General features: G+C 45.4%; 116 protein-coding genes, 3 tRNA genes, 1 riboswitch and 1 other annotated feature (2 of these 121 cut by a window edge). Of the genes, 44 read left to right on the forward strand and 75 right to left on the reverse strand.

Features of this window, described 5'->3' with window-relative positions; genetic code table 11:
- The 3 genes from pflB to abc-f form a co-directional block, all read left to right on the forward strand.
- Positions 1–123: the end of a formate C-acetyltransferase gene (gene pflB / locus AYO36_RS14360; protein ID WP_064300806.1), read on the forward strand. It extends 2,127 nt beyond the left edge of the window; the window shows 123 of its 2,250 coding nt (coding positions 2,128–2,250); the start codon falls outside the window, past its left edge; it ends in the stop codon at positions 121–123.
- A 34-nt stretch (positions 124–157) separates the two neighbouring features.
- Entirely contained in the window at positions 158–877 is a 720-nt protein-coding gene (pflA, locus tag AYO36_RS14365; RefSeq protein WP_023467263.1) for a pyruvate formate-lyase-activating protein, read from the forward strand.
- Between the two features lie 274 nt (positions 878–1,151).
- Positions 1,152–2,852: a ribosomal protection-like ABC-F family protein gene (gene abc-f / locus AYO36_RS14370; protein WP_064300807.1), complete on the forward strand. Its 1,701-nt coding sequence runs from the start codon at positions 1,152–1,154 to the stop codon at positions 2,850–2,852.
- Positions 2,853–2,924: 72 nt separating this feature from the next.
- Here the strand turns inward: abc-f and rsgA are convergent, their stop codons facing one another.
- A complete protein-coding gene (rsgA, locus tag AYO36_RS14375) occupies positions 2,925–3,974 on the reverse strand; it encodes a ribosome small subunit-dependent GTPase A (protein ID WP_064300808.1) in 1,050 nt (349 codons plus the stop codon).
- A 273-nt stretch (positions 3,975–4,247) separates the two neighbouring features.
- Between rsgA and AYO36_RS14380 the strand changes: the two genes are divergently transcribed.
- The 5 genes from AYO36_RS14380 to AYO36_RS14400 are packed head-to-tail and all read left to right on the forward strand — an operon-like array spanning position 4,248 to position 7,720.
- On the forward strand, positions 4,248–4,625 hold the full coding sequence (locus AYO36_RS14380) for a lmo0954 family membrane protein (protein ID WP_023467260.1): 378 nt from the start codon (positions 4,248–4,250) through the stop codon (positions 4,623–4,625).
- Positions 4,626–4,675: 50 nt separating this feature from the next.
- Positions 4,676–5,293 (forward strand): PspA/IM30 family protein, encoded by a 618-nt coding sequence (locus AYO36_RS14385; protein WP_029340865.1) that lies wholly within the window; start codon positions 4,676–4,678, stop codon positions 5,291–5,293.
- A 59-nt stretch (positions 5,294–5,352) separates the two neighbouring features.
- Positions 5,353–6,072, forward strand: coding sequence for a cell wall-active antibiotics response protein LiaF (gene liaF / locus AYO36_RS14390; protein ID WP_029340864.1), 720 nt, complete (start codon positions 5,353–5,355; stop codon positions 6,070–6,072).
- Positions 6,069–7,094 (forward strand): sensor histidine kinase, encoded by a 1,026-nt coding sequence (locus AYO36_RS14395; RefSeq protein ID WP_034785901.1) that lies wholly within the window; start codon positions 6,069–6,071, stop codon positions 7,092–7,094. The genes liaF and AYO36_RS14395 overlap by 4 nt, the downstream gene beginning before the upstream one ends.
- Complete coding sequence (locus AYO36_RS14400) at positions 7,091–7,720, forward strand: response regulator (protein ID WP_023467256.1); 630 nt, start codon at positions 7,091–7,093, stop codon at positions 7,718–7,720. The genes AYO36_RS14395 and AYO36_RS14400 overlap by 4 nt, the downstream gene beginning before the upstream one ends.
- Before the next feature lie 297 nt (positions 7,721–8,017).
- Here the strand turns inward: AYO36_RS14400 and AYO36_RS14405 are convergent, their stop codons facing one another.
- The 11 genes from AYO36_RS14405 to AYO36_RS14450 all read right to left on the reverse strand — a co-directional run bounded on the left by AYO36_RS14405 (position 8,018) and on the right by AYO36_RS14450 (position 18,926).
- Entirely contained in the window at positions 8,018–9,709 is a 1,692-nt protein-coding gene (locus AYO36_RS14405; protein WP_064300809.1) for a b(o/a)3-type cytochrome-c oxidase subunit 1, read from the reverse strand.
- 1 nt (position 9,710) lies between these two features.
- On the reverse strand, positions 9,711–10,181 hold the full coding sequence (locus AYO36_RS14410; RefSeq protein WP_050678241.1) for a cytochrome c oxidase subunit II: 471 nt from the start codon (positions 10,179–10,181) through the stop codon (positions 9,711–9,713).
- A gap of 12 nt (positions 10,182–10,193) precedes the next feature.
- Positions 10,194–10,307 (reverse strand): hypothetical protein, encoded by a 114-nt coding sequence (locus AYO36_RS16840; RefSeq protein ID WP_023467253.1) that lies wholly within the window; start codon positions 10,305–10,307, stop codon positions 10,194–10,196.
- A gap of 218 nt (positions 10,308–10,525) precedes the next feature.
- Positions 10,526–11,239 (reverse strand): Crp/Fnr family transcriptional regulator, encoded by a 714-nt coding sequence (locus tag AYO36_RS14415; protein ID WP_231884726.1) that lies wholly within the window; start codon positions 11,237–11,239, stop codon positions 10,526–10,528.
- 160 nt (positions 11,240–11,399) lie between these two features.
- Positions 11,400–12,554: a CDP-glycerol glycerophosphotransferase family protein gene (locus tag AYO36_RS14420; protein WP_064300810.1), complete on the reverse strand. Its 1,155-nt coding sequence runs from the start codon at positions 12,552–12,554 to the stop codon at positions 11,400–11,402.
- 53 nt (positions 12,555–12,607) lie between these two features.
- Complete coding sequence (gene tagD / locus AYO36_RS14425) at positions 12,608–12,997, reverse strand: glycerol-3-phosphate cytidylyltransferase (protein ID WP_050678243.1); 390 nt, start codon at positions 12,995–12,997, stop codon at positions 12,608–12,610.
- A gap of 16 nt (positions 12,998–13,013) precedes the next feature.
- Entirely contained in the window at positions 13,014–14,183 is a 1,170-nt protein-coding gene (locus AYO36_RS14430) for a CDP-glycerol glycerophosphotransferase family protein (RefSeq protein WP_064300884.1), read from the reverse strand.
- 62 nt (positions 14,184–14,245) lie between these two features.
- Positions 14,246–15,628: an aldehyde dehydrogenase gene (locus tag AYO36_RS14435; RefSeq protein WP_064300811.1), complete on the reverse strand. Its 1,383-nt coding sequence runs from the start codon at positions 15,626–15,628 to the stop codon at positions 14,246–14,248.
- Positions 15,629–15,729: 101 nt separating this feature from the next.
- Positions 15,730–16,437: a purine-nucleoside phosphorylase gene (gene deoD / locus AYO36_RS14440; RefSeq protein ID WP_023467244.1), complete on the reverse strand. Its 708-nt coding sequence runs from the start codon at positions 16,435–16,437 to the stop codon at positions 15,730–15,732.
- 24 nt (positions 16,438–16,461) lie between these two features.
- A complete protein-coding gene (locus AYO36_RS14445) occupies positions 16,462–17,166 on the reverse strand; it encodes a response regulator transcription factor (RefSeq protein ID WP_050678245.1) in 705 nt (234 codons plus the stop codon).
- On the reverse strand, positions 17,163–18,926 hold the full coding sequence (locus AYO36_RS14450; protein WP_064300812.1) for a sensor histidine kinase: 1,764 nt from the start codon (positions 18,924–18,926) through the stop codon (positions 17,163–17,165). The genes AYO36_RS14445 and AYO36_RS14450 overlap by 4 nt, the downstream gene beginning before the upstream one ends.
- Before the next feature lie 197 nt (positions 18,927–19,123).
- On the opposite strand from AYO36_RS14450, the gene AYO36_RS14455 reads away from it, so the two are divergent.
- Positions 19,124–20,416: an NCS2 family permease gene (locus AYO36_RS14455; RefSeq protein WP_064300813.1), complete on the forward strand. Its 1,293-nt coding sequence runs from the start codon at positions 19,124–19,126 to the stop codon at positions 20,414–20,416.
- Positions 20,417–20,473: 57 nt separating this feature from the next.
- On the opposite strand, the gene AYO36_RS14460 is transcribed toward AYO36_RS14455, so the two are convergent.
- Positions 20,474–21,754 carry an ABC transporter substrate-binding protein gene (locus AYO36_RS14460; protein ID WP_064300814.1) on the reverse strand — a complete coding sequence of 427 codons (1,281 nt, stop codon included), beginning with the start codon at positions 21,752–21,754 and terminating at the stop codon, positions 20,474–20,476.
- A 188-nt stretch (positions 21,755–21,942) separates the two neighbouring features.
- On the opposite strand from AYO36_RS14460, the gene AYO36_RS14465 reads away from it, so the two are divergent.
- Positions 21,943–23,403 carry a potassium/proton antiporter gene (locus AYO36_RS14465; RefSeq protein ID WP_058703667.1) on the forward strand — a complete coding sequence of 487 codons (1,461 nt, stop codon included), beginning with the start codon at positions 21,943–21,945 and terminating at the stop codon, positions 23,401–23,403.
- Between the two features lie 59 nt (positions 23,404–23,462).
- Here AYO36_RS14465 and AYO36_RS14470 read toward each other — a convergent pair whose 3' ends face one another.
- The 5 genes from AYO36_RS14470 to AYO36_RS14490 form a co-directional block, all read right to left on the reverse strand.
- Positions 23,463–24,098, reverse strand: coding sequence for a DedA family protein (locus AYO36_RS14470; RefSeq protein ID WP_064300815.1), 636 nt, complete (start codon positions 24,096–24,098; stop codon positions 23,463–23,465).
- 16 nt (positions 24,099–24,114) lie between these two features.
- The gene (locus AYO36_RS14475; protein WP_058703665.1) at positions 24,115–24,336 is read right to left on the reverse strand and encodes a hypothetical protein; all 222 of its coding nucleotides are present in this window, start codon (positions 24,334–24,336) and stop codon (positions 24,115–24,117) included.
- Positions 24,337–24,504: 168 nt separating this feature from the next.
- Positions 24,505–25,479: an aspartate--ammonia ligase gene (gene asnA, locus AYO36_RS14480; RefSeq protein WP_064300816.1), complete on the reverse strand. Its 975-nt coding sequence runs from the start codon at positions 25,477–25,479 to the stop codon at positions 24,505–24,507.
- Positions 25,480–25,545: 66 nt separating this feature from the next.
- Positions 25,546–25,793: a binding site (T-box leader), on the reverse strand.
- Positions 25,794–25,937: 144 nt separating this feature from the next.
- The gene (locus AYO36_RS14485; RefSeq protein ID WP_058703664.1) at positions 25,938–26,825 is read right to left on the reverse strand and encodes a carbohydrate ABC transporter permease; all 888 of its coding nucleotides are present in this window, start codon (positions 26,823–26,825) and stop codon (positions 25,938–25,940) included.
- Complete coding sequence (locus AYO36_RS14490; RefSeq protein WP_023467232.1) at positions 26,822–27,709, reverse strand: carbohydrate ABC transporter permease; 888 nt, start codon at positions 27,707–27,709, stop codon at positions 26,822–26,824. Before AYO36_RS14490 ends, AYO36_RS14485 begins: the two co-directional genes overlap by 4 nt.
- A gap of 166 nt (positions 27,710–27,875) precedes the next feature.
- Between AYO36_RS14490 and AYO36_RS14495 the strand changes: the two genes are divergently transcribed.
- A complete protein-coding gene (locus AYO36_RS14495) occupies positions 27,876–29,555 on the forward strand; it encodes a formate--tetrahydrofolate ligase (protein WP_064300817.1) in 1,680 nt (559 codons plus the stop codon).
- A gap of 16 nt (positions 29,556–29,571) precedes the next feature.
- Complete coding sequence (locus tag AYO36_RS14500; protein WP_082202576.1) at positions 29,572–30,528, forward strand: alpha/beta fold hydrolase; 957 nt, start codon at positions 29,572–29,574, stop codon at positions 30,526–30,528.
- 73 nt (positions 30,529–30,601) lie between these two features.
- On the opposite strand, the gene AYO36_RS14505 is transcribed toward AYO36_RS14500, so the two are convergent.
- The gene (locus tag AYO36_RS14505) at positions 30,602–31,021 is read right to left on the reverse strand and encodes a hypothetical protein (protein WP_023467229.1); all 420 of its coding nucleotides are present in this window, start codon (positions 31,019–31,021) and stop codon (positions 30,602–30,604) included.
- Complete coding sequence (locus AYO36_RS14510) at positions 31,018–31,563, reverse strand: imm11 family protein (protein WP_231884727.1); 546 nt, start codon at positions 31,561–31,563, stop codon at positions 31,018–31,020. Before AYO36_RS14510 ends, AYO36_RS14505 begins: the two co-directional genes overlap by 4 nt.
- A 169-nt stretch (positions 31,564–31,732) precedes the next feature.
- Between AYO36_RS14510 and AYO36_RS14515 the strand changes: the two genes are divergently transcribed.
- Together AYO36_RS14515 and AYO36_RS14520 are read left to right on the forward strand one after the other, a co-directional pair.
- Positions 31,733–31,806, forward strand: a tRNA-Gly gene (locus AYO36_RS14515).
- A 152-nt stretch (positions 31,807–31,958) separates the two neighbouring features.
- Positions 31,959–32,768 (forward strand): MBL fold metallo-hydrolase, encoded by an 810-nt coding sequence (locus AYO36_RS14520; protein ID WP_058265756.1) that lies wholly within the window; start codon positions 31,959–31,961, stop codon positions 32,766–32,768.
- 53 nt (positions 32,769–32,821) lie between these two features.
- Here AYO36_RS14520 and argF read toward each other — a convergent pair whose 3' ends face one another.
- Genes argF through argC form a run of 7 tightly spaced genes read right to left on the reverse strand, consistent with a single transcriptional unit; the run spans position 32,822 to position 41,982 of the window.
- A complete protein-coding gene (gene argF / locus AYO36_RS14525) occupies positions 32,822–33,751 on the reverse strand; it encodes an ornithine carbamoyltransferase (RefSeq protein WP_064300818.1) in 930 nt (309 codons plus the stop codon).
- Positions 33,748–36,780: a carbamoyl-phosphate synthase (glutamine-hydrolyzing) large subunit gene (gene carB, locus AYO36_RS14530; protein ID WP_064300819.1), complete on the reverse strand. Its 3,033-nt coding sequence runs from the start codon at positions 36,778–36,780 to the stop codon at positions 33,748–33,750. The genes argF and carB overlap by 4 nt, the downstream gene beginning before the upstream one ends.
- A complete protein-coding gene (locus tag AYO36_RS14535) occupies positions 36,770–37,828 on the reverse strand; it encodes a carbamoyl phosphate synthase small subunit (protein ID WP_064300820.1) in 1,059 nt (352 codons plus the stop codon). Before AYO36_RS14535 ends, carB begins: the two co-directional genes overlap by 11 nt.
- Positions 37,825–38,970 carry an acetylornithine transaminase gene (locus tag AYO36_RS14540; RefSeq protein WP_064300821.1) on the reverse strand — a complete coding sequence of 382 codons (1,146 nt, stop codon included), beginning with the start codon at positions 38,968–38,970 and terminating at the stop codon, positions 37,825–37,827. The genes AYO36_RS14535 and AYO36_RS14540 overlap by 4 nt, the downstream gene beginning before the upstream one ends.
- Entirely contained in the window at positions 38,936–39,709 is a 774-nt protein-coding gene (gene argB / locus AYO36_RS14545; RefSeq protein WP_064300822.1) for an acetylglutamate kinase, read from the reverse strand. Before argB ends, AYO36_RS14540 begins: the two co-directional genes overlap by 35 nt.
- Positions 39,706–40,923, reverse strand: coding sequence for a bifunctional glutamate N-acetyltransferase/amino-acid acetyltransferase ArgJ (gene argJ, locus AYO36_RS14550; protein WP_064300823.1), 1,218 nt, complete (start codon positions 40,921–40,923; stop codon positions 39,706–39,708). The genes argB and argJ overlap by 4 nt, the downstream gene beginning before the upstream one ends.
- Positions 40,924–40,950: 27 nt before the next feature.
- On the reverse strand, positions 40,951–41,982 hold the full coding sequence (gene argC, locus AYO36_RS14555) for an N-acetyl-gamma-glutamyl-phosphate reductase (RefSeq protein WP_064300824.1): 1,032 nt from the start codon (positions 41,980–41,982) through the stop codon (positions 40,951–40,953).
- Positions 41,983–42,489: 507 nt separating this feature from the next.
- Between argC and nhaC the strand changes: the two genes are divergently transcribed.
- Together nhaC and AYO36_RS14565 are read left to right on the forward strand one after the other, a co-directional pair.
- A complete protein-coding gene (gene nhaC, locus AYO36_RS14560) occupies positions 42,490–43,866 on the forward strand; it encodes a Na+/H+ antiporter NhaC (protein WP_064300825.1) in 1,377 nt (458 codons plus the stop codon).
- Between the two features lie 258 nt (positions 43,867–44,124).
- Complete coding sequence (locus AYO36_RS14565; protein WP_023467214.1) at positions 44,125–44,334, forward strand: DUF3006 domain-containing protein; 210 nt, start codon at positions 44,125–44,127, stop codon at positions 44,332–44,334.
- Positions 44,335–44,425: 91 nt separating this feature from the next.
- Here the strand turns inward: AYO36_RS14565 and AYO36_RS14570 are convergent, their stop codons facing one another.
- From AYO36_RS14570 to nfsA, 5 genes are all read right to left on the reverse strand, one after another.
- The gene (locus AYO36_RS14570) at positions 44,426–44,878 is read right to left on the reverse strand and encodes a hypothetical protein (protein WP_064300826.1); all 453 of its coding nucleotides are present in this window, start codon (positions 44,876–44,878) and stop codon (positions 44,426–44,428) included.
- Positions 44,879–44,880: 2 nt separating this feature from the next.
- On the reverse strand, positions 44,881–45,426 hold the full coding sequence (locus tag AYO36_RS14575; protein ID WP_064300827.1) for a TlpA family protein disulfide reductase: 546 nt from the start codon (positions 45,424–45,426) through the stop codon (positions 44,881–44,883).
- Positions 45,427–45,574: 148 nt separating this feature from the next.
- On the reverse strand, positions 45,575–46,285 hold the full coding sequence (locus tag AYO36_RS14580; protein ID WP_058703648.1) for an NAD(P)H-binding protein: 711 nt from the start codon (positions 46,283–46,285) through the stop codon (positions 45,575–45,577).
- A gap of 156 nt (positions 46,286–46,441) precedes the next feature.
- Positions 46,442–47,662 (reverse strand): LCP family protein, encoded by a 1,221-nt coding sequence (locus AYO36_RS14585; RefSeq protein WP_064300828.1) that lies wholly within the window; start codon positions 47,660–47,662, stop codon positions 46,442–46,444.
- A gap of 15 nt (positions 47,663–47,677) precedes the next feature.
- Positions 47,678–48,424 carry an oxygen-insensitive NADPH nitroreductase gene (gene nfsA / locus AYO36_RS14590; protein ID WP_064300829.1) on the reverse strand — a complete coding sequence of 249 codons (747 nt, stop codon included), beginning with the start codon at positions 48,422–48,424 and terminating at the stop codon, positions 47,678–47,680.
- A 144-nt stretch (positions 48,425–48,568) separates the two neighbouring features.
- Between nfsA and AYO36_RS14595 the strand changes: the two genes are divergently transcribed.
- A complete protein-coding gene (locus tag AYO36_RS14595) occupies positions 48,569–49,480 on the forward strand; it encodes a hypothetical protein (RefSeq protein WP_029340830.1) in 912 nt (303 codons plus the stop codon).
- Between the two features lie 88 nt (positions 49,481–49,568).
- Here AYO36_RS14595 and AYO36_RS14600 read toward each other — a convergent pair whose 3' ends face one another.
- Positions 49,569–49,832, reverse strand: coding sequence for a hypothetical protein (locus AYO36_RS14600; protein ID WP_064300830.1), 264 nt, complete (start codon positions 49,830–49,832; stop codon positions 49,569–49,571).
- Between the two features lie 149 nt (positions 49,833–49,981).
- Between AYO36_RS14600 and AYO36_RS14605 the strand changes: the two genes are divergently transcribed.
- On the forward strand, positions 49,982–50,812 hold the full coding sequence (locus tag AYO36_RS14605) for a GNAT family N-acetyltransferase (protein WP_231884729.1): 831 nt from the start codon (positions 49,982–49,984) through the stop codon (positions 50,810–50,812).
- Here the strand turns inward: AYO36_RS14605 and AYO36_RS14610 are convergent.
- The 4 genes from AYO36_RS14610 to AYO36_RS14625 all read right to left on the reverse strand — a co-directional run bounded on the left by AYO36_RS14610 (position 50,801) and on the right by AYO36_RS14625 (position 53,254).
- Positions 50,801–51,736 carry a hypothetical protein gene (locus AYO36_RS14610; RefSeq protein ID WP_064300832.1) on the reverse strand — a complete coding sequence of 312 codons (936 nt, stop codon included), beginning with the start codon at positions 51,734–51,736 and terminating at the stop codon, positions 50,801–50,803. The two genes, AYO36_RS14605 and AYO36_RS14610, sit on opposite strands and share 12 nt — an antisense overlap.
- Positions 51,737–51,848: 112 nt before the next feature.
- The gene (locus AYO36_RS14615; protein ID WP_064300833.1) at positions 51,849–52,208 is read right to left on the reverse strand and encodes a hypothetical protein; all 360 of its coding nucleotides are present in this window, start codon (positions 52,206–52,208) and stop codon (positions 51,849–51,851) included.
- Between the two features lie 29 nt (positions 52,209–52,237).
- Complete coding sequence (locus AYO36_RS14620; protein ID WP_064300834.1) at positions 52,238–52,723, reverse strand: GNAT family N-acetyltransferase; 486 nt, start codon at positions 52,721–52,723, stop codon at positions 52,238–52,240.
- A 15-nt stretch (positions 52,724–52,738) separates the two neighbouring features.
- Positions 52,739–53,254, reverse strand: coding sequence for a GNAT family N-acetyltransferase (locus tag AYO36_RS14625; RefSeq protein ID WP_064300835.1), 516 nt, complete (start codon positions 53,252–53,254; stop codon positions 52,739–52,741).
- Between the two features lie 248 nt (positions 53,255–53,502).
- On the opposite strand from AYO36_RS14625, the gene murB reads away from it, so the two are divergent.
- Positions 53,503–54,414 carry a UDP-N-acetylmuramate dehydrogenase gene (gene murB / locus AYO36_RS14630; RefSeq protein ID WP_064300836.1) on the forward strand — a complete coding sequence of 304 codons (912 nt, stop codon included), beginning with the start codon at positions 53,503–53,505 and terminating at the stop codon, positions 54,412–54,414.
- Between the two features lie 55 nt (positions 54,415–54,469).
- On the opposite strand, the gene AYO36_RS14635 is transcribed toward murB, so the two are convergent.
- Entirely contained in the window at positions 54,470–55,693 is a 1,224-nt protein-coding gene (locus AYO36_RS14635) for an aminopeptidase (RefSeq protein ID WP_035398837.1), read from the reverse strand.
- 98 nt (positions 55,694–55,791) lie between these two features.
- Between AYO36_RS14635 and AYO36_RS14640 the strand changes: the two genes are divergently transcribed.
- Positions 55,792–56,211 (forward strand): YkvA family protein, encoded by a 420-nt coding sequence (locus AYO36_RS14640; protein ID WP_023467198.1) that lies wholly within the window; start codon positions 55,792–55,794, stop codon positions 56,209–56,211.
- 32 nt (positions 56,212–56,243) lie between these two features.
- On the opposite strand, the gene AYO36_RS14645 is transcribed toward AYO36_RS14640, so the two are convergent.
- Both AYO36_RS14645 and AYO36_RS14650 read right to left on the reverse strand, forming a co-directional pair.
- Entirely contained in the window at positions 56,244–57,080 is an 837-nt protein-coding gene (locus AYO36_RS14645) for a formate/nitrite transporter family protein (RefSeq protein ID WP_023467197.1), read from the reverse strand.
- 183 nt (positions 57,081–57,263) lie between these two features.
- A complete protein-coding gene (locus tag AYO36_RS14650) occupies positions 57,264–57,866 on the reverse strand; it encodes a hypothetical protein (protein WP_064300837.1) in 603 nt (200 codons plus the stop codon).
- A 136-nt stretch (positions 57,867–58,002) separates the two neighbouring features.
- On the opposite strand from AYO36_RS14650, the gene AYO36_RS14655 reads away from it, so the two are divergent.
- On the forward strand, positions 58,003–58,869 hold the full coding sequence (locus AYO36_RS14655) for a YitT family protein (protein WP_029340819.1): 867 nt from the start codon (positions 58,003–58,005) through the stop codon (positions 58,867–58,869).
- Between the two features lie 193 nt (positions 58,870–59,062).
- A complete protein-coding gene (locus AYO36_RS14660) occupies positions 59,063–59,701 on the forward strand; it encodes a CHASE3 domain-containing protein (protein ID WP_050678272.1) in 639 nt (212 codons plus the stop codon).
- A gap of 45 nt (positions 59,702–59,746) precedes the next feature.
- Here AYO36_RS14660 and AYO36_RS14665 read toward each other — a convergent pair whose 3' ends face one another.
- The 7 genes from AYO36_RS14665 to AYO36_RS14695 all read right to left on the reverse strand — a co-directional run bounded on the left by AYO36_RS14665 (position 59,747) and on the right by AYO36_RS14695 (position 66,021).
- Positions 59,747–60,115, reverse strand: coding sequence for an ArsR/SmtB family transcription factor (locus AYO36_RS14665; protein WP_050678101.1), 369 nt, complete (start codon positions 60,113–60,115; stop codon positions 59,747–59,749).
- A gap of 55 nt (positions 60,116–60,170) precedes the next feature.
- Positions 60,171–60,455, reverse strand: coding sequence for a hypothetical protein (locus tag AYO36_RS14670; protein WP_231884728.1), 285 nt, complete (start codon positions 60,453–60,455; stop codon positions 60,171–60,173).
- 170 nt (positions 60,456–60,625) lie between these two features.
- Positions 60,626–61,264: a thiamine phosphate synthase gene (gene thiE / locus AYO36_RS14675; RefSeq protein WP_064300838.1), complete on the reverse strand. Its 639-nt coding sequence runs from the start codon at positions 61,262–61,264 to the stop codon at positions 60,626–60,628.
- Positions 61,254–62,021, reverse strand: coding sequence for a hydroxyethylthiazole kinase (gene thiM / locus AYO36_RS14680; RefSeq protein WP_064300839.1), 768 nt, complete (start codon positions 62,019–62,021; stop codon positions 61,254–61,256). Before thiM ends, thiE begins: the two co-directional genes overlap by 11 nt.
- Complete coding sequence (gene thiD / locus AYO36_RS14685) at positions 62,002–62,805, reverse strand: bifunctional hydroxymethylpyrimidine kinase/phosphomethylpyrimidine kinase (protein ID WP_064300840.1); 804 nt, start codon at positions 62,803–62,805, stop codon at positions 62,002–62,004. Before thiD ends, thiM begins: the two co-directional genes overlap by 20 nt.
- Positions 62,806–62,920: 115 nt before the next feature.
- A riboswitch (TPP riboswitch) is annotated at positions 62,921–63,031 on the reverse strand.
- A 63-nt stretch (positions 63,032–63,094) separates the two neighbouring features.
- A complete protein-coding gene (locus AYO36_RS14690; protein WP_064300841.1) occupies positions 63,095–64,372 on the reverse strand; it encodes a murein hydrolase activator EnvC family protein in 1,278 nt (425 codons plus the stop codon).
- Between the two features lie 203 nt (positions 64,373–64,575).
- Complete coding sequence (locus AYO36_RS14695; protein WP_064300842.1) at positions 64,576–66,021, reverse strand: murein hydrolase activator EnvC family protein; 1,446 nt, start codon at positions 66,019–66,021, stop codon at positions 64,576–64,578.
- A 263-nt stretch (positions 66,022–66,284) separates the two neighbouring features.
- Between AYO36_RS14695 and mce the strand changes: the two genes are divergently transcribed.
- Entirely contained in the window at positions 66,285–66,695 is a 411-nt protein-coding gene (gene mce / locus AYO36_RS14700; RefSeq protein WP_050678094.1) for a methylmalonyl-CoA epimerase, read from the forward strand.
- A gap of 47 nt (positions 66,696–66,742) precedes the next feature.
- Here mce and AYO36_RS14705 read toward each other — a convergent pair whose 3' ends face one another.
- The 6 genes from AYO36_RS14705 to AYO36_RS14725 all read right to left on the reverse strand — a co-directional run bounded on the left by AYO36_RS14705 (position 66,743) and on the right by AYO36_RS14725 (position 71,377).
- The gene (locus AYO36_RS14705; protein WP_029340809.1) at positions 66,743–67,255 is read right to left on the reverse strand and encodes a type 1 glutamine amidotransferase domain-containing protein; all 513 of its coding nucleotides are present in this window, start codon (positions 67,253–67,255) and stop codon (positions 66,743–66,745) included.
- Positions 67,256–67,281: 26 nt separating this feature from the next.
- Entirely contained in the window at positions 67,282–67,455 is a 174-nt protein-coding gene (locus AYO36_RS16965; RefSeq protein WP_023467179.1) for a hypothetical protein, read from the reverse strand.
- Positions 67,456–67,487: 32 nt separating this feature from the next.
- Positions 67,488–67,922, reverse strand: a complete 435-nt coding sequence (locus tag AYO36_RS14710) for an organic hydroperoxide resistance protein (protein ID WP_023467178.1) — start codon at positions 67,920–67,922, stop codon at positions 67,488–67,490.
- A gap of 175 nt (positions 67,923–68,097) precedes the next feature.
- Positions 68,098–69,435 carry a hemolysin family protein gene (locus tag AYO36_RS14715; protein WP_047395079.1) on the reverse strand — a complete coding sequence of 446 codons (1,338 nt, stop codon included), beginning with the start codon at positions 69,433–69,435 and terminating at the stop codon, positions 68,098–68,100.
- A 192-nt stretch (positions 69,436–69,627) separates the two neighbouring features.
- On the reverse strand, positions 69,628–70,110 hold the full coding sequence (locus tag AYO36_RS14720; protein ID WP_023467174.1) for a DUF456 domain-containing protein: 483 nt from the start codon (positions 70,108–70,110) through the stop codon (positions 69,628–69,630).
- Between the two features lie 37 nt (positions 70,111–70,147).
- On the reverse strand, positions 70,148–71,377 hold the full coding sequence (locus tag AYO36_RS14725) for a DUF2254 domain-containing protein (protein ID WP_064300843.1): 1,230 nt from the start codon (positions 71,375–71,377) through the stop codon (positions 70,148–70,150).
- Positions 71,378–71,559: 182 nt separating this feature from the next.
- Here AYO36_RS14725 and AYO36_RS14730 point away from each other — a divergent pair, with 182 nt between their 5' ends.
- Both AYO36_RS14730 and AYO36_RS14735 read left to right on the forward strand, forming a co-directional pair.
- Positions 71,560–73,044, forward strand: a complete 1,485-nt coding sequence (locus tag AYO36_RS14730) for an aldehyde dehydrogenase family protein (RefSeq protein ID WP_082874259.1) — start codon at positions 71,560–71,562, stop codon at positions 73,042–73,044.
- A 55-nt stretch (positions 73,045–73,099) separates the two neighbouring features.
- Positions 73,100–73,489 (forward strand): tautomerase family protein, encoded by a 390-nt coding sequence (locus AYO36_RS14735; RefSeq protein ID WP_064300844.1) that lies wholly within the window; start codon positions 73,100–73,102, stop codon positions 73,487–73,489.
- 107 nt (positions 73,490–73,596) lie between these two features.
- Here AYO36_RS14735 and yidD read toward each other — a convergent pair whose 3' ends face one another.
- Positions 73,597–73,881 carry a membrane protein insertion efficiency factor YidD gene (yidD, locus tag AYO36_RS14740; RefSeq protein ID WP_023467166.1) on the reverse strand — a complete coding sequence of 95 codons (285 nt, stop codon included), beginning with the start codon at positions 73,879–73,881 and terminating at the stop codon, positions 73,597–73,599.
- A 104-nt stretch (positions 73,882–73,985) separates the two neighbouring features.
- Between yidD and AYO36_RS14745 the strand changes: the two genes are divergently transcribed.
- The 3 genes from AYO36_RS14745 (at position 73,986) to AYO36_RS14755 (ending at position 77,963) form a co-directional block, all read left to right on the forward strand.
- Positions 73,986–74,951 carry a quinone oxidoreductase family protein gene (locus AYO36_RS14745; RefSeq protein WP_064300845.1) on the forward strand — a complete coding sequence of 322 codons (966 nt, stop codon included), beginning with the start codon at positions 73,986–73,988 and terminating at the stop codon, positions 74,949–74,951.
- A 152-nt stretch (positions 74,952–75,103) separates the two neighbouring features.
- Positions 75,104–77,422, forward strand: a complete 2,319-nt coding sequence (locus tag AYO36_RS14750; RefSeq protein WP_064300846.1) for a YhgE/Pip domain-containing protein — start codon at positions 75,104–75,106, stop codon at positions 77,420–77,422.
- Complete coding sequence (locus AYO36_RS14755) at positions 77,409–77,963, forward strand: TetR/AcrR family transcriptional regulator (RefSeq protein WP_029340803.1); 555 nt, start codon at positions 77,409–77,411, stop codon at positions 77,961–77,963. Before AYO36_RS14750 ends, AYO36_RS14755 begins: the two co-directional genes overlap by 14 nt.
- A gap of 16 nt (positions 77,964–77,979) precedes the next feature.
- On the opposite strand, the gene AYO36_RS14760 is transcribed toward AYO36_RS14755, so the two are convergent.
- Positions 77,980–78,615: a sterol desaturase family protein gene (locus AYO36_RS14760; RefSeq protein ID WP_064300847.1), complete on the reverse strand. Its 636-nt coding sequence runs from the start codon at positions 78,613–78,615 to the stop codon at positions 77,980–77,982.
- Positions 78,616–78,741: 126 nt separating this feature from the next.
- Here AYO36_RS14760 and AYO36_RS14765 point away from each other — a divergent pair, with 126 nt between their 5' ends.
- The gene (locus AYO36_RS14765; RefSeq protein WP_050678090.1) at positions 78,742–79,020 is read left to right on the forward strand and encodes a hypothetical protein; all 279 of its coding nucleotides are present in this window, start codon (positions 78,742–78,744) and stop codon (positions 79,018–79,020) included.
- 35 nt (positions 79,021–79,055) lie between these two features.
- Here the strand turns inward: AYO36_RS14765 and AYO36_RS14770 are convergent, their stop codons facing one another.
- Entirely contained in the window at positions 79,056–79,790 is a 735-nt protein-coding gene (locus AYO36_RS14770; RefSeq protein ID WP_064300848.1) for a metallophosphoesterase family protein, read from the reverse strand.
- A gap of 360 nt (positions 79,791–80,150) precedes the next feature.
- Here AYO36_RS14770 and AYO36_RS14775 point away from each other — a divergent pair, with 360 nt between their 5' ends.
- Positions 80,151–81,173 carry a PTS sugar transporter subunit IIC gene (locus AYO36_RS14775; protein ID WP_029340800.1) on the forward strand — a complete coding sequence of 341 codons (1,023 nt, stop codon included), beginning with the start codon at positions 80,151–80,153 and terminating at the stop codon, positions 81,171–81,173.
- 98 nt (positions 81,174–81,271) lie between these two features.
- Here AYO36_RS14775 and AYO36_RS14780 read toward each other — a convergent pair.
- Positions 81,272–81,344: transfer RNA gene (locus AYO36_RS14780), tRNA-Val, on the reverse strand.
- A 187-nt stretch (positions 81,345–81,531) separates the two neighbouring features.
- Here AYO36_RS14780 and AYO36_RS14785 point away from each other — a divergent pair.
- Positions 81,532–84,672: an efflux RND transporter permease subunit gene (locus AYO36_RS14785; protein WP_064300849.1), complete on the forward strand. Its 3,141-nt coding sequence runs from the start codon at positions 81,532–81,534 to the stop codon at positions 84,670–84,672.
- A 61-nt stretch (positions 84,673–84,733) separates the two neighbouring features.
- On the opposite strand, the gene AYO36_RS14790 is transcribed toward AYO36_RS14785, so the two are convergent.
- Together AYO36_RS14790 and AYO36_RS14795 are read right to left on the reverse strand one after the other, a co-directional pair.
- Positions 84,734–85,210, reverse strand: a complete 477-nt coding sequence (locus tag AYO36_RS14790) for a hypothetical protein (RefSeq protein WP_064300850.1) — start codon at positions 85,208–85,210, stop codon at positions 84,734–84,736.
- Positions 85,211–85,275: 65 nt separating this feature from the next.
- Positions 85,276–86,103 (reverse strand): M15 family metallopeptidase, encoded by an 828-nt coding sequence (locus tag AYO36_RS14795; protein WP_050678086.1) that lies wholly within the window; start codon positions 86,101–86,103, stop codon positions 85,276–85,278.
- A 216-nt stretch (positions 86,104–86,319) separates the two neighbouring features.
- Between AYO36_RS14795 and AYO36_RS14800 the strand changes: the two genes are divergently transcribed.
- Complete coding sequence (locus tag AYO36_RS14800; RefSeq protein WP_050678085.1) at positions 86,320–86,865, forward strand: methyltransferase family protein; 546 nt, start codon at positions 86,320–86,322, stop codon at positions 86,863–86,865.
- Between the two features lie 17 nt (positions 86,866–86,882).
- Positions 86,883–88,370, forward strand: a complete 1,488-nt coding sequence (locus AYO36_RS14805) for a phytoene desaturase family protein (RefSeq protein ID WP_156501869.1) — start codon at positions 86,883–86,885, stop codon at positions 88,368–88,370.
- A gap of 59 nt (positions 88,371–88,429) precedes the next feature.
- Here AYO36_RS14805 and AYO36_RS14810 read toward each other — a convergent pair whose 3' ends face one another.
- The 3 genes from AYO36_RS14810 to AYO36_RS14820 are packed head-to-tail and all read right to left on the reverse strand — an operon-like array spanning position 88,430 to position 91,014.
- Positions 88,430–88,996, reverse strand: a complete 567-nt coding sequence (locus AYO36_RS14810) for a histidine phosphatase family protein (RefSeq protein ID WP_064300851.1) — start codon at positions 88,994–88,996, stop codon at positions 88,430–88,432.
- Between the two features lie 16 nt (positions 88,997–89,012).
- The gene (locus AYO36_RS14815; protein WP_050678082.1) at positions 89,013–89,663 is read right to left on the reverse strand and encodes a response regulator transcription factor; all 651 of its coding nucleotides are present in this window, start codon (positions 89,661–89,663) and stop codon (positions 89,013–89,015) included.
- A 1-nt stretch (position 89,664) separates the two neighbouring features.
- Positions 89,665–91,014, reverse strand: coding sequence for a sensor histidine kinase (locus tag AYO36_RS14820; RefSeq protein WP_064300852.1), 1,350 nt, complete (start codon positions 91,012–91,014; stop codon positions 89,665–89,667).
- Between the two features lie 147 nt (positions 91,015–91,161).
- Between AYO36_RS14820 and AYO36_RS14825 the strand changes: the two genes are divergently transcribed.
- Positions 91,162–91,713 carry a YdhK family protein gene (locus tag AYO36_RS14825; protein ID WP_064300853.1) on the forward strand — a complete coding sequence of 184 codons (552 nt, stop codon included), beginning with the start codon at positions 91,162–91,164 and terminating at the stop codon, positions 91,711–91,713.
- 46 nt (positions 91,714–91,759) lie between these two features.
- Here AYO36_RS14825 and AYO36_RS14830 read toward each other — a convergent pair.
- Positions 91,760–91,832: transfer RNA gene (locus AYO36_RS14830), tRNA-Val, on the reverse strand.
- 139 nt (positions 91,833–91,971) lie between these two features.
- Positions 91,972–92,598 (reverse strand): nitroreductase family protein, encoded by a 627-nt coding sequence (locus tag AYO36_RS14835; protein WP_064300854.1) that lies wholly within the window; start codon positions 92,596–92,598, stop codon positions 91,972–91,974.
- Positions 92,599–92,783: 185 nt separating this feature from the next.
- Here AYO36_RS14835 and yhfH point away from each other — a divergent pair, with 185 nt between their 5' ends.
- The 4 genes from yhfH to AYO36_RS14850 all read left to right on the forward strand — a co-directional run bounded on the left by yhfH (position 92,784) and on the right by AYO36_RS14850 (position 95,627).
- Positions 92,784–92,930: a protein YhfH gene (yhfH, locus tag AYO36_RS16595; RefSeq protein WP_064505459.1), complete on the forward strand. Its 147-nt coding sequence runs from the start codon at positions 92,784–92,786 to the stop codon at positions 92,928–92,930.
- A 191-nt stretch (positions 92,931–93,121) separates the two neighbouring features.
- A complete protein-coding gene (locus tag AYO36_RS14840) occupies positions 93,122–93,967 on the forward strand; it encodes a polysaccharide deacetylase family protein (RefSeq protein WP_050678079.1) in 846 nt (281 codons plus the stop codon).
- A 15-nt stretch (positions 93,968–93,982) separates the two neighbouring features.
- Positions 93,983–94,624, forward strand: coding sequence for a YkyA family protein (locus tag AYO36_RS14845; RefSeq protein ID WP_023467142.1), 642 nt, complete (start codon positions 93,983–93,985; stop codon positions 94,622–94,624).
- A 100-nt stretch (positions 94,625–94,724) separates the two neighbouring features.
- Positions 94,725–95,627, forward strand: a complete 903-nt coding sequence (locus tag AYO36_RS14850; protein WP_064300855.1) for an EamA family transporter — start codon at positions 94,725–94,727, stop codon at positions 95,625–95,627.
- A gap of 23 nt (positions 95,628–95,650) precedes the next feature.
- Here AYO36_RS14850 and nagE read toward each other — a convergent pair whose 3' ends face one another.
- The 3 genes from nagE to AYO36_RS14865 all read right to left on the reverse strand — a co-directional run bounded on the left by nagE (position 95,651) and on the right by AYO36_RS14865 (position 98,930).
- A complete protein-coding gene (gene nagE / locus AYO36_RS14855; protein WP_064300856.1) occupies positions 95,651–97,159 on the reverse strand; it encodes an N-acetylglucosamine-specific PTS transporter subunit IIBC in 1,509 nt (502 codons plus the stop codon).
- Positions 97,160–97,372: 213 nt separating this feature from the next.
- Entirely contained in the window at positions 97,373–97,570 is a 198-nt protein-coding gene (locus AYO36_RS14860) for a CsbD family protein (RefSeq protein ID WP_023467139.1), read from the reverse strand.
- 157 nt (positions 97,571–97,727) lie between these two features.
- Positions 97,728–98,930: an ornithine--oxo-acid transaminase gene (locus tag AYO36_RS14865; RefSeq protein WP_064300857.1), complete on the reverse strand. Its 1,203-nt coding sequence runs from the start codon at positions 98,928–98,930 to the stop codon at positions 97,728–97,730.
- A gap of 186 nt (positions 98,931–99,116) precedes the next feature.
- Between AYO36_RS14865 and AYO36_RS14870 the strand changes: the two genes are divergently transcribed.
- On the forward strand, positions 99,117–101,144 hold the full coding sequence (locus AYO36_RS14870) for an EAL domain-containing protein (RefSeq protein WP_064300858.1): 2,028 nt from the start codon (positions 99,117–99,119) through the stop codon (positions 101,142–101,144).
- Positions 101,145–101,201: 57 nt separating this feature from the next.
- Here AYO36_RS14870 and AYO36_RS14875 read toward each other — a convergent pair whose 3' ends face one another.
- Entirely contained in the window at positions 101,202–102,599 is a 1,398-nt protein-coding gene (locus tag AYO36_RS14875) for a basic amino acid/polyamine antiporter (RefSeq protein ID WP_197484541.1), read from the reverse strand.
- 110 nt (positions 102,600–102,709) lie between these two features.
- Here AYO36_RS14875 and AYO36_RS14880 point away from each other — a divergent pair, with 110 nt between their 5' ends.
- Together AYO36_RS14880 and AYO36_RS14885 are read left to right on the forward strand one after the other, a co-directional pair.
- Positions 102,710–103,393, forward strand: a complete 684-nt coding sequence (locus tag AYO36_RS14880) for an MgtC/SapB family protein (protein ID WP_050678073.1) — start codon at positions 102,710–102,712, stop codon at positions 103,391–103,393.
- A gap of 109 nt (positions 103,394–103,502) precedes the next feature.
- Positions 103,503–105,137: a peptide ABC transporter substrate-binding protein gene (locus AYO36_RS14885; protein ID WP_050678072.1), complete on the forward strand. Its 1,635-nt coding sequence runs from the start codon at positions 103,503–103,505 to the stop codon at positions 105,135–105,137.
- Between the two features lie 116 nt (positions 105,138–105,253).
- On the opposite strand, the gene AYO36_RS14890 is transcribed toward AYO36_RS14885, so the two are convergent.
- Both AYO36_RS14890 and ade read right to left on the reverse strand, forming a co-directional pair.
- The gene (locus AYO36_RS14890) at positions 105,254–105,511 is read right to left on the reverse strand and encodes a hypothetical protein (protein WP_023467133.1); all 258 of its coding nucleotides are present in this window, start codon (positions 105,509–105,511) and stop codon (positions 105,254–105,256) included.
- 262 nt (positions 105,512–105,773) lie between these two features.
- Positions 105,774–107,507 carry an adenine deaminase gene (gene ade, locus AYO36_RS14895; RefSeq protein ID WP_064300860.1) on the reverse strand — a complete coding sequence of 578 codons (1,734 nt, stop codon included), beginning with the start codon at positions 107,505–107,507 and terminating at the stop codon, positions 105,774–105,776.
- A 124-nt stretch (positions 107,508–107,631) separates the two neighbouring features.
- Here ade and AYO36_RS14900 point away from each other — a divergent pair, with 124 nt between their 5' ends.
- Together AYO36_RS14900 and AYO36_RS14905 are read left to right on the forward strand one after the other, a co-directional pair.
- The gene (locus AYO36_RS14900) at positions 107,632–108,171 is read left to right on the forward strand and encodes a gamma carbonic anhydrase family protein (RefSeq protein ID WP_050678069.1); all 540 of its coding nucleotides are present in this window, start codon (positions 107,632–107,634) and stop codon (positions 108,169–108,171) included.
- 111 nt (positions 108,172–108,282) lie between these two features.
- Positions 108,283–108,468, forward strand: coding sequence for a hypothetical protein (locus AYO36_RS14905; RefSeq protein ID WP_050678068.1), 186 nt, complete (start codon positions 108,283–108,285; stop codon positions 108,466–108,468).
- A gap of 145 nt (positions 108,469–108,613) precedes the next feature.
- On the opposite strand, the gene AYO36_RS14910 is transcribed toward AYO36_RS14905, so the two are convergent.
- Both AYO36_RS14910 and AYO36_RS14915 read right to left on the reverse strand, forming a co-directional pair.
- Positions 108,614–110,197 (reverse strand): ABC transporter permease/substrate-binding protein, encoded by a 1,584-nt coding sequence (locus tag AYO36_RS14910; protein WP_029340779.1) that lies wholly within the window; start codon positions 110,195–110,197, stop codon positions 108,614–108,616.
- Entirely contained in the window at positions 110,194–111,321 is a 1,128-nt protein-coding gene (locus AYO36_RS14915) for an ABC transporter ATP-binding protein (RefSeq protein ID WP_064300861.1), read from the reverse strand. Before AYO36_RS14915 ends, AYO36_RS14910 begins: the two co-directional genes overlap by 4 nt.
- A 192-nt stretch (positions 111,322–111,513) precedes the next feature.
- Between AYO36_RS14915 and AYO36_RS14920 the strand changes: the two genes are divergently transcribed.
- A complete protein-coding gene (locus tag AYO36_RS14920) occupies positions 111,514–112,509 on the forward strand; it encodes a LysM peptidoglycan-binding domain-containing protein (RefSeq protein WP_064300862.1) in 996 nt (331 codons plus the stop codon).
- Between the two features lie 126 nt (positions 112,510–112,635).
- Here AYO36_RS14920 and lysA read toward each other — a convergent pair whose 3' ends face one another.
- The 3 genes in view from lysA to AYO36_RS14935 are tightly spaced (at most 13 nt apart) and all read right to left on the reverse strand, a layout consistent with a single transcriptional unit that may run on beyond the window.
- A complete protein-coding gene (lysA, locus tag AYO36_RS14925) occupies positions 112,636–113,952 on the reverse strand; it encodes a diaminopimelate decarboxylase (RefSeq protein ID WP_064300863.1) in 1,317 nt (438 codons plus the stop codon).
- A 13-nt stretch (positions 113,953–113,965) separates the two neighbouring features.
- Positions 113,966–115,024: an alanine racemase gene (alr, locus tag AYO36_RS14930; protein WP_050678066.1), complete on the reverse strand. Its 1,059-nt coding sequence runs from the start codon at positions 115,022–115,024 to the stop codon at positions 113,966–113,968.
- Positions 115,021–115,343, reverse strand: partial view of a branched-chain amino acid transaminase gene (locus AYO36_RS14935; protein ID WP_023467124.1) — the 3' end only. Its footprint extends 610 nt past the window's final position; the window shows 323 of its 933 coding nt (coding positions 611–933); its start codon lies off the right edge, out of view; its stop codon occupies positions 115,021–115,023. The genes alr and AYO36_RS14935 overlap by 4 nt, the downstream gene beginning before the upstream one ends.

The following is a 115,343-nucleotide window of genomic DNA, read 5'->3' on the forward strand; positions in this document are numbered from 1 at the left end:
GAGCATCCAGAACAATATCCACAGTTAACGATTCGGGTATCCGGTTATGCCGTTAACTTCATTAAACTGACGCGTGAACAACAGATCGATGTCATCAATCGAACGTTCCACGGTTCTCTCTAAAATGATGTGTAGTATGTGAAAGGAAGTGAGCAGTATGACCTATGGTATGATCCATTCCGTTGAATCATGTGGAACAGTCGATGGTCCTGGCATTCGATTCATCGTCTTTACGCAAGGATGTCCACTACGGTGTCAATACTGTCATAACGTGGATACATGGGAGTTCGGTTGCGGACGGCGTGTCTCGGCAGACGAAGTCGTAAAAGAAGCGATCAGCTATCGCTCCTTTTTCGAGGCCACGGGTGGCGGAATCACCTTCTCTGGAGGTGAACCGCTCGCTCAGCCAGAATTCTTGGAGGCTGCTTTAACAGAAGCAAAACGCCATGGACTGCATACGGTCATCGATACCGCGGGATCCGTCGTCCCGAAAAACATCGATGCGATTCTCGATGCGACGGATCTAGTACTACTCGATATCAAACATATCGACGATGCCGCTTGTCGCGTCTTGACTGGACGGAGTAACGCCAATACACTCGCCTTCGCAAAACGCCTAGCCGAGCGAAACATTCCCGTCTGGATTCGCCACGTCCTCGTTCCAGGTATTACGATGTCAGAACATTTCCTCCGTCAGACCGGCGAGTTCATCCGGACGCTCGGAAACGTCGAGCGCGTCGAAGTACTTCCGTATCATCAACTCGGTGTCTATAAGTGGGAAAACCTCGGTCTTGCATATCCGTTAACTGATGTGCTTCCCCCTTCATCAGAAGAAACGGATACTGCGCAAACATTACTTGAATCGTACTTGTGTTAACGTTTCCATTTTGTTACAATGACGGCATAGACTATGAACAGGAGGTACAACACCGAAATGAAGCAATCACTCGTACACGTCGCTTGATGAATGAAATCATCTCTTTCGCAATGCAGTTGCGGATGTCTGACGCTACGAGTCTGCTCTTTTTCGGTGTGACCAACCTCTGGCCAGCACCTTCTTTGAGTTACACTCCGGCACACCATCCGCTCGCTTCGGATGGTGTGTTTTTCATTTCATCTTATCGGAAATGAACACTAAAGGAGCTGCTTTTATGCCTACTGAAACACTTACGATCCAACACCTATCGATGGACTACGACGAACGACGCCTTTTCTCGGACGTTTCTTTTCATATTCATACCGGTGAACATGTCGCCTTAATCGGTCCGAACGGCATCGGAAAAACGACACTGTTACACTTGATCGCTGATCAACTTCAACCGACTGACGGTTCGATCAAGCGTCATTACAAAAAACTCGGTCTACTATCACAACACTTCGTGGCGGGCGATCACACCGTTCTTGATGTCGTCGAACGAGCGGATGCGGTTCGTTATCAACTTCGCACTAATGCCATGAATGGTGACTTGACGATTTATCAACAAGCAATCGATCAGGACGCCTTCTCGCTGGAAGCAGATGCAGCACGCGTCTTAAAAGAAGTCAAATTAGAGGAAGCACTCTGGACACACAAAGCATCCAGTTTAAGCGGTGGTGAACAGACGCGCCTCCAACTTGCCTGTCTGCTTCTATCACGACCTGATTTCATCATTCTCGATGAACCGACGAATCATCTGGATCAAGAGACACTCGAGTGGCTCACGGAATGGGTCAACATGTCACGGACCTCGATTCTCTATGTCTCACACGAACGATTCTTCATCGACGCAACGGCTGATGCCGTCATTGAATTATCCGAATCAGGGGCAACGCGATACAGCGGAAACTATCAGTCCTATAAAGAACAAAAGGAACATCAAGCTCTGTCGCAACAACGAGCGTACGAAAAACAAGAACGCACCCGTAAAGAGCTGACACGCATGATTCAGGGTTATCGGCAATGGCATCAAAAAGCCTCGAATCAAGCGAGTGAACGGGATCCGTATGCGAAAAAGAAGGCTGCTAAACATGCGACGAAGGTCAAGGCAAAAGAGCAGCAACTCGAGCGTCTACTCGAGGATCGTGTACAAAAACCACAGGTTGCACCGACTGTTCACGTCGCATTCGAACATGAAGCGATTCGTGCGAAACGACTGATTTCGTTTGAACGTGTCTCTTTCATGCATGAGACGAAACCGATCCTAAAGGATGTTTCGTTTACGGTAGAACGTGGTGACCGAATTGCTGTCATCGGACCGAATGGAAGCGGGAAAACGACCTTACTGCGTCTCATCGAGGGCGAATATGCTCCTCATCAAGGGAACGTAATCCGTCACCCTCGATTGAAGACCGGCTATTTTTCACAAGCCCTTTCCCACTTACCGACATCCGGTACGTTGTTAGAGGCATTACTTGAGTACGGCACGATGAGTGAAACGGACGCCCGGACGTTGCTCGCCTGTTTTTTATTCCGTCGCGATGATGTTTACCGGTCGATTTCCGACGCCAGTATGGGTGAGAAATGTCGGATCGCTTTCTTACGTCTGTATTTTTCTGGTGCTCACTTGCTTATTCTCGATGAACCAACGAACTATTTGGACCTTGCGACTCGTGAACAAATCGAAGCCGCCCTCGATGTTTTCCCTGGTGAGCTCCTCTTCGTCTCTCACGATCGTTATTTTACCGATCGGCTGTCGAATCGGACGTTTGATTTAACGACTGGATTCAACGATCATCCGGTCGGAACGGCCACGGTACGAAACGCGCGCCGAAGTGACCCTGAAGCGATTCAATCCGACTTACATCGTCTTGATGCGTTGACGGGTAACGTGCCGTTCCATACAGAAACAAATGAATTCCTTTCAAAAGAATAACGAGAAAAAAGCATCTGCATAGAAAAAGAGACTCCTTTTTCCGTTGCAGATGCTTTTCATATTTCAGTCGTATTATCGCTTTTGATACTTCACTTTCGTATGCGCTTGGGCCTGCTTGTGGATTTTTTTCCACTTTTCTTTCTCCGCCGCCTGCAACGCCACATTTTGCTTGCGTTCCGCATAGGCGATTTCTCGTTTTAGCTTGACGAAGCTGTTCCAGCGCTCAGCAGTTAGTGTACCATCTTCTAAAGCTGTCCGAACGGCACAGCCCGGTTCCTTATCATGTTCACAGTCTCGGAAACGACAGTTTTCAGCAAGCTCCTCAATATCGGAAAACGTCGACGATAAACCGTCACTGCCATCCCATAAGGCCAATTCTCGCATCCCCGGTGTATCAACAAGCAATAGACCGTTCGATAGTCGTTTCAGTTCGCGATGTGTCGTCGTGTGACGTCCACGTTCATCGTCTTCTCGTACGCCACCCGTCTCCATTAACTGTTCTCCAGCTAAAGCATTGACGAGCGTCGACTTCCCGACGCCGGACGACCCAACTAACACGATTGTCTGCTTGATTTGTAACTGTTCACGCAACTCCTCTAATCCGTCACCCGTCAAGGAATCAACGGCAAGGATTGGTGTTCCGAACGCGATCGCTTCGACAGCCTGTATTTCCGTTTCAATCGACGGCATCAGACTTTTTTTCGTCAGGACGATGATTGGTGTCACCCCTGCATCCCAAGCAACCGTTAAATAACGTTCCAGTCGACGGACGTTGAAGTCATGTCCAAAAGCCATGACGAGCAAGGCGACGTCAACATTCGCGCAGATGATTTGTTCCTCGGTCTCCGTTCCTGCCGCTTTTCGGGAAAATTGAGAAGATCGTGGCAAGACACGTTCGATCCGTCCTTTGCCTGGCTCTCGCTCTGTTTGGATGATCCAGTCTCCAACCGCTGGCAATTCAGCTTTCTTTCCCGATTGAAAACGCAATTTACCAGACAGTTCGCTCAGCGATTCTCCTGTTTCCGTCATGACACGATAATGCGTTTGATAGACGGCTATGATCCGTCCTAATCGTTCTGTTCCTGTCGTTTCGTAGACAGGTGGTGTACCCCATTCGTTCAAATGGTTTCCTCCTCTGATTTAAGGGAGGGAAACCCCTCCCTGGTTTCCGACACATGTTACTTTTTTAGCGTTGATTGTTGCACTCATCAACATCACTCCTCTCGATTCGATTCCCTTATAGAGTATCATATGAATCATTGGTTCTGATAGCGCTTCCCTTAAAGTCAGACCTTCTCTCCGCCTTAAGCCCGAGAGCAAATACGGTCCAAAGAGTGTCGTAGGAATAGAAGGACTCCCGTATCATAAAGGTATCAACACAAGGGAGGCTTCCTCATGAAGCAATCGAAAGGAAAACAATTGGTGATGATTCTCGCCGGACTGGCGTTACTTGCCGTCGTCATCGGAACATTACCGCATATGATCGGACTTGGCTTAGGGGCGTTACTCGCGTTCTATTCGATCAGTAAGTTCATGCAATCGAACAAATGGCCAGCGAAACTCGGCTTCGGATTCCTAGCAGCCATCGGAATCGGACTTGCCCTTTCGAACATCTGGGCAGTCATTGGAATCGCAGCAGCCATCGCATTGTACGTCGGTTACATGCGTATGAAACTACAACGTGTCAATGTTCAAGATCTCTTTAACCGTCGCCGTACATCAACGACACATTTCGAAGCAGACTGGAAAGACCTAGACGAAAAACGTTTCTAATCAAAATGTGTGACCCGATATCATTCGCCATTTCCAAGGAGGAATTTTTCATGAAAAACGTATTTGATCAACTCAACGATTTTGCGACACAAATGATGACAGAAGTCAAAAAAGCAGCCGAACAGGGTGAAGTACCTGCTAAAAAGCTCGTTCGTCATATTCGATCTACAGAAGCTGATTTAAAAGAGATTGATCGACTACTCGAGCGTCAACGGACATTGCTGCAAGAATTAACGCATAAACAAGAAGAAGCGAAGGATTTAGCAGATAAACGCTTCAAGCAAGTCGAGATCGCGAACGAAGCCGGTGAACAACAACTGGCTGAGCGTGCAGCCATCGAATCGAAGCATTACGGGGAGCAATACCGCTTCTTCGAAGAACTCGTCGCTGAGACGAAACGCGAGCTGAACGAATTGGAACGTGAAGCCCTCGAGTTGAAGTTGAAGCTCGAAGATCTACAAAACAAACGGTACGAATGGATGATGCGTGAAAACGTCTCGAACTTAAAAAACAAGATGAACCAGGTGCTAGATCGCGAACCAAATGCTACTATAAAAGAAGAAGCACATCCGTTCACGGCGGAAGAGCCTGAAGCAAAACAGCCAGCCGTTGATGAAGATGATATCGATGCGCGTATCGCTGAACTCGAGCGTCGCATTCACCAATAAGCAGTCAATGATGAAGGAGGCGTATGCCTCCCTTTGTCATGTTAGAAAGGAGATTGATCGTGCGACGATTAAGTACGAAACAACTGGTCGGTTACGTATCGATCCTGTTCGCCCTCGGTCTGTTCTATGACCTATTGTCCGGTGCAGGAAATGTATTGTTTGGTGTCTTATTTCCGTTCCTGCTGTATTATGTCGGGATTCATTTCCGACGACGCAATCATGAAAAATTAGCAATCCTCTTCTACATCGTCGGTACGATCATTCTTGCTGGCGTCGTCCTTAGTTCGGCTGCCATCGGTTTTGTCATTGCTGGTATCTTGCTCTATCTTGGGATCATTCTCGTGACACGACATTCTGTCCGCGAATTTTTATTTTCACGGATTGCTCCGCATCAATATGAAGAGGAAGGGATCAAGATTCAACCCGCTTACTCCTTCTCGACTCAAGCCGATGCACCGTACGTCTTACAGGATTTGAGTGAACAGTTCATCGTCAAGGATTTAGAAATCGATTTGACGCACGCTTACGTCCCGGAAGGTGAGACCTTGATCGTCGTCAGTGGTGTCGTCGGGGACGTCCGAATTCTTTTACCGTCCGGCTACGACTATACACTCGACACGTCAATCGGCTTCGGAAGCGTCAAGACGGACATCCGCCGGATTCCGACCTTCTTTAATCGACGCATTCAATTCCGGGCACCGGAATACGGTGAAGCAACGCGGAAGGTTCGCATTCATGTCATGCTCGGTATTGGCAACGTGGAGGTGTCTTCGATATGAAGCGTGATCAATTCCCGCTTGGTGTCATTGCCCTCCAAGTCATGACGGGCTTTTTGACGGCTGTCATGACAACGTTGTTATTCTTAAGTACACGACAAGTCGATTGGCATGTCCTATTCGTCCGTCAACAAGATTTCCCTGTCCTTCTACTCGTCATCGGACTCTCGTTATTACTACCGCTTGCCATCGGTAGCATGCATTACTTTTTCTTGCGACGTGACTTCAAACGTGTCACGACTGCCATCATTGAACTCGAGCAAGGAAAAGATGTGACGATCGTTCCGGGTCCCTACTTTCATACGTTGACACGCTTGTCGCGGATTGGAAAACGTATCGACGAACAAGTCGAGACCGTCCAAAAAATCAGTACACGTCCGCAACATGTTGAACAAGTAAGAGTTCAAGCCGTCACGGAAGAACGAAAACGACTCGCACGTGATTTACACGATTCCGTTTCGCAACAGCTCTATGCCATCTCCATGATGACGACAGCAGCTAAACAGACGATTCTGTCTCAACCTGAAGCTGCTGCCAAACAGATTGAGATGGTCGAGACGATGGCGCAAACGGCGCAGTCTGAAATGCGCTCCCTCTTACTTCAGCTTCGCCCTGTCGAACTCGAAGGAATGACGTTACAACAAGGACTTTCTCAACTGCTCGAAGAATTATCTAGAAAGCAGTCCACACAATTGAGTTGGAAGTTAGAAGAGATGTCACTTCCACGACAAATTGAAAACGAGTTATTCCGGATCGTTCAAGAAGGATTGACGAATGCATTACGTCACGCGAAAGCGTCTCATATGGATATCGAACTCCGACAATTCAACGAAACGATCATTCTGAGCATGAATGATGATGGTGTTGGATTCGTCGTTGATGAAAAAAAACTTGCCTCTTATGGCATTAATTCGATGCGGGAACGGACGGCTGAGATGGGCGGAACGATTCGTCTCGTCAGCGTTCCGGGACAAGGAACCCAAATCGAAGTCAAACTTAGAAAAGATCGGATGGTGCAAGTATGATACGCGTATTATTAGTAGATGACCACGAGATGGTCCGGGCCGGTGTGTCTGCTTTCCTTTCCACACAACCAGACATCGAGGTCGTCGCCGAAGCGTCGGATGGTCAAGCAGGAGCCTTGCTTGCGCTTGAACACCGACCGGATGTCATCTTGATGGATTTAGTAATGGAGCCAGTTGATGGCGTCGAAGGAACGCGACTGATCCGCAAAGACTGGCCGGAAGCAAAAATTCTCGTCGTGACGAGTTTTCTTGATGACGAGAAAGTCTATCCTGTCATTGAAGCGGGTGCGATGAGTTATGTTTTAAAGACCGCTAGCGCCTTTGACATCGCAGAAGCGATCCGCAAGACGGCAAACGGTCAATCCGTCATGGCAGCACAAGTGACCGGTAAAATGATGGAACGTCTTCGTCGTCCTACGACACACTTGCATGATGATTTGACGGAACGTGAGCAGGAAGTTCTTCAATTGATGGCTCGTGGTATGGCGAACCAAGAAATCGCAGACGAATTATTCATTTCTTTAAAAACCGTTAAGACACACGTCTCGAACATCTTATCGAAACTCGATGTCGTGGATCGTACGCAAGCGGTTGTCTATGCCTTCAAGCATAATCTCGTCAAATAAGATTTAGCCCTTCATTACTTATTCCTTAAGCTCACGCAAATAAGGGGCTGACTCAAAAGTCAGTCTCTACAAAGATAAGGGAGGCAGATTGATGATCTGCCTCCCTTATCTCGTAATAAAAAGAATGACGCGTCACACGCAACTCCTACAGGAAAAACGCATTTATGCGTTGTCAGAGACGAACAAGACCCGCTTTCCTGCTTAAATGAAGCAGGAAAACTGGCTTGTATCTCGCCTGAGGAAAGGGCGTGTACAGACGCGTCATTCTTTTTTTGAGTCAGCCCCTTCTTCTTTGTCTTACCAGAGTCTCCATCCGGGAGCTCCTGGAGGGGCATTTTCAATCATATGCCAAATCGGCACTGTATACGCAAACGCAATCAAAGCGAACGTTACGAAAATCCATAACTTCCAATTTTCAAAGAAGAGTGGCGTTGCCATCGCCTCTTCTTCCGTTTCAGCAATCGGAAATTCTTCCGTTCCTTTTGGCGTGCGGAAGGCAAGTTGGAACATCGCATAGAGGAATAGCAGAATCGAGATGAATAAAATCGTTCCGCCGATCGCCATTGCGACATGATATGGAATCCAGTCAGCGACGATGGAATCCTTGAAGTAGGCGGCTGGACCCGTCCGTCGTGGATTACCGAGTAGTCCTGAGATGTGCATCGCCGTCGACATGAAGAGCATTCCGATCGTCCAGGCAGCCGTTTGAATAAGCCCGAGACGATTCATTGCCGCTGTTAACGTCCGACCACGTAAGAGCGGGACAAGCCAGTAGGCTGTTCCGAAGAACGTCAGTGCGACAGCAGCACCGACCGTGATATGAAAGTGTCCCGTGACCCACAATGTGTTGTGAACGATGATGTTCAGCTGATGCGATGCATTAATGACACCACCTGCACCTGCTGGAATGAAGAACAACATCCCGATGAACGGTGCAAGGAACCGGACATCCCGATATGGCATTTTCTTCACCCAACCAAATATGCCAGTTGCCCCCTTCCGGCGACCCGCCAACTCAAAAGTCGCAAACATCGAGAAAGCAGTCATCAATGATGGAATGATGACGAGGAATGTCAAGACGACTTGGACATACTTCCAAAATGCAGAAATCCCCGGCTCTAACAATTGATGGTGAAAACCAACAGGGAATGAAAAGAGTAGGAATAACAAGAACGACATACGTGCTAACGCATCAGAAAAAATCTTCCCCCCAACAATTTTCGGAATGACCGTATACCAAACGATATAAGCAGGTAATAACCAAAAATAGACGAGTGGGTGACCAAAGTACCAAAATAGCGTCCGAGATAGTTCGATCCCGACCTTATCCGTCCAACCAAGAGATAAAGGAAGGAGTTGAAAGAGAATCGTTGCCGCTACGCCGAGTGTCGCAACCACCCATAACAAGGCAGTCATAATGCTCATGTAGGCTTGAAGCGGTGGATGAACACCAGGGTGTTCCCGCTTATAATCAGCATACATTCGGAACATGGCACCAGACGCGATCCACGTTCCGACGACGAAGATGACGAGTCCGATATAAAATACAGGATGTGCCTTGAGTGGTGCATAGAACGTATAGAGGACGGAAGCTTCACCTGCAAGCACCATCCACGTGACGAGGACGACACCAAGAATCATGAACCAGAACCCGACCCATCCGAGACGTCGCGGAAACTCTTCGAAGCGTCCGAACGATTGACCTAAAAATGAGAACAATAATCCGAAAATGAATAACGTCGTAAAGACGATTGCAAGCATCAATCCGTGAGCAGTCAGAAGCTCATAGTATCCGATTCCAGCGATTTCTGGAATAGCACCTGTCCGTACCATCGTTTGTAGTAATCCACATAGACCACCGATCAATAAGGCGACAAGTGAAAAACTAACATGTGCAAAGGCCAGTTTCGCTTCCTTGACTCCGATGACGGTAGCGGGTAGACCACGCTCCATCTCGAACTGTCTTAGTTTATTTGATATAGCATTCATCTTATTCCACCACCTTGATTTTCGTTGCCATCATATGATGGGCATTACCACAATATTCATTACAGACGACGAGATATTCGCCTGCTTCCTTGAACGTATACTCAATCGAATTAATATGTCCGGGAACGACCATCATGTTGACGTTCGTCTTAACGATTTCAAATCCATGAACGACGTCCTTCGATGTCACGAGAAAATCGACTGTCGCCCCTTTAGGTATGACCATATCTTTTGGTGTAAACTGAAAAGCTTGTGAAACGATGACCGCTTCGTATCGGTCATCATCAATCTTTTTTAGTCCTGGCTTATCAAACGGTTTCGTTTGATCGACTTTCGTCGGATCAATCAATGTCGCATCGGATGGTGGTTGATTGCCCGATGCAAAAGCGGATACACCGATGATGGTCAAGAAGACCGCTAGCATCGCTACTCCGAAGATCAGCCAAATTTTTTCTAAACGATGAATGTGCATCGTGATTCCCCCTTAACGTGATATGAACAATAGAAAGATTGAACTCCACATCCCGATGATGACACCTGCTACAATCAGGACGGCAACGAATGTTCCTTTTAGGTTCGATTCTGTCTTTTGACTCATCGTGATTACTCCTTTCCTACTCTGAACTTGTCTTTATTGTAAGAATTCAGCAAGTCTGGAAACTGTGATAAATATCACTTTAAATATGAAGATTCCGCACTTTTCATTTCGAAAACACACAGAAAGTTCACATCTAAACGAGCGTAGAAAAAACTTTTATACATAAAAATAACGCGAGACAGGAAAGTCCTGTTTCGCGTCGGGATGATTCGTACATCTTAAATTCGACAAACACCTGCCGGACACCCTTCACAATGACACAAATCCCGGAGATATTGCGGATCGTGAATGATGATTTCTTTTGCAGTCATCGAAATGACCCCTTCTTTTTTCCACTGAGAAAACATACGATTAACGGTCTCACGTGGTGCACCAATCAATTGACCAAACTCACCGTCGGATGGTCGCTTCGCAAGACGATACGTTTCTCCCACTTGTTCCCCTTCCATCGCAATCAAGCGAAGTAACGTCGAAGCTAATGCCCCTGGTTTTCCAAACAGTAGTAAGTCACGTAATTTCGTTTCCGTTTGCTTCCGCATTAATGCTTGCCATCGCATGATCTCAAGCGCAAAGGCACCATCTTTTTTCATAAGCTCTTCTAATTGGTTTTTCGATAAGAATCCGATGATGCTATCTTCCATCGTTTCAATACTGTAGGAACTCGGAAAAGCTTCTCCTACATCAAATTCGCCAAACAAATCTCCTTTGAAATATAAAAACATGAGTAATGGACTGCCTTTTTTCGTCAACTTCGATAGTTTGACGCCTCCTTGTTTCACATAAAACAACTTATCGTTCATTTCCCCTTCCCAACAGACAATGGAATCCTTTTTGAACGTCGTTTCTGTCATGAAGCTCTCAAGCAACGTTCGCGTTTCGGGTGATAAGACGAACGTATTGGCTTCAGTCGTTCCACAAGTTAGCATATCCATTTCTCCTCTCCTCTTCTTCTGCTTTTAGTATAGAACATCACAGTCGAAAAGAATGGATTTTCAAAAGATTGTCAAACTTTGTTCAACATTTCACATTACTATTTTTAAAATGACCTGACGACTACTTTTAAGAATACAAAAGAAATCGTCAGGAGTGATGTCATGGATTTATACCATAGTAATGATGAACAATTCGATTGACTGCTTGACCCGGTGTCTGATCATACCAGCTCTGTTGGAACTTCTGCATGTGTTGACGACATTCTTCAAGTATCACATCAGACGTGATCCACTCCATCAACTGCTCCATCCGTTCTGTCTGTCGGACAGGTAGCGGTTTCGGATACTGATCCACGAGCCCTGGTAGTTGTCGGTATGTGTCGATGTCCGGTGTATACAAGAACGCCGGAATGTTGAGGAGACAGCTTTCAAATGGAATCGAAGAATAATCAGTTACGAGCACATCTGTGATCAGCAAGTAATCATTGATCTGATACGTATCGTCCAAAAGATGGATATGGTTAGAACGATAGGTAGAAAGAGACCGAATCGTTGGATGTAATTTAACGAGAATCGTCCATCCCGCTTGAGCAAGTTGTTCGAACTGTTGAATCGTATGATCTTCTGTTCCTTTGTATTCCCGGTATGTCGGTGCATACAATAATATTCGACGATCAGTCTTTACATATTGTTTTCTTAATTCCAATGTTTTCTGCTTTCGTTGCTTCTCATCAAACCAATAGTCCGTTCGCGGCATGCCGAATGGTTTAAAGTGAGACCGTTTTAAGTCGTGTGGTGCCATGAACTGTGTCGCACAGCGCATCCCTGGTACGATGAAATCACCATATTCCTGATAAACACGTCGAAAACGATTTCGTACTCGTTCTGATACGAACAGACTTTTGGAGGAGGTCAGTCCAAACTGCTTTAATGTTCCTGCCGCATGCCATAGCTGGATACGTCGTGTTCCTCGTCGCGTTGTTGCGACACTGAATTCGGCGACATAATTATCGACGAAGACCGTCCGGGAGGTCGCAAGCAAATACGCCAATCGGACGAATCGTAAACGACGAAAGCGAAGAGTCCGATCTGACTTCCACAGATCCGGCTGCTTCATGAAATGATGATCATATACCAGATACCGTTTCTCACTTGGCAATTCCTGCGCTAAGCGATCATTAACAGGTTTCGCGTTATCACCATACGTCATCCAAAACAAAGTGACTGGTCGAAGCGGTAGCAATCGAAAGACACCATAACAAATACGAAACAACAATAAATAGACCCATACGATACCTTCTCTAACCACTTTCATCCTGCCCTTCTACGAAGAAAGACCGCACGTCGATCGTGTGGTCTCCTCTTCAATCACTTCGAAGCTAATTCCGTTTTAATCTGGCTTGTAGAGATGCCTTCAGTCCGACTGAGGTAAACGACTTCACAGTGCTCCTTCAAGAAGTCGAACTCGCCTTTCCAGTCGTCACCCATGACGAAGAGATCAACATCATGTTTTTTCACATCTTCTACTTTTTGATCCCAGCTGTTTTCTGGAATAACTTCATCCACATAACGGATGGCTTCAAGGATCATCTTCCGATTCTCAAAGTTATGGTAAGACTGTTTATGTTTTAAACGATTGAATTCGTCTGTCGAAATCGCGACGATGAGGTAATCGCCCATCTCTTTGGCACGTTTTAAGATGTTGATATGACCCCAGTGCAATAAATCAAATGTTCCGTACGTAATAACCTTCTTCATGATTTTGCTCTCCCTTTTATCCGTAAATTCTCTTTATGATCGTCTTCATCGCCCGTTCTGAAGCCTGCCCATCATCCCATTGACAATACGTCTCTTGGAACGCTCGGAATGCTGACGCATACCGTGTGTGCCAATCATCCAACTGATTGAGTTCTTCAAATAGTGCTGTCTCAGTGGATAATAATGGTCCCGGTGCCTCCTGTTCAAAATCGAAGTAAAATCCGCGCAACTGATCGCGATAATGTTCTAAGTCATACGTATAGAATAAAATCGGACGCGATAAATGCGCAAAATCGAACATGACAGAAGAATAATCCGTGATCAAAGCGTCTGACGCCATATAGAGCTCCGCGATATCCGGGTAGTTCGATGCATTTCGAACGGATGGATAAGCAGTGACGTCGAGACGACTTCCGACTAAATAGTGCATTCGAATAAGCAGGACATATTCATCCCCGAATCGCTTTTCAAATTCCTCTAACGAAAAGGGCAGCTCAAATGAATATTTCCCTTGACCTTCGAACGCATTATCTCGCCAAGTAGGTGCATACAGCAAGACTTTTTTCGAAGAATCAATCTCATAGTGGCGATAAACCGTTTCTTTGATTTTAGCATGCCGTGCCTCTTGATAAAATATATCATTTCGAGGGTATCCAATTTCTAGCATCTCACCTTCAAAAGCAAATGCTCGCCGAAAGATTGAACTAGAGTAGGCATTCGGGGAAATTAAGCCGGACCATTTTGCAGTCTCTTGCTTAAATCCTTGTTTGTACCGCTCCGTCGTCGTATTCGCCATTTGGACATCATCCATATCAAGCGCGAGCTTTTTGAGCGGTGTGCCGTGCCATGTTTGGAGATAATACGTTTTTTTCGGTTTGATCAACCAACCCGGTAACCGACTATTTGATACCCAGACCCGTGACGTCGCGAGCAAATAAATCCAGCGAAACGTCAACCGATCTACCGTCTTGACGTCTCGTGGAAACGTAACACCTCGTTGTTTACTAAAAATCAACTCACATTCCGGGTGCATCGTACGCATCAATTCGTAGATGGCACGCGGACTGTCACTATATTGCTTTCCGAGAAAACTCTCGAAAAGGACTCGATTTGATTTTTGTGGCAACCACGTAAAGACTTTCATGATGGTTCGCAGACTGCGTTCAATCAAGCCTGTTCGTTTCATCCACTGTTTTACTTGATCTTTCAAGTGAAGAGCTCCTTCTTAAGTCAATTAATCACAGCTCATCATAACAAAAAGCGCATCCATTTGGAATTGCTATTTGTTCGCATGTAGCGGAAAGGTAAATCGAACGCCGTCGTGTTTTTGACGATTCCTTTACGATGGCTGAACGTCTCGAAACTATACTTGCCATGATATCCACCCATGCCACTCGCCCCGACTCCACCAAATGGTAGATGATGCTGTGCGACGTGCATCAATGTGTCATTGACACATCCGCCACCGAATGAAATCCGTTCAAGGATACGATGTTCGACGGCTTTGTTCTCTGTGAACAGATAAAGTGCAAGCGGTTTGTCACGATCATTGACGAACGCGATGACCTCTTCGATTTCACGGTAGGTCAATACCGGCAGGATCGGTCCGAAGATTTCGTCTTGCATCACTGGAGCATCCACCGCTACATTCGTCATGACGGTCGGCGCCATCTTACGCGTTTCCGGATCGACTTGTCCACCGAATTCGATCGTCCCTTGCGACAAGTAACTGCTGAGGCGATTCAGATGATCGTCCGATACGATTTTGACGTAGGATGAGACGCCGATGCCATTCCCGTACTGTTTGAAGGCTTCTTCTTCAATCAACTGCAAGAAACGTTCTTTGACGTCTTCATGGATCAATACGTAATCCGGGGCAATACATGTTTGTCCAGCATTCAGCCATTTTCCCCATGCGATCCGCTTCGCTGCTAGACGAAGATCCGCATCCTTGTGAACGATCGTCGGTGATTTCCCACCCAGTTCAAGTGTGACCGGTGTTAAATGCTTCGCCGCAGCCTGATGCACGATTTTTCCGACGCGTGTGGAACCCGTAAAGAAGATATAATCAAAACGTTCGTTTAATAAGGTGCTACTGACTTCAGCATCTCCTTCTATGACGATTCCGAATCGTTCATGGAATGCCGTTTCAAAGACTTCTCGTAATACACGAGAGACATTCGGTGTCAGCTCGGATGGTTTAAGGACGACCGTATTCCCCGCCGCAATCGCACCAATGACCGGAGCAAGTGCGAGCTGGAAAGGATAGTTCCATGGTGCGATGACAAGAACGTTGCCATAGGGTTCGTACTGGATTTCACTTTTTGAGCCGATATGCAGAAGCGGTGTTGCGACACGCTTCGGGCGTGCCAGTCGACGGAGTTGTCGCTCCATCCGTTGAATCTCTCCGTAGACGAAACCGATTTCCGTCGTAAAAGCATCATGCTGTCCTTTATTGAGATCTTGTTTTAATGCCTCATAGATCGCGGCTTCATGCGTTTCAATCGCTTGGCGTAAGAACGTCAGCATGCTTAAGCGAAAAGCTAGACTACGTGTTGCACCTGTTTGGAAAAAGTGACGCTGTGTCTCAAGGCGCTCTGAAAGCACTGTCTCTGTCATCGTTGTCTCCATCCGAAAATCTCCCCTTTAACTGATCTATAACACTGCCTTTATCTTACCATATCTCTTTTTCGACTATGAAAAAAGACGGAGAGGCTTCTCCGTCTTACTTCTTATAATTGAATCGCTGTTTCAAGCGCAACTTTCATCATATCGTTGAATGTCGTCTGACGCTCTTCCGATGTCGTTTCTTCACCTGTCAACAGATGATCTGAAATCGTCAGGATCGTCAGTGCGTTTACTTTATGTTTTGCTGCAAGTGTGTAAAGACCTGCCGCTTCCATCTCGATTGCGAGACATCCGAAATCCGCCCATTTTTTGAAGTGATGGAAATCATCTTGATAGAACTGATCCGTCGTGAAGATTTGACCGACTTTTGCATCGATACCTTGTTCTTTAGCTGCTGTATATGCTTTATGCAACAGATCAAAAGAAGCTGTCGGTGCGTAGTCTAGTCCATTAAAACGGACACGGTTCTGTGCCATGTCATGCGAAGCACTCATCGCGATGACGACGTCACGAACTTTAACGTCTGGAGTGATCCCACCGGCAGTTCCGACACGGATCAGGTTCTTCGCACCGTATGACTGAACGAGTTCGTTCGCATAGATCGACATCGATGGTACACCCATACCTGTTCCTTGAACCGAAACTTTTTTACCTTTGTAAGTACCTGTGAAGCCATACATGCCTCGAACTTCGTTATAAAGAACGACATCTTCTAAAAACGTCTCGGCGATGTATTTAGCACGTAACGGATCTCCTGGAAGTAAGACCGTTTCGGCGATTTGTCCTTCAGCTGCGTTAATGTGTACACTCATGTACGATTCCTCCTCGATAGTCGTTTAAATCGACAACAATTCACGAAACTCATTCGGCGTCATACCGAATTGTTTTTTGAACACTTTCCGAAAATACTTATCGTCCTGATACCCGACTTCAAGTGCGATTTCGTAGATGCGCGCTTCCGTCTCACTCAATAATTCCTTCGCCCGATTCAAGCGAATCGTTTGGATGTAATCAGATAAGTTAACGGAAAAACGCTGTTTGAAGCGTCGTGATATATACTCTCGGCTCAAGTAAAACCGTTCGCTCATGAATTGCAGTGTCAATTCTTCCGCATAATGCGTTTCGATGTATTTGGCGATTTGATCAATCGCTTCCCCTGATTCCACTACCGGATGGATACATTCCATCGCGCGGGACAAGGCATCATTGAGTACATCTGGATCAACCGGCTTCAATAAATAATCAAAGGATTGATGCAAAATAGCACGTCGCATATACGTATAATCATCATACCCTGTCAGCACGATCGTGACGACCTTTGGATGATGATTTTTTGTCCATTCTAGTAATGTTAGTCCGTCGAGTCCTGGCATTTCGACATCTGTCAGCATTAAATCGATCGTTCCAGTATCCAGTAATCGTTTCGCTTCTTCCCCATGTTCCGCCTCGTAAATATGTGAGACCTGCCAACTGTCCCATTCTCCGAGCAATTTGACCGCTTCCCGTACATGTTGTTCATCGTCTACGATCAACACGTTCATGCCAAGTCCCCCTTCTCATATGGAATCCGAATCACGATTTTGAATCCTCCCTCTACAGCTGAAGAAGAGAGCGTCATATTTGCTTGTTCTCCGTAAAAAATCAAGAGCCGTTCATAAATATTATGGAGACCAATCCCACTCGTCTCGAGATCTTCTGGGTTACGATGCATGCGCATTTTTCGATCAATCTCTTCAAGTCGTCCTGTTTCAAGAATGGCGCCGCTATTCTCGATTTGAATGATGAGACGTCCACCATCCGTCCGGACTTTGTAGGCGAGATAGTTTTCCGTCGCTGCTAATTGCTGTCGAAAGCCGTGTTTAAAGTAATTTTCAGCGAACGGTTGCAAGATCATCTTCGGCACTTCAATGTCATTGAGATGCCACGGGACGTCAACGATATAACGGAACCGTTCCGGAAAACGTTGCTGTTGCAAACGAATATACGCCTGAAGATGGTCAACTTCTTGTTTTAACGTTACGATCGTCTGCTCATTATTCATCGAATAACGCATCATTTGCGATAATCCGGTGATCGAGCGGTACGCAATCTTACGGTCCCCTTGTAACGTCGTCGTTCCGATGGATTGTAAGGCATTGAATAAGAAGTGCGGATTGAGCTGGGATTGTAATGCCCGTAGCTCATTCGTCCGATTTTCAAGTGCCAGTCGATAGTCCCGTTTGATTAAACGGTCAATCCGTTGAATCATGCGTTGGAACTGTCGATTGAGTAATCCAATCTCATCATTCGTCGTCGCAACGAATGGTGCTGATAAATCCCCTTGTTCGACTCGCCAGACGTTTGCTGTCAACTGTTTGATTGGTTTCGTGATCTGCATGGCAACGAGACTTGCGGAAATGATCATGACGAACAGTGAGACTAAACCAATCAAAACAAGAATCAATGCCGTTTCATTCGCCCCTTGGATGACTGACGCATACGGAATCCGTTTGACTAGTATGAGTGGAACTCCATTCGTCATCGTCTTCGAGTAGACGATGAACGATTTTCCGACACGTAAACTCCCACTCTGCCCAGTGAATTGATCGACCGGTAGTTCCATCTCTGCCCCAGTCTGTGCCAAAATATGTTGTTCTGTCATCAACCATAACGACTCTTCCGGATCATTCTCGAACAGTTTCAACTGTTGTTCAAATACACGGACTGGAATATCCACTGAAAGGAAGCCGAGCGGCTCATCTGTTTCGACACGATCAATGCGATAACGAAAACTAACGACTTGTTTCTCATCAAGAATCATCGTGTGGACATTATATGGTTCAATCGTGTGCGCTCCGTCAATCAACCAGCCACTTTTTTGTTTCATCAATCGAAAATAATCCGTTTCTTGCATCCAATCAAACGTTCCCCGACTCGTCGTTTTCATATTGTAGACCGAATACTCCGAATAACCATTTAAGATGACGAAATGTAACTGTTCGATATCCTGACGTGATAAAAACAGACCTAACATCGCCCGCGAAACGACTCCATCGGATTCGTCTAGTTCCTGATCTGCTCCGACGCGCATGATGTTCATCAACGAACGATTCGCATACAGACTTGTCGAGAGACGGCGGATATCCTCTATGTAATGGGTCACCTGTGTATTTCCCCGTGTCAACACGTTCAGGCTAGAACGTTCTGCCTGTTCAATGTTTTGGTGCCGCACATACAAGTAGGAAATCGATGTCGCGAGGGCTGTCGGAATCAAGATCGCCAGGACGACGAGACGAATCAAACGCGTCCGGATACTTTTCATAAAAGGCGCCCCCATCCTTTTTCTTGTAATCAATCGTATCATAACCTTGAATCCGCTTACATCATTTCCTGATATTCTCTTTCTTGATTCCTATAAAAAATTCTTTTTTGTTTCGACTTGATTCCGAATGAATTTTACTATAATATCATCAATGTTCGTTTTTTAATCAATTTGTTATGAAGGTGGTCCTTTTATCCATGTTTAAACTTGCCGCACATCAAACAACCGTAAAACGTGAAATCCAAGCTGGATTCGTGACGTTCATTACGATGGCATATATTCTGCTCGTCAATCCGACGATTTTAGCAGATGCCGGTATCCCCCAAGCCCAAGCTTTTTCTGCGACGATCATCGCGACATTGATCGGTACACTCCTGATGGGGCTGTATGCGAATCTACCAATCGCAGTCGCACCCGGAATGGGACTCAATGCGTATTTTACTTATACACTTGTCGTTGGTGAGAAGATTCCATATCAGACAGCACTCTCAGTTGTCTTCGTCGCTGGTGTCATTTTCTTATTGTTATCCCTCTCACCGATTCGTACGAAGCTGATTGAAATCATTCCGATGACATTAAAGCTTGCTATCACAGGTGGAATCGGTCTTTTCATTGCTTCACTCGGTCTCAAGATGTCAGGAATTCTCGTCGCTAGTGAAGATACACTCGTCACGATTGGCGCATTGACATCACCAGAAGCATTGATCACACTCATCGGACTATTAGTTGCAGCTATTTTGACGATCAAACGTGTACCAGGTGCTATTTTGTATGCCATGATCCTCGCTGGATTGATTGCATTCTTGACAGGTGAATTGAAGTTTTCCAATTCCTTCGTTGCGTTACCGACGTTACCAGAAGGATTGATCATCACGAATCCGTTCAACGCCATTCAAGACGTGTTCCAATACGGTCTGTTCAGCGGTGTCCTCTCCTTCGTTCTCGTGACGATGTTTGACACGACAGGTACGATGGTCGCTGTTGGAGAACAGGCTGGTTTGATTGAAGAAGATGGATCATTGAAAAACAGCGAACGTGCCCTATTATCTGATTCGACTGCGATGGTCGCTGGTTCATTGTTCGGAACGAGCCCAACAACCGCTTACGTAGAATCTGCAGCGGGTGTCGCTGCTGGTGGACGGACTGGACTCACGTCCGTGACGGTCGGAATTCTATTCGCATTATCGGCCGTCTTTGGACCGTTCGTTCAATCGATTTCGAGCGTTCCGGCAATCACTGCGCCAGCATTGATTTTAGTCGGTGCCTTCATGATTCAAAACATCAAACAGATTCCATGGGATGACTTCAGCGAAGCTTTCACGGCTTTCCTCGTCATCTTGATCATGCCATTATCCGGTAGCATCGCAACCGGTATCGCATTCGGTTTCATCGTCTATCCGATCATGAAAGCTATCCAAAAAGAGCGTGTCCATCCACTCATCTATGTGTTCGCGCTTCTCTTCTTCATCCAATTATTCTTCTTATCATAAAAAAACATGCCTATTCCGTCAGTTAATCGGAACAGGCATGTTTTTTTGAATCACTTCTTATTTTTTCATTTTATCCCATGTCTTCGTGAAGTCCTGCAGCATCTCATCAGCTGTTTTTTGCTTACCAACATATGCTTGCATAATCGCTCCGAACTCGTTTACAGCACCATCCGGATACTTGAACCAGTTCCATGAGATGGTTTTTCCGTCTTTCGAGTACGCTTGAATATCATCTGCAAGCGGTCCTAAATCCTTCGCTTCGATTGATTTGAAGGCAGGGATGAATTTAAATTTATTGACCATGTAGTCTTTTCCTGTGTCAGACGTCGCCATCCACTCGAGGAATTTTTTCGCTTCTGCTTTGTTCTTCGAGTTCTTATTGACGACCCAGTTGTTTGGTACGCCAACAGGAAGACGATCCATTTTTTCTTTATCATCATTGATTGGCATCGGGATGAAGCCCATGTTGATGTCCGGATTGACGTCCGTGATCAATTGTTGTGCCCAGTTCCCTTGTTGAAGCATCGCTGTCTTACCTTCAGCAAACTGAGAGACTTGTGTGTTGTAATCCGTCGTTAACGGATTTTTATTACCGTACTCAATCGTTAAATCAAATAGATTCATGAAATCCTTGAACTGTTTATTGTCCTCGAACTTCGCTTTTCCAGAGTTAAGATCCGCGATGAACTGATCTGGATCATCCTGCTGTGCAACCGGAATGTTCAAAAGGTGATTACCGAGAATCCACCACTCCCCGTACCCAATCGAGAATGGCGTCACTCCGTCTGCCTTCAGCTTCTTAGAAGCTTCCGTCAATTCAGTTAATGTTTTCGGAAGTTCCGTGATACCTGCTTTTTTGAAGATATCTTTATTGTAGATAAAGCCATAGCCCTCAAGGTTCATTGGCATACCATACAATTTACCATCGATCGTCATTGGCTCTTTTGATAGGTCCGTTAGATCACCGACCCACTTTTCATCTGACAAATCTTCTAACTTATCCTGCCATGTCTTTGCTTCCGTAAAGCCACCGTTATTAAAGACATCTGGTTCATTACCTGAAGCGAACTGTGATTTCAGAGCCGCGCCATAGTCCGATCCACCACCGACTGTTTGCACGACGACTTTCGTCCCGGTTTCCTTTTCATACGCTTTTGCCATCTTTTCCATGTCTTTTGCGATTTCAGCCTTGAATTGGAATACGTTGAGCGTCTTACCGTCTTTTGAACCACTATCTTTCGAGTCATCGCTATTCAATGTACCGCCACCACATGCTGCCAAAGCGACGACCATCGCCGTCGTGACGACAGGTAATGCTGCCCATCTTCTTTTACGCATTCGGATTCCCTCCCTGATTTCGTTTCATTTCGTGCTACATCTTCACAATAAATGAAAACGCTTGCAATGAAGAGAGAGAAAGTTGTCCGGTGTGGTGGAAAATATTGAACAATCGTTATCCGAGTCTTTTCGTCGGAATTGTTGTATCATGAAACTAGAGATTCTTTTATGAATAGGAGTTTGATGCCATGTCCTTGCAACTCACGATTTTATTGATTGGTATATTGCTGTTTGCCGCCGTCTGGACGACGAAGTTATCAAGTCGTCTGAATATTCCTGCTCTACTGATTTTTATCGCTCTTGGTATGATTGCCGGAAGCGACATTACGGGGTTCATTCGTTTTGACGATGCAGAACTGGCTCAGCTTCTTGGAACTGTCGCCCTCATCATCATCTTATTCGAAGGTGGTCTGCAAACGGTTTGGAAGGAAGTGCGTCATGAATTAGCCCCTTCCCTCTCGCTTGCGACGTTCGGGGTCTTCATCGCTACATCCATCGTTGCCGTTGCTTCCCATTATATTCTGGGCTTCAGTTGGGCGAATGCTTTTTTACTCGGGGCAATCGTTGGTTCGACGGATGCCGCTGCTATCTTTTCTGTCTTGAGTGGTCAGCCGATTCGACGGAAAGTCGGATCAACACTCGAAGTCGAGTCCGGTACGAATGACCCGATGGCCGTCTTTTTGACTGTCTTGTTCCTTGAGTTCGTAACAAACCCTGAAGAAGCATCACTCTTATCGGGACTTGGATCACTCGTTTGGGAAATGGCGATGGGACTTCTGATTGGTTTGTTCATCGGATGGGCAGCTTCGACCTTGATCAATCGGATCGATTTGTCCTCTTCTAGCTTTTATCCGATCATGCTCATGTCGTTTGCTTTCCTGTCTTTCGGTTTAGCTGATACGTTCCATGCCAGTGGATTTTTAGCCGTTTATGTCACAGCGATCTACATCAGTAATCATGAACTCGTCTACCGACAGACACTCGTTCGTTTTACGATGAGTATGGCGCATCTTGCCCAAATCGGAATGTTCATCGTGCTCGGTCTGCTCGTCTTTCCGAAACAATTGCTCGATGTCCAGGTCATCCTGTCTTCCATTGCGTTGGCGCTGATCTTAATTTTCATCGCTCGTCCTTTGTCAGTCTGGGTGAGTCTTCTTCCGTTTCGTTATTCGTGGCAAGAGAAGGTCTTCATTTCTTTTGCTGGTCTAAAAGGAGCGGTACCGATCATTCTCGCGACATATCCTCTCGTTGCGGATATCGAGAATGCATCGATGATCTTCAATATCGTGTTTTTCACAGTCTTATTATCAACGCTAATTCAAGGAAGTATGTTGACGTTCCTTTCTGAGCGGTTACGACTGAACGAAACACAGACTACTGCTATCCATACCGTCATTGAATTCATGTCAATCGGTAAACCGAATGCGGAAATCATTGAATTGACGTTACCGATGTCCCATCCATTCATTGGAACGACGATCTCAGAGATTGATTTGCCTCAGGAATTTTTGATCACGGCCATCATCCGTGATGATCAAATCATTACACCACGTGGGGACACTGCCCTAGAAGGCAATGATCAGTTACTACTCCTTACCCCAAAACATCGGATCAAGACACTGAAGCGATTCCTGTTTCCTCCCGCTTGATCTGTTCATGAAACAACGCAGTGGATCCTGAAGATCCACTGCGTTGTTTTTTTATATATTCATGAATCTTGTTGTTTCGTTTGAGCGTCTTGCTTCTGTTCTTTACGCTTCGCTTTAGCACGACGATAGAGAACGTATCCACCAAGAATCACGACGATTCCACCTAAGATCCACCATAACTCCTGTTCTAATCCTTTTAGCATGGATTCAGCACGTTCTACTCCGAATCGTTCACCGACCCAGATGTAAAAGAAGGAAACCGGAAAAAGTCCAATACTTGAAGCGAGTAAATAGCGTTTGAACGAAAGACCAAACAAACCACACGGAATCGAGACGACCGAGCGCACGACGGGGAAAAAGCGGCCGAACAAAGCAGACCATGTTCCGTATTTCCCGACGATGCGCTCCCCTTGCTCAATTTCTTTTTCTTTAATCAGTAACCATTTGCCGTACCGGATAAGTATCGGACGACCTGCATAACGACCTAGAAGATAAAAGACCGTCGCGCCCATCAGACTTCCTAAAAAACCGACCAGAACAGCAGCTGTCCAGCTGACCGTTCCGTTCGACACATATAGACCGAGCAACGGTAAGCCCACTTCTGCCGGAATCAATTCTGTTCCAAGACCAACGATCATAATTCCTAAAAACAGCCAGAGATTGGATTCTCCGGCTGAAAACAACCATTCCAACATACGGGTAACCCTCCGTTCATCCTCTCGCTGGACGGAGGAGATAATAAATGATGACGACTAACGTCGTCCAGACGCCTGTGAAGATTCCGATAATCCCGACAATGAAGAAACCGAGTGCAACGATTGAGCCTGTCTGTTTATAATCCCGCCACATTGTCCGTAATCCTTTAATGTTGAACCAAAGGAATACGAGGAATAATACAGGGATGAGTAATCCTACGATCAATAAAGAAGACATGTCTTCACCTCTTTCTTATTTATTGTTATCCCCATTCTATCAGGAATCGACACGTCTTTCCTCCGCCTGAGGTCTTACGAACCTAAAAAAAAGAACACGCTTCTGAATCGAAGCATGCCCTTTGCTTTATAAAACATCCTGTTTTGACGCTTTCTTACTATATATATGTCAGAGCAATTGGATGCCTTCCGCTTGGAGACTTTTACGCGTCTCTTCTGACCAGACAGAAGCTTGGACTTCACCGATGTGACGTTTTTTCAATAAGAACATCGCCATACGGGATTGACCGATTCCTCCACCCATCGTTAACGGTAGACGCTCTTCGAGCACACCTTGATGGAACGGGAATGCCAATTTATCCTCTTCTTGAGCAATCGCTGTCTGTTTTAAAAGTGCTTCACGATCAACGCGAATTCCCATTGAAGACAATTCGAATGCTCCGATTTCTGGGTGGTGTACTAAAATGTCACCGTTGAGTGTCCAGTCATCGTAGTCAGCCGCTCGACCATCGTGCTTCTCACCTGAAGCCAGTGCGCCACCGATTTGCATGAGGAAAACAGCACCATATGCTTTCGTGACTTCTGTTTCACGTTCTTTCGTCGAAAGTGTCGGATACGCATCTTCTAGTTCTTGTGTCGTCATGAAATGAATCGTTTCCGGTAAGATCGCTGAAATACCATACTCCGCTTCTACTTCTTGTTCGACTTGGCGAATCGTTGCATAGATCGCTTGTACCGTTTCTTGTAAATAAGCACTCGTCCGTTGTTCTTTCGTAATGATCCGTTCCCAATCCCACTGATCGACGTGAATGGAGTGTGTCGCATCCAGCATCTCATCGCGACGAATCGCATGCATCAACGTGTATAATCCTTCTCCTGCTTCAAATCCGTACGTATGAAGCGCTTGACGCTTCCATTTCGCAAGGGATTGTACGATTTCAAGATCTGCTGTGTGGTCCAAGGCATCGAAGCGAATGATGCGCTCTACGCCGTTTAGATGATCGTTGACACCGAGTGTGCTTTCTACGAACAATGGTGCTTCGACACGTGTCAATCCGAGTGTCGTCGAAAAGCGTTCTTCAAAGCGTTTCTTTACGAGTGTGATCGCTTCCTGTGTGTGTTTCATCGATACGAGTGTTGTCATGGTGGTGTTCCTCCTCAATTGTGTTTTGAAAAAGAAGCCATAAAAAAGAGCCCTTCTTTCCCAAGAATATGGGACGAAAGACTCGGTTCCGCGGTACCACCCATGTTAGCAACGATGTTGCTCACTCAAAAGACGAATCACTTCATCTTCGGCCATATGATAACGGACAGGCAACTCCGGCTACGCCTACTGACATTCGGGTTCGGGTAGCGACTCCGGGAGGTTCTTCGCATCTTGCTTCCGACTGGGCTCTCACCATCCCCAGCTCGCTATACGGTCGTACAAGGTGTTACTCTTCCCTTCAACGTCGTTGTTACAATTGAATTGAGAACATCGTACAACAGGTCGCAAGTGTTTGAAAAGACTTTTTTTCAAAAAAAATAAAAGTTGTCAGATTAATCTGACGTGTGAATCATGAAAAAAGCGTTCTCGCAGAAGCGAGAACGCGCTTACAAAAATTATTTGATGGATCCACTTGTAATTCCTTGAATGATCTGTTTTTGCAAGGCAAAGAAGAACAACAATAACGGAATGATCCCGAGGACGAGTCCGGCAAGTGCTAAGTCCCACTGCTTCGTATACTGACCGAAGAAATAGAACGTCGCAAGTGGAATCGTCCGTAAATCGACGTCTCGTAACATCAGCGATGGCAGTAGGAAATCGTTCCAAATCCAAAGCGTGTTCAAGATGATGATCGTCACCGTGATGGGCTTGAGTAATGGGAACACGATGCGCCAGAACACACCCCATTGTGAACAACCATCAATGATGGCCGCCTCCTCGATTTCTTCAGGAATCGACTTCATGAATCCATGGTATAAGAAGATTGATAATCCAGATCCAAAACCAAGGTACATCAGAATCAATCCCCAATAACTGTTCTGCAATCCGAGATCACCAGACAGTTTTGATAAGGGAATCATGATTGACTGGAATGGAATGATCATCGCGGCAACAAATAAGAAAAAGATGATCGTCGACAAGCGTGTTTTCGTCCGGACGAGTTTCCAAGCTGCCATCGAACAAAAGATGATGATGACCGCGTTAGCGCCGACTGTAATGATGACGGAGTTTAAAAAGACTTTTCCGAAGTTCATGGCTTCCCATGCTTCTGAATAGTTGGACGTCATCCATTCCTTTGGTAGGCCAGATGTATTCGTAAAGATATCTCCCTGCGTCTTGAATGAATTCGAGACGACGTAATAAAACGGAATCATATACAGAAGCCCCATCAATAAGGCTGCTAGTTCGACTGTTCCAAGACGGAATGAATAACGACCTCTCGTCTTTTTAGAGCGCTTCGGTTTCTCCTCTTGCGGAGTGGGTAACGGTTGTGCCGTACTCATGCTTCCACCTCCCGTTTTTTCGTCAGATAGACTTGAGTGACTGTAATCGCCGCAACGACAACGAAGAAGATGATTGCCTTCGCTGACCCGAGTCCAAGATTATTGTTCGTAAACGATTCCTTGTAAATGTTTAAAGCAAGCATTTCGGTCGATTTGAATGGTCCACCATTCGTTAGCGATAAGTTCGTATCGAATAACTTGAAGGACCATGAAATCGTCAAGAACAAACAGATCGTGACCGACGGCATGATTAGTGGCAACGTAATGTTCCGTAACGTCGAGAGACGATTGGCACCATCGATTTTTGCTGCTTCAATCAGCTCTTGTGGCACGTTTTGTAGAGCTGCGATATAGATGACCATGATGTAACCGCCACCTTGCCAAATCGAAACGATAACGATACCCCAGAATCCTGTCCGGGCATCTCCTAACCATGGAAGTTCAAATATACTCCACCCTGTCAATTCACCAATCGATGCGAAGCCTTTGACATAGATGAACTGCCAAACGAACCCGAGGATCAACCCACCGATCAAGTTCGGCATGAAGAAAATCGTTCGTAAGAAATTACGCGTGCGAATATTTTGTGTCAATAAGAACGCCAAGATGAAACCGACGACATTCGTTAAGATGACGGCGACGACCGTATATTTCGTCGTCAACCAAAATGACTGCTGGAACTGCTCGTCACTCGTAAAGAGACGGACATAGTTATCAAAGCCGATCCAATTTAATTCTCCGGTTACACCGTTCCAATCCGTGAACGAATACATGACGCCATTGAAAAACGGTACAAGCACGATCACTGCGAATACAAGAAAGACCGGTCCGACGAAGAGCCAAAAATCAAGACCGCGTTTCCACTTCTTTTGTCCAGATGTCATTGTTTCATCCCTCCTCCACTCTACAGTACGTCTTTCTCCAACACTTGAACACGTCACCATTTGACCCATTGGGTGGAAAATATTGAACGTTTTCCTTTGGCGCGTTCGCATCAGATAGGCTACTATTAGAAAAAAGAGAGATCCAATCAAAGAGGGAGTCGATACCATGGAAAAGACCATTCGTTCGGACTTAGAAATCGCACAACAAACCGTCTTACGCCCGATTCGAGAAATTGCAGACCGGATCGGTTTGCAAGAAGAGGATTTTGATACGTACGGAAAGTATAAAGCGAAGTTGACAGACGGACTGTTGAACCGATTGGCAACGAAATCTGACGGTAAACTGATTCTTGTCACTGCCATCAATCCGACAGCCGCCGGTGAAGGAAAATCAACTGTCACTGTCGGACTCGGACAGGCGTTGCATCGGGCAAAACATAAGACGATGATTTGTTTACGGGAACCCTCACTCGGTCCAACGATGGGCTTAAAAGGTGGCGCGTGTGGTGGTGGCTATAGCCAAGTCCTACCGATGGAAGAGATCAATCTGCATTTCACAGGCGATATGCATGCGATCACATCTGCTCATAATACAATCAGTGCTTTGCTCGACAATCACCTGCATCAAGGTAACATCCTTGGCATCGATCCGCGTCGTATCGTCTGGAAACGCGTTCTTGATTTGAATGACCGTGCCTTGCGCCAAGTCACGATTGGTCTCGGTGGTCCTGCTCATGGCGTACCGCGTCAAGATGGGTTCGATATCACGGTCGCTTCCGAGATCATGGCGGTCCTCTGTCTAGCAGACTCTATCACGGATCTCGAACGACGCTTGAGCCGCATCGTCGTCGCGTATACGTACGATCAACAGCCGGTTACGGTCAAAGATATTCAGGCGTCAGGAGCTGCGACGTTGCTTCTAAAAGATGCGTTTCGTCCGAACCTCGTTCAAACCGTCGAAGGAACACCGGCACTGATTCACGGTGGACCGTTCGCGAACATCGCACATGGTTGTAACTCTTTGATTGCAACGCAAACTGCACTGAAGCTAAGCGATTACGTTGTCACAGAAGCAGGATTCGGAGCCGATTTAGGTGCCGAAAAGTTCTTCAACATCAAATCACGGATTGGCGGACTCCACCCGGATGCCGTCGTTATCGTCGCTACGGTTCGTGCCTTGAAGATGCACGGAGGTGTAGACAAAACGCAACTCAGCGAAGAAAATCTCGCTGCTTTAACAGATGGTCTTGCGTTACTTGAAAAACACGTCGAGACGATGAGTCTGTTCGGCGTCCCTGCCGTTGTTGCCTTGAACCGTTTCTTCACCGACACGGAAGCAGAACGGAACATGATCCTAGAATGGTGTCAGGATCGTAATATTCGCGTCGCGGAAAGTGAAGTCTTCAGTAAAGGGGGGGCTGGCGGTGAAGCACTCGTCACGGAAGTCATGCAAGCTCTTGAGGAACCGAGCCAGTTCCGCCCTCTGTATCCTGACGTCTTACCGCTTCGTCAAAAGATCGAGCGTATCGCAAAGCGTGTCTACGGTGCAGCCGACGTTCATTTTGAAGACAAAGCACTCCGCGAACTCGAACGGTGTACGGAGATGGGGTTGAATGAGTTACCGATTTGTATGGCAAAAACACCATTTTCTTTAACCGATGACCCTGCTCGTTATGGTCGTGTCGAAGACTTCACGATCACGGTCCGCGAAATCCGACCATCGGTTGGTGCAGGGTTCATCGTTGCATTGACTGGGAATGTATTAACGATGCCAGGATTACCCGCAGTTCCCGCCGCCTTCCACATGGGCGTTTCGGAAGACGGACAGGTATTCGGACTTTCTTGATGAGAGGATGAGTTACATGACGATTGATCATTCACATTGGATAGCCTCTGACGGCTATACTACGACATTGCATAGCCTCGAAGCCCATGACCCTAAAGGAGTCGTGATCGTCTTTCACGGGATGATGGAGCATGGCGCACGGTATGAGGAATTCGCAGAATTCCTCTATGCTCATCATTACCACACGATCATCGCAGACTTACGCTGTTTCGGAACCCGAGCAGCACAGCTCGGAACGCTCGGACACCTCGAGCCGAATCAAGGGTTTAAACAATTGATGCAGGACGCAGAAGAACTCGTCTCTGACATCAAAGAGCGTTATCCGACATTGCCGGTGTTCATTTTTGGTCATAGTTTTGGTTCGTTGATCGCTCGCCGGATTGGTCAAACACTCGGTCATACAGTAGCTGGAATCATCGCGAGTGGCCCTCCGACTAGCACAGGCTTACTCGGTGATGTCAGCCAAAAACTCGTCGAACGTCAAATCCATCAGCTGTCAGCAACACACCCTGCTGAGCGGTTCGGACAACTCGTGTTCGGGCGGTATAACTTACGCTTCTTCCCAGCACTTTCTAAAAATGCTTGGCTCTCTTCGGATCCTCAATCCGTCATGCGCTATGATGCAGATCCATTGTCCGGTCAAACGGTCACGCTTGGGTTCTTCCACGAACTCTTGCATGCAACGAAGCTCGTCAACGCACTTGCTTCCGTCTATCAGCATCCACGTCACTTACCCCTCTTATTGCTTGCTGGTGGGGATGACGCGGTCGCGTTCGATGGAAAAGGTATCCATCATCTATTTGACATGTATAATCGTGTTCGTGTCGATGCTGTACAGCTGACGATTTATCGAGGGTTACGTCATGAGCTCTTCCATGAGTTTGAACGCATCCGCGTTTTTGCCGATATCGCGAGCTGGTTGAATAAGCAAGTCAACCCTGCAGCTAAACAGTCATCTTCCCGTTCTTCTTAAGCCACACCGATCAATATAAAAAAAGGCAGCGGATCCTTGCGATCCGCTGCCTTTTGCACTTCTATCGTATCCTTCATTGAATCCAAGTCAGTGAAGAAATCATTGCTTCGATTTCCTCGATTTCAAGCGTCTCGCGTTCAGCAGAGTACGTCAATAAGACTAACCGTTCCCCGTCCGAATACGCGTAGATCCGTAAGAAGATATCTTCTTCTTTCCCATCTACCGCAAGCAATGCTTCTTTTGTTGAATTACGACGGACTTCAAGTGCTCCTGTTAGTTCGATGCCGAACTCTTCCACCAACAGGTTGATTTCTTGTTCCGCCGCCTCATACGGTGTCAATTCTTCTGAATCGGACTCATAAATGGATAATTGGAGCGTTCCCATTGCATTTTCATCCGTCGAATAAAAACTAACATATGTCTCTTCTTCTTGATATTCGAATACCTTTGGATATTCTAGCGTGATCCAATGATCGACTGTGTACTGTTTCATTTGAATTCCTCCATTCGTTGTATCTCTTCAAAGCGGATACCCGTCACAGCCATACGCTCGAATTGGCGAGCGAGTTGAGCAGATACGAACATGCGATGCGTGCGTTCATCTCGCATAAGATGATGCGGACAAACCGAATCGCTGATTCGTCGCTCTGTCAAAAAATAGACACGTCGTCTCGGTACCAGACGGAATACATCCGTCGTATGTAGATGTTCGATCCGACTGACAGATAAGAGATTGAGAAGATAGTACGGAACCACTCCGTCCTTCGTCTCAAGATGTACCTTGAGACATTGTACAGAAAAAGGCGCGTATGCTGCAATGACGCGTTGCACACGTTCCGAGACGAGCGGCAGATCGAATGTGTTTGGAAGGACATCCGGTAGCAAATCCGCATCTTGATTGATGGAAAAAGCAAGTACACCTACGTTATGGAACCACTCTCCTATCAATAAGCGATGACGATCGAATTGGTGGTGACAAATCGCTTCCCATCCTTTTCCCATCGATTGTTCGCTCCAAACTCGCACTTCATTCACCAGACACTCTCTCCTCTACCCAACTTTACCCATATTGCAAATCAAGATTACCATTGGAAACGATTAACTAGTATTATTGTACACCGAATCTTAAAAGAAATTGCTTTTTTTCATAAAAGTTATGGAAATGCTCTCTTTGCTATGCTACTATATTTCATGTAGCCGATACGCGGGTGTAGTTTAATGGTAAAACCTCAGCCTTCCAAGCTGATGACGAGAGTTCGATTCTCTTCACCCGCTCCAATTATGACATAACATAGGTCTAGGACCATTTCCCTCTAGAGGGCAGGCGACTCGCGACGTGCGAGTCGTCTTTTTTATTGATTCTGCTGATGATTCCAACGAATTTATGGGTATACAACGATATAGATAGAGATTCGTAAAGGAGGATTCGTATGATTCAGATGAAAATGCCCGGCGTGACGATTTATCAAAGTACACTCATGAAAACGACTTCGACATTAATCGAGACGCCTGATTGTCTGATCGTCGTCGACCCTGGCTGGCTTCCCGATGAGATTGCAACGATTCGTCGAGACGTCGAAATCGTGCGTCGCGAACGACCATTATACGTCGTCTATACGCATGCCCATTTCGATCATATTTTAGGTGCCTATGCCTTTACGGATGCCATCGTCATCGCTTCGAAACCGTTCATCGATGTCGACCGACAAGAAGCGCTAAAAGCCGTCCAAGATTTTAATGATGAGTTCTATATCGATTCTCCCGTCCTTTTCCCAGACGTGACACATGTCATCCATGAGTCTGAGACGATATTGACGATCGGACAAACGAAGTTAATCTTCTTTTTAACGCCCGGTCATGAAGCGACTCACCTTTCCTTCATCGTCATGCCACTTCACTTGTTAGTCTGCGGCGACTATGCTTCAGACGTTGAAATCCCCTTGATCGAACACGATTCCTCTGAGTATTTGACGACGCTCGAGTTACTCGAGTCGTTCATTTATGAATATGAAGTCAAACTCTTGATTCCCGGACACGGTCACATTTGTGATGTCCGAACAGAGATGATCGAACGACTTCATCAGAGCTATGACTATATTCTTGCCCTCCGTGCCGGAAAAGAATCCGACTGGGCTCCGTCTTGGCAAACGACCCCTTTTATGAAACGTCTGCATGAAAAAAATAAGCGACAAGTCAAAAAAGAACAAGAAGAACGATTAGCCCGACGCCATTATGATTAACTTCGCTCAACCAAAAGACTCGGTCGCCAAATTGGCGACCGAGTCTTTTATGGTTATCCAAGTAATGTGACGAGCAACGCTTTTTGTGCGTGGAGGCGATTCTCAGCTTGATCGAAGATGACCGATTGCTTGCCATCGATGACGTCCTCCGTGACTTCCTCCCCGCGATGCGCCGGAAGGCAATGCAAGAAAATAGCTTCATCATTTGCTTGATTCATAATATTGGCATTAACCTGATATCCTTCAAATGCTTGCAGACGCATCGTCGCTTCTTCTTCTTGTCCCATACTCGCGAAGACATCCGTATACACGACGTCTGTACCACTTGCCGCTTCCTCGGGATCCGTCATGACGATGATGTTTCCACCCGTTTCCTTCGCAATGACTTGTGCCTCATGAACGATTTGTGGATCAGGAGCATACGCCTCCGGCGCACAGATGCGAACTTCCATTCCACTGAGCGCTCCACCAATCATCAGCGAATGCGCCATGTTATTTCCGTCCCCGATATATGTCAAAATCTTCCCAGACCGGGTTCCAAATGTCTCTTCGATCGTCAGCAAGTCAGCAAGGACTTGGCACGGATGGTGTAGATCCGTCAATCCATTGATGATTGGAATCGTACCATGTGCCGCAAGTGTGTCGACGATCTCATGACCGAACGTCCGAATCATCAGGGCATCGACGTAACGGCTCATGACTTGAATCGTATCTGAGAGCGGCTCCCCCCGCCCGATTTGCATGTCTGCTCCACTTAGCACGATCGGATGTCCACCGAGTTCGACGACACCCACCTCAAACGATAGACGTGTTCGCGTCGATGCCTTTTCAAACAATAAGGCCACTTTTTTATGGCTTAATGCGTTTTGGTAGACACTCGGCTGATGCTTGATGTCTTTCGCGAGTGCCAACAACTCCGTCAGTGCTTCCGGCGTCAGTTCCGCCATCGTCAAGAAATGCTTTAGTTGTTGCATCGTCTTCATTTTACTTCCTCCTTGATCGGCTCTGTCCATGTATGAAGTGGCTTCACAGCATAAGGGGACTTTTCTGTCGCTTGTAGATGATAATGTGCTAGTTCAGGTTCTGTCAGAACTTGTACCCCGGCAGCAAGCGCTGCTTCGCGACTCGCTTTTTCTTCTGTCACGTGCGAATAGAAAATCGCACATTGTGCCCAGTCAATCGTTTCATCTAATGCTACACCCGTTCCGAAAGCCTCTGTATCTGCTCCAGCAACGATGATGTCTCTCGTCGTCAAATGTCGTTTTGTCGTCTCATCGAAAATGAAACGTTCCAGCGCCAGTCCGTCTGTCGTCCATTGCAGCGTTTCACCTGTCGAACGCATGACGGGACCTGTTTTCGGATCAACACCTTGTAGTTTCAACGTTGAAAAAACAGGGGTCTTGACGGCATGGAAATCAAGTTTCGTCTGTTCCGTTGGTAGTGCGACCGCTTGACCGACCGCTGCTTGGACTGCCCAATGCAAGATCGGTTGACCTGTTACTTTGGCGACGATCGGTAACGTACGGGAGGCACGTGGATTGATTTCTAGCACGTAGACTTGATCGTCATGCAAGACGAATTGGATATTGTACGCTCCTTTATAATCCATTCGTTGCCCGATCATCTGTGCAATTCGCTCGATTTCGCTCTGAACGGTATCGCTGAGCGATACAGGTGGCAGAATCATCGTCGAATCTCCAGAGTGAACTCCTGCCCGTTCCAATTGCTCCATCAAAATCGGAACGTACGTCGTTGTTCCGTCTGTAATGCAGTCGACTTCAATTTCCTTTCCTTGGAGGTAGGCATCCACGAGGACAGGGAATGCTAATTCGGAAACGATCGTCTCTAATTGCTCTTGATCGTGGATGATATGCATTCCCTTACCTCCGATGACATAGGAAGGACGAATCATGACCGGGTAACCGATCGTTGTTGCGACTTCTATCATTTGTTCGTGCGTCGCCACTTCTTGTCCCGGAATACGATCGATACCAATGTCATCTAAAAATTGATAGAACCGCTCACGGTCTTCCATTTGATCGATGACATCTGCCGTCGTTCCGAGAAGATGATAACCGGCTTTCTCCAAACCAGACGCAAGCGCAATCCCTGTTTGTCCTCCGAACTGGACTAAAACGTCTTCGCAATCCTCTGCTTCTAGCACATGCATGACGTCTTCAAGTGTCAACGGCTCGACATACAGGCGATCTGCGACTTCGAAGTCGGTCGAGACGGTCTCCGGGTTATTGTTGATCATGATTGTTTCGTAACCGGATGCTTGTAATGCACGTACCGCGTGAACGGAACAATAATCAAATTCGATTCCTTGACCGATCCGAATTGGTCCCGCACCGATGACAGCAACTTTCTTTTTCGTCGATGCTGTGACTTCCGTTTGACCACTCCAGTTTCCGTAGAAATAAGGCGTCGCACTCTTGAACTCACCTGCACATGTATCGATCATATGATAGACAGGGAGGATGCCTTTTTCTTTACGTAAGTGCTCGATCTCTACAGCACTGACACCCGTCAGAAGCGCAATCTGTTCATCCGTAAAGCCCATCATTTTGGTTTGCTTTAGAGAACTTTCATTCGATACATCGATTTTTTGTTGCTGATCGACAAGACGTTGAAGTACTTTGACGAATAAAGCTTGTACTTTCGTCTGTTCAACGAGTTCTTCGACGGTCGTCTCCTTGCGATCGAGTAGTGCGAGCATCGCAAGCAAGCGACGGTCCGTCGGAGCCTTTATTTCTTTCCACAATACGTCAGCCTCCGCTGTTTTCATCCATGTCGGATAAAGAGGTGATTGCTCAACTCCCGCACCGCGCCACGCCTTTTGTAACGCTTCTTCTAGCGTCTTCCCCATCGCCATGCTCTCACCCGTCGCCTTCATTTGTGTTCCAAGCGTCCGGTTACTGCCGGTAAATAGATCAAATGGGAAACAAGGCACTTTTGCCGTGATATAATCCATCGTCGGTTCAAAACTCGCCATCGTCTCTTTCGTGACAGGATTGATGCAATCGTCGAGTCGCTCACCGAGCGCAAGACGTGTCGCTAATTTTGCGATCGGATATCCCGTCGCCTTGGAAGCAAGTGCCGAAGAACGACTGACACGCGGATTGACTTCAATGACGAAATAACGTTCTTCCGTCGGATGGATCGCGAATTGTATGTTGCATCCACCGATGACACCGAGATGCGATACGATTTTACGCGCTTCCGTCCGCAATTGTTGATTCATTCGATCCGAAATCGACTGAATCGGTGCAAAGACGACCGAGTCCCCGGTATGGACACCGACAGGATCGATGTTTTCCATGTTACAAACGATGATCGTCGTATCTGCGCTGTCACGCATGACTTCGTATTCGACTTCTTTATAGCCAGCGATACTCACTTCAACTAAACACTGTGAAATTGGACTCGCTTGTAAGCCGTTCTGCGCTAACAGACGTGCCTCGTCCTTCGTCACTGCGATTCCGCCGCCCGTTCCACCGAGCGTAAAGGCTGGTCGGATGACGAGTGGTACCCCGTGTACTGCCATGAATTCCTCAAGCTCTGCTAACGACTCGATCGTTTGACTTTCCGGGAGCGGTTGCGCGAGTTCGATCATCTTTTGCTTGAATCGTTCACGATCTTCTCCGTCTCGGATCGTCTCAAGCGAAGTTCCTAGAAGTTCGACACCGTATTGTTCAAGTACGCCTGCTTCTTCGAGTGACATCGCAAGATTGAGTGCCGTTTGACCGCCGACCGTCGCTAGGAGATGGGATGGTCGATCTTGTTCGATGATGGCCGTTGCTTTTTCAAGAGTCATCGCCTCAATATAGACATGATCTGCCGTGCTCGGATCCGTCATGATAGTAGCCGGATTCGAATTCATTAAGATGACCTCGCATCCCGCTTCTCGAAGCGCCTGACAGGCTTGTGTGCCGGAATAATCAAATTCTGCTGCTTGCCCGATGACGATTGGACCCGAACCGATGACGAGTACTTTCTGTTTATCCCACATATGCTACCTCCTGATGTAATACGCTATTTACGAATTGATCGAAGACGACCATCGCCTCTGTTGGTCCTGGGCTCGCTTCTGGGTGAAACTGGACTGTCATGATTGGCAGAGCCGGATGAATCAATCCTTCAACGGACCCATCATTGATGTGTTCGTACGCAAGTTCCATCTCAGACGCTTCGATGCTTTTAACATCAACGGCATAGCCATGATTCTGAGATGTCATGAACACTTGCCCGGATGCTAGATGACGTACGGGATGGTTCGCTCCTCGGTGTCCATGATGTTGTTTTAATAAGGTACAACCAAACGCATGAGCGAGAACCTGATGTCCCATACAAATACCAAGTGTCGGATAGCTCGTCGCCAGTTCATGGATTCCTGAAAGGAACGGGTCTAGTTGCGTCGGATCACCAGGTCCGTTGGAAAACAGTAGACCATCTGGCGCCAGCGCTTGAATCCGTTCCGGTGTCGTATCATATGGCACGACCGTTACACGCATATGGCGTTCAAGCAAAGCATCAATCATCGATTGTTTCACGCCGTAATCGATACAGACGATGTGCCCCTGTTCGACTTCCGGTACGTATTCGATGTTTGAAGTCGTTGATACGGAAGCGATGTATGCTGTGTCGATTGACGCAGTGACAGTCATATCTACTTGCATCATGTCACCGAATTGATCGCCTTCCGTCCGTAATAGATGCACAAGAGAACGCGTATCGACTCCCGACAAAATCGGCACATTTGCTTCACCCAACCAACTCGAGAGCGATGTTCCTTCCCCGTCCTCAGCCAAAGTTTGAACGATGACACCAGCGACTTGAATCTGGTTGCTTTCTGACGCTTCCGCTTGAATACCGTATTGACCGATCAACGGGTATGTGAAGACAAGAATTTGTCCTTGATAAGATGGATCCGTCAAGACTTCCTGATATCCTGTCATTCCTGTAAAAAAGACGACCTCTCCTTTGACTGGAGCTGTTCCTTGCCACGAACCGGTAAACGTCGTTCCGTTCGCAAGCGTTAGTTTTCCGGATTGTTTCATACGATGACCTCCTGTTGACAAACGAGTTGTATTTTTTCGATGGCGTCCATGAGTTCCTGTTCCGTTACGAACAATGATGGCAATAAGCGAATGACATGAGGACCAGCCGATACGACGAGAAGACCATTCTCACGTAAGGCGTCAATCAGCGGTGCAACAGGCATCACACACTCGATACCAATCATCAAGCCACGTCCACGAATAGAACTCACGATCGACTTGGGTAATTTATTTTCTAGTTGTTGACGTAAATATTCGCCTTTTCTTTGAACGTCTGCCATGACAGTGTCATTTAACAAAAGGTCAAGTGTGGCTTCCGCAGCTGTCATCGCGAGTGGATTTCCACCAAAGGTCGAACCATGCGATCCAGGTGTGAATACTTCCGCCGCCTCCTCCGTCGCGAGTAACGCACCAACCGCGAGTCCACTTCCAAGTCCTTTCGCAAGAGTGATGATATCCGGTACGAGGGGTGTCTGCTCAAATGCAAAACGAGATCCCGTCCGACCGATGCCGGTCTGTACTTCGTCGACGATGATTTTGACATCGTATTGTTGCGCCTTCTTCATCAACGCTTCTAGCCACGCATCGTCGGCGACGACGACTCCGCCCTCTCCTTGAATGATTTCGAGCCATACGGCAGCAGTTTGCTCCGTAATCGCTGATAGGCTCTCCATCTCGTTAAACGATAGATGTTTGAAGCCATTCACCATCTCACCGTATCCCGCTTTGATTTTCTCCTGTCCTGTTGCGCCCATCATCGCAAATGTCCGCCCGTGGAAAGATTGTTTAAATGTGACGACTTCCGTTTTCCCTGTCCATTTTCGAACGAGTTTGTACGCCGCCTCGTTTGCTTCCGCACCACTATTACAAAAGAAGGCATGACTGAGATGACTGTTTTCCGTCAGTCGCTCGGCGACCCGCTCTTGTGCCGCGATTTGAAACAGATTCGACGTATGCCAAATTTGATTCAATTGTTCCTCTAGCCGTTGCTGAATATAAGGATGACGGTGTCCTGTGTTGCATACAGCGATTCCCATGATGAAATCAAGATACGTCTTGCCTGTCGCATCTTCTACGATCGACCCTTGTCCTTTGACCAATTCCACATCAGTACGTTGATAAGTGGGTAGTAGTGCACTCATGTAATTCCTCCTTGATTCGTGTCCCTGCAGCTAACGCATTTTTCCCAGACCGAATGACGACCTCTGGAATACCATGCTGAGTGGCCTGCATCATCGCTTCGACCTTCGGAATCATTCCTCCGTAGATTTCCCCCGACGCTATCGCAGCTTCGATGGCTGCAGACGTGATTTCTGATTGATAGTCACCGTTTACTTTTACACCCTCAACATCCGTCAACAATTCAAATCGGTCGACAGACCAAGCCTTCGCGACAGCAATGGCGCACGCGTCCCCGTTACTGTTCAATACACCTTGTTCTCCTGTGACAAGGGATGTGACGACAGGCACATAACCATTCGTACTCAACACCGTGAATAATCGTGGATGAATGTGCGTGATCTGACCGACTGCCCCGAGTCCTTTGACTTTTTTACCATGGACGCTTGCTCCGTCTAACCCGCTCATCCCGACGGCAGGAATCCCTGCTTGATTCAACTGCTGGACGATCCCGGATTGGACTTCCCCTGCTAAGATCCGTCGTGCCCCGAGTAAGACACCATCCGTCGTCACACGGACACCGTTTCGAAACACGGGTTTGATTCCCTCTTGTTCACAGTAACTCGATAGAAGAGGACCGCCCCCATGGACGATCAATAATTCGTTACCGGTTTCGACCCACGCTTTCCATTCCTCGAAATACCGAGCATCCAGTTGCTCCCACACACTACCACCTAGTTTGATGACTTTTCGTTTCGTCATGTCCGGTAACTCGCATTGATTTTGACGTAATCGTACGTCAGGTCACAGCCGTAAGCGTGTCCTTGTCCTACTCCATCATGCAAATCAATGTGAATCTGTACCTCCTGCTGTGCTAGATCCTGCGATGCAATCGTTTCATCAAATAAAGCAGGCATGCTCTGTTGCAACACCCACTGCGAACCAATTTTGATGTCAACGTTTGATACATCGAGTGGCTCCTTGATACTTCCGACAGCAGCGATAATTCTTCCCCAGTTCGCATCTTCCCCAAAGATGGCTGTTTTGACGAGAGACGATCCGACGACTTGTTTGGCGACCATCCGTGCTACTTCATCGGTTTGTGTTCCCTCTACCGTCACTTCGATCAACTTCGTCGCACCTTCACCGTCCCGCGCAATCTGTTTCGCTAAATCTTGACAAACCGTTTCGACGGCCTGTTCGAATGCCACTGCTTCTTCTGTCCCTTCAAGAATCGTTGCTCCTCCTGCAGCTCCACTTGCTAGAATCATGACCATGTCATTTGTCGAACTATCGCCGTCTACGGTAATGCAGTTGAACGTCCGATGAATCGTCCGGCGCAACAGTGTCTGTAAGACATCCGGTTCAATCGTTGCATCGGTCGTCAAGAAACCAAGCATCGTTGCCATGTTCGGATGAATCATCCCTGATCCTTTCGCCACGCCACAGACTGAAATTTGGACATCCCCTTGCATGTATTGTTGACCAGCTGTTTTCGTACCAGTATCGGTCGTCAGGATCGCATGAGCAAAATCATCCGCGGCATCCTTGTCATTTGTAGGCATCAGCTGTGGAATACCTGCCAGTAACGTATCAATGGCTAACGGTTGACCGATTATCCCTGTTGAAGCAATCGCGACTTGTTCTGGAGCAACATTTAAACTTTTCGCCATCGCTTGTTGCGACATATACGCATGGGATAACCCTAGTTCCCCTGTACACGCATTCGCGTTCCCGCTGTTGACGAGGACGGCATGAATACGTCCTTGTGACGCCTGAATCGCTTGTTTCGTCACAGTGATTGGTGCTGCTTGCACCTGATTCGTCGTATAGACAGCTGCAGCGCTTGCTCCTGCTTCACACCAGATCAGACCTAAATCCTTCCGCTTTCGTTTCAGACCCACATGAATTCCCGATGCTTGAAATCCCTTCGGTGTCGTGATTGTCAATGGGGTCTCTACTTGTACTTGCCACACAGGCGTTCCTCCTCTTTTTTCTCTTGATTAAATGTAGATCGGCTGTTGCGTTAAACCGGATGTCTCATCAAAACCAGCTAGAATGTTGGCATTTTGAACGGCTTGTCCGGCAGCTCCTTTTTGCATGTTATCGATGACTGAAACGATGGTCATTCGCCCTGTCCGATCATCCTTATAAACGGTCAAATCACAGTGATTACTCCCGACGACGGATTTGATTTCCGGATCAGCCTGTTGGATTCGGACGAATGGTTCCGTTGCATACTGGTCCGTCAACCAGGATCGCCACTCCGTTTCCGATAAATCAATCAACGGCTGAACCGTCATAATCGCCATGATGCCTCGATTGATCGGTAGTAGTTGAGTCGAGAACGTAATCGGATGCGATGATCCGGTCCATTCGAAAAGCGCCTGCTCAATTTCCGGGATGTGCTGATGCTGATTCACTTTATACAAGCGAACGTTTTCGCTTGAATGGACATGATGCGTTTGTGCCGTCAACGTTTTCCCTGCTCCCGTCAGACCAGAAGAAGCTTGAATGATGATTTGAGATGGATCGATTTTTTTCTCTTTTAAGAATGGTGTTAGTCCAAGCAAAACTGCTGTCGCGTAACAGCCTGGATTCGCAATCCATTTGCTCGCTGTAACAGCTTGACGATTCCATTCTGGTAATCCATAAGTTGCTCTTTGTTGTAACTGGGCATCAATGGGTTCCTTGTCATACCACGTTGCATATGCTTCAGCTGGAAGTCTCAAATCGCCACTTAAATCAATGACGTAACCGGACCAGTTTTGAAGTTGTTCTAAGTAATGCTTCGAAATCCCACTCGGTGTCGCTAAGAACACCATGTCCGTCTCGGTTTCCATCAAATGCTCCACCGAAAAGGAAGATAACGAGGAATATGTTTTTTTATTCATAAATGGGAATACGTCATGCATGGATTCCCCCGCCATCGAGTCACTCATCAAACAGATGATCTCAAATGAAGGATGTGATTCTAGTAGGCGAATCAGTTCAATTCCGGTGTATCCTGTTGCTCCGATGATGGTACATTTCATATCTGTACGCTCCCCTTCAAAGAATGTTATACCGATTTAAACATATGTATATTTATACTGTCAATTGAATTTTTATTAGTTTTTATACAAAAAAAGAAGCGTTGAAGCGATTGTCTTCTATAAGACAGTCCCTTCAACGCTTCTTTTACACGCATCTACTTAACGCTTTTCCGCACGTTGCGCTACGACATGATCAATCCCAAATACGCCTGCACCCATGATCGCGACTACTACTACAAAAATCAATGTAAACATATGTATCCTCCTCATCGTTCACAAAAATGTCATTTGATACTTCTTATTGTGCAAGATTTGAGCTAAAAAAGAAAGCGTTTACGACAAAAAATCGTCACAACTTCGATTTTTTATATTTTTCATCGACACTCTTATGGTTGACGTCCTCCATAATATTCGTTAGTATTACGTTTGTTCAATGCTTTTGTGCATAAAAGCGTGTTAGTAACAGAGCGTTATCATACTTTCATATTCATATAAGGAGGTGGAAGCATGCGCATGTCATTCCGTGAATCCGCAGCTATCCTAGGAATCAGTATCATCATCTTATTGTCCGCGTTATTCGGTGCTAAAGCCGAACCGCATCTTGCCATCTTGTCTAGTCTTATTTTCGTCTCAGGATATGCCGTTTACCGCGGCTTTAAGTTCGAGGACGTCGAACACCATATGATTCAAGGTATTCGTGAAGCGATCAAACCGATCCTGATCATGTTGCTCGTCGGTATGACGATCGCGGTCTGGATGATGAGTGGCGCAGTGCCGACCCTTCTTCATTTTGGGTTATCTACCCTTTCAGCGACTTGGTTCGCACCGAGCGCTCTTCTGATCGCGATGGTCGTCTCGACCTTTACAGGCAGTTCGTTTACAACGATTGGTACGGTCGGTGTTGCCTTGATGGGAATCGCGATCGCACTGGGCGTTAATCCTGCGCTTGCAGCAGGTGCCATCATCAGTGGAGCTTGTTTCGGAGATAAGATGTCACCTTTATCAGATACGACGAATTTCGCGCCCGGAATCGTCAATGTGTCTGTGTTCGATCATATTCGTTTCATGATGGGAACGACGATTCCCGCTATCACGATCACATTTATCTTATTCTTCATTTTCGGACGTAGTAGTGGAAATGTCGATTCGTCTGCTGTTCAAACGACACAACAAGAGTTAGCTCGTTTGTTCGACTTGTCACCTTGGACATTGCTTTCACCGTTGCTCGTCATGGTATTAGCATTACGTAAGATGCCGGTCGTTCCAACACTTGTTGCTGGCGTTTTAAGTGGATTGTTGTTAACAGGTCTTGTACAAGGAAACTGGAATATCTCGAACTGGATGGCCGTCATTCAGAACGGATTAAAACTAGAATCTTCTAGTGAGACGGTCACATCCATCATTAGTAAAGGTGGATTGCAATCGATGATGTGGTCGGTGTCGCTCGTCATGCTCGCCCTTGCGTTCGGTGGTGTCTTACGTGGCATCGGTGTCATTGACGTGGTCATTGAACGGACCGTTTCTAAACTAAAACGTGATGGTAGCATCATTTCATCCGTCGCCTTATCGTCTATCGGTGTAAACTTGATGGCTGGAGAACAATACTTGTCCATCTTGCTTCCGGGTCAAGCATTCAAGAAAATCTTTGAAGAGCGTCAGATTGATCCGCGCTTCCTCTCTCGTTCACTCGAGGATGGAGGAACACTCGTCAATCCGCTTATTCCGTGGGGTGTTTCTGGGGCGTTCTTCGCTTCGACACTCGGTGTCCCAGTAACAGCATACGTTCCGTTCGCATTCTTTTTACTCCTTTCACCATTGTTTACGTTTTTACTCGCATTTCTTCGTCCAACGAAAATCGAAACAAAACAATCTCTCGCTTCTTGAGCCTATTTCATTTTAAAGATCCGATATGTCCTATCGGGTCTTTTTTTCTTTCCAATATCTCCTTTATTTCCTGTTAAATACGTCAGATTTAAGACGAAAACGGCTTGGAATCACGTTTTTTTAAAGAATCATGTGTAAAGATGAAATGAACTGGGAATATACCAAACATAAGATTAAAAATTACAGAGAATGATAGAGAGAGAGTACGTTCCTGATCGACCGAGGGATGACTTCGATGTAATTGTGGGAGGAGTTAATATGATCAAACGTGGTACGCTGGAGCGACTTGACGGCAAGTATGCTGTCCTACTATGGGAAAATGGTTCAAGTTTCATTCCACGACGTTATTTACCACCTGAAGCAAGGTTAGGCGATACGATTATTTTTGACGGTACAACCTATACGTTAGATGTCAGTAATTCATCACCCTCTTCCTTTCAAACATTTTCGTTTCGGCAAATGGGTTGATGATCGATAAAAAGCCATTCCGTATCATGCATTGACTATGGAGAAGGAATTTCTCTCATCAGTCTTTCATGAAATGAATGGCTTTTTCGCTTTATCTACGCACATATAGGGAGTGACCATCACACGATGGACAAGGAAAGTGATCAATATCGGATATTTCGATTCGTTCCAGTTCCGTCTGATCATGTGGGCATTCGTAAAGTGGTTGAACGACATCTAGTTGCAAAAATAGGGCACACCAAAATCGATTCGAAAATCGGTGACAAGTCGGACAGTAGTATAAATCCAATTGATACGGTACCCAACCATCCGCTAATTCCTCCTGATGGAGTTGATAGTGCTGAATTAATCGAAATCGATTCCAGTCGTCTACATACGTCCGCTGTAAAATCGGTTCATGCATCGACGGAACGAACCAAAGCGGGAGACCTGTCATGAACGCTTCGACCCCTTGCGTCAAGACAGCAGGAAATGTCGGCCAACCCTCTAGTTGACCGAGTTGGAATGTTTGTTGAAAGGAGCAGTTGCGGCATAGGAGTTCCATTGTCATCCTCCTGTTCGTTTCACCATCTCTTTTAACATCTGTTCCGTTACAGGACCGATGTGTTTCGAAAGAATCGTTCCTTTCCGGTCTAATACATATGTTGCTGGCATTGCTACGAGACGATAAGCATCTTCTGACGTTCCCTTTCGGTCATATAACACAGGGTATTCAACAGGTGTCTGCTTCAGAAAATCAGCAACATCCGAAACACGTCGTTCTGATGTCGTGACATTGATTCCGTAGACGGGTATATCTGTATGTCGTGCAAAGGCATTTAGTTCTGGAATCTCTTGTTTACACGGTGGACACCACGTTGCCCAAAAATTAATGACAAAGACATCATGATTGATTTCGTCTAGATCGACAGTTTTTCCTTCTTGACGCAAGGATAGATTCGGGGCTTTCATCCCGACTTCGAGACCACCTTGTGATGCTTGTTTTTGTTGTTGCTCCACTTTTTTTTGTTTTGCATCATATGTTTGATAACTTTGATAGGCAATGCCGATAATAGCAATCGCTAGGATCAGATAGATCAACGGTTTTTTCACATCTAACCCCCTCCTTCTTTGTTCAGTGTAGCAGACTTCCTCTTTTCGACTATCTACTTTTATCAACAAAAAAGCGAACTCTTCCGTCTTATACGCGGAAATGAGTTCGCTTTATTTTAGAGAATTCACGTTTTAACGAGACAAACGGTTAGTTAAAACGTGGTAATTGTTTTTTGACTTGACGGTTATCTTTAACGCTACCTACAGCTTCCGCTCCCCCTAAGGCCTCATTCAAGGATGTCTTTCCTTCCTTGACTTCTAGACGTCGATTGAATACCGATCGATTATCGACAGAAGCAACGAGGATCGATGCGACATCCGTTTCCGAAATCGTCGCGTCCTTCGTGTCCTTCAAATCTTCATCGGCTTCAATCAAGCCACGCCCTTCACCTGTTGTGATAGAAACTGGACAAATGATCGTATACGTCAAACCACTATGTTCAATCTGTTCCTCTGCTGCATTCTTAGCAGCATAGAACGGATAGACATCTTTCTTGAATTGCTCAGGTCGATCTGCACCATAAGCGCTCAGTAGCACGAAATGACGTACTCGCGCTTTTTTAGCTGCATCAATTGTTTTCAAAGCGACTGTTCGATCCAGCAGTTCGATTTCAGTTGCTTCGCCGTCTACTCCTGCGGTCGCCGCACAAATGACTGCATCCTGCCCTGCGACTCCGTGCTCAATGACTTTTTCGAGTTCTGTTTCGATATCGACGTAATGCGCCTTGACACCGAGTTTTTCGAATCGTTCCACCAGATGTTCATGACGAACGATGACCGTGACCTGATGACCCTTGGCAAGCGATTTGACGACGCGCGCTCCAATCGTACCGGATGCACCTACGACTAGTACTTTCATATGGGGGGTCCCTCCTCGATAAGTTAGTCACCTTCGTGGAATGTCATGATGTCATGTCCAAAAATCGTCGATTTCAGAGATAACCTAAAACAATCCACCAAAGGAGCAACGTACATCAATTTATACCCGCAATGACCGGAAGGAAACCCCTCCCCTTTAGTTCTTCAATGTGCCATAAAACGTCGTATCGAGCTGATCACGTAGTTCTTGCAGTGCCTTCTCATTCGGTAAGTCATAGAAAATCCCGTTCAGTCGTTGGCTGACGGCTTCGATTTCATAATGTTTTCGTTCTGACATCAAGGCAATCGATAACCCCGCCGTTGCCATCTCGCGGACACTTAAATCAAGGTTCATCTCTTCTTTCATATACGTGTGCGCTGCTGGAATTTTCGACCATCCAGTCGGCTTCATCAAGTGTGTCGCGACGGCTTGGATGACTTCCGACTGACGATTCGCGCGCGCTCCGTCATTATCCGTTTTTCGATGTCTCGAATAGGCAAGTGCCATCGCACCATCCATATGATATTCCTTCCCCTTTTGGAATGAATACTGATTTGCTTTCCCACTCGCATCCTGCTCGGAGAACGTTCCTGTCGAGACAAGGTCGATTCCGCCGATTTGATCCACTAATCCGATGAAACTATCGAAGGAGATGACGATCTTTCCATCGATTTCTTCATCAAGTAGACCCGAAACAGCATCTTGCGTACATTCTTCTCCACCGAAGGCAAAGGCATGTGTGATTTTATCCTTCTTTCCATTCTCACAGGAAATCGGTGTATACGTGTCTCGAGGAATCGACGTCAACTGAATCGTTCGAGAAAGTGGAATGAATTGCATGACCGACAGGGAGTCTGAACGTGATCCACGCAACGATTCTCCAGGTCGTGCATCACTACCAATCAACAAGAACGTGAATGGTTGTGAAGCAAAAAGAACGAATGCGATGAGCAACAATAAAAATAGTCCAAGAAGCTTTCGTTTAAAACGACGTTTTTTCTTGATTTTTTTAGGATGAGCTTCGCGTGAAGAGACATCAGGAGTCTGCTGTACCGATTGCTCTGATCGCCCCGCCTTCCTCGAGCGTCTCGAGCGTTCCCGATTAGCAAACAACCGTGATCCGGCACTCCCGATCATCTGTGCGACCTGTTTAAGCATGCCGCTCCCGGAACGACGCGATGTACTTTTTCGATCTCGCGGTTGCTCTTCGACATACCGATGATACGTAGCCGGTTCTTGCTGCTTCTCAAAGGATTGTTGAGAAAATGATTCGTCCGGCGCGTACGCTTTCGAAAAAGCTTCTTCTTGTCTAGCTTGCTCTTCTAACTGCATACGTCGTCGCTCCAAGCGAGAGCGGTGTGGTTGATGTTCTGGCATTCATATACCTCCGTATCAATCTTTTGCGATCTGTTTCTCTTTCAAGAACTCGCGGAGATACGTCCGTTTCGGTTCGTGCATCGAGGCAGCCATCTGTTTGACCCACCCTTCTGTCCGTTGACCACCGGTCCGTTCTCCGTAATACGATGACGTTGACTCTTCGTATCCTGTCAGTAACTCACGCATCGTATCGTCATCAGTATACGTATTCCGGTGGAAGACCGCATCCATCGGAAGGCGGGGTTTTTTACCCGGTTGTTGATCTGGAAGACCGACCGCGACTCCAAATAATGGTACGACGTGATCTGGAAGTTGTAAGAGTTCGCTGACACGACGAGCATCATTTCGTAGTGAACCGATGTAGACCGTTCCGTAGCCGAGCGACTCGGCAGCTACGACTAAATTTTGAGCGGCAAGTCCCGCATCGACAGCCCCTACGACAAGCGCTTCCGTCGTCTCGATCGTCCGGCTCACGTCGCCTCCTGCTAGTTCTGCCGCTAACGTATGTTTGTGGTAATCCATACAAAAGACGAAGAAGTAACTGTTTTCTGCCACATATTGTTGACCACTTGCAACGTCGACTAATTGTCGTTTCAATCCTTCATCTTCGACACCGATGATTGCATAAGCTTGCTGATAAGAGGATGTCGAGGCAGCCTGTGCGGCTTTTATGAGTGTTTCAATCGTCTCTTCGTCTAATTGATGTTGTTTGAATTTCCGGATTGACCGGTGGTTGAGTAAATGTTGAATGGTTTCATTCATGTGTAATCGTCCCCTTCTGTAATGAGTCTTCTTATTTAAGATAGTCGTCTCTGACTAAAAAGCGCAAATGAAGAGGTTCGGTTTATGAAAAAAGCGGGAATTGAATAGTGTTGTACTGTGCTTTTCTTGCGAAGGAGGGCGATCATGAGAATACGGAAACTGCGACTCTTACTAGAACAATATGGCGATACGACCCTTCGCGATATCATCGTCGAAATCTATCGTCAACTCCCGAGACAAGTCATCGAAGAGAAAGAGTTTGACGCCATGTTGACACAGTTCATGAAGTATAAGGATTTGCAAAAAGAACAGGAACAACCGACCGTCGAACAGACGATTGCTCAGACGGAACGGTTTATTCAATTAGCATACGATCTCCAGTACCTTGAGCCGAATCCGATCGTACCGCTTCGCGAACAAAAGAATTGGTATATCACCGCCAAACGCCTGCTTAAGCATTTACGCCACTATGCTCATCGTAAAAACGGAACCCGTATTGCCTTTGAGGAATTTTTCTTTCTTCTTTCGTCGGCTGCCGGGGAAGAACCTTTATTTTTAAGTAATGATCCGTTTCGATTATTGAAAGTCTCGCAAGTCGATTTTTTTCAAGAATTAGTCGGCTATTATAAAAATGATAGTCATGGTGTCGAATGGATGGAACGCGCCCTCTATACAGCGTTGAAGGTTCCGATGGACGTCGATACTGAGCGCAGTGATCTTTTGCTTGCTGTACTTGCCCATTGCGAGAAACCAGAACATCAAGAAGCATATATCCATTGTTTGAACGCGCATGCAAAAAAACTACAGTCGCATGTTCGGATTGATGCAGACGCTTTATCCACCTATCAAGAAATTCGTTTCGCAGAGCTACATGCTCTCATTTCCTTACGCGCGTTAGAACGAGCGGAGACGATGCTGTTCACTGAATACATCCCATATTTTTCGCATCGCTCGACTCCGTTTCGTTATTATCTCGATCTCCTCGAACGAGCCGGACTCGAACAAGAACACGAACGAATGGCACGCGTTGGTCGAAAAAAACGAATTCATTTCTAAGAGTAGATTCTTCTTGTTCACACGTAGTAGACAATAAAAGGCAAGTGACGATGGATTCGTCACTTGCCTTTTATTAGTCAGATTCATTTCAATCGGAGGCATTGACGATGCCAAGTCCGACTGTTGCGAGTAATGCAATACAAGCGAATAGGAATGCCATGTCGTTCGGTGAATCGAATCCTTCATAAATCGGTTCCTTCCGATCAACGATGATATGATCCTCCGCGCCGTAATTCCCATATGTCGTCGAACTGCTTACACCCGGTCCATCGTGATCACGCGCTTCGGCTACCAATATATCCGCGCTGAGTAACCAGCCCGATAAACCGATGACGATCCAGAGATACTTCATGATAATTTTGCCTCGATTCTTTCTTATCTTCAGGAATCCATCTACTTTTTGTTTGAAACAGAAGATATAAATACCTTTTATTTCCTGTAATATAAAAGCAAGATATTTTCAACTTCACTTTGCTAAAGGAGGAACTTAATTTGCCTATTGTGTATTACGATCAATTGTCTCATGTTCAAAGGCGACACGTCCATCAACTTCTACAGTACCATCAAAAGGCACATGATTTTTCATTTTTTCAGCCGCTTGAAGATTGTCAATGGGTCTACCTCGAATCCGGTCAGGTGAAAGCGACGCTTGGATATCATGTCGTGCATGACGTCGTTCACTTTATGAACGGCGCCTTCCTTGATATCAAAGCCTTTCGTAGTCTGGCTATTTTGCTACACTTACATGCCGTTCGACAAGGATGCCGGCATATTCATGTACAAGTCTCTCCGCCGCATGATCTTTCTCTAACTTCGATTTGGAAAGAGCTTGGTTATAGTTTATATGCCGAACAGTTTCGTTTAATTGGCCTCTCAGAGGGACAGCCTGCTACGCTGCGTTTGAAAGCTGTTCATGCACAGAATCAAGATACTTACCTTGCACTTCGTAACGATGCCCTTCAAGGAACACATCACTTTTTTCCTTATCAGGTATCTGATTTAGACAAGTTGATTCAACGAAAAGCGATTCCTTACTTAGTCTATGATAAGCAACTAATCGTCGGTACACTATTATTTCAAAAGCAGGGACAGAATATTCGTCTTCTTGAAATCACGTGCCTACCTGAACTGAGACGTCAAGGATACGGTAGCCGCATCCTCCATGCATTTCAAGAAAAGTTAAGACGTGCAAACATCCAGACGTTTGAAGTCTTTTTTCTCTCAACACAACAAGATGTATTACGCCTGTATCAGCCCTCGATGTTTTGCGATATCCAGTTAACCTCTCATTGGCATACGTTCAGTACGGATCAGCCTCCGTTAATCATTTAGGCGATTGACGATTCCCTTGTATTCAGGCAACACATACTCCTCATCCATTTCTCGAAAATCAACATGACCCGTTTTACGAAGCACTAGCCCCATCTCGTATAACTGTTCGATATAGGCATCTCCCCATGTCAAGGCAAGTCCGGGTTGGTGGTTATGAAAAGCAAGCAAGGCATCTTCAATAATTTCAGAAGCAATGGATGCTTGCATCACACGGTTCAATAAAGATTGGAACAGTACGGTTTGCCGTCCGATCAGCGCATAAAACGGGAAATAATGTTTAGCATAAACAAACGTCGGCAAATAGGCATCCGCCTTAATCGTCTTTAGTAGCAATGGTGAAGCGGGACGTTGTAATCGTTCTGCAAGTCCAACGGTCGCCTTGCATTCGCACAGCTGATCAAGCACTCGAATCGTCAACTCTTCTTCGATATCGAGCAATAAGACGAGATCCAGCAGATTCAATTCATGCGTCTCCATGAATTGATCACTGCGTTGAAGATGCATCGTATAAGTAAAGTCCAGCTTTTCAGCAACAAGTGCCCACAACTCGGAATGGCGCGCCGCATATAGACCTACCGGAAAGTGAAGGGGTTGGCGGACGATCGAGCGATGCCCTTCAAGTGTATAGACTTGATTGACGTCCAGACCGTCTGCTAGCAGCATTTCGAGTAACTGCTGACGATTTTGACACGTGACGAGTGTTTGAAACAGACGATCAACCTCGACGAGTGGTTGTTTCATTTCAAGCGCTATTTTCAAATGAGCAGGTGAATCCTGCTCTAGCGCACGCTTAATGAATTGTAAGGCCTGTTGTTCCGCATCGTTCAGTTGGGCAACATGTGTCCGAAACATTTCGATGTCAAGTTCCCGGAAGGCTTGTAACGCCGGTGCAATTGATTGATTTTTTATAAAGGGTTTCCACATGATTCCCTCGACCTCCTCATTCCAGTATCTCTTCGTAGTGTACGCAATATCCTATCGTCTTGAAAGCAAAAAATGGAGAATCTTCCGTCGTTTCAGGAAGATCCTCCACTTTTTATTTTTTACCAACTTTTAAATGAGCGTTTCGAAAGACAGCATCTTGTTTTCCTGTCTTTTCAACACTTGTTCCGACAGACCCCAGGTATTCGAGTTCATCCTTTGGTTGAATGAACTCGTATGTGATGGCAGGTTCGCCCCGAAGTCGAACGTGTATGATTTGTCGATGTCGTAAAGAGAATGATGCGCGCACTTCAAGAAAGGAGGAAGCTGATAAATCATGTTGCCGCTCTAAAATCGTCATCAACTCTTTTTCAGAGTCACGATAGTTTCCCTGCAATTGAGCATACGAAATACCGACTCCTAAAGATAGGATGCCAATTAGACTAAGAGCGAAAATGACCAGCACTTTCTTCATGACTGATCCACCTCCGAAAAAAGTTCATTCTACTTATTCATCGGTTCATCCATCGTTGACGTGAAGTCTTTTTTCGAATCCTTTACGTGAAACTGCATGTCCACATGTGGAATATCATCTTCTAAATAAGGTTCGGATACGGTTTCGAAACCAAACGATCCGTAAAACCCTTCTAGGTGTGCTTGTGCCTGTAAGTAGATCGCAGCTTCTTTCTGCAAATGAACCATCGCTTTCTCCATCATTTGTCTCGCTAACCCAACCGACCGGTGTGCACGATGAACGGCTACCCGTCCAATCGCTATTCCTTTTGTCGGATGATCGTATATCCGAAGACATCCGACGATTTGACCGCTCTCACTCCGTACGACCAGGTGCGTCGCTTGTTGATCTTGATCATCTAGCTCCGGATACGCGCACTCCTGCTCGACGACGAAGATATCCGTGCGTAATTTCAAAAGTGCATATAAGGTATCAGGTGTCATGTGATGAAAAGACTCGAATTCAAATTCGTACATAAAAAGCTCTCCTCTTTAGTTACGACAAAGTCGTGATAATTGTCCTGCGTAGATCGTGACGGGAATACCTCTAAAAATCGTATCTTTTTCCCAGTTCAGCCCGTTGGCACGAGCGACATTTTGCGAAGCACGATTATCGGGATGAATGATCGAGATGATTCGATCATGCCCTCGGTTGAACGCCTCCATCATTAGTTGTTTCGCTGCTTCACGACCATAACCGACTTTCCAGTGCTTCGGTTCAAGCCAATAACCGACTTCTAATTCTTCAATTCCATCCACTTCCTGCATCAATAATCCGGCGAAACCAATCGGTTCATTCGTTTCTTTTTTGAACAACAGTAAAAAACCAGTTTGTCGTTCATCCGAGTATCGCTCCAATTGCCGTTCGAACCACTCTCGTGCTTCATCTTCACTCAGGGCAGTACCTCCATTGATATAACGCATGACTTGCTCATTTTGGACAAGCGACTTATAAAAACTGAAATCCTCTTCTTCGAACGGTCGCATCCATAAACGTTCACTTTCCATCGTCATCGCCTCCTTCTATACTTCTCTTTTCCCGAGTTCTTTTCGCTTCATTCCTCTTCCTGACTCTGCTTTCCTTGTGACATTTTTCATTACTAATCGATGACATTCACTCCCTAGTGCTTGCAATTCCCGGCATAAGTCGGTATTTTGGGAACAGTATGTTGAACAACGACCGCACGATTAATGTTAAAATATATTTTGAGCGCATGAGCGCTGAGTAGGAATTCACGAAAAGGACTGAGACCATAATGACTGAACAAGTAATGACAGGACTGTATGAAGGGATTTCAAAAGAGTCCGTACTAATCAATGAACCTTTAAAATATCATACGTATACAAAAATGGGAGGAATCGCGGATTTATTCATCATTCCAACCTCTTATGAAGAAACGGCTTTTGTCGTCCGATATGCTTACGAACAAGGTATTCCCTTGACCTTGCTTGGAAACGGATCGAATCTTGTCGTTCGTGATGGTGGCATCCGTGGCATTGTCCTCTCCTTTGAGAAGTTAACCGACATCTCGGTCGAAGGACATGAACTCGTCGCTCAAAGTGGCGCAGCAATCATCGAAGCTTCTCGTGTAGCTTACGCGCATCAGCTCAGCGGTCTTGAATTCGCTTGTGGGATTCCAGGAACGATTGGTGGCGCATTGATCATGAATGCGGGAGCATACGGTGGTGAAGTCAAGGATTGCCTCCAGAGCGCTACTGTATTGACACGACAAGGAGAACTGTTGAACATTTCGCATGATGAACTCGAACTGGGATACCGGACAAGTTGCTTCTCGAAGAAAGAATACATCATCCTCGAAGGTCGATTTGCGTTAACAGAGGGTGACCCAGCATTGATCAAGGAAGTCATGGATGATTTGACGCATAAGCGAGAAACGAAACAACCACTCGAGTACCCTTCTTGTGGTAGCGTCTTTAAACGTCCAGAAGGCTATTTTGCAGGTAAGCTGATTCAAGATAGTAACTTACAGGGAACACGCATCGGTGGCGCTGAAGTGTCGAAGAAACACGCTGGCTTCATCGTCAACGTCGAGAATGCGTCAGCATCCGACTATATCGCGCTCATTCGTCATGTCCAAGAAACCGTTCAAGAAAAATTCGGTATCTTACTTGAGACAGAAGTGAAAATCATCGGTGAAGAAGCATAATCAATCATTTTACGAAAAAGGTGAGCTCCGTATTCGGACTCACCTTTTTGTTCGTTTAGATCGACCAGTTTCCGTCACGCATGACTGATTCACGCGTTCCGTCTGCAAGTTCTCCTTCAATCGATAGATCCGCTGATCCAATCATGAAGTCGACATGCGTCATCGAGTCGTTCGCGCCTTGTGCTTCTAGTTCTTCTGCTGAAAGGCTTGGACCATTTTCGAGACATGTCGAGTACGCACGACCAATCGCTAAGTGGCATGAAGCATTTTCATCGAACAATGTATTATAGAATAGAATACCCGAGTCAGAAATCGGCGAGCGGTGTGGTACGAGCGCAACTTCTCCGAGATAACGTGCACCTTCATCAAGTGAAATCAAGTCATCTAATGCTTCTTGACCCTGTTTTGCTTCCGCTTTAACGATTTTTCCGTTCTCGAACCAGAGTGTGAACTCATCAATCAAGTTCCCACTATAGCTAAGTGGTTTTGTGCTCGAGACGTGTCCGTTGACTCCTGTCTTTTTCGGCAATGTGAACACTTCTTCTGTCGGCAGATTCGCGATGAAATCAACACCATCTGCATTCGGACCACCGCCACCTAACCAAACATGACGTTCTGGTAATTCGATTGATAATTCTGTTCCTGGAGCTGTGTAGTGCAATGTTTTGTATTTCTTCTCTGTCAGGAATTTTGCTTTTGAACGCAGATTATGATCGTGATCCGCCCATGCAGCGACCGGATCTGCTTGATCGGCACGTGTTGCTTTCAAAATAGCTGACCAGAGCTCTTCAACGGCATTCTCTGAATCAGGGAATACTTTCTTCGCCCAGCTTTCAGAAGGTGCTGCTACGACACACCAGCTGACATTGTCACTCATGACGAACTTCCGCCAATTAGCAAGAGCGACACCGGCTGCTTTATTCGCACGTGCGATTCGGCTCGAGTCAACGCCATTCAATAAATCTGGATCTTCACTAACGACCGATAAGAACGCAGTCTTTTCTTCTGCCAGTTGGTCGTAACGTGCTTTTAACCAATCTGGGAACGTATCAAACGACTCTTCCGGTGCATCGAAATAACGGATTTTCGTCATCTCATCATCCGACCATTGTACATATACTTGCGTAGCTCCTACTTCGTAGGCGACACGCGTGATTTCACGAACGAGCGGCAAATTTTCGATTCCTGCACGAACCTCGAGTTGTTGTCCTGGTTGTAGATTAATTCCCGTACGCACGGCTAAAGACGCGTATTGTTGTAATTCTGCTTGTGTCGGCATTATGTAATCCCCTTTCTTGTATCTTTATTTTCACGAAATAGTTGCAATTTTGCAAGAAATAAGGCGAAACTAGAAAGAGAAGAGAAGGAGGCATCACCATGGAATTCACACCCGGCGATTTTAAATCGGCTTATACGTATTTTCACCGACAGGCACTCGACCTCGTTGGTGATGAAAAAGCACAGCAAGAATTGTTAGTTCGAGCAGAAATCGGACTTGCGCACTTGACGCAAGATATTGCGTCTACAGAAAGCTCGGACATCGAACGCGAGGCAGAACTCGTCCTTTATTTTCAATTAAAACAACTGCTTGAAATGCTTCGTGCTCTCTATCAGAAAAAATTCGAAATGCATGCGGAGCAGGAACAATTGTTATTGACGGCCGTTCTGTACTTCACGTCTCCTGTTGACGCCTTACCGGACGATAACGTCCTCGGGCTCTTCGATGATGCACAGATCGTCGAAACGATTTATGAAGAACTGGCTGCAGACGTCGATCGCTTTCAACATATGGAATAAAAATAGGCAGCTGTCGCAACAGCTGCCCTTTTTTATGCGTTTTGCTTCGAAGCGATATGAACAGGTGTCGTGGATTGACGTGATTCATCTACCTCTAGTTTTTCTTTATTCAACCACGTATAGATCATTCCCATGAAGACAGCTCCACCAATGATGTTTCCAGCTAGAGCGGGTAACAGGTTATGCATCGCTCCGGCAAATGTGATCGTATCCGGGTGTGGTACGACTAACGCAATGGAGAACAATGCCATATTGGCGATGACGTGATCAAATCCAGATGCGAAGAATACTGCAACAAGTACCATCATCATCATGATTTGCGCTAATTCATTCTTCATATTTTTCGGAATGAAAATCGCTAAACAGACCATCCAGTTACAGAAGATAGCTCGTGTGAAGATTTCCCACGTCGTATGGTGGATCTTCGTCTCTGAGACAGAAAATAACCAGTTGTTCATACCAAGCTCTTGGATGATTCCTGTTTGGGAAAAGAGTAGCGCAAACGCTAATCCGCCAAGTCCATTTCCGATTAGACAGATCAACCAGACCTTCATCGTATCCATCTTCGTCGTATAGCCACGCATCGTCGCCGTCGTGAAATACATCGTATTTCCTGTGAACAGCTCTGCCCCACCGTAAACGATCAGGACAAGCGCCACTCCGAAGGTCAGTCCACCGACAAGTGTCGCAACAGGTGACTCCGCCATATATAGACCGTTAATTGCTTTTAAGGTAAAAATAATTGCAAATCCAATGAAAATTCCCGCTAACATGGCACGAACTAAGTACTCGAGAGGACGCATTTGTAGCATGCGCGTCGACTTGATTGCTTTATTCCGTAATCCTTCTAATGCTTCTACCTCGTTCATCGTAGAAACCTCTCTTTCTTTTGTTCAACACTTCACAATGTTTGTTCATTTATTATCATACTTCCATCTTAAAAGATGTTCAAGTATTGAATAGACCTGTTTTATCGTTTTTATAAAAGAACGAGATGTAAACGATATCATTGTGTCGAGATTGTGAAAAATGCCTTTTCTTGCTTTATACAACTAATTAGTTTGGATCTGTAGTCGTGATGCGAAGCGTTCAAAGAAGGTGTTTCGTCTTGAGGCATCGAGCACATAACCATCAATGACGACACGATTAAAGCGTCTAGAAGAGGAAGTAGCTCGTTCGATATCGGTCGGAGTGTAGGCGTCGAATGTTTTCCGGTCCATCGTAAAATCTGCATCTGAATACGGATCCGTGTAGTGAATTTCGAGATTGGTCAAATCAGGAATCGTTGAAAATAAAACAAGCGTATGATGCATCAGAATTTTAGATAACCGAGCCTTTAAAAAATCCTGATTCACCTGTAGTGTCCCGGTATCGGTACCAATCCAAGCTTGTCGCTCTTTTCCTGTCACTTCATAGGCAAGACGTAACGATTCTCCTTCGACATCTACCTGTTTTAATTCTGATGAGAACGGAAGTTGTTCGGCTAATTGACGAACCGCTACCGTATTCATCATCGAGGCACCCACTTGTCTCGCTACAAGATCACCATCATGCCAAATGGATGATTGATTTTTTTCATTGGGTTGTTCGAAAAGACGAATCCCAACTAGTATTCCTAAGCAGATACAACCAAGAATCCATAACATTTTCTTCATTTTCATCACCTTCCTAAAAAAACATACCCTTTTTCATCTTTTTTCATAAGAAGGGTTGAAATTTTATGCATATGAGCGTACTCTTGCATGCAGATACTCACAGAAGGAGGAGCATGAGGTCACTCATCATATTGCCATGACTACAACACACCCACAGAAAAAGAGAGTTGAAAAAATCAGTTTCTTAATCATTGGTACGTTGCTGTATTCCCTTTACATCAGCCTACTACTATCTCCAAATGATATCGGATCAGGCGGTATCATGGGGATCACGCTCATTATTCAAGAGCTCTTCCACACGCCAATCGGATTAACGCAATTGCTCTTAAACATTCCCCTCTTCCTTTTAGGTTTCCGTTTCCTACGCAAACGATTCATGTTCTTATCTGGAATTATTGTCATTGCTTCTTCCTTTTTAATTGACTGGATCCCGACTCAAATCGTTCCGGAATCTCTAAACGATCCGCTCGTCGCTTCCATCTTTGCTGGTCTAGTCTCTGGTCTTGCAATGGCATTGATCTTCTTCGGTGGTGCTTCAACTGGAGGGCTTGATATTCTTGGAAAGTTTTTCTTTGCTCGTTTTCATAACTGGCCACTTCCTCGTATATTTCTGATGCAAGATCTTGTCATTTACATCCTTGTATGGTGGGTATTCGATCTTAAACACGTTATGTATGCTCTCATCATGAGCTTTGTTCGTGCGAAAGCCCTTCAGACGGTTTACAGTTTCTATTCTGCTTCTAAGCAATGTATCATCATTTGTGAGAAAGCAGATGAAATCAATGAAGTCATTACAAAAGAACTCGGTCGTGGTGTCACGATTCTCGATGCACGTGGAGGATACTCCAACCGAACGAAAAAAATGGTCTATGTCGTCGTTCAAAATAACGAAATCGTCCGTTTGCAAGAAATCGTCTCTTCTGTCGAGCCGAATGCATTCGTTACATTTTCGGAAATCCATACTGTTTTTGGCAATTACAAAGAACATTCGTATTCGTTTTAACACCAAGCGCAGCTTAGCTGTGCTTTTTTCATCTTCTTAAAACAGCTTCTCGTATTGCATCATCTTTCCTGCTTTTTTATTAGTATTATTCAGTTTTTCAGTCATTATCCCTATTCAAAAAATAGACAGGCTTCACTTTTTTTACGATAGTAGTTAAGCTTATGACATGTCTTTTATTTAAAGGAATGATTGCATGCACTCTCTTTGGCGTCAGCGTATTCTGCTGATTTTCTTGATCAGCTTATTCGCCTCTATCCCGATCATCTATGCTTTATCCGGTTATCGGACGATTGCAACGATGACCGAGCAAATGAAGGATCATGATATACCGTTAATCAATCAGGTAGATCAGTTGGTCGAACACAATCGAGATCGTGCCAATGCGGTTCGTGGTCTCTTATTGTATGAAGATAATCGTTATATCGAACAATATTACTTTTCAACGTCTAAAATCCATGATTTGCGCAATAGTCTGAACCAATCGTCGACTACTCCAGGGACGATTAAGGATCTCCTTCGCCGCAACAATGTCTGGGAGTCTGAAATTGAACGCGTGTTTGTCGTCTATGAACGTCAAAGTCCAACAGCCGCAAAACGTCTTGCTAGACAATCGACTCAGACGACTCAAACGATTCTCGAAGACTTATCCCGTGTGAAAGATGATTTGTATAAAACGCTTCAAGCCAAATTACAACAATCAGATACTTTAATCGCTACATATAAATGGATGTGTCTCGCTCTCTCCATCCTGTCCTTTTTATTGATTAGTGCCACGGTCTTTTTCTTCCACCACTTCGCTCCAAAAGGATCAGAACAATCGTCTTTAGAATAAACGAAAAGCGCAGCTAAAGCTGCGCTTTTCGTTTATTCTAAAGACTCATTCAGGCATTGCTTTTCCCTCTTGTACATGTTCCATCGCCATATGTACAAGCGATGACACATGATGGTCATCCAAGGAATAATAGACGACTTTACCGTCTTTTCGAAACTTGACGAGTCCTTGTTTCAACAAAGATCGAAGATGATGCGACGCTGTCGCGATCGAACAGTCGACAGAGGCCGAGACATCACAAACGCATAGTTCTTCTTCGATCGTCAGCGCATAAACGATTCGCAGTCGTGTCGCATCCGAAAGAATCTTAAATAGCTTTCCGATTTCAAGCGTCGGAATCGTATCAACGATATGTCCGATTTCAGACGCACGTTGTTCATCAATCGCAATCGTTTCACAACGGGGAATGTCCATGTCCGTCACCTCGTTTCTACTTATATTGCACCATGAGAAACGGGACATTGCAAGTTCAGCGCATTCGTCTGCGAATGAGCCAAAACACGAACCATCCTCCTACGTAATCTCCGATATCCCAGACAATTCGATTTTGATCGACAGCGCGTACGCCGATGTCAATGATTTTCGTGCTTTCTAATCGGTTCGTATAACGTTGACGAAGCCGAGTCGGAATCGGTAGACGAAGAAGTGCCCGGTAATAAATATCTAAATGAGTATGTCCCCAAATTTCCGTCGCAATCGAGCTCGTTTTAATATACAACGGACGTTTGTAGCGTCTTTCATACTTTTCTTTCAATAAAAGGGCCATCTCATAAGATATACGATTAGGATGTGGAAATAAGACTTTTCCTAGATGGTAGATCCCCTGATTATCGACTCGAATGATTTGTGGTTCTAACCGATATCGAATCCAATAGCCGCGAAAACGGATTGTCTGCCATTTCAATACAATCACCTCTGAACGGATTATACCCTGTTCTGAAGTGATTGATGCCATTCACGCACAGCATCTGTCATTTGCTGCGCAGCGAGTTGCCGATCTTCTTTAGCGAAAATTTCTGAGATGACGGCATACCCTTCCAACGGGATGGGCAGAGAGGAGACATTCGTTGCTGTGATTCCACCAATACCGATTAGAGGTAATCGTACAGCTTCCCGAATCGCCTGAAGCATCGTATGCGACATGGAATTAGCGTCCGCTTTGGATGACGTCGCAAATAGAGAGCCTACGCCTAAATAAGATGCTCCGTCTCGTTCTGCTTCAATCGCTTGTGCAACGGTTGCTACCGACACACCAATCACGGCATCTGGTAAAAGGCGACGTGCTGCGGTTAAAGGAATGTCTTCTTGTCCGATATGCAAACCAGCTCCGACGAGTAACGCGATATCAATCCGATCATTGATGATCAAAGGAATGTCGTGTCGATCCGTGAGTGCTTTCAACCGAACTGCCTGATCGAAGAATTCCTTTCCTTGCGCTGTTTTTTCCCGTAATTGCACGATCGTTGTACCACCTAAAATGGCTTCCTCAACGACCGTCTCGATCGCGACTCCAGGATGGTACCGACGATCCGTCACTGCATAGATGGAGTAATTAATTGACACGTTCTGTCACCTCCACCAGATCTTGCACCGTCATGAGGCTGATGGCATTGAACAACTCTCGTTTAAAATCACCAAGACCTTGCGCGGAGGCTGCTTGTTCTCCTGCTTTTCCCATGACGAATGTCCCGTGGACAGCCGCCTCAAATGCCGTATATCCTGCACCGAGGAAGCTCGCAATCAAGGAGGCCGTCATGCAGCCTGTACCCGTGATGTCTCCCAGACGTGGTGTTCCTACATGTAATTCCATTTCGCGCGTTCCATCTGTGATGTAGTCGTTCGGACCTGTCACGACGAGGACAGATTGGTGTTTGCGAGCGAATGCACGAATACTTTCTCGATCCATCATTGCATCTCCCGCAGCATCGACTCCCTTAGTTCGCCCATCTTCCCCAAGTAACGTCTTGATTTCAGAAGCATTTCCTTTAATGACCGTACACCCGAGATCAATGAGTTCTTTAGAAAAGGCAGTACGTAATGCCGTTGCCCCTGCTCCAACTGGATCAAGAACGATCGGGACATTCAAACGTCCCGCTTCACGTGCTGCGAGTCGTTGAGCTGCTTGCATGTCTGCATCGATCGTACCAATGTTTAAGACAAGAGCTTGCGCGAGTCTAATCATCTCTTCTACTTCACGAATGTCTTCCGCCATAACGGGTGATGCTCCAACAGCGAGTGTGACGTTCGCGCAGTCGTTGATCGTAACCGTGTTCGTCAGATGGTGAATGAGTGGTTTGTGTTCAAGAATGGTCGTAAACATGTGTATCCCTCCAAAGTGAGTGAAAATGATGTGTCGGTCCAATACCTTGTCCGAGAGCAAATCCATGACGAATTGCCTCCGTGACATAGCTCTTTGCCTGTCTTACGCTATCTGTTAAATCTTCTCCAAGCGCCATCCGCGCCGCAATCGCCGCAGATAAGGTACAACCAGTTCCATGAGTATGTTGATTGTCTAACCGTTCCGATGTGAAGCGGTGTTCCACTTCCCCATCAAACAACAAATCCGTCGCAGCTCCTGAGAGATGTCCACCTTTTAGTAATACTGCCCCTGTCTGTGTAGCCAATTGATGCATCGCCAATCGCATTTCATCTAGATTGGTCACTGATCGTCCTGTTAAACGCTCCGCTTCCGGTAAATTCGGTGTGACGAGTGTCGCAAGCGGTAGAAGTTCTGAAATCAATGCTTGTTCAGCTTCCGTCCGCAATAGGGCATGACCACCTTTAGCGACCATGACGGGATCTAATATGATCGGAACTGTCTGTTTGCGGAGATGTGTAGCAATGACACGAATCGTATGCGCATTCGAGACCATTCCAATTTTAATCGCATCGACACGAATGTCTGAAAAAATCGACGTTAACTGGGCATCTACGATTTCTGGGGATAACTCTTCCACCGCTTGAACACCCAACGTATTTTGCGCCGTGACGGCTGTCAGGACGCTCATTCCATAAACGCCTAAAGCCGAAAATGTTTTTAAATCTGCTTGAATCCCAGCCCCACCACCGGAGTCGGATCCCGCAATCGTCAGTACATGTTTCATGTTCTTTTCACCTTCCCATCGAGCAATGTAAGGGAGTCGTGACCGACAAAAAAAGCGTCGACCGCTGTAAAAAAGCAGTCGACGCTATACGAAAGCGTTATACACGCATTCCGGTATCCGTTCGGCTCAACTTTCCTACGCTGGTATTATCCAGTTCAGGTAATAGGGTCGAAAACAGATTGGTTTTCCTCTCAGCCGGATTCCTCCAGCTCCCCTAGTTGCTCAAGTATTCGTTTCGCCTTTACTGTAGCATAGAGAAGAAAAAAAAACGAGCCGAAGCCCGTTTTGATTACAGATATGCCAATGGATTGACTGCATTCAGAGGAGAAGAGGCACTGTATTGATAGCCTCCGACATGTAGTTCGAAATGTAAGTGTGGTCCTGTTGAATTCCCTGTACTACCAAGTGTCCCGACTTGTTGACCTTGAGAGACCGTTTGTCCTGCACGAACCGATAATGAACTCATATGTGCGTAGACAGTCGTGTACACTTGTCCATCGAGGAAGTGAGAAATCATGACATGATTGCCGTAAGGTCCACCACCTGATGCTGTAATGACCGTTCCAGCTGCTGCAGCGACGATTGGAGACCCGACCGAACCACTGAAATCAACACCGTTGTGGAACGTATAACCGTTCGCGCCGCTTGCTGGTCCGAATCCTTGCGACACTCCACCAGAAGATGGTCGAACGAATTTCCCTCCACTCGAAACAACGGGCGGGGCAACAGAATCAGTTGACTCCGAACTCTTACCTACTTGTTTTGCTGTTTGAGCATTCGCTTTAGCGGCTTTTTCGGCTGCCGCTTTCTCCGCTGCTGCTTTTTCAGCCGCTGCTTTAGCGGCTGCCTTCGCTGCCGCAATTGCACGTTCTTGCGCTTCGAGAGTCGCTTGAAGTTCTTTTGCGTCTAACAGTTCTGTCGTGAACTTGGTCTTCCCTTTTCGTAATTTCTTCAGCGTGGCACTACGTTCTTTCATTTGAAGCTTTAACGCTTTCTTTTGTTCAAGCAATACTTTCTTTTCTTGCATTTGCTCCGCTTTTTTCTCAACGAGCGCTTGTTTTGCTTCTGCTAATTTTTGTTGCGTTGCGATGTAATCCGAAATCATTTTATCGTCTTGCTCAGCGATTTTTTTCCCCGCCATGACACGGCTGAATAAATCACCTAAATCCTTCGATCCAAAAATGACTTCTTCCCATTTAATCGAGTTTCCATCGTTCTCTTGGAAAACACGCAAACGATCACCGAGTAGTTCTTCCTGTTTCTGTAACATTTCTTCGTAACGGACGATGTCTGCCTTTAACTCATCGATTCGAACGTTCAACTGTTCGATTTGTTTATTTTTTTCAGAGACTTGGAAAATCTTTTCGTTGATTGCTGCGTCAATTTGATTGATTTGACGTTGCTCTTTTGAGATTTTAGCTTCTTGTTTTTTGATCGCTTTTTCAAGTTTACGTTGTTCAGCGGCATTTTCAGCCTTTTTTTCTTTAATGGTCGCTGCTGCGATCGGTTGCGTTCCTGTTATAAGTAATGCTCCTAAAACAATGGTAGAAATTAGTTTTTTTAGCATATATCGTTTTCCTCACTTATATTTTTTTCATATTTTATTATAGTATTCAAGTTTCTCTCATATCTGAAATAGATTATAGCACCGTAATCGTTTCAAAAAAATTTCATTTACATTTCAAATGAAAACGGTTTTTTGTAATATATGATTTGTTTTTTGAAAATGACAAAAAAAAGAACCGTTGCATATGCAACGATTCTTTACGATTAAAACATCGACATTGGATTGACTGAGTTAGCTGGACCTGTTGCACTGTAGCTGTATCCACCAACGTGAATTTCGAAGTGTAAGTGTGGACCTGTTGAGTTTCCTGTGCTACCACGTGTACCGATTTGTTGACCTTGGCTGACACGTTGACCTGCACTAGCGTTCAATGAACTCATATGTGCATAGACTGTCGTATAGGTCTTCCCGTTCAATTGGTGAGCGATCATGATGTGATTTCCGTAAGGTCCGCCACCTGATGCTGTAATGACTGTACCAGTTGCAGCTGCCACGATTGGCGTGCCAACTGGACCACCGAAGTCAATCCCGTTATGGAACGTATAACCGTTCTCTCCGCCTGCAGAACCATACCCTTGTGTCACAGCACCAGCAGTTGGATGAATGAAGAGTCCGCCTGATGATGGTGACGGTTTAGGTGTCGCAGGAGCTGACGGCGCTGGAGCAGGTGCAGCTGGTGCTGGTGTAGATGGTTTTGGTGCAGATTGTTTCGTCGAACTAGAAGGTTTTGCTGACTGCGCTGCCTTCTCTTGTGCTGCTTGCTGAGCTGCTGCTTCTTTAGCGGCTTGCTCTTCTGCTGCTTTTTGTGCTGCTGCTTGCGCTGCTTCAGCCTCTGCTCTTGCTTTCGCTTCACGTGCAGCCTGAGCTTGACGTTCTTTTTCGATTCGAGCTTCACGTTCACGCGCTGCTTTTTCAGCTGCAATCGCTTTTTCTTGCGCAATCAAAATTTGTTGGACTTCTTTTGCATCCATCAATTGTGTTTCGAACTTTTCTTTTTTCTTACGTAGTTCTTTTAAGCGTTTGTTCCGCTCTTTTAATTGTGATTCAAGATCCGCTTGTTGACGTTTTAATTCTTGTTTCTCAACGACCAACTGCGCTTTCTTTTCTTTTACTTCTTGTTGCGCATCCGCTAATTGCTTTTGCGTATTTTGATAATCCGTGATCATTTTATCATCTTGTTTTGAAATGGATTTCCCTGCCATGACACGGCTTACGAGGTCACCAACGTTTTTAGCGCCAAAGATGACTTCCTCCCATTTAATCGAGTTTCCATCATTCTCTTGCATGACACGAAGACGATCACCAAGTAATTTTTCTTGGCGTTTTAGTTTCGCTTTATATTTCTCGATTTCTTTTCCAAGTTCAACGATTTCACGTTCTGTTGCTTTGATTTGACGATCTTTTGTTTCGACAGCAAAGATTTTTTCGTTCAAAGCTTCGTCTAGTCGATTGACTTCTTGTTGTGTTTTAGAGATTTTTTGACCTTCTTGATTAACAGAAGACTCTAAGTTTTTTTGCTTTTTAGCATTGTCTTGTTGCTGTTGTTCGTTTTTGGCTTTCTGTTCACTTAAATCGTCAGCTGCTGCAAAATGAGGTGCTGATGAAAGAACCAGTGCGGAAACGATGAGCGACGCGAACGTTTTTTTCATGTAGTATTCCCTCTTTTTCTGTAGTGTATGTTTTATGATTTATCGTAGAGTATTTGAGTTAAATTTAAATTCTGTAATAGTTTTTCTTTTTTATAAGAACGTTTTTGATTATAGCATTCATTCCTCTTCCATAATATTTCAGTGATATTTCATTTTAAATAAATCTTTCCTCTTCTATGTAATAGAAACATTTGGAAGGTAACTCATCGTTGCAACTTTGAAGTGTTTTTGGGAAACTGAAGCGAATAGAAGGAGGATATCATATGAAATTAGACCACACTGGAATTGCTGTTCGCGACATGCAGGAAGCCATTTCATTTTATACAAACGTACTTGGAGGAACTTTAACAAAAGAGTACTCGAATCCTGCGCCTGGTGTCGCTTCCAATATTGCGGTCATCGAGTTCGATGATGCGCACATCGAGTTGTTAACGCCAACAAGTCCGGATAGTCCGATCGCACGTTTTTTAAAACAACGCGGGAAAGGTGTCCATCACATTGCTTATCGTGTAGAGGATTTAGATCAAGCGATTGAAGAAGCAAAACAACAAGGATTAACATTTTTAGAAGATACGTATCGAACGACGCCGTTCGGGCGACGACTGATTTATATGAATCCCCGGCATTCACACGGCGTCATTACAGAACTCTGTGATTATCCAGAAAATCTATAAAAAATCAGCACTGCGATAGCGCAGTGCTGATTTTTCGTTTTATGGTATTAGCCGAGTTTAGCTACGATTTCCCGATTGAACGCAGGAATGTCATCTGGTTGACGACTTGAGACGAAATTATCGTCGACGACGACTTCTTCATCTGCAAAGTCCACACCAGCATTTTCTAAATCGATTCGAATCGATTTATAACCTGTCATTTTTCTTCCTTTGACGATTTTTGCATTAATCATCAATTGTGGTCCATGGCAGATCGAGAAAATCGGTTTTTTCGACATATCGAATTCTTCAACGAATGAGACGAAACGCTCGTCTTCCCGTAATAGATCCGGTGAAAATCCGCCTGGAATCAGGAGAGCATCGTAGTCTGCTGCTGAAGTCTCATCAATCGAGAGATCAACATTTACTTTTGCCTCTTCCTGCTTCCCAACGAGTTCTGCACCTTTTTTGGCACCAATGACAGTGATTTCATGCCCTGCTTCTTTTAATGCATCAACCGGTCCTGTGAATTCTACATCTTCAAAATGATCGGCGAGTACAACGGCTACTTTTTTAGACATGTGATTCATCCCCCAAGTTGTTTGATTTAGATTGGATCTTCTCCGCGATCTCGTGGAGAAACCGTATCATCTGGCATTTCGTCTTTTCCTTTTAGGATTTCCTTTTGCTGCTCCTCTGTCAGTTTCCGTTCTTTATCCGACAGACGATCCCGTTCATCTTCAAACTCTTCATTTGGACGATCGGTTTCTTTCGGTGCCATGGAAAACCCTCCTTATGATCCGTCGCTTATACTTATAATGAATCGACGACTTTAACAGAAAGATCGACATCAATGTTGCCACGTGTCGCTTTCGAGTACGGGCAGAAGTTGTGTGTCTTCTCTAGTAAGTCTTCGGCTTCTTCTTGCGATACGCCAACGACCTCGACGACGAGTTTCGCTGCAATTTTTACACCGTTATCCGCTTCGTCCTGTAAGAGGCTGACTTCTGAATTCGTCCGCGTCTCGACTCGTTTTTTTGCTTGGCGCGCCATTAAATTATAGGCACCATCAAAACAAGCGGCATATCCTGCTGCGAATAACTGTTCCGGGTTTGATGTCGGAATGTCTTCTTTGCCTTTTGTTCCTGGCATGACTAAATCGAGATTAATGACGTTATCGTCTGAAGCAACTTTCCCGTCGCGACCACCGACTGCAGATGCACGTGAAGTAAGAATGACGTTTGACATAATAAAAAACCCCTTTTCCTGTTGAATTAAAAAATGCTTTTTTGCCACATAGACAGTAATACCCGTCAGTGAGGGAGATAAACACAAGAGGTGTCTATCACCTTAGCTGATTCATTTTTTAGTAGACAAAAAAAGACGATGAACTCGAAGTCCATCGTCCTGCACATTCTATTTCTTATCCGATCTCTTCTGTTGCAGTTTCTTCTCGATCAGGCAATTGAAGATAAATTGATTTGACTTGATGATTATCGACTTCCATGACTTTGATCGTGTATTCCTGATAGCGGAATTCTTGGCCACTCGACACTTCCGTATCCTGTGCCATGACCCAGCCACCAATCGTATCGATGTCTTCTTCTTCTATTCCTAGGTTAAAGCGTTCATTTAGGTCATCAATCAAGACACGGCCTGAGATCCGGTATAATCGCTCATGAATTTGTTCGATATCTGCTTTCTCATCCTTATCGAATTCATCTCGGATTTCTCCAACGATTTCTTCCAATATGTCTTCCATCGTAATCACACCGGCTGTACCACCATACTCATCAATGACGAGTGCCATTGGCGTCCGTTCCACCTGCATTTTCAACATAGCATCTTGAAGCGGTGAATACTCGGATACAATCGGCAAGTTGTGGATGTAATAGCTTAATGCTTTTCCTTTGTTAGCCATATGATCCGTAAATAATTGTTTTGCATTGATGAATCCAAGGATTTTATCCTTATCTCCTTCTTCCGCTACTGGGTAACGTGTGAACTGATACTCTTCAACGAGACGAATGATGTCCTCCATCGATGCATCGTTCGAGATCGTGATTAAGTCCGTCCGCGGTAACATGATATCTTTCGCGATCCGCTCATCGAACGAGAAGATGTTCTGCATGTAAGAAAGCTCAGTCTGGTTGATTTCTCCACTCTTATAACTCTGTGTCATGATGATTTTAATCTCTTCTTCAGAATGGACTTCTTCGTGTCCCGCTGGCTCGACACCAAATAACCGAAGGATGATTCGTGCTGAACCGTTCAATGTCCAGATGAAAGGTTTCATGATTTTACCGAACCAATAAAGTGGTGGCGCGAGTAGCATCGTGATGGCTTCCGTTTTTTGAATCGCCAAAGACTTTGGAGCAAGCTCTCCAAGTACGACATGAAGAAACGTTACAATCGAGAATGCAAGAACGAACGAAATGATCGTCGAGACGGAGTTCGGAATATCAATTTCTTCGAACAACATACCGAGAATCGCACCTACCGTTGATTCTCCTAACCATCCGAGACCAAGCGCTGTCACGGTAATTCCAAGTTGACAGGCCGATAAATAATAATCCAAATTCTCAAGTAGCCTCTTCGCCACTTTCGCAGTCTTGCTTCCTTCTGTAATCAACTGATCGATTCGAGACATTCGCATTTTGACGACCGAAAATTCGGCAGCTACAAAAAAAGCTGTTAAGACGATGAGTAGTGCAATGACGAGTAGTCGAATGATGATCGTCGTCGTGTCGAATGTCTCCATTGAGTGTGTACTGTCCAATCGTTTCCCCGAAAAAAGGGGATTCACCTCCATTAATATAAAGCCAGATGCCGAGGCATCTGGTGGTTTACAGCAAAAAGAAGCTTCAAACTTTCAAAGCTTCCCTACTTTTTCATATTCATACTATAACGGAACTTTCATAAAATGTGTACTTGAAGACATCATTTCAATTCATCAGACGACATAGAGAATAAAGATCACGATCATGAGTAACATCGCGATTCCCTTTAACAATGCACTTGATAAGATACCAAGGACTGTTCCGATCCCGACTGAAACCGAGGTTTGCCATGTCTTTTTACTAATGATTTTTTCCGTCAAGATGGCAAAGACGAACGGGAAAATTAATAATCCGATTCCTGGCAAAATAAATGGTCCCGCAATCAATCCGACTGTCGTCGCAATCTTAGCTGCTTGTGAGCCTCCCCGTCGATCGACGGTGTAGGCGCTAACGAGATAATCGAGTGTGAATAAGAGAATGATGAATATCGCTTGAATCACCCAAAAACTAATCGATAATTCAGAGAACCCGAATCCGAATCCATAAATCAAAAAGCCCACTACTAAAATCGGTGCACTTGGGATGATCGGATAAACGAGACCTGCAAAAGCGACTAGAAAACAGACGACGATCAGACTCCATAACAAGATTGTCACTTTCTATCCCTCCCTTCTTTTGATTCTCTTGCCCTTATTACGATGAAGGGGAGACAAAAGTTTCATTCAACGCCCGATGGATTTGATTTTTTAAAAAATCTCGATCCCAGTCGTTCATTGTTTCAAAACGCACTTCCGAACAGATATATGGAATGAACCGTTGAATGGTTTCATAGTGAGCAGGTAAGGATTGCCGCTTCATTGTTCCAAGCGATTCGAGCATCGTCGCGAGAACCGAAATATCCTCTGCTCCATAATGTCGTAGTTGATAAAACGTCGTGTACAACAATTGTTGGTAAGTTTCCCGGACGATGACGTGCTGCTTGTCATCGCCAACAACCAGCACACCATCTGGTATTACGGCATACTGTCGCATTAAGTCACCAATGATCCGAATCGCATGTCTTGCTGTATTTGGATCATTGATCCCTGGAGAAATAGCACGTAAAGCAACTTCACTTAATTTTTCAAGAACGAATGCAAAATCCTGTTCTGAAGATTTCGTCGGCCCAATCAAGATACTTTCATTGATATCCCGGCAAGTTGCCCGTCCGATGGCTTCTCCCTCTGTTACGAATGAGCCGACCGTTCGATCAATATACACGCGGTCTTTCTGATCAAAAGCATCATAATCGACTGCTTGAATATATCCGGTTCGTGTTGCCTGAATAAGATGTGGATAATTTGTCGTCATCTTTCTTTCAGTAATCTTCTGTTCTCCTGATTCTAGATGTTCGATTTGACGTTTTAACAATTCGTTCCCTTCTTCGTGTAATCGATCAAGTAATGTCGTCACGCGAATCGACTGACTAACGATATGAATGAATGCTACAAAAGCGGCAATCGAAATCAATACGACTATTACGGCCACAGCAGAAGAAACGATGCTCATTTTCAAAGCAGGTCGAAGGAAAAAAAGCATCGTGATAGAATAACTGACAGCACCAATGAAGATACCAAAAATATGTTGCACTTGTCGGTTTTCAATAAAATTAGGTAATGTGCGCGGTGAAAATTGTGAAGAATACGTTGTTAGGACGACCAAAATGGTTGAGAAAGTGAATGTCATCATAGCGAGCAGTCCTGTGAAGACTGAGCTATGAATCGCTTGTGCTAAATCAAGTGTTGTCTTCCAAGTGACGGGAAACCACTTCGATACATAAGAATCGATCCAAATAACGATCCCGGTCAGTCCTATACCGATGAGCCCATAAAGTAGTGGCCACCACCAATTGATTTCTCGAGACAGGACTTTCAGCTTCTTCAAAATAAAATTCCTCCTTTTTATAGCACTATATTGATTGTTTTCCTGATTCAGAGCTCTTTAAAACCAGCATTCCTTATCTGATTTTGAGCAATAAATTTGGTCGAAGTGCACGGATGTGTTTTACTTCTTTTCATAACGTGAATAACTTAATTGTTATGAAAACGAATGGGAGATGAAATGATATGGCTCAACAAAACGAAGCAACATTGCATACAGATTTCACGAAGATTTATATTGACGGTCAGTGGCGCACAGGCGCAAGTGACAGCAACATGACGAACACGAATCCTTTTACGGGTGAAGAACTCTTCACGATCTCTGCAGCGAATCAACAAGATTTAGATGACGCATATGAAGCGGCTCAAGTCGCTCAAAAAGACTGGGCAAAAGTTCCTGCCTTAAAACGTCAAGGTCTCATCGAAAACTTCTTGAAAGTCTTGTACGAGGAGAAAGAAACGATTATCGAATGGTTGATTAAAGAGTCCGGAAGTACACGCATCAAAGCGGAAGGTGAATTCCTTGCTTCTGTCTTGATCGTCAAGGAAGCTGCGACATTCCCACTTCGGATGCACGGTGAAATTCGTCCATCGGTTATACCAGGCAAGGAAAACCGGATTTACCGTAAAGCACTTGGCGTCATCGGTGTCATCAGCCCATGGAACTTCCCGTTCCACTTAGCTGTACGGTCGATCGCTACTGCCATTGCTATCGGGAACGCAGTCGTTGTTAAACCAGCTACGGACACACCTGTTTCAGGCGGATTGATTTTTGCTAGTCTATTTGAAAAAGCTGGATTGCCAAGAGGTGTCTTGAATGTCATCGTCGGTCGCGGTTCAGAAATCGGTGATGCTATCGTCGAACATCCTGTACCACGCTTGATTTCATTCACAGGATCAACTGAAGTTGGTCGTCATATCGGTGAACTTGCTGGTAAACACCTGAAGAAAACAGCGCTTGAACTTGGCGGAAACAACGTCTTCGTCGTACTTGATGATGCTGATCTCGATCGTGCGGTCGAATCTGCTGTCTACAGTAAGTTCTATCACCAAGGTCAAATTTGTATGTCGACGAACCGAATTCTCGTCGCTTCTTCGATTCATGATGAATTCGTCGAAAAATACGTCGCTCGTGTAAAAGAGCTACAATACGGTGATCCATCACATGATCGGACACAAGTCGGACCGCTCATCAACCAATCACAAGTTGAACGGATTCTTGAAGATCTCGAGAAAACAAAAGCTGCGGGTGCAACCGTTCGTGTCGGCGGCGAAGCAAAAGATAACGTCATCGCACCTACTGTCGTGACTGGTGTTACGAATGATATGCCACTCGCTAAAAATGAAATCTTCGGACCGGTCGCTGTCATCATCCCGTTCGATACGGATGAAGAGGCACTCGAAATCGCAAACTCACTTCCATACGGATTGAGTGGTGCTGTCCATGGTTCTTCTATCGAACGCGCGACTGCTTTTGCACTTGAAGTCGAGACAGGTATGATTCACATCAACGACCAATCAGTCAATGATGAGCCGCATATGCCATTTGGTGGTGAAAAAGATTCAGGGCTCGGTCGCTTTAACGGCGAGTGGGTACTTGAAGAATTCTCGACTGTCCAATGGTTGTCTGTCATGCACGATCGTCGTCAATACAAACCATTCTTTGAGTAATATAAGAGTAGGGTACTCCCCTACTCTACATAATTTTGTTAAGGAGTGATTTCACATGCCGTTATTACGATTCGACGTCATTGAAGGACGTTCAGAAGAAGAGTTAAAAACGTTACTCGACACCGCACACGATGCGATGGTCGAAGCATTTGATGTGCCGGAGCGCGATCGCTATCAAATCGTGCATACGCATAAAACGCATGAGATGGTCATTCAAGATACAGGTCTCGGATTTGAACGGAGTAAAGATATCGTTCTTATCAGTGTGACGAGTAAAACGCGGACGGAAGAGAAAAAACAACGTCTCTACCAATTACTCGCCGAACGCTTACAAGCAAACTGCGGACTCGCACCGACTGATTTGATGGTTTCAATCGTCGAAAATGATGCGGCCGACTGGAGCTTCGGTCTTGGCGAAGCACAGTTTTTAACGGGCAAACTTTGATGGTCTGTAAGTAGAACAAAAAGGGAAGTATGTTATCGGTAATGTCCGGTAACATACTTCCCTTTTTTGTTCTTACTTCATTAAACAAGAGAGAACCTTCATATGACTTACTCCTTCGTTTCTTCCGCCTTCTCTCGTGGATTTTCCCGTTGCAGCGGTGCTTTCCAACTAAATTGATCGGGTTCTGGAACGAAGTCAAGACCACCTGGGTGGAACGGTTGGCACCGTAACAATCGACGCGTCGTCAAATAACTACCTTTTACCGCACCATGACGTTCTATCGCCTCCATACCGTAATGGGAGCACGTTGGATAGAATCGACATGTAGCTGGTTTCATGGGAGAGATGACTTTTTGATAAAAACGAATTCCTCCCATTAAAACACGCTTCATACTGTCCCTTCTTTCATCTTTTTTTCTAGTGTAACGCATCTGGCCATCATTTTCAGATGTTCTGCCTTATACTAAAAGCAGATTTAAAAGAAGGATGTGTTGAGATGAAGGCATTAACTTTCCACGAATTCGGAGGTTCTGATGTATTACGCTTCGAAGACGTACCAACGCCAACAATTACTGAACAGGAAGTTCTGATTGAAATGAAAGCGATCGGTCTGAATTTTGCAGACATCTATCGCCGAAAAGGAAACTATCATTTAGAAGGTGAGCCTCCCTATATTTTAGGTTACGAAGGTTCAGGCATCATCACTGCGGTCGGTACAGCTGTTTCAACGTTCCACGTAGGTCAACGAGTTGCTTTTGCGGACGTTCCGCTTGCGAATGCTGAGTACGTCGCAGCACCCGTTGATAAATTGATTCCGCTTCCTGACGATATCTCATACGAAACAGCAGCTTCTGTCTTATTACAAGGGTTAACAGCGCATTATTTAACTCGAGATAGCTATCATGTCCAACCGGGAGATGTCGTCTTAGTGCATGCAGCTGCCGGTGGCGTTGGTCAGTTGTTGACACAGCTCATTCGTTTACTTGGAGCAACTCCGATTGGATTGACGTCTTCTCCTGAGAAAGCACAGATCGCTAAAACTGCGGGCTGTGAATCTGTCTATTTATATTCTGAGAACTGGGTCGAGCATGTGCTCGCGCAAACTTCTGGTAAAGGGGTTGATGTGGTCTACGAATCCATTGGTTCTACCTTAATGGATAGTTTCCATGTGACAAAAGTCCATGGAACGGTTGTCTTCTATGGTATGGCAGGCGGCGATCCCGCATCTGTCGACCCTCGCTTCTTGATGGATACATCCAAAACATTGACGGGTGGTGACCTTTGGAACGTATTAACATCTTCTGAAGAACGAATCCGTAGATCCGGTGAATTATTTGATTGGATTCTATCCAATCATCTCACCCTGTCTTCTCCTACAACATTCAGATTATCTGATGGCAAAGCAGCACATGACTTTTTAGAAAGTCGACGCAGTACAGGAAAACTACTTTTGCTTCCTTAACTCGTTTTTTCCAAGACGGCTCCCTGCGAGTCGTCTTTTTTATGTGAAATTAGAATTATCGATTGATTTTTTTTAATGAAGAGAGTAAAGTAAATCTCATCAAAACCTAAAACTCAAATAAGTTTTGAGTTTTAGAAAGGGGATTTGTATTTATGTTTCGCTCAGAATGGAAGAAATTGAAGAGTCCGATGATGATTGTCGTCATTCTCGCCCTCATCCTCGTACCATTTCTCTACAACTCCATCTTCTTATCTGCATTCTGGGACCCATACGGTCAAACAGAAGATATTAAGGTCGCTATCGTCAACGAAGACAAGGCGACGAAGTTTAAAGGAGAGAAAGTCGACATCGGGGATCAATTCGTCGACAAACTCAAAAAAAATGATGATTTTGATTGGCAGTTCTTATCTAAGGACAAAGCCGAAAAAGAACTACGTGACGGCAAAATCTATATGACGGTCGTCATCCCGAAGAACTTCTCTAAAAATGCAACGACACTACTCGATGATCATCCGAAGAAGATTGAGTTGGAGTATTACTTGAATCCAGCCAAAAACTACTCGGGGACACAAATTTCGAGTACGGCTGCAAAACAATTAAACGAAAAGATCCGAAAATCCGTGACGAAACAATATAGTAGTGCGATCTTCGGTGCGTTAAAGAAAATCGCAAACGGTATGGAAAAGGCATCGGACGGTTCTTCTAAACTAGAAGATGGCAACCACAAAACAGCGGATGGTGCGAAAACACTGGCAACGAACCTTGGAAAACTTGCGGATGGCAGTCTGACACTGTCCGAAAAACTCGGGGAAGCAAATCAAGGTTCTAAAAAACTCAGTGATGGCGTCACGACACTTGACGAAAAGACTGCCCTCTTCGCCCAAAAAACGGGTGAGTTGTCTTCTGGGTTGAACACGCTAGACGAAAATGGTGGCAAATTACAAGCCGGTGCTGCACAACTCGAAGACGGAGCAACGAAACTCAGTGGTGGCTCGACACAAGTCCGTCAAGGAGCAGAGCAATTGGCTGCAGGTACGGCCCAGCTTAATGAAAAAATCCCTCAATTGACGGATGGATTAAATCAATTGGATGAAAAAGCACAAGCTGCCAACGCCTTTTTAACACAACTCAATCAAGATGCTGAAAAAGCGAAACAAGATTTACGAGCGCGTCGTGAAGCACTTGAAGCAAACGTCGCGCAACTAAAAGAAGTCATTTCTGCTTCTGAACAGTTATCGGATGAAGAAAAACAAACGTTACTCGCTTCTATCGGTTCATTAGAAGAAAATATTCAAAACCTTGCTGCCCAAGAAGGTGCAATTGATCAGAGTCTTGCTCAAGCAACAGAAGCAACGAAGAAAATCGGTCAACTCGCTGCAGGTGGTCAACAAGTCGAATCAGCTGTATCACAACTGAACGCAGGTCAAGTGAAACTCGTCGACGGTGCGAAACAAGTCGAGTCTGGTGCACAACAATTAGCAAGTGGTCAACAAACATTCAATGAAAAACTCGGTCAATATACTGCAGGTGTGCATAAAGCTGCAACAGGTGGCGCACAACTGGCTGATGGGGCTAATCAGCTTTCAGATGGCACACATCAACTCCAAACAGGTGCTAGCGCGTTAAATAACGGGTTAGGACAATTGGCTTCTGGTTCAACTACGATTACGGACGGAATCGGCAAAACGACCGATGGGGCTTCAAAAATCGCGGATGCCAATACTAAACTTGAAGATGGGGCTAAAACATTGAAGGACGAGCTCAGCAAAGGAGCTAAAGACGCAACCGTCAAGCCGACTAAAGAGCGGGATAATATGCTGGCAGAACCTGTCGTCTTAAAAGAACATGACTATTCGACGGTCAACAACTACGGTTCTGGTTTATCAGCTTACATCCTTAGTATCGCCTTATTCGCAGGCGCCTTGATGTTCTCGTCTGTCTACCAGATTCGTCCAGAACATGGTGAAAGTCTGACATGGCGATTCCTTGTCGGTAAATTATCACTCATCTTACCGATTGGAGCCTTACAAGGTGTCGCAGCGGCCACAGCCATCGTCTATGTCCTCGATGCTGATGTCGCGAGTGTTCCTGCGCTCTATGGATTTGCTGCCTTAACAGGGATGACGTTCATTACGATTCTGTTCACGCTCGCGATGCTACTCGGTCGCGTCGGACAGTTCCTTGCCTTCCTACTACTCCTATTACAAATCGGTGGTAGTGGTGGTACGTTCCCAGTCGAGATGACGCCAAGCTTCTTCCAAGCCATCCATACGTTCTTACCAATGACGTATTCAGTCGGCGGATTCCGCGAAGCGCTTGGACTTGGTGTGACAGACGCCCTCATCTCAAACAGTCAAGTCCTTGCGACTATCTTAGTCGTCGCATTGATCATCAGCTTCGTTGGAGGGCTCGGAGCCAAGCGGATTTTACTCTCAACGAAAGTGAGACGAAAACAACATGACACAGTCTGATAAAGAAACACTGATACTAGACTCAGCGATGGCTTGCTTTTCTGAACTTGGTTATAAAGGTACGACGATCGAGCGTGTCGCCCGACGCGCTCACGTCGGAAAACCGACTGTCTATCAACTGTTTGAAAGTAAACTCAACCTGTTCGAATCGCTCGTAACACGTGTGCTGCAAGAAATGAAAGAAGAAGCAGAACGCGCTTACGTCGAACATGCGACGGTAGAAGAAAATAAACAAGCAATGATCGACGCTATCGTCTATCATCAGCAACAACATTTGTTCATTCTTCAAATCATCGAAGAAACACGTAATCTTAAATTACAAGAAATGCAAGAACTACGGACACGGATCGAACGGCATGTCGTCGAATATCTTAAAACGCTACTCGAGACTCGCCTTGGACAAGATGATCGTGACGTACCAGTCGATGTCACCGCCTTTCTGATTTTCCGGACGTACATTGCGTTAATTGCCGAATGGCCATTGATTGCTCGACCGTTGGAATTAGATACGATTCGTCGTGCCATGCTACGCATTTTATGAATCAAAAAACCGCCGATCAGCTGATTGGCGGTTTTTCATATTCTCGATTTTTTTCTAAATTCCGTGCCGTTTGACTAGAAGTAACTGTTTTCTCATCTTTCAAAGTGCCAAACAACCAGTCCCCCATCGGATTTGATACACCAAACCAATAGTGTTCATTTTTGAAATGATGTAATAGATGCGTCTTTTTCATCCATTTTCCAAAGCGTGTTCTCGGTTTCAGCGGAACGTGTGCCACGTAATGTTTCCATTCATACACAAGCAACATGACGATCAATCCACTCGCGGCTGCAGCTGTCGAAACGACAGATTGCGTCAGAAGATAGGTCAGAGCCGCAAAGAAACCAAGATTCGGCAAGGAATACCAGACCGGTAAAAACAACAGATGCAGTTCATTCGGATGCGCATGATGATCGTAATGAAGTCGCTTCAACAACTTTCGTCCAAGCATATTTTTAGGCGGTGGTAAATGGAACAAAAAACGATGCGTCAGGTATTCACTGAAACTAAAGACGATCAGTCCAAGACAAAAGAACAGTAAAATCGACCAATGAAACGGCTGAGCAATGGTATAACTACTTATTCCAATCAGTAGTACGAGCATGATCAAAATATCCGGAAATAGAAAAAAACGGCGATAGATGTCTGACATAGATGCCCTCTCCTTTCTTTTTTCGTTACAGCGTCTAATCGTACGTTCATCGATTCGTCATGTTTTTTACTTCAAGTCGTGTAATCATTCTCACTCTTTCCCTTATACTAAATAGGGAATGGAGTGATGATCGCTTTGAGTTTATCGACCGGAATCATCTTCGTGTTACTCGCCTATACACTCATGTCGCTCTACGACATGTGGCAGGTATATCGGACTACTAGCAAGCTTTGGATGTTTGTATTATTTCTTGCAACATTGATCAGTCTCATCGTTGCCTTTTTTGTGGCCCCTGTCCTTGCGCTATTCTTTTACTGGTCACGCCATCCATTGAAACGAAACATCGGTATCGTGTTACTGATTGTCGTGTGCCTCATCTCAATTACGACGAAGCTATCTGCTTAATCGACTTCCTTCATGAACTACTCATGAAGGTTTTTTCATGTCCTACTACCGAAGAAGAGACGGCGCATCAACTCACGTTCCGGCATCTCCGTCGTATTGAGGACGTCTAAAAATGGTCGATCATCATATGGAATCTTCAGGATTTCTGAACGGACTTGATCCTTCTCCCAATCGATAATTGCTACTGGAGCAATAGCTGTTTCCTGACATCCAAGTGCACCTGGATTAATAAAGAGCGTTTGATCTGTCTCGACTTGTTGCGCTGGATGATGATGACCGAATCCAATGATCCGCGCCTCACTTCCAGCAAACAGGACGGATAAGTTTTCTTTCGTTCCATCCACCGCTTGCTTTAACGGCTCTTCACCAATCTTCTTCGTCTGGTCGGCATAAGCATAGTGCGTCAGGTGCATCGTTTGTTCCTGATGCATGATATTTAAGACACGCGGTAATCGTTCCAAATACTTTTGATTTTCTTGCGTCAACGTATCCGCAATCCATTGGTGGTGCTCTTTCGCATGGCGGTAACTATCGGGATAGTTCTCCCCATGGATTAAAGCAAGGACACATTCATCATGATTCCCAGAAATCGTTTGAATATCAGGACGTTGCTTCAATAGATCAATGACTTCATTATGCTCTGGTCCAATGCCGACAAGATCACCGAGACAATAGACGGCATCGATATCTGGTTGTTGATCAAGATAGGACAATACCGCACGTAATGCTGATGCATTGCCATGAATATCTGTAAAAAGCATCACTTTCATGTAAACGCCTCCATTGTTGGTACATTAGGATTTCCCGATGATACCGTGAATTCCTGTCAGATTTCAGGAAAAAATAAATTGTCAGAAAATATTGATTATTAATCAAGAGCGTGTTAGGCTTAGAAAAATTCACAGAGAGGGGCACGATCGAATGATTCCGACGCAACAGCCATTTAACCAAGTTGGACGACTGATTATTCTATGCATGAGGGACTGAAAACTTTTCCGATGATGAAACGGAAATGATTTTTGGGCCCTTCTTTCGATGCATCGAATGAGGCGCCCGCACAGAATGAGTGGCGCCTATCCCAAAAACGGATAGGCTTTTTTCATGGCAAAAAATAGAGATAGATAGAGAGGATGACAACGTTGAAAGAATATGCGATGGATCGAATGGTAAAAGTATCAGCTGGAATGGCAAATGCCGTTCTTGTAACACTCGGTGTCGGACTCCTGATTGAGACGCTCGGAAATCTTCTACATATCCAAATGCTACTGACGATTGGTGGTGTCGCAAAAGTACTACTCGCCCCTGCGCTTGGTGCCGGTATTGCCTTTCAGCTCGGAGGAAACACACTTGTCCTGTTCAGCGCGATGATCGCAGCGACGATTGGTGGTGCCGCTCTTCAATCGACTGCTTCTGGACTCGTTCTTGTACCCGGTCAGCCGATCAGCGCGTTACTCGCAGCTGCTGTCGCTGTATACGTCGGAAAACGCATGACTGGAAAAACGAAATTTGACATGATGGTCATCCCGATGAGTGCTGTCCTTGCTGGCGGCGTGACTGGAATCGGTGCTGCTGCCGTCACGACACCACTCCTTACAAAATTCAGTGCCATGATCACGGCTTCAGTCGAGTCTTCTCCTATTGCTACATCTCTTGTCATTGCACTCATCTTTAGTGTCTTATTGATGTCTCCTGCTTCGTCCGCTGCACTGGCTATCGCTTTGCAACTTGATCCTGTAGCAAGTGCCGCTGCACTGATTGGCTGTTCCGCTCAATTCGTCGGCTTTACGTTGATGGCATACCGTCAGACGGATCCAGGTGGTTTGATTGCTTCATTCTTTGTAACACCTAAAGTACAATTCCCGAATATCGTTAAAAATCCACGTCTTGTCGTTGCACCGTTTCTCGCAGCGATGATTTCAGCTCCTGTCGCGACGCTCCTTCTCTCTTTGAAAGTACCGTACGAACTCGCAGGACTTGGATTAAATTCGATGATTGCCCCACTCAATATCTTCGTCAACCAAGGTCCTCAGGCGTTCCTCGTCTTCTTCTTGACTGGTGTCGTTCTACCTGGCGTCTTGACGCTCGTCTTCTATCGATTGACGACCGTCGCAGGGTGGACGAAGCGCGGCGATCTTCATCTCGAAATTCAATAAAACAATTTACCTCCCTTCCAACTATTCCTGATTGATTTCGGGAATAGTTTTTTTAACGCAAAAAAAAATCGCTCCTTCAAAAAGGAACGATTTCGGTATGATTCTGACTGGGCTCGAACCAGCGACCTCTACCCTGTCAAGGTAGCGCTCTCCCAGCTGAGCTACAGAATCATGCTGTGTTGTTACTGGGTATGTTTTTATTATAGCAGCATATCGAAAAGTGTAAAGCCTTTTTAACAAAAAAAATTTATCTTTTTTCAAAAAGATCTTTTTAAATAAAAACAGTTTTAAAGTTGCGGGTTCTATGAGTGTCCTCTACTATGTAAATAAGCACATATAAAAAGAAAGGAGCGTTCATATGAACTTTTTAACCCGATTTAGTTTGAAGAACTCGGTTGCTGTCTTCATCATTGCAATCCTATTGATTTTAGGAGGCGTGTATTCCTTCTCACAATTAAAAGTCGATCAGTTCCCAGAAATCGAGTTTCCTCAGATTTCAATCGAAGCGGTTTACCCTGGTGCATCTCCTGACGATGTCGATAAACAAGTCGTCTCAAAGCTTGAAACTTCCCTTAAAGGAATTGAAGGGGCTACCAAGCTAACGAGTTCTTCTTATGAAAGTATCGGTATCTTAAACATCGAATTCCCGTTCGATACCGATATGGATAAGGTCGAACAACAAATCGATGCTGCAATCCAAGATGCGAATCTACCGGAGGAAGCAACGACGAAATTGAATCGTTTGTCATTTGGTTCATTCCCGATCTATAACATCTCTTTCTTTAGTAAGGATGGTAAAGACATCGAAAAAATCCTAAAGGAAGATATCGAACCTGAACTTAATAAGATTCCAGGAATCAACAGCGTTTCGGTTGGTGGCTATAAGGATGATCTCGTTCAAATCACCGTCGATAAGGAGAAAGCGACGGAAGCGGGTCTCTCGCTCTCGAGCATCAAGGAACAAATCAATGGAAAGTATGTCTCGTTCCCATCTGGTCAGCTATCAGAAAACGATTCGAAAATTCCGATTCGCGTTGAGGAAAAACTAGAAAATCTAGATAAACTAAAAAATCTACAATTGACACCTGCTGCAGGTGCGACTAGTTCATCAAGTAACGGTCAAACAGGTGGTTCATCTGCTGGCGGTCCACCACAAGGTGCAACGCAAGGTCCACCAAGTACAACAGGTGGAGCAGCTGCAGATCAGGCGTCTGAACCTGCAGAACCGATTCGCCTAGAGGATATCGCAAAAATCGAAGCCGTCTCACAACAAAGTGAAAAAACGCGTTACGATTTAAAAGATTCCTTATCGATGGCAATCACGAAAAAACAAGATGCCAATACAGTCGAAATCGCAGATGAAGTCACGAAGATTCTCAATAAATATGACGACCAAGTCGACTATACGATTGGGATTGATTCAGCGAAGGATATCGAGGAGTCCGTTGCGACACTCGTCAAAGAAGGATTACTTGGTGCCCTCTTCGCATCACTCGCTGTACTCTTGTTCTTACGGAACCTCCGCGCGACGATCATCGCCATCGTCTCGATTCCATTATCATTACTCATCGCTGCTATCTTCTTGAACTGGCAAGATATCTCCCTGAACATCATGACACTTGGTGGGATGGCTGTTGCAGTCGGTCGTGTCGTCGATGATAGTATCGTTGTCATCGAGAACATCTTCCGACGCGTCCGAAAATCCGAATCCGGTATGACGGATGAGATCATCGAACAATCGACAAAAGAGATTCTAAAAGCAATCACGTCATCGACGCTGACGACCGTCGTCGTCTTCCTGCCGATCGGATTTGTCGGTGGGATTACTGGTAAGTTCTTCTTACCGTTCGCTTTGACGATTATTTTCTCATTACTTGCTTCACTACTCGTTGCGATCACGATCGTACCGATTCTCGCGAAGTTTGCATTCAAGAAGGTACCAGCGGAAGAAAAAGAAGGCGCTCTCCAACGGTGGTATGGCAAGCTGATTGAAAAATCACTCTCGCACAAGGCGATCATCTTGGTCGTATCGTTCATCCTTCTCGGTGGTTCTCTGGCGATCGTACCGCGTCTCGGCTTTACGTTCATTCCGAACGAAGCATCGAAGACCTTGACGGCATCGCTTGAGCTTCCAGCTGCCACATCACTTGAAAAAACAAGTGACGTCTCGTTTGAGATGGAAAAAATGTTTGATAAAGAAAAAGCCATTGCTGACGTGACGACTTCTGTCGGAGCGCGTGACTTCACGACAGGCTTACGTCTCGATAATAAAGCAAGTTACTTCTTGAATCTAAAAGACGGTGTAAACGTCGAAAAAACGATCAAGTCACTTGAAACACAGATGGAAGACATCGCTCAAGATGAAAACGTCGATGTCAAAATCAGTGTGGCTGAACTATCAACAGGTGGTCCTCCGTCGAATAACAACGTCGATGTCGACTTGTTCTCGAACGACCTCGAAGCCCTTCAAGAGGCGGCAAAACTCGTCGAGGATAACATGTCGAAAAATAATGATTTGAAATATATCACGAACAACTTCAGCGAAAAACAAAAGCAGTATCTCGTAGAAATCGATCCTGAGAAAGCAAGTGATCGCGGACTATCTGGTTTCCAGATTCTCGGTACCGTTAACGATCAAACGAAGCCTGTCACGGTCGGAACGCTCAATCTCGACAATAAGGATCAAGACGTACAATTATCTTATGAAGAAGGACTCGTCTCGAAAGAAGATCTCGAAGACGTCCAACTCTTCTCAGCAAACGGTCCTGTCGCATTGAAAGATGTCGCGAACGTCAATGAAGTTGAGACTTTCACATCGATTCAGAAACTCGACGGAAAAGTATATGCTCGCGTATCTGGACAAGTTAAAGGAGACGACGTTCAAAACGTATCGAACGCTGTAAAAGCTGACGTCGAAAAAATCGATTTACCAGACGGTGTCTCACTGACAAGTGGTGGTGGAAATGATGATACGGTCGAAATCTTCCAATCACTCGGAATTGCGATTGTCGTTGCCATCGGACTTGTTTACCTGACAATGTTGATCACGTTCGGAAAAGCTCGTATTCCATTCATCATCTTGTCCTCTCTGATCTTTGTTCCAATCGGTTCACTCGTCACGCTCTTCCTTGCGAATGAACCATTGTCTGTCAGTGTCATGATCGGCTTCCTGATGTTGATCGGAATCGTCACCACGAACGCAATCGTTCTCGTCGACCGCATCGGTCAAAACGTCGGACGCGGTATGCCGATTCGCGAATCATTGATTGAAGCTGGTAAAACGCGATTACGCCCAATCCTGATGACCGCATTTGCAACAATCATGGCATTGGTGCCTCTCGCATTAACCACTTCTTCAGGAACATTGATCTCAAAAGGTCTTGCCTTGACGGTCATCGGTGGATTAACGACCTCTACGTTGTTAACACTCATCATCGTTCCTGTCGTCTATGAATTGTTCTTCTTCAAAAAAGCAAAAAAAGAACGTACGACTAAGTAAATGCACATGAAAAGGAGCCTATCGCGATCCAAGCGATAGGCTCCTTTCATTCTATAAGACCTTACGACTCTAACTGTTCATCCGTTCGTTCCAACGTACCATCATGTTGCTCCACTAATCCGTCGAGGACGGATGGTTCAAACTCTTCACCGATCGCGATGATTCCTGTTTGTCCAGGCGGAATGACACCGAGTGTTCGTTTGAATGTCTCTTGGATTTCTTGATTTTCCTTCATGTCTTTCGATCCACCAATCAGCATACCCGTCATCGAACCAAGCAAGATGCCGAATGGGCCTCCTAGAATACCCACCGCCATTCCAATTAACGACCCTTTGACGGCGCGATTCGATCCACTTAGGTCTACAGCATCTTCAAACGAAAAAGCACCATTCTCATTTCGCTTGATGACGGCAATCTGTTCGAAATCGACTTGACCTCGCGCATGATATTTCTTCAATTCACTGAACACTTGATAGGATGTCGCTTCTTCTTTGAACGTAAACGTCATGATGTGATGTTTCGCATCTTTTTTTGCCATCCGTTCCACCTCTTTCACCTGAGACGAATAACCGACTAAGTCAACATCCTCTATTTACCATGTTTTTAAGAAGTCGAAACCTTTACTGGTTTCCATGGTGCGAGATGGAAATACTCCTCCATCGTCAATCCACTGACTTTTAGACGAGCGGCAAGCGTTGCTCCGACATACCGATAGTGCCAGCTCTCATACGTATAACCCGTCCAAGATTCTTTACCAGATGGATAGCGGAGATGGAAACCGTAGCGGTGAGCATTCGCAAACAACCATTTTGCCTCTTTTGTTTTTGAAAAGCTAAACGTGGCGTATTTTGTTGAATCAGCGCCTCCAATATCAAACGCAAGACCTGTTTGGTGTTCACTTTTCCCAGGTTCCGCACTATACGTACTCGCCTTCTCATATCCATCACGCGCAACATATTTATCAAACAACGTTTTTTGATAGGCATAGGAGCGATATGTACTAAACGCAACGAGCGTAATCCCCGCTTTTTTAGCCGCTACACGCATTTTCTCAAACGCTGCTCTTGCTTGTTGATTCTCACCAGGAGCGTACGTCGAACGGAGCGCTAAGTTCTTATTCGCGATGAGGGTCTTACCGATCCGTTTTCCACCGATTTGTTCATCCGTCAGTAGATACTTCGTACTCGCATAACCAATCTTCGTACCATATTGTACTTTTGACCACGTACCGACTTTTGAAAGCTCCGTCACATAGATCCCCGTCGGAATAACCGCAAGACTCGGTTGATCAATCGATGCTCCCTTACGCAAATGAAGGGATGTCTTTGCTTGCCGATAAGTAGAAGTCGATGCTTCGACCGTTGGTATATACACTGACGTACAGGCCGCTGTTAATGTCAACGTCGTGATGAGTGTCGTGATGTATTTCATGAATCGTATATCTCCTTTATGCATGTTCTAACCTGCATCCATATTTTAGATTAGAATACCATTCTTTTTTTCAAACAGGGTTCTTTCGGAATGCTTGTCATGAAAATGAAGTATTTCTGAAGTTTTCTAAATGTAGCTTAAGGACGAATTACAATGGGTAAATAACGATGTATGCGTTTTCGAAACATGATTCTGATGCAGAAAGGAGTAGCGTACGTGTCACTTTGGGAATGGATCTTCAGTATCGGTAGCATCTGTTGGATCGGTGAGATGATTCGTTTCCGGAATCGCTCTGAGTCCAAGTCAGGCGCAGCAGAACAAGTTAGTTTTTATTTGATTTTCCTTGTCCTAAGCGGAACGATCGTCTGCGCTTTCCTCTTTGCGAATGAGGGAGTTTCTACATTCATGCGCATCTCTTCATGCATTCTGTTGTGGTGTGGCGTTTCCTTACGTCTGTGGGGAATTCTTCACTTAAAACAACAATTCACACGTCATGTCGTCGTGGCATCTGGTGATCAGCTCGTCAGCAGTGGTCCTTACCGCTTTTTACGTCACCCATTATATAGTGGATTGTTATTGATTACGATGAGCTTCCCCCTCTTCACCGGTCAGTCCGGACTTTTTGTTCTCTCTGGACTTCTGATGTTCTTTTTCTTACTTTACCGGATTCGAATCGAGGAAGCGATGTTAACGAAAGGTTTTGGACCTGCCTATACGGTATGGGCTGCGAAACGAAAGCGATTGATTCCATTCATCTACTAAAAGGAGAAGTGATTCATTTGAAGAAACGCGCAATTGTCATTGGAGCAGGTCTTGCTGGTATGTCTGCCGCCATTCGTTTGGCTGGAGATGGTTATGCAGTCACGATGCTTGAAAAGAATGCAAACGTCGGAGGGAAACTGAATCAACGTAGTGGAAAGGGATTTACTTTCGATACCGGTCCTTCCATCTTAACGATGCCTTGGGTACTCGAACAACTCTTCTCAAGCGTTCATCGTAACTTGGATGATTACTTAGAAATCGAGCGCATTGAACCGCAATGGCGTACATTCTTTGAAGATGGAACAAAAATCGATGTCAAAGGTGACTTACCTGGAATGCTTGAAGAAGTCGAACAAGTCTCGTCACGAGCTGATTTCGTCGAATTGTTCCGGTACTCCAAACAAATGTACGACTTGTGCCTCGACAGTTTTTATAAATACAGTCTCGAAGATTTAAAGGACTTAAAAAAATACCATACGATGTCTGATTTATTAAAGATGGATCCGATGAATACCGTTGCGACTGGAACAAAGAAACATCTCAATGATCCGTATCTCGAACAGCTGTTCAACTATATGGTCATGTATGTTGGTTCCAATCCTTATCAGGCACCTGCTGTCTTCAATCAGATGATTTACGTTCAAATGGGACTCGGCATCTATTATGTCAAAGGTGGCATGTACCAAATCGCGCGTGCCATGAAACGGTTGCTTGATGAGCTCCGTGTCACGGTTCATCTCAACTCACCCGTTGAACAAATCGTCCTTGAAAATAAAAAAGCGGTTGGCGTCTTATCAAACGGAACATTCCATGTAGCCGATATCGTCGTCTCAAATCTCGAGGTCATTCCGACTTATGAACGGATCGTACCGGAGAAAAAAGCCCGGAAGCAGGCCAAAAAATTACAGGCGTCGTTCGCTCCTTCCGTTTCAGGTCTTGTCCTGCTGCTCGGTGTAAATCGCGAGTATCGCGGGCTAGCGCATCATAATTTCTTTTTCTCGGAAAATCCAGAGCGTGAATTCGCCCAAATGTTCAAAGAAGGTACCCCTCCTGAGGATCCGACGATTTACGTTGGTGTCTCGTCAAAATCCGACGCTTCCCAAGCTCCTGAAGGGAAGGATAACTTATTCGTCTTAACGCATGTTCCACCGCTAACACTTCAAAAAGGTGAGGTCGACTGGGATGCGTACCGCGAAGTCGTTCTCGATAAACTGGAGCGGATGGGACTTCACGGACTTCGTGAATCAATCGAGTTTGAATATCGCTTCACCCCAGAAGATTTGAAGGAATTATACGGTCCAAACGGTGGATCGATTTATGGTGTCGCAGCCGATCGGAAGAAAAATGGTGGATTCAAGATTCCATCGAAGAGTGACTTGTACGAAGGACTTTATTTCGTCGGTGGTTCGACACACCCAGGCGGCGGTGTACCGATGGTCACCTTGTCTGGTCAATTAACAGCGGATTTGATCCGAAAACATGAAGGTGCCGTTCCTACGCCTTAACATTTCTCCAATTACAAAAGAGACGGAAACTGATTCACTCATCAGTTCCGTCTCTTTTTTTACTTTGTATTCGTCAAAAGTGGTACGACATGAATGTCCGCTTTTTCTCCTAATCTCACATCCATTCGACATACGGCTGGCATCGGTAAGGATTTCCAAAATGCGTAATCAAACGTCGGATCAAATGTTTCTAAGAGTAACACCATGATGTTTCCGTGTGTTCCAAGAACGACTGTTTCGTCAGGATGCTTCTCCACTAGTTCGTCGATGAATTGCCGAATGCGTTGTGACGCTTCGTTGTTCGTTTCGCCTCCATACGGATTTTCATTCGGATGTTGCCATACATATGTGACCGCTGCTTGAAAATCGTCAAGCTCTCCCGGTGCTAACAATCGCTCTCGTAGTTCCTCTACCTCAATGATTGGTTGTTGACGTGCCTTCGCGAGCGGTGCAATCGTCTCGATTGCCCGTTGATACGGACTGCTGTAGAACCTGTCGATTGGAATTTCTTGAAACGTTTCAAGTAAACGTATCGCATCTGCCTGTCCTGCATCGGAAAGTGGCCGCTTCCGTTCATCTGGTGAATATGTCGAGTGTGCGTGCCGTACGAAATAGAGTGTCGTCATATTTTGATTTTCCCCTTTATTGGTGTGTCCAGCGGTATCCGATTCCGCGAACTGTTTCGAGATGCTGTTCAATCGGAAAACCGCAAACACGTAGTTTTTCTCTTAAATGTCTGATATGCGAGTCGATCGTCCGCTCGTCTACAGACGCTTCCGCTCCCCATAATATTGTTGTCAGCTGATCCCGTGTCCAAACACGTCGTGGAGAATCTAAAAATACACCTAACAACTCAAATTCCGTTTTCGTTAACGAAATCTTTTGTTGGAGGTAACTACAACGATAGCTTTCCCGGTCATAGGATAGACCATCATACTGTTGCTGTAATAAAACTTCCATTCGCCCGATCAGTTCCCCTTCTTGAATCGGTTTTGATATGTAATCATTCGCTCCTACTTCTCGTGTCCGAATGATGTCTTCCCGTTGATTCCGAGCCGTAACCATCAAGATCGGGATGTTAGAGTGTTCTCGAATGAGACGACAACATGTCCAGCCATCCATATCCGGCATCATGACATCTAGTAAAATCAGGTCGAATACGTGCTGACGGCAGAGATCAAGAGCTTGTTGCGCAGAATCCACAAGCTGACACGTGTACCCATACGGCTGAATATACAGTTTGAGCAGTTCAAGCATTCTTGGTTCATCATCTACGATCAATACATGCGGCATTTTATTTCTCCTTCCACTGCAGTGTCACTTGTGTTCCATGTCCAAGTTGACTCTTGATGTTCAATTCTGCACCATGTGTCTGAGCAATTGCTTCAACGATGGAGAGTCCGATTCCAGTTCCTCCATGTTTTCGAGAACGAGATGCTTCCGTTCGGTAGAGCCGTTTCGTTACATGAGGTAAAGATTCTGCAGCGATCCCTTCTCCTGTATCTTCGATTTGAATGAAAGCCCCTACTGCGTTGACACCATAACGAACGATAATTTTTCCTGACGTCGTATGTCGCCGTGCATTTTCAATGATATTCACGATCATCTGACGGAGCTGCTGAGCGTCACCCATCACTTCTAATCGCTCACCTTCTATCTCGAACGAAACATTTTCTTGTTCGATGTCTGGACGCATCAATCGTATCACTTGATGAATCAAGTCTTCGACATCGACAGGTTTTCGCTCCATCATAAAAGCATTGGCGTCAATTCGTGCTAGCCAAAACAATTGCTCAATCCATTCATTCATTTGCTGACTTTCTTCTCGAATGATCGTAATGTAGCGTTGTTGCTCATCCGGCGTCAACGTTTGGCGTTCGAGAATATCCGCGTATCCCTTTATATATGTCAATGGTGTTCGTAGTTCATGAGATACGGTTGCTAAAAATTCGGATCGTTCCCGATTCAAAAAATCGAGATCTTGTTTTAATTGCTGAATCGAACGCGCCAATTGTCCCAGTTCATCTTTTCGATCAATCGGCAACTCTCCACCTTCCCCATCCAATAGACGCGCTGTCGCTTTTTCCATCTGAATCAACGGACGAGAAATGAGTCGGGTCGTCCAAATGCTTGCCGCACCTGCTAATAAAAGCGCTAGCAGACCCACTTGGAAAAACTGCTGTTTCAACGGATCAAGTACGTGATCTACGATTTCTTTAGAGGCGAACATGAATACATGACCACGATGTTCCCCGTCAATGGTGATGGGACTGTCCGTCATTAAAAAGTCACGCATCGTCACGATTTTTCCTTGTTGACGGTAATCAAAATCCGTATGCTCTAACATGCTCTTCATCTCATTCGACAAAGGTCGTGACGCTTCTAGTTGTTTTCCATCTGCATCAGTGATCACCACAGTAAACGATGAATCTGCTTCCATCATGCTGACATGGCGCATCGTCGTTTGGTCATAGGAATCGACAAGGACATCACGGTGTGTATTTCCTCGGTTCAGTAAACCGTCTACTACTTCCTGCGTTCGTGTTTGAGACAACTGATAATACAATGTCCCAAACAACACACTGCCACAAATTAAAAATGCCGCAAGCACGATTCCTCCGACTGAGTATGAAATATGACGCATGACGATTCCTCCTTTTTCTCTCCACTTTTAGTATAGCTAAAAAAAACGCGATCGACGCAGGCAAACGAAACTGTCACCTCATCTGCACACGATTTGCATATACGCTGGGTATAGTAAAGAAGACTAGTGACTTCAGGAGGGTTTTATATGAAAAAATCATTGACATTAACCGCACTTGCTCTTAGTTCTACGCTTTGGCTCGGTGCATGTGGATCCGCCAATAACGATGGAAGTAATAGTGACTCACACGATATGTCTCATGGAGATATGATGCATTCGAGCGACGGAAAGCTACCATCCGGTTTAAAGGAAGCCAGTGATCCGACTTATCCGAAAGGAAGCAAGGTCACGTTGACGACGGATCATATGGACGGTATGGACGGAGCTAAAGCAACGATTGCGGGAGCTTACGACACCGTCGTCTATGCGATCAGTTACAAACCGACTACTGGTGGAAAGATGGTGAAAAATCATAAATGGGTCATTCAGGAAGAACTCGATCCCGTTCCAACTAAGCCACTGCAAGTTGGTGATGAAACAACTGTCAAAGCGGATCATATGAAAGGTATGGATGGAGCAAAAGCGACGATTGATGAAGTAAAGGAAACGACGGTCTACATGGTGAACTATGAACCGACTGACGGTGGAGAGATGGTGAAAAACCATAAATGGGTCACAGAGGATGAGATAAAGAAATAATAAAAAAAGCCCGCTTTTCCTATAAAGGAAAAGCGGGCTTTCGGTATGATTCTGACTGGGCTCGAACCAGCGACCTCTACCCTGTCAAGGTAGCGCTCTCCCAGCTGAGCTACAGAATCATGTTTGCAGTACGTTATGTACTTGCTAGGACATGTATTAATATATCAAGAAACTAAAAGGCTGACAAGTCTTTTTCTGAAAAAAAATAAAAAAATTAAAATGGAGGAATTGAACCCCGCTTCCTCCATTTTGAATGACTTACAGGAAGGTCGATACTTGATCAATCGGTAAACGTAGTGCCGGACGCTTTTTCGCATCTTCAACCGCTTTTCCGACAGCAATCAACATGACCGGTACATACCGTGACTCGGTGATGAACGTTTCCGCAAAACGTTGATGATCGAATCCACCCATTGCGAGTGTTGATAATCCACGCGCTTCTGCCGCAAGCATCAATTGCATCGCAGCAAGACTCGCATTCGACATTGCCGCATCGCGCCCATAGGCTTCACTTTGATAAGCGCCTTCTACCTGTGCCTTGATCGAATCAAATAAATCCTCTGTCATGCCACCTGCTTCTACTGCTGGACCGTACACCGGATTGTAGTTTCGATTAGCTTGAACATCACCTAAGATCGCAATGACTGCTGAAGCCGAAGTGATAGCCGGCTGATTGTATGCGATCGGTGCAAGCTGTTGCTTCGCTTCTTCTGAATGGAAGACCGTGAAATGCCAGTGTTGCAAATTCCAAGCACTCGGCGCCGCTGTCGTCCATTCTAATAGTTCTTCCACTTCCTGTTTTGAAAGTTTGAACATTTCGTCGTAATGACGAACCGAACGTCTTTCTGTTAAGACACGCATTGTATCAAGTGTTGCCTGTGTCATGTGTAAATCCCCCTTATTATTATCAGATTACTTAGATATCGTAGCATGTCTCTTTTTTATTGTCCTCTATCAATACTTCAAACGAATTTACTGTTATAAAACAATAGTTGACATTAAACTTCTGTACTAATACAATAAAAACAAGAAAAAAGACCATTGCGTTTATTTTGAAGGAGGAAAAACACATGGAACAACCCCTTTATCAAGAAGCATCTGCTGCATTCTATCGTGAGCTTCCCGTCAAGACGTGTGCCCATTGCGGAAAAGAGATGGATGAACAATGTGAATCCTATCAAACGGAATGCGATGAGTGTGCTGTAACAGAACACTAATAACACATGAAACAATCACTTATTCAGTGGTTGTTTTTTTATTTCTTACAAACTTCTTCTAAATAAATCGATATTTTTTAGAAAAATCGATTTTCCATCATCTTTTTGTCATCTGTTTGTTACAAAAGAAACAGTCAGAATGTTACATTATCTGTATATGATATTTTTGACAAAAGGAGCGACAGACAACGATGGATCCATTTACCTCAAGCCACGCTAGCGAACTCGGTCCACGACCGCGTACAAAAAAAAGAAAGTTTTTCCCTCGGTTCTTCTTACTTCTCACACTTGTCTTTCTCGGAGTTGGGGGATATGTCGCTTACCGATACGTATTTACTCCTGAACAACAATCCATTACGACAGGTAAATCCATTACTGAAGTCCCTGTCGTCAATATGGAAAAAGCACGCGTGGAAAAATGGAATGGTGTGACGAAAAAAGTCGCTTATTTAACATTCGAGGATGGTCCATCCGCATTAACACCGGACTTACTTCGAACATTGGATCAACTTCAGACTCGTGCCACTTTCTTTTATCTCGGGACACAAATAGATGCTTTTCCGCAAGAAGTCAAAGCTGCTGCTAAAGCTGGACACTATATCGGATTACACGGGGAAACACACGATTACGATACATTGTACGAAAAAGGAAAGTATGTCTCAGAGATGCAAAGTGTTCAGAAGAAAATCCATGAGTTGACGAAGCTAACACCACATTTGACACGACCACCTTATGGCTCTGATCCAGGCATCACGAAAAAAATGGCATCTGCCATTCATTCAGCAGACTTCCGCGTGTGGGACTGGTCAATCGATTCAATGGACTGGTATTACAAAGATAGTGCAAAAGAAGTAGCGAATACGGTCATTCGGCGAGCAGAGCGTCCGTTTGAAATCATTCTCTTACATGAACAACCACAAGCCATCAAGGCACTTCCAGCCATTGTTGCCGGACTTCAGAAAAAAGGCTATCAATTCGCGATTTATGATGAAGATTTCCATATCCCGTACAACTTCGCGCAACACTCGAATTTATAAGGAGTTACTATCCAGATGAAAAAAACATTCGTAGCAGTACTGTTCCTGTCGAGCTTTGGACTCGCTGCCTGTTCCAACGATTCACCAGCCTCTCTTCATGAACAGCTAGAGCAACAAGTCAAAGGTGAAGAGAAGGCATTCACGCTAGCTGATCAACGTGCTCGTAAGGATGAAATTTCAGTTAATACGTACCAAGCCGTTCTTGATGCAGGTGCTGAAGAAATCAAACGCTCTCAAAATGAACGAGAGGAATTAGAAGCCTTAAATGACGAACGGCTTGCTTTATTGAAACAAGAAGAAACGTTACGTAAGGAAACGTACGCTGCACTCGATCTTGAAGAATTGAAGGATGCTGTCAACAAACTTGATGGTAAAGCAAAAACAGAAGGAACTGCCTTAGTGACAATCATCAAGGAACGCGAGCAGACATTTCAAACGTTCTCGAAAACGTATCGACAAGCGATGGACGCTGAAAAGAAAGTGCTTTCACGCTTGACGAAAAAACCGGATTTCGTTAAGATTGATGAGTCAACAGCGGATTTAAATCGTTTAACACGGAAAGCTACCGCGTCATTAAAGAAGTGGAATGCGCTGACCGTTCAGTATAATCAAACGAAAACCCGGCTGTATCGTTTGCTCGACACATCAACTCAATAAATCACACAGGTTGCAACCAAACCCTGTCCAAAAAACCTGGACAAGGCCCTGTTGCAACCTTTTTTGTGTGGTTTTTATTAAAAATGGAGGGAATTTATTCATGCATCGTTCAAAAGCAACCTTATTCGTTCTGATTGGCGCTATCAGTTATGGTGTCCTCTCAACGATCGTCAAACTCGCTTATGCCGCTGGATTTAACTCAGCAGCCGTTTCAGGTAGTCAATTTTTCTTCGGGTGGCTCATGATTTTCGGACTTGCCTTATTTACGAAAAACCTTCGTCTCGATCTCAAAACAGCTGGTCTTCTCATGCTGATTGGTATTTCAAGCGGTACAACCGGTTATCTCTATTACCAAAGTCTTCAGACCGTATCGGCATCCGTTGCGATCATTCTCTTATTCCAATTCACTTGGATCGGTGTCATCATTGATGCGCTCGCATTCAGACGCTTACCTACTCGCGCGCATTTCCTGTCCGCGATTCTACTGATTGGCGGAGCCATTCTTGCGAGTGCTGCTTACTCGAGCCCACTCGACCTGCGTGGAACATTATTCGGTCTTGGAGCTGCTGTTAGTTTTTCGATTTTCCTACTCGCTAGTGGACGCATCGCCAATCATTTACCCGTCATTAAGAAAAGTTTTTACATGATGACAGGTGGTCTTGCTTTCGTCATGATCATGTATCCACCGACGACGTTCTTGTCGTCTGCGAACTTCGAAAATGGACTTCTGTTATACGCGATTCCGCTCGGTCTATTCGCGTTGATTTTGCCACCACTCTTATTTGCTGCAGGCGCCCCTCATCTGTCTCCAGCAAGCGTTTCTTTGCTCGGAGCGGCTGAACTACCGACAGCAGTCATCTGTTCCGTCTTAATTTTAGGAGAACATCTGATGAGTTCCCAATGGATTGGGATCGTCATCATCTTGATCGGAATCTTTTATCCAATCTATCGCTCAAGCAAAACAGCACCTGTTGCGAACGTACAACAAAACGACCTTTCCTGAGTTCAGGAAAGGTCGTTTTTTCTTTACTTCTGTCGCTTCATCGCATCCGCAACGAATTCGACGTCTGTTCCAATGATGATTTGCACGCTGGTCGCGCCCATCTTCATGACACCTTTTGCTCCAGCCGCTTTAATCGCCGCTTCGTCAATGATGCTTGGATCTTTGACTTGAAGACGTAAACGTGTCGCACAGTTATCAATCGACGTGACATTTTCTGTTCCTTTCAATCCGGCAAAAATTTGAGCTGCTTGTTGCTCATATTTATCGTCTGAATCTGTCAAAACGACTCCCGTGTCTGTGACGAGCGATTCATCTTCACGACCTGGTGTCTTCAGATCAAATTTCGTGATCATGAAGTAGAACAGGAAGTAGTAGACGACCGCGAACGCGAGACCAACCGGGATGAGAAGTAATGGTTTTGTGGCAATCCCGAAGTTCAAGGCATAATCAATGAAACCAGCCGAGAAGGAGAAGCCATGTAAAATACCGAGTAAGTTAACGATGGCCATCGATAGACCTGTTAAAACTGCATGAATGACATATAAAACAGGTGATAAGAACATGAACGAGAACTCAATTGGTTCCGTGATCCCTGTCAAGAAGGACGTCAACCCAAGACCAATCATCGCTCCAGCAACTGCTTTTCGATTTTCCTTACGCGCAGCCATGACGATCGCAAAAGCTGCAGCCGGTAAGGCGAACATCATGATTGGGAAGAAGCCCGCTTGATAAATCCCAGCTGTCGGATCTCCAGCGAAGAAGCGCGCGATGTCACCGTTCGCGACCGTACCATCTGCTTTTTCATATGAACCGAAGACGAACCAGAAAATATTATTTAAGACGTGGTGTAAGCCGACAGGAATCAAGAGACGGTTAAAGAATCCAAACAGAGCAGCGCCTCCTGCACCAAGACCAACCATCCATTCACCAGCACCGTTGATGCCTTGCTCGATGAACGGCCAAACATAACCAAAGATGAAAGCAAGTACGAGCATGACCGCTGATGTAATGATTGGAACGAAACGACGACCACCAAAGAATGCTAACCAATCCGGTAACTTAATGTTATAGAACCGATTGTATAGAAGTCCTGCGACGATACCCGCGATGATTCCACCGAATACCGCCATATTAACGGTCGAACCGAGTGTCGCCTGATTCGCGATCGAACCAAGTGTCGCTCCGTCGACCTTGGTCGAGGAATCATTGACGATCGCAGCGATCGCATCATACTTCGCCTGAATCTGTGCGCTGGAATAATCCTTGTTCATCGAGTCGACGCCATTCTTTAAGACGAGATACCCGATGGCCCCGGCAAGACCCGCTGCCCCACTCGCATCGATCGATAGACCAATCGCGACACCAATGGCAAAAATCAGTGGAAGGTTATCAAAAATAGCCCCTCCTGCTGCTACCATCAACGGAATATCAAGCATATCCGCCGAACCTAACCGGAGCACGATCCCCGCAGCCGGTAATACTGCGATTGGTAGCATCAAGGCTTTACCAATTCGTTGTAGAAACTGCAACATACCTTTCACCCTTTCCTGAATAAAACGATAATGACAGAACAATGTAAACGCTTTTACGTTTTTTATTATTCCACATAAATATCTAAATGACTAGACCTTTATACAAATTATTCATTATCTTTTTTTATTGATATAAAAATTCATTATAGCAGACGCTAAAAACCGGACTAGAGTCATTCTCCAGTCCGGTTTTTCTATTTAATTTCAACGGTCTTAGCGGCGATTCGTATCTTCGAAATTTTGTTGGACGTTTCCGACTGTTTTCTTCGCCTCGCCTTTTACTTGATCTTTTTTACCTTCACGTTCTGTTGATTTATCACCTGTTGCTTTCCCGAGCGCTTCTTTCGCTTTCCCTGCTACTTTATCGACGAGACCATCTACTTTTTTATTGAGACCACTGTTGTTTGACATAACCATTACCCCCATTTAAAAGTTTTTTTTGCGATAGTTGTCTGTTCCCTTGTCACTGATTTTCAAACGTTTCCTGTATCAAAACCGACACTTACCTAAACAAAAACAACAGTGAACGGTCTGTTCACTGTTGTCCAACCTGATTCTATTCTTTTATTTATTGCGCGACGGAGACACCTAATACTTGTTCGATCCGTTCGAATGCCCAGTCCAACTCTTCTTTTGTAATGACGAGCGGTGGTGCAAAGCGAATGACTGTCTCATGCGTTTCTTTACAGAGTAAGCCTTTTTCTTTCAACGCTTCGCAATATGGTCGCGCTGCTTCTGTCAACTCAACACCAATGAATAATCCACGACCACGTACTTCTTTGATCATCGGGTTGTTGATTTGTTTTAATTTCTCCATGAAGTACGTACCGAGTTCAAGTGAACGTTCCGGTAACTTTTCGTCTTCTAATACTTCAAGTGAAGCAATCGAGACGGCACACGCAAGTGGATTGCCACCAAACGTCGAGCCGTGTGAACCTGGATTGAAGACAGAAAGGACATCTTTATTCGCGGCAACACATGAGATTGGGAATACACCACCACCCAGTGCTTTACCAAGAATGTACATGTCTGGTGTTACCTCGTCCCAATCAGAAGCAAACCATTTACCGGAACGACCGAGTCCAGACTGAATCTCATCCGATACGAGCAACACGTTTTGCGCACGACAAACTTCTTGTGCGTCTTTTAAGAAACCATCGTGAGGAATTAAGATGCCTGCCTCGCCTTGAATCGGTTCCAAGATGAATGCCGCTGTATTCTCAGTGATCGCCTGTTTTAATGCCTCAAGATCGCCGTATGGAATCGTCTTGATTCCAGGAAGAAGCGGTCCAAATCCACGTTGGTATTCTGCTTCCGTCGACATCGAGACGGCTGTCATTGTCCGACCGTGGAAGTTTCCTTCGCAAACGATGATTTCAGCATCACCTGGGATTTGTTTGACTTCATATGCCCAGCGTCGTGCTGCTTTCACTGCTGTCTCGACAGCTTCCGCACCCGTGTTCATCGGTAACACCATGTCTTTACCCGTCAATTGTGCTACTTTTTCATAGAAAAAGCCCAGTTGATCATTGTGAAAGGCACGTGACGTCAATGTAATCTTGTCTGCCTGACGTTTTAGAGCCTCGATGATCTTTGGATGACGATGTCCCTGGTTAACGGCTGAATAGGCACTCAGCATATCCATATAACGACGTCCTTCAGGATCCGTAACGAAGACACCCTCCGCCTCTGAGATGACGATCGGGAGCGGATGGTAGTTATGTGCTCCGAACTGTTCTGTCTGTTGAATGATTTTCTCTGTTTGATTCATCGAGATTCCCCCTCATAACTCTTTAGAAAACGCTTTCAATATTATTATAGCAGATTCTTTCACAGAATCTTCATCTAAAAAGTATCCGAGCGAAAGGATTATAGTGCGTAAGAATTGAATATATTGGGAAAAGACAAGACAAGTGAACCGTCATCTCTTTTCATTATAAAGGAGCGTGCGCACGTAATGGACCGTTCGACCATTGATTCCTATGAAGTCGTCATTCAAGAATTCCCTTTACCCGCTTTCATATTGAATACTGACTTGACCATCCGCTCTTGGAATGAGCTAGCCGCAAAGCAATGGGGCTGGACACAACAGGAAATCGTTGGCCAGATCGTCCCACTTCTCGAACGGGAAGACATAGCATTCAGCCAACAGATTTGGCATGCCTTCTTGGAGCGCCGTCAATCTGTCCAATTACCGAATGCCTCCTTGTTGCATAAGACGGGCACTTCTGTAACGTCAACACTTCTTTTATCTCCTTTACTTGATGATACAGGAACCGTTATTGCCGCCTTTGTTTGCTGTTTACCTTCAGCTGAGCAACAAACGAACATGAAACCACTCTTCCAAGGGTTGATAGATTTGCGTCATGCATTCGATCAGATTGCTTCTGTCGCCGTCTTCGATGCACGAGGAACGATCACGTACGTGAATGATCAACTCATCGATGTGACAGGATATTGCTCTGAGATGCTTCTCAACCAGCCTTGGTCACTCATTTTAGATAAATCCAGTTCCGTCGTTTCGGAGATTCGTGCACAACTTCGTGAACGAAAAGCCTGGTCTGGTCGCCTTAGCCTCACTTCGCAAACTGGCGAACGAAAACATCTACAAGCGACGCTCATTCCAATCTATGATGCGAACGGTGTTCGCTTCCAACATTTGTTCATCGGGAACGACATCACGGAAACAACAGCACTTGAAGAAGAACTTGATTTTTTAGTGCACCATCACGAGATGACACACCTATTGAATAAACGTGGATTTTTACGCGAAGGTGAAGCCTTATTCCGCTCTGCTGCGTCGCATGATCCGATTGCACTCATTTTGTTCGATATCGACCGTTTTAAAGTTATCAACGATTCGTTTGGAACACATGTCGGTGATCAACTACTTCAAGCAATGGCAACACGCCTTTTGCAACACACGACAGGCATACTCGCTTTTCATCCGACGAGTGATCTATTCGGTGTCTTACTACCTGCGCCTTCGAGCAATCTGCTCTTCCAATATGCTCGGAAATTACAACAAGCACTGCAACGGCCTTATTATATCAATGGTCACTCATTGATTGTTTCTTGTACATTCGGAATCACTGTCTATCCATCCGAAGCCAAAACACTTGAAGATTTATATCGCCGGTCGGAAACAGCTCTGTATGCGGGAAAATCGATTGGTACTGGAACGATTCAGTATTTAACGCACGAGATGGATACACAATTCACACGGAAAATCCAACTCGAGCGCTCCCTTTTCACAGCACTCGAAGATCAATCCCTTTATCTTGCTTATCAACCAATCATTGAACTTCAGACACAAGCCGTTAAAGGCTTCGAAGCTTTATTACGCTGGAATCACACGGCCCTCGGGAGTATTCCACCAGATGAGTTCATCCCACTCGCTGAGGAAGCTTCACTAATCACACCAATTAATAACTGGGTCATCATTGAAGCTTGTGAACAGCTCGCGAAGTGGCAACAGACAATTGACCCTAAACTGACGATGGCAATCAATATCTCACCGCATCAGTTCCAAAGCGACTCCTTCATTCGTACATTACAACACATCGTAACAGAACGATTGGTATCGCCATCTTCGATTACTTTGGAGATGACGGAAAATATCGCGATTCTCCAGACGCAACGAACAGTCGAACGCATGCACCTCATCAAGTCGCTCGGCTTCCGTTTATCGATCGATGATTTCGGTACCGGTTATTCTTCTTTGCAGTATCTCAGTGCTTTTCCAATCGACGAATTAAAAATTGATAAAGTATTCATTGATGGTCTGGCGACAAATGACCACGCCTTGCTCGATTCCATCATTCAACTTGGTCACAATCTAGAGTTGAATCTTGTCGCTGAAGGTGTTGAGACAGAACACGCGTTAAATTATCTAAAAACGACATCGTGTCAGCACATGCAAGGATTCATCTTCTCTGAACCTCTATCCGTACAGGATGTCGAAAAAAGATTTTTAACACCTTAATCAAAAAAGAAGTCACGGTGGATGAAAACCACCGTGACTTCTTTTTCATAGCGTTTCTTACAATTGAATTTCCCCGACGACCATTCCGTAAACGGCTACTCCTGCTAATACAACAAGGACCATGCTGGCAATCCACTCATAACGTGACATGCCCGTCCGTTGCTGTTCTCGCTCTGCTAACGCATACGCGAGAATCCCTGGAGCATAGACTAATGCCGCGATGACGATGTACCAGATACCCGATGCATAGACGAGCCAAATCGAATACGCAGATGCGATGATGGAGAAAAGCAACATTTTCTGATTGCGCTCTTCTCGCGATATCCGAATGCTATACAACGCTGATAATAAATATGGTAATAACGCACAAATCCCAGCGATACTCGACAGGACAAGATAGGTTTGCGCTGAGAAAAGCGCGATTCCTGCGACGACTTGTGTCGCGATTTGTGTAATCAATAGCGCACCGACTGGAGCACCTTTCCGGTTCGTTTTTGCGAATGCTTTCGGAAATGCACCGTCTTTCGCAACGAGATACGAAATTTCTGATGCGAGAATCGTCCATCCGAGAAGTGCGCCAGATAGTGAGATAATCAAACCGATCATGATGATCGTCGCACCGACCGGTCCAATCGCCGCCTCTAGTACATACGCCATCGTTGGTTCTTTTAATCCAGCTAGTTTTTCTTGACTGAGCACTCCGAGTGATAGGACGGAAATCAAAATGTAGATGACTAATACTCCAACAAGTCCCGTCACTGTCGCTTTCCCGACATCACTTCGATTTTTAGCACGACTTGATAAGACGACCGCCCCTTCAATTCCAACGAACGCCCAAAGTGTGACGAGCATCGTTCCTTTTACTTGATCGAAGATCGAACCGAGTTCTGTTCCCTCTCCCCAAATATCCAAATTAAACGTTTTGATATTAAAGGCAATTCCTACTAGAAGAATGAAAATCAAGATCGGGACGAGCTTTGCGATCGTTGTAATCAAATTGACGAGTGTCGCTTCCTTGATACCGCTCGAAACGAGCCAGAACAATCCCCAAATGACGACTACACTCATGAAGAGAAGGAATATTCGATTTTCTGCTGCGAAAATCGGGAAGAAATAACTAATCGCATTAAACACGAGCGTGATATTCGCAACCGTTCCAATCCACGCCGATACCCAGTATCCCCAAGCACTGTTAAAACCGACGAAACGTCCGAACCCTTCACGCGCATAGGCATAGATACCGCCTTCGAGCTCTGGTTTACTATTTGCGAGATGCTGGAATACTAACGCGAGCATGATCATCCCAATCCCCGTGATACTCCATCCGATGAGAATAGGTCCTGCACTTGCACTTTGGGCCATTGCACCAGGAAGGTTAAAAGCTCCTCCACCGACCATGGAACCGATGACCATTGCAGCGAGAGCAAAGAACCCGATTTTTTGTTGATTCATGATGAGACACTTCCTTTTTCGTATATCTATTACATCTTACGTATATTCATTCGAAAGACACAAAAGTCATTATAACAAATCACCTTTTAAAGTAAAGAAAGGATTTGAGACGAATGAACTGGATCCATGTATTTCAGCTTGAAGACCTTCTAAAACTCCTATTAGCCGCTACACTTGGAATTTTCATCGGATTCGAGCGTGAAATCAAAAATAAACCGGTTGGTATACGCACTAGCCTCGTAATTACCCTGATCAGTTGTCTGTTAACCATCGTTTCCATCAAATCGGTCTTACTCTACCATGACATGGCAACGAATGTTCAGATGGATCCGATGCGTCTCGTCGCCCAAATCATTACTGGAATCGGTTTTATCGGCGCTGGTGTCATCTTACGTCGACCGCATGATATCGTCAGCGGGCTGACGACTGCCGCGATTATCTGGAGTGCGAGCGGAATTGGGATCGCTATCGGTGCAGGTTTCATCTGGGAATCGATTTTTCTAGTCCTCTTTCTCTTTTTCTTATTGGAAGGCTTAACTCGGATAATGAGTCGTATCAACAATAGTCGGTTCGAAGCAAATGTCCTCGTCGCGCATCTGTTACTTCCTTCTGGACTTGATCCAACAGACATCGTTCTTGCTCTTGAGCGTAAAGGTGTACGTATTACGAATATGCGTTTACGTGGTGATCCCGTTCGATTGACGTTACGAATGTATTCCCCGCATGCGTTAACCTTATTCCTACTTTATGACTATTTGAAATCGCTTGGAATTGAGGAGATAGACCTTGATCAGTAAGAATTATCTGAAAATTTATGTTGCATTTTTAATCACTTTCACTTAAATTAACAATATGTTCACATTTTTCTGAAATATTTAACACTAACTCTCGGGGGGTCATCGTTCCATGAATAAACCATCGAAAATCGCTTTTGCTGGACTTTCCAGTATCGCGCTTCTTGCTGTCGCTGCATGCGGGCAAGGAAATGACGAAAACACAAGCGGATCAGATTCGAAAAACAAAAAAAAGGAAGTCACACTCGTTTCGACGACGGATGTACCTCAGCTAGATCCGACGAAAACGACGGACTCGACTTCCATCATCGTCACGAACAACGTCTTCGAAGGGCTGTATCGTCTTGATGGTGATAACAAACCAACACCTGGAATCGCAGAAAGCGTTGAAGTGTCGGACGATAAAAAAACATACACGTTCAAACTGCGTAAAGATGCGAAGTGGTCAGATGGATCGGCCGTCACAGCAGATGATTTCATCTATGCTTGGAAACGTGCACTCAATCCAGAGACAGCAGCAGAATACGCGTACATTCTACAAGATTTAAAAAATGCCAACAAAATCATGGCTGGAGACGCTGAACTTGATGAACTGGGCGTCAAGAAAGTCGACGATCAGACACTTGAAGTCCAACTTGAAGCTCCAGCACCTTACTTCCTTGGTTTGACGAGTTTCCCGACGTACTTACCATTAAAACAATCATTCGTCGAAGATAAAGGCGATAAGTTCGCGACAAGTGTTGATACAATGGTCTTCAACGGACCTTTCGTCCTCGATAAATGGCAAGCGAATGCTGGTTGGACATACAAGAAAAATCCAGATTACTGGGATAAAGCGAATGTTAAGATGGACAAAATCGATGTCAAGGTCGTCAAAGAAATCTCAACTGGCGTCAACCTTTTCGAAGCGAAAGAAGTCGATTTTGCACCAATTACGTCTGAATTCGTTTCGCAGTACGAAAAATCAGATGATTACAAGACGCGTCCAGATGCTCGGATCAACTTCCTTCGCTTTAACCAAAAGAATAAAGCATTGAAAAACAAAAACATTCGAAAAGCGCTCGCGCTTGGTTTTGAAAAACAAGGGATTACAGATGTCATCCTAAATGACGGATCAAAACCTGCAAACTTCATCGTCGCGAAAGACTTCACGTTTACACCAGATGGGGAAGACTTCCGCGCGAAGTATCCGGATCTACAAAGCTACGATGCTGACGCTGCGAAAAAAGCTTGGGATGCTGGCTTGAAAGAACTCGGTGTGAAGACAGTCGAACTCAGCATGCTCTCACGAGATGAAGATGCCTTCAAAAAGGTTTCTGAGTACTTAAAAGGAGATCTTGAGAAGCACCTGCCTGGTTTGACGATCAAAATCAAACAACAACCGTTCAAGAACTTCCTCGAACTCGAATCGAAGGGAGATTACGATATCTCTGCGGCTGGTTGGGGACCTGACTACCAGGATCCAATGACGTTCCTCGATATGTGGTTAACGGATGGAAGCTTCAACCGAATGGAATACTCGAACAAAAAATTCGATGATCTCATCAAGGGAGCAAAACAACAAGCAGATGAAGCGAAACGTTGGTCGGACATGCAAGAAGCTGAAAAAATGCTGTTGACAGAAGACTATGCCATCGCACCAATCTACCAAAAAGGGGAAGCTTACTTACAACGTACAAACATTGATAAATTATACCGTCACCCATTCGGTGCCGATATGAGCTTTAAATGGATGGAAGTAAAATAACCCTTTAAAACATTGATGAACAAGTAGCGGACCTCGTTCCCTACTTGTTTTTTTATTTCCAGACGTGATTCTCAGAAAACAACAAAGACCCCTTCTGACGGAGCCATCGGGGGTCTTTACTGTGCAATTTGTTTATAAAAAGCAATCTCTTCATCCTGTCCTTCCTCAACTGCTCGGAAGAATTCAGCGAAGTAAGCATAAAGAACGGTGCGTTCCTCATACGTCGGTCGAGCTTGACGAATGACGGAGAATGCAAGATTTCGCAACTGACGTTTCGTTCGTCGATGTGTTGGTAACGCATGGAACTGACGCGTGAATGAACGATAGACATCGGCAATCAAAGCTTCATGCCCTTCAAAATAAGTCTTATCCATAATGATGATCTCCTTTCTAATCTTGTTGTCCTATTATTTTCTACGATCCTTCTAGATAAAAGTTTCATAGAAAGTGAGGTTTCTCACAAATGATATAGAACCTACTATAACAAGCTTTCCAAAATGATTCAATATCCAAACTATTAAGTTTCATTAAGGATTTCTAACCGTTTTGTAAAGTGGCTTTTTTTGATTTTAACGTAACTTGATTGACAGAAAAACGGTCTGAGTCCCGGAATGAGACTCAGACTCGCGACGGACATCAGTCTGCTTGTACTGAAATATGCTGAAAGTGTTTTACGTCGAATAATCCACTGTCGGTCAGCTTTAACTCCGGAATGACCGGTAAGCAAAGGAATGACATCGTCAAATATGGATTAAAGGAACGATCCGCCTCTAACACATCGAGTGCATCATTCAATGCTTCGAGTGTATCTCCAACTTCTTGGAAGGGACGATTCGTCATCAGTCCAGCGATTTCAAGCGGTAACTCAGCAAGTACCTCTTGCCCATTGACGGCAATGACTCCCCCACCCGCTTGGACGAGACGTTCCGCAGCCAGTTGCATTTCCTCATCCGACGCACCAACGATGACGAGGTTGTGCGAATCATGGGCAACAGTCGCCGCAATCGCTCCGCGTTTCATCTTGAAACCTTTGACGATACCGACTGCCGAGAAGGATGTGCCGTGATGCCGTTCAATGACAGCGATCTTCAAAAGATCCTGCTCCGGTACAGGCACGAAATGTCCGTCTTGAAGCGGAACGTCGAGAATCAAGTGCTCGGTGACGATGCTTTTTGGAATGACTCCGATCACATGCGCTCGTGATGATTCAAGTGGCAGCGCAAATACTTCCGGCGTAATCGGTTTTGTATTCAATGCACCTCGTAACGATTCTGGAACATGCGCGCGCCGTACTGTTCGGGTCGTTTTTCCTGCTCGTGCGACACACTCACCTTTAATATAAACCTCGTCAATCACGACGTTATCGGCATCGGATAACAGGACGAAGTCCGCCCGGCGTCCCGGCACGATAGCTCCACGATCGTCCAGACGATAGGCATTCGTCGCATGCAACGATGCCATCGCATATGCTGTCTCGCGTTTAATTCCATGACGAATCGCATAGCGGATATTATAGTCGATCGTACCTTCGCGTAATGTATCGTCCAAATGTTTATCATCCGTACAGAAGAGGAAACGGCTCGCATTGCTTTCCGTCACAGCATCGAGTACTTCTTTTAAGTTTCGAGCTGCCGAACCTTCCCGTACTTCGACATACAGACCACGACGTGCTCGGGCGATCGCATCTTCCTTACTGACAGATTCATGATCCGTTCGAATTCCGGCGACACCATAAATGTTAATTTCGCGTGGTCCTAGTCCCGCCGCATGACCATCGACCAGTTTTCCTGCGTCTTCGATCTGTTTAATTTTTTTGAGCATATCGTGATCGGCTCGTTCGACCGCTGGATAATCCATGACTTCTCCCAAACCGTGGACACCAGGATGATCGACGAACGGTGCAAGTGCCGCCGCATCAAGAGATGCTCCCGCGTGTTCAAACGAAGTGGCCGGTACGCAGCTCGGTAACATCATGCGGACATCAAGGGCGAGACCTTCAGCATCGTCTAGCATGAAGGATAATCCTTCCGCTCCTTTGACATTCGCGATCTCATGCGGATCGGCGATGATCGTCGTGACACCTAATGGTAGAATCGCTTGCTCATACTCACTCGGTGGCACCATCGATGATTCAATATGGACGTGGGCATCGACGAAACTTGGTGCGATGAAAAATCCTTCTCCCGGACGATTCTCGATTCCCTCATACCCCTCTCCGACAGCAGCAATATAACCTGAATCAATCGCTACATCTGCTGTATATGTCTCACGTGTCATGACATCAATGACTGAAATATTCTGATAGACGACGGCTGCTTTCTCTTTTTTGGCAGCAATCGCGATCAATCGTTCACGCACTGTTTGTTCCATCCTGTCTCCTCCTGTTGTAAGCGTATTTTTACCATCTTACAATTAGTTTGGAAGCTGTTGCAATTTATTTTTTGTAACGTCAAGATGAAAGAGTATCGATTTAATGTCTGAGGGGGAAAAACGCATGAAATATCGTGTCGGTTCACTTGTTCCAAACATCGATCCATCCGTTTATTTAGCAGACGGATCTAAAGTCATCGGAGAGGTCACGATCGGAAAAGACTCATCTGTCTGGTTCAATACGGTCATACGCGGAGATGAAGGTCCGATTCACATCGGGGAACGCGTCAACATCCAAGATGGTTCGATGATTCATCAGTATGAAGGATATCCGACCATCATTGAAGATGAAGTGACGATTGGTCATATGGCGATGATTCACGGCGGAATCATTCGAAAAGGAGCGTTAATCGGAATGTCGGCGACGATCCTCGATGAAGCCGAAATCGGAGAAGGAGCATTCGTTGCTGCGGGGAGTCTTGTTCCGCCAAAAATGAAGGTACCTGCCGGCGCGATGGTCATGGGTGTTCCTGCAAAAATCGTCCGGGATATCAGTGACCATGATCGATTCATCATGGAACGAACAGTACGGAAATACGTGAAACGAGGTCAGCAGTATGCTGACAGTTGTGAAGCTATCACAGAGGATATGACAAGTTTGTGAGAACGTTTACAAAGTTCACAGGTTCTTAATACCTCCCCTCTTCCGTCTTTACAATTCTTTCGTACACTAGAGGTGTAAGAGATGAATCAAGACACAGAGAGGGGATTTTACATGATTCCAGTATACGAAGAACGCATCATGTCTGATTTGTTTTCATCTACGAATAACCCAAGTTACGGTTTGCCGACGTTACCCGAATCAGAAACAGATTGGTTGACAGTCGAGATTCAAGCACGTATCGTTAAAGATGCCGAGCACCGCCTTGGAACATTAAACCGAGAGGAAGAACGTGTATGATTCAGCAACGCACTGTTCGCGCTTGGCTCGCTAGTCGCATCAAAAAATAATTTAATCACTTGATTACGTATTTTCCAAAACGATATAGCGCGTCAGCGCGCATACCAAAAGAGCCGAAGCGGATTCCCGCCTCGGCTCTACCTGTTTATTTTGAAATTAATCCTTCTTCGATCAAGAAATCACGCGCGACTTTTTCAGGGCGCTGTTTCTCGACATCTGCTTTGTAATTCAATTCTTGCATCTTCTCATCCGTAATTTTATCTTTTAACGTGTTGAGGACTTTTTTCAGCTCCGGATGTTCCTCAAGTGTTTCTTGACGAACAAGCGGTACCGCATAGTATGGTGGGAAGAACTTTTTATCGTCTTCTAGCACTGTCAAATCGAATTTTTGTAACAAACCATCTGTTGAGAAGCTATCGATGACGTTCGTTCGACCATTCGTAAGTGCTGTATAACGGAGTCCTCCATCGACTGGTTGTACATCTTGGAATTTCATGTCCGGGTACTTTTTCTTCAGACCAAGGTAACCATCTTCTCGGTTCGCGAATTCGATTGTTGATCCGAGAATCAAACGATCACTGACTTTTGACATATCTGATACCGTCTTCAAGTCATATTTTTCGATATCTTCTTTCGTCATGGCAAGGGCATACGTATTGTTGAAACCGATTGGGTCAAGGACGTCGACCTGACTTTTTTCCGGAATCATCTTCCCGACTTTTGCATAGACTGTTTCCGGATCCGTCTCGACGTCTTGCTTGAGAACGTCGATCAACAAAGTACCTGTGTACTCGACATACGCGTCGATTTCCCCTTTTTCAAGCGCCCCGTAAGCGACTTTTGTTCCGCCGAGGTTCAATTGACGTTCGACTTCTAAATCCGTTTTATCTTCGATTAAATCCGCTAACATATTTCCGAGAATCAATTGTTCCGTAAAGTTCTTCGATCCGATGACGATCTTATCTTCCTTGAGGAAAGAGTAAGCGACCGTTCCACCGATTAATAAGAAGACGATACTTGCAATCGCGATCTTACGTCCAGCTGGCATCGCCTTACGACGCTTCCGTGCCTTATTCTTGATCCGACCATCTGCAAGTGGAATCCCATTTGGCGCCACGGAGTATTCAATCCGACTGACGACGAAGTCGATGACGAGTGCTAAAATACCGGCTGGAATTGCTCCGGCAAGAATCTGGTTATTATCAACTGTTTGAATACCTGAGAAGACGAGGTAACCAAGACCACCGGCACCGATGAATGCTGAGATCGTCATTAAACCAACAGCTGTAACGGCTGAAATTCGAATCCCTGCCATCATGATCGGCAAGGCAAGTGGAATCTGAACCTTACTGAGGATTTGCCGATCCGTTAAACCAATTCCTTTAGCTGCTTCGAGCGTGTCCCCTGGAATGCTCGACAGACCCGTGTACGTATTTTTAACGATTGGCAAGAGTGAATAAAGCACGACCATGATGATCGCTGGTGTCGATCCGATACCAATGAACGGAATCAAGAAACCAAGTAAGGCAAGACTCGGAACGGCTTGCACGACACTCGTCAGCGCAAGGACAGGTTTCGCGAACTTTTGGTAACGGGTGATCAGAATTCCGATCGGAATCCCGAGAACGACCGCGATGACGACGGCAAAGACCGTCAGCTGTAAGTGCTCTAGCAATAAATCACCGATCTGATCGGTATTATTTTTTACATAATCAAAGAATCCGTTCATTGGACTTCCTCCTCATGAATGAATTGCTCACTCAAGACGGAAAGTAAGCTACTACGTGTAATCAATCCTCTGAGTTTTCCTGTTGCATCCGTTACTGGTAGATAACCAGTCTCTTCCTGATTCATGACTTCAAGAACATCGAGTAATGAATCGTGTTCATTGACGGCGATGATTTCGCTCTCCATCACTTCTTCGATCCGTTGGCTCTTATCCGGAATCGTCTGGATGTTCTTCAACTTAATCAGCCCTTGTAAGACGCGGTCACGATCGGTGATCAACAGGCTGTCGACTTTGCGTCCACGCATGATTTCAATTCCCTGCAACAACGTCCGTTTGCCACTGATTGAAACTGGGTCCTCGATCATGATATCTTCTGCCTTGATGAATTCTGGACTACTCCAGATTTTATTTTTTCCGATGAACGATTCGACATATTCATCTTTTGGATGACGCAAGATTTCTTCTGGAGTATCGAACTGGACGATTTCCCCATCACGCATGATACATATCCGATCCGCTAACTTGATCGCTTCATCCATATCATGGGTGACGAAAACGATCGTCTTTTTCACTTCTTCCTGCAAGTTAAAAAGTTCTTCCTGTAGATCGTTACGGGTAACGGGATCGAGTGCACTGAACGGCTCATCCATCAAAATGACATCAGGATCATTCATTAAAGCTCGTGCGAAACCAACACGCTGTTGCTGCCCACCACTGAGTTCGCTTGGATAACGATCGATGAATTGCTTTGGATCAAGCCCGACCATCGTCAACAGTTGTTCTGTCCGTTGATCCATCTCATCGTGGTTCTTCCCCTCAAGCCCAGCAATCAATTGAATGTTTTCCCGGACCGTCATGTGAGGGAACAAGCCGGTTTGCTGAATGACATATCCCATATGACGTCTTAATTCGATCGTGTCCGTCTTCATGATGTCCTTCCCGTTGACCAAAATCGTGCCTGAAGAAGGTTCGATCAGTCGATTGATCATCTTAAGTGACGTCGTTTTCCCACAGCCACTTGGTCCGATGAAAACAACGAGTTCACCCTTTTGAATCTCGAGCGATAAGCCTTTCAAGACGACATTGTCCTTAAACTGCTTACCGACGTTTTTGAATTCGATCATTCCTTCTCACTCCTTTTTACTATTTCCATATATTATGGTTTCCCAAAAAGATTACGGTTTAAACAAATTTTCTGTAATTTAGTTTTATTTCTTTGCAAAACGGGAATTTCTTAGTTCTTTTTTTAAAATAAAGGGAATACCTTAATAAAGAGTACTTGTAAAGCATGTTTTTGATGAAGGAGGTACTAGACGATGAACATCAAGAAACCTACCATCATGATGATCGGATTACTTCTCCTTAGTCCACTTTCGATTCCTTCACAGGTTAATGCGGCGAGCTCTACGTTCGTGACGAAAGGAACGACGACACAAAAAGTCGTCGCATTGACGTTTGATGACGGTTCAGATGGGACGAACATTGCAAAAATCTTAAGTATCTTGAAAAGTAACCAAGTGAAAGCGACTTTCTTTTTGACAGGCAGTGGTACAAACAATCATCCTCAATCGATCAAGAACATCACAACCGCCTCTCCTACACACCAAATCGGCAATCACTCGTATTCGCATCCGGATTTTACGACCTTAACAGCAAGCCAGATGACGAGTGAATTATCCCGAACAGAATCTCTCATCCGGTCCTTGACCGGAAAAACGACGAAACCAATTTTCCGAGCGCCGTTCGGTGCAAGTAATAGTAACGTATTGAGTGCAGTTGGGGCTGCAGGTTATACGAAAACGATTCAATGGAATATTGATACGACGGATTGGAAAGGCATCTCTTCAACAGCCATCTTGGATCGTGTATTACCAAAAGTCGTTCCCGGATCGATTATTCTGATGCATACCGGTGCTGGTGCGAAAGGAACACCGACCGCCTTGCCGACGATGATTTCAAAACTAAAAGCAAAAGGCTATTCGTTCGTCACGATTTCAGAACTGTTACGGTCACCGACTTCAACCGGTACGACGTATACCGTCAAAGCTGGCGATACACTCTATTCCATCGCCCGCAAATACAACGTCTCGGTCTCTGCCCTCGCGAGTGCGAATAACATCACGAACTGGAATCTGTTGAACGTCGGTCAAGTCTTGAAAATTCCAACAACGACTTATACGGTTAAAGCCGGTGATACACTTTACTCGATTGCGACACGATATGGTGTCACCGTCACAGCATTGATGCAGGCAAACAACATTACGAATCCGAACCTCTTGCTCGTTGGACAAGTCTTAAAAATTCCAAAATGAATATGCTGATCGCAACAAAAAAAAAACGATCCCTCTCTATTCAAGAGAAGAATCGCTTTAGATCGTATGCATGAAACCGGCGCGATAGCGTCGGTTTTTTTGTCCTCTAGTTTGACCCCGCACCTCTTACGACTCTGATCGGACCCCATTGATTCCAAGATCACACTGAATCAAATCCGCATACGTTTGTCGACGGACGACTTCACGGGATTCCCCGTCCCGGACGAAAACGAGTGCCGGACGTAAGAACTGGTTGTAGTTGCTTGCCATCGAAAAGTTATACGCTCCTGTCCCAAAGACAGCAAGTGTATCGCCACCGTTCGGTGTAACCAACTGTGCTTTTTCAGCGACGAGATCCCCTGATTCACAAGCTGCTCCAACGACCGTCACTTCGGTCGTTTCGCCACTCATCCGGTTAGCGATGACCGTTTCATACACCGCACCGTAAAGTGCTGGGCGAATGTTATCTGTCATTCCGCCATCGACCGAAAGATATGTTCGGACGCCTTCGATCTCTTTGATTGCCCCGACCGTATACAGTGTCGTTCCTGCATTCGCAACGACCCAGCGCCCTGGCTCGATCCCGATGCGCGGACGTTCGATGCCGAGTCGCTCCGTTTCCGTCTCGATGACATCCATGACGCGTGCAATCGTCGCTTCAAAATCAAGCGGATGATCGTCCTGTGTATAGGCAATACCGAAGCCACCGCCAACATTAACTTCGCTGACTGTGAAGCCATGATGCGCACGAATCGTTTCGACGAAGCCCATCATCGTCCGAGCCGTCTGTTCGAACAGTGACGGATCTTGGATTTGCGAACCGACATGACAATGGATGCCGAGTAACGACAGATGTTCCGATGCTAAAATCGCTTCGATTGCGTCCAAGTAATCTGACGCATGCGTCGAGAAACCGAATTTCGTATCGACACCACCTGTCTGAATTTTCGCATGCGCTCCCCCGATGACTTGTGGCACGATCCGGATCAGGACATGAACCGTTTGAACGGCTTGTGCCGCAATCGATTCCAGTTGTGCAATCTCTGCAAAGTGATCGATGACAATCCGTCCGACTCCTTCCTCAACGGCATACTGAAGATCAGCCGTTGATTTATTCGAACCATGGAAATAGATTCGTTCTGCTGGAACCCCGGATTGACGGGCGATGAAGAGTTCCCCGCCTGTGACGACATCGATTCCAAGACCATGACGAACGACTTGTTCATATACGGCACTGACAGTCAGTGCTTTTGAGGCGAAGGAAGCATACGTGTTCGGATACTTATCAAGGAAGTGTTCCCGGACGGTCGCTAATCGATCCTTCAGCTCCCGCTCTGCCATCACATACAACGGTGTTCCGTACTGTGCTGCAAGATCGGTCGCTGCGACACCATCGATGTGCAACGTATTGTTTTCTTCTGTCAGGTATTGACTTCCATACATAATAAGTTCCTCCTTATAGATACTGATGCGTCAAACGCCAAGACCGGGCACACATCTGCTCTGAATTGTTCGCTGCTCCTGTCCGAGTAATATCGTCAATTTCAACGCCATCCCCGTATAGCACGACCTCGTCTCCGACCTCAACCGTCCCATCGACAGCGACGAACGTATGACTCATGAATAATTTATTGATGACCGGATAAGGTTTTTCTTTAATATGAACAGGCAGAGCGGCACGCCCACGGACGACACCGTCTCCATAGCCGACTGGTAAGATGGCAATCCGCATCGGTTCTGTACTCGTAAAGTTCGTCCCGTACCCAACGTGTTCACCCGGTCCGATTTCGCGAATTTCAACGACCTCCGTCGTCATCCGTAGCGAAGGAACGAGCCAGTCCATCTTTTCAATCGGTGAATAGCCGAATAAGAAGATTCCAGGGCGGACATAATTACAAAATGCGAGACGCGGATCGTGTTTGACGATCGTCGCACTGTTTTCCGAGTGCATATACGTAAACGTATGGCGCTTTCGTAACACATCGGCAATGGCGACGAAACGTTCGACTTGTCCATCGTGATCCGCATCCGGCTCATCGGCAAGCGGAAAGTGTGTATATAAACCTGTTAAAGCGAGCGAATCTGCTTGCGCAAGCGCAAGAACAGCTTCCGCCTCTTGAAGCGAACTGACACCAAAACGATTCATCCCGACGTTGATCTTCAAATGTAACTCGATTCCCTGCAGCTGTTTACTGTTTAGGGCGAGCCATTCTAGCGATGAGACACCGAGTGCAATTCCGAAACGTCGTGCTGTTTCAAAATCCTCCGTCGGATTCATCACCAGTACATAACTGTCTGGAAAATTCGTTTTGATTTCAATGGCTTCATACAACTCGGCGACAGCAAAGTGATGCACATCAGACGCCATCAGCGTTTCGACCATCTCTAGCATGCCTAAGTTGTACGCATTGTTCTTGACCACGGCAAAAATACGTTTACGTGACCGAGCGAAGACCGATGCGACGTTCTGTCGCACCGCCTTCCGATCGATCGTGACGAGTGTACGCGTCGTCATTCTGCGACAGCTGGTGTCACATACGTCAACCAATCCGCATATTGCGGCAATTGACCTGTGACGGCTTGACGGTAAAGATCGAGCAACTCATCTGCGACGTTCCGTGTTCCGCCGTTGATGGAGATATGATCGATTTCACCGACACTCGTGATTTCAGCAGCTGTTCCTGTTAAGAAGATCTCATCTGCGACATATAACTCATCGCGTCCGATGTGACGTTCGACGACAGGATAGCCTTGATCTTGCGCCAAACGGATGATGACTTGGCGTGTGATACCGTCGAGTACTGAACAATCAAGTGACGGTGTATGAATCGTTC

Source organism: Exiguobacterium sp. KKBO11, assembly GCF_001644945.1.
Classification (GTDB): Bacteria; Bacillota; Bacilli; order Exiguobacteriales; family Exiguobacteriaceae; genus Exiguobacterium_A; species Exiguobacterium_A abrahamii.

Bases quoted from the DNA above. Each gene is read 5' to 3' on its own strand.
- pflA (WP_023467263.1), top strand. From the start codon at position 158: ATGACCTATGGTATGATCCATTCCGTTGAATCATGTGGAACAGTCGAT.
- abc-f (WP_064300807.1), top strand. From the start codon at position 1,152: ATGCCTACTGAAACACTTACGATCCAACACCTATCGATGGACTACGAC.
- AYO36_RS14380 (WP_023467260.1), top strand. From the start codon at position 4,248: ATGAAGCAATCGAAAGGAAAACAATTGGTGATGATTCTCGCCGGACTG.
- AYO36_RS14385 (WP_029340865.1), top strand. From the start codon at position 4,676: ATGAAAAACGTATTTGATCAACTCAACGATTTTGCGACACAAATGATG.
- AYO36_RS14395 (WP_034785901.1), top strand. From the start codon at position 6,069: ATGAAGCGTGATCAATTCCCGCTTGGTGTCATTGCCCTCCAAGTCATG.
- AYO36_RS14400 (WP_023467256.1), top strand. From the start codon at position 7,091: ATGATACGCGTATTATTAGTAGATGACCACGAGATGGTCCGGGCCGGT.
- AYO36_RS14405 (WP_064300809.1), bottom strand. From the start codon at position 9,709: ATGAATGCTATATCAAATAAACTAAGACAGTTCGAGATGGAGCGTGGT.
- AYO36_RS14410 (WP_050678241.1), bottom strand. From the start codon at position 10,181: ATGCACATTCATCGTTTAGAAAAAATTTGGCTGATCTTCGGAGTAGCG.
- AYO36_RS16840 (WP_023467253.1), bottom strand. From the start codon at position 10,307: ATGAGTCAAAAGACAGAATCGAACCTAAAAGGAACATTCGTTGCCGTC.
- AYO36_RS14415 (WP_231884726.1), bottom strand. From the start codon at position 11,239: ATGGATATGCTAACTTGTGGAACGACTGAAGCCAATACGTTCGTCTTA.
- AYO36_RS14420 (WP_064300810.1), bottom strand. From the start codon at position 12,554: ATGAAAGTGGTTAGAGAAGGTATCGTATGGGTCTATTTATTGTTGTTT.
- tagD (WP_050678243.1), bottom strand. From the start codon at position 12,997: ATGAAGAAGGTTATTACGTACGGAACATTTGATTTATTGCACTGGGGT.
- AYO36_RS14430 (WP_064300884.1), bottom strand. From the start codon at position 14,183: ATGAAACGAACAGGCTTGATTGAACGCAGTCTGCGAACCATCATGAAA.
- AYO36_RS14435 (WP_064300811.1), bottom strand. From the start codon at position 15,628: ATGGAGACAACGATGACAGAGACAGTGCTTTCAGAGCGCCTTGAGACA.
- deoD (WP_023467244.1), bottom strand. From the start codon at position 16,437: ATGAGTGTACACATTAACGCAGCTGAAGGACAAATCGCCGAAACGGTC.
- AYO36_RS14445 (WP_050678245.1), bottom strand. From the start codon at position 17,166: ATGAACGTGTTGATCGTAGACGATGAACAACATGTACGGGAAGCGGTC.
- AYO36_RS14450 (WP_064300812.1), bottom strand. From the start codon at position 18,926: ATGAAAAGTATCCGGACGCGTTTGATTCGTCTCGTCGTCCTGGCGATC.
- AYO36_RS14455 (WP_064300813.1), top strand. From the start codon at position 19,124: ATGTTTAAACTTGCCGCACATCAAACAACCGTAAAACGTGAAATCCAA.
- AYO36_RS14460 (WP_064300814.1), bottom strand. From the start codon at position 21,754: ATGCGTAAAAGAAGATGGGCAGCATTACCTGTCGTCACGACGGCGATG.
- AYO36_RS14465 (WP_058703667.1), top strand. From the start codon at position 21,943: ATGTCCTTGCAACTCACGATTTTATTGATTGGTATATTGCTGTTTGCC.
- AYO36_RS14470 (WP_064300815.1), bottom strand. From the start codon at position 24,098: ATGTTGGAATGGTTGTTTTCAGCCGGAGAATCCAATCTCTGGCTGTTT.
- AYO36_RS14475 (WP_058703665.1), bottom strand. From the start codon at position 24,336: ATGTCTTCTTTATTGATCGTAGGATTACTCATCCCTGTATTATTCCTC.
- asnA (WP_064300816.1), bottom strand. From the start codon at position 25,479: ATGACAACACTCGTATCGATGAAACACACACAGGAAGCGATCACACTC.
- AYO36_RS14485 (WP_058703664.1), bottom strand. From the start codon at position 26,825: ATGAGTACGGCACAACCGTTACCCACTCCGCAAGAGGAGAAACCGAAG.
- AYO36_RS14490 (WP_023467232.1), bottom strand. From the start codon at position 27,709: ATGACATCTGGACAAAAGAAGTGGAAACGCGGTCTTGATTTTTGGCTC.
- AYO36_RS14495 (WP_064300817.1), top strand. From the start codon at position 27,876: ATGGAAAAGACCATTCGTTCGGACTTAGAAATCGCACAACAAACCGTC.
- AYO36_RS14500 (WP_082202576.1), top strand. From the start codon at position 29,572: ATGACGATTGATCATTCACATTGGATAGCCTCTGACGGCTATACTACG.
- AYO36_RS14505 (WP_023467229.1), bottom strand. From the start codon at position 31,021: ATGAAACAGTACACAGTCGATCATTGGATCACGCTAGAATATCCAAAG.
- AYO36_RS14520 (WP_058265756.1), top strand. From the start codon at position 31,959: ATGATTCAGATGAAAATGCCCGGCGTGACGATTTATCAAAGTACACTC.
- argF (WP_064300818.1), bottom strand. From the start codon at position 33,751: ATGAAGACGATGCAACAACTAAAGCATTTCTTGACGATGGCGGAACTG.
- carB (WP_064300819.1), bottom strand. From the start codon at position 36,780: ATGTGGGATAAACAGAAAGTACTCGTCATCGGTTCGGGTCCAATCGTC.
- AYO36_RS14535 (WP_064300820.1), bottom strand. From the start codon at position 37,828: ATGAAACAATCCGGAAAACTAACGCTTGCGAACGGAACGACGTTTACC.
- AYO36_RS14540 (WP_064300821.1), bottom strand. From the start codon at position 38,970: ATGAGTGCACTACTACCCACTTATCAACGTACTGATGTGGAATTGGTC.
- argB (WP_064300822.1), bottom strand. From the start codon at position 39,709: ATGACGAAACGAAAAGTCATCAAACTAGGTGGTAGTGTGTGGGAGCAA.
- argC (WP_064300824.1), bottom strand. From the start codon at position 41,982: ATGAAATGTACCATCATCGGAGCAACAGGATACACCGGAATTGAACTG.
- nhaC (WP_064300825.1), top strand. From the start codon at position 42,490: ATGCGCATGTCATTCCGTGAATCCGCAGCTATCCTAGGAATCAGTATC.
- AYO36_RS14565 (WP_023467214.1), top strand. From the start codon at position 44,125: ATGATCAAACGTGGTACGCTGGAGCGACTTGACGGCAAGTATGCTGTC.
- AYO36_RS14570 (WP_064300826.1), bottom strand. From the start codon at position 44,878: ATGGAACTCCTATGCCGCAACTGCTCCTTTCAACAAACATTCCAACTC.
- AYO36_RS14580 (WP_058703648.1), bottom strand. From the start codon at position 46,285: ATGAAAGTACTAGTCGTAGGTGCATCCGGTACGATTGGAGCGCGCGTC.
- AYO36_RS14585 (WP_064300828.1), bottom strand. From the start codon at position 47,662: ATGCCAGAACATCAACCACACCGCTCTCGCTTGGAGCGACGACGTATG.
- nfsA (WP_064300829.1), bottom strand. From the start codon at position 48,424: ATGAATGAAACCATTCAACATTTACTCAACCACCGGTCAATCCGGAAA.
- AYO36_RS14595 (WP_029340830.1), top strand. From the start codon at position 48,569: ATGAGAATACGGAAACTGCGACTCTTACTAGAACAATATGGCGATACG.
- AYO36_RS14600 (WP_064300830.1), bottom strand. From the start codon at position 49,832: ATGAAGTATCTCTGGATCGTCATCGGTTTATCGGGCTGGTTACTCAGC.
- AYO36_RS14610 (WP_064300832.1), bottom strand. From the start codon at position 51,736: ATGTGGAAACCCTTTATAAAAAATCAATCAATTGCACCGGCGTTACAA.
- AYO36_RS14615 (WP_064300833.1), bottom strand. From the start codon at position 52,208: ATGAAGAAAGTGCTGGTCATTTTCGCTCTTAGTCTAATTGGCATCCTA.
- AYO36_RS14620 (WP_064300834.1), bottom strand. From the start codon at position 52,723: ATGTACGAATTTGAATTCGAGTCTTTTCATCACATGACACCTGATACC.
- AYO36_RS14625 (WP_064300835.1), bottom strand. From the start codon at position 53,254: ATGGAAAGTGAACGTTTATGGATGCGACCGTTCGAAGAAGAGGATTTC.
- murB (WP_064300836.1), top strand. From the start codon at position 53,503: ATGACTGAACAAGTAATGACAGGACTGTATGAAGGGATTTCAAAAGAG.
- AYO36_RS14635 (WP_035398837.1), bottom strand. From the start codon at position 55,693: ATGCCGACACAAGCAGAATTACAACAATACGCGTCTTTAGCCGTGCGT.
- AYO36_RS14640 (WP_023467198.1), top strand. From the start codon at position 55,792: ATGGAATTCACACCCGGCGATTTTAAATCGGCTTATACGTATTTTCAC.
- AYO36_RS14645 (WP_023467197.1), bottom strand. From the start codon at position 57,080: ATGAACGAGGTAGAAGCATTAGAAGGATTACGGAATAAAGCAATCAAG.
- AYO36_RS14650 (WP_064300837.1), bottom strand. From the start codon at position 57,866: ATGAAGAAAATGTTATGGATTCTTGGTTGTATCTGCTTAGGAATACTA.
- AYO36_RS14655 (WP_029340819.1), top strand. From the start codon at position 58,003: ATGACTACAACACACCCACAGAAAAAGAGAGTTGAAAAAATCAGTTTC.
- AYO36_RS14660 (WP_050678272.1), top strand. From the start codon at position 59,063: ATGCACTCTCTTTGGCGTCAGCGTATTCTGCTGATTTTCTTGATCAGC.
- AYO36_RS14665 (WP_050678101.1), bottom strand. From the start codon at position 60,115: ATGGACATTCCCCGTTGTGAAACGATTGCGATTGATGAACAACGTGCG.
- thiM (WP_064300839.1), bottom strand. From the start codon at position 62,021: ATGTTTACGACCATTCTTGAACACAAACCACTCATTCACCATCTGACG.
- thiD (WP_064300840.1), bottom strand. From the start codon at position 62,805: ATGAAACATGTACTGACGATTGCGGGATCCGACTCCGGTGGTGGGGCT.
- AYO36_RS14690 (WP_064300841.1), bottom strand. From the start codon at position 64,372: ATGCTAAAAAAACTAATTTCTACCATTGTTTTAGGAGCATTACTTATA.
- AYO36_RS14695 (WP_064300842.1), bottom strand. From the start codon at position 66,021: ATGAAAAAAACGTTCGCGTCGCTCATCGTTTCCGCACTGGTTCTTTCA.
- mce (WP_050678094.1), top strand. From the start codon at position 66,285: ATGAAATTAGACCACACTGGAATTGCTGTTCGCGACATGCAGGAAGCC.
- AYO36_RS14705 (WP_029340809.1), bottom strand. From the start codon at position 67,255: ATGTCTAAAAAAGTAGCCGTTGTACTCGCCGATCATTTTGAAGATGTA.
- AYO36_RS16965 (WP_023467179.1), bottom strand. From the start codon at position 67,455: ATGGCACCGAAAGAAACCGATCGTCCAAATGAAGAGTTTGAAGATGAA.
- AYO36_RS14710 (WP_023467178.1), bottom strand. From the start codon at position 67,922: ATGTCAAACGTCATTCTTACTTCACGTGCATCTGCAGTCGGTGGTCGC.
- AYO36_RS14715 (WP_047395079.1), bottom strand. From the start codon at position 69,435: ATGGAGACATTCGACACGACGACGATCATCATTCGACTACTCGTCATT.
- AYO36_RS14730 (WP_082874259.1), top strand. From the start codon at position 71,560: ATGGCTCAACAAAACGAAGCAACATTGCATACAGATTTCACGAAGATT.
- AYO36_RS14735 (WP_064300844.1), top strand. From the start codon at position 73,100: ATGCCGTTATTACGATTCGACGTCATTGAAGGACGTTCAGAAGAAGAG.
- yidD (WP_023467166.1), bottom strand. From the start codon at position 73,881: ATGAAGCGTGTTTTAATGGGAGGAATTCGTTTTTATCAAAAAGTCATC.
- AYO36_RS14745 (WP_064300845.1), top strand. From the start codon at position 73,986: ATGAAGGCATTAACTTTCCACGAATTCGGAGGTTCTGATGTATTACGC.
- AYO36_RS14750 (WP_064300846.1), top strand. From the start codon at position 75,104: ATGTTTCGCTCAGAATGGAAGAAATTGAAGAGTCCGATGATGATTGTC.
- AYO36_RS14755 (WP_029340803.1), top strand. From the start codon at position 77,409: ATGACACAGTCTGATAAAGAAACACTGATACTAGACTCAGCGATGGCT.
- AYO36_RS14760 (WP_064300847.1), bottom strand. From the start codon at position 78,615: ATGTCAGACATCTATCGCCGTTTTTTTCTATTTCCGGATATTTTGATC.
- AYO36_RS14765 (WP_050678090.1), top strand. From the start codon at position 78,742: ATGATCGCTTTGAGTTTATCGACCGGAATCATCTTCGTGTTACTCGCC.
- AYO36_RS14770 (WP_064300848.1), bottom strand. From the start codon at position 79,790: ATGAAAGTGATGCTTTTTACAGATATTCATGGCAATGCATCAGCATTA.
- AYO36_RS14775 (WP_029340800.1), top strand. From the start codon at position 80,151: ATGACAACGTTGAAAGAATATGCGATGGATCGAATGGTAAAAGTATCA.
- AYO36_RS14785 (WP_064300849.1), top strand. From the start codon at position 81,532: ATGAACTTTTTAACCCGATTTAGTTTGAAGAACTCGGTTGCTGTCTTC.
- AYO36_RS14790 (WP_064300850.1), bottom strand. From the start codon at position 85,210: ATGGCAAAAAAAGATGCGAAACATCACATCATGACGTTTACGTTCAAA.
- AYO36_RS14795 (WP_050678086.1), bottom strand. From the start codon at position 86,103: ATGAAATACATCACGACACTCATCACGACGTTGACATTAACAGCGGCC.
- AYO36_RS14810 (WP_064300851.1), bottom strand. From the start codon at position 88,996: ATGACGACACTCTATTTCGTACGGCACGCACACTCGACATATTCACCA.
- AYO36_RS14815 (WP_050678082.1), bottom strand. From the start codon at position 89,663: ATGCCGCATGTATTGATCGTAGATGATGAACCAAGAATGCTTGAACTG.
- AYO36_RS14820 (WP_064300852.1), bottom strand. From the start codon at position 91,014: ATGCGTCATATTTCATACTCAGTCGGAGGAATCGTGCTTGCGGCATTT.
- AYO36_RS14825 (WP_064300853.1), top strand. From the start codon at position 91,162: ATGAAAAAATCATTGACATTAACCGCACTTGCTCTTAGTTCTACGCTT.
- AYO36_RS14835 (WP_064300854.1), bottom strand. From the start codon at position 92,598: ATGACACAGGCAACACTTGATACAATGCGTGTCTTAACAGAAAGACGT.
- yhfH (WP_064505459.1), top strand. From the start codon at position 92,784: ATGGAACAACCCCTTTATCAAGAAGCATCTGCTGCATTCTATCGTGAG.
- AYO36_RS14840 (WP_050678079.1), top strand. From the start codon at position 93,122: ATGGATCCATTTACCTCAAGCCACGCTAGCGAACTCGGTCCACGACCG.
- AYO36_RS14845 (WP_023467142.1), top strand. From the start codon at position 93,983: ATGAAAAAAACATTCGTAGCAGTACTGTTCCTGTCGAGCTTTGGACTC.
- AYO36_RS14850 (WP_064300855.1), top strand. From the start codon at position 94,725: ATGCATCGTTCAAAAGCAACCTTATTCGTTCTGATTGGCGCTATCAGT.
- nagE (WP_064300856.1), bottom strand. From the start codon at position 97,159: ATGTTGCAGTTTCTACAACGAATTGGTAAAGCCTTGATGCTACCAATC.
- AYO36_RS14860 (WP_023467139.1), bottom strand. From the start codon at position 97,570: ATGTCAAACAACAGTGGTCTCAATAAAAAAGTAGATGGTCTCGTCGAT.
- AYO36_RS14865 (WP_064300857.1), bottom strand. From the start codon at position 98,930: ATGAATCAAACAGAGAAAATCATTCAACAGACAGAACAGTTCGGAGCA.
- AYO36_RS14870 (WP_064300858.1), top strand. From the start codon at position 99,117: ATGGACCGTTCGACCATTGATTCCTATGAAGTCGTCATTCAAGAATTC.
- AYO36_RS14880 (WP_050678073.1), top strand. From the start codon at position 102,710: ATGAACTGGATCCATGTATTTCAGCTTGAAGACCTTCTAAAACTCCTA.
- AYO36_RS14885 (WP_050678072.1), top strand. From the start codon at position 103,503: ATGAATAAACCATCGAAAATCGCTTTTGCTGGACTTTCCAGTATCGCG.
- AYO36_RS14890 (WP_023467133.1), bottom strand. From the start codon at position 105,511: ATGGATAAGACTTATTTTGAAGGGCATGAAGCTTTGATTGCCGATGTC.
- ade (WP_064300860.1), bottom strand. From the start codon at position 107,507: ATGGAACAAACAGTGCGTGAACGATTGATCGCGATTGCTGCCAAAAAA.
- AYO36_RS14900 (WP_050678069.1), top strand. From the start codon at position 107,632: ATGAAATATCGTGTCGGTTCACTTGTTCCAAACATCGATCCATCCGTT.
- AYO36_RS14905 (WP_050678068.1), top strand. From the start codon at position 108,283: ATGATTCCAGTATACGAAGAACGCATCATGTCTGATTTGTTTTCATCT.
- AYO36_RS14910 (WP_029340779.1), bottom strand. From the start codon at position 110,197: ATGAACGGATTCTTTGATTATGTAAAAAATAATACCGATCAGATCGGT.
- AYO36_RS14915 (WP_064300861.1), bottom strand. From the start codon at position 111,321: ATGATCGAATTCAAAAACGTCGGTAAGCAGTTTAAGGACAATGTCGTC.
- AYO36_RS14920 (WP_064300862.1), top strand. From the start codon at position 111,514: ATGAACATCAAGAAACCTACCATCATGATGATCGGATTACTTCTCCTT.
- lysA (WP_064300863.1), bottom strand. From the start codon at position 113,952: ATGTATGGAAGTCAATACCTGACAGAAGAAAACAATACGTTGCACATC.
- alr (WP_050678066.1), bottom strand. From the start codon at position 115,024: ATGACGACGCGTACACTCGTCACGATCGATCGGAAGGCGGTGCGACAG.